The organism is Rhizobium sp. BK399 (genome assembly GCF_014194695.1).
Classification (GTDB): domain Bacteria; phylum Pseudomonadota; class Alphaproteobacteria; order Rhizobiales; family Rhizobiaceae; genus Rhizobium.
The window spans coordinates 84,827-180,549 of the sequence record NZ_JACIAH010000010.1; the positions used below are offsets into that span (position 1 = coordinate 84,827).

Here is a 95,723-nt window from a genome sequence, read left to right on the forward strand (position 1 = left end):
GGCACTGCGCTTGCCGGCACCTATGGCAGCCTGCTGCTCGATGCGACGGGCGCCTACAGCTACACGATCAACGAGACCAACACTGCGGTGCAGGCGCTGCGGCAGTCGACCAACACGCTGAGTGACGTCTTCAGCTACACCATGCGTGACACGGCCGGTGCGACGGCGACGGCCTCGCTGACGATCACCATCCACGGCGCCGACGACGCGCCGGTTCTGGCCGCCCAGACCGCCACCCAAAACGCGACGGCGGGGACCGCCTTCTCGTTCGCGCTGCCGGCCGGCACCTTCACCGATGTCGACAGCGGCGACACGCTTACCTACACGGCAACATCTGACAACGGCTCGGCGCTTCCGACCTGGCTGAGTTTCAATGCCTCGACGCAGACCTTCAGCGGTACGCCGACGACTGCAGGTACGTCAGGCATCAAGGTGACGGCAACCGACCTTGCCGGCCTTGCCACCAGCGAGACCTTCAATATCACCACGACAGTGCCGTCGACCTACAGCCTGTTCAGCGCTACCAGCACGCCGGCCCAGGTAAATCTCAACGATGGCCAGCAACTCGAGCTTGGTGTCAAATTCCAGTCGAACGTTGCTGGTGATATTACCGGTATCAAGTTCTACCGTAGCGCGAACGACAATGGCCAGAACGTCGTCGACCTGTGGACGACTGGAGGCGTCAACCTCGGCACTGCCACATATGCCGGCACCACGGGGAGTGGTTGGCAGACGGTGAACTTTGCGACCCCTGTCAACATTACCGCCAACACCACCTACATCGCGTCGTACCACACGACTGGTGCCTATGTGGCGACCGATGGCTTCTTTGCGAACGGCGTCACCAACGGCCCGCTGTCGGCGCTGTCGAACGCGGCCGCCGGCGGCAACGGCGTGTATTCCTATGGCGGCTCTGCCACCTCGGGTCTCTTCCCGACGAGCACTTTTGATTCAGCGAACTACTATGCCGATGTGGTCTTCCGACCGCAGCTCGCTGCGTAAGAGCATGCCATTGATGCCGCGAACATTGAGCGTGGTCCTGTGGCGGCAATCCTCGGGAGTGTCGAAAATCTCCGCCGCCATTGGAATGAATTCGATACCCTCGCTCTTCTAGGCAGTCTGGACAGACTTCTCTCGGCCGACAACAGAGATCGCTCGAATGAGATACGCCTAGGCCGTTCTTGGGTAATGCCACTCAGGGCTTGCAGCACGGAGAGCCTGTACCGTCGGCTGGCCCCACGGGCGCGCAGATCTTCCAGCCACTAGACATCTTCGCCGCTTACGCAACCGTCTGGCTCATCATGAGTTGATCCCTAACCGCAATGCCGAGGCAGCTTATGCCTCAATCCTGCGCCTAATAGGGTACATCTACCCAACCGCCGCTGAATGGATTGTTGATCAGAACCAGGTGCCAGCCGCTTTACCTGCAAGACCGTAAGGTTTGACTATGCACTCGGAGGCGGCAGGCGCAGATACAGCGCGGGAAAGGGGATGCGCGAAGCCTTCACGGTTTCGCTTGTCATCAATGACGCAGTTGACGGATTGATGACCTGGCCCATGCAAATGCAATGTCACACATGCTCCCAGCAATGATGTTGATGTGTGACGCATCTCATGCTAATAAGTGACCGAACGGTCGGTGAATGGAGCGCGATCGCGTCGGGAGGATTAGAGAATGTCCGAAACGTTCACGCACGATGCCATGCGCACGCCGAGGGTATGCGACGGCAGCGCAGTAGAGCGATTGTGCCCATGCGGCCTTTTCTTGCCACAGAGACGATACGTTCCACAGGTCACGGCATCGTGACTTTCGATAACTGAAGCAAAAGCCAATCTGCAAAGCCACGGGAGGGACGATGCAGTCACTTGTCACGCCAATCCATATGCCAGTGCCAGTGGAAATTTTGCAGGCTGAGATCCGAAAGGTCTGCGGTGTTTTCGATCTTGAACCGATGCGAGGGACCGGCGTGGTTGCCGGCGACGTTGCGACCCGGCGGATCGGTCTGTTCGATACCGCCATTGTCGGGCTCGATGCCAGCAGTCATGTGGAGCGCGGCGCCAAAGCGATCCGGCAGGATCCCGGTGAGCATTTCTTTCTTCTGATCCAGGACAGCGGCCAATGCCGCGTCGAGCAGAACGGTCGCGCGGCCGAGCTCGCTGCCGGTGACATGTTTCTGGTGGATTCCGTCAAGCCGTCGCGATTTCTGTATGGCGGCGCCCGTTCCAGCCAGGTCTCTATCCATTTGCCGCGCGACGAAATGGTGCATCGTTTCGGCGATACCTGCACAGGCGGCGTGTCGATCAGCCGCTCCGATCCGCTGTGGCTTGCCATCCGCGCCGTGGTGACCAAGATGCTCGACGCCTCGGGCGCCCAGCAGCAGCTTGGCGAGGCCTTCCTTTGCCTGATGGGTGCTTATCTGCAATCGAACCGGGGCATGATGCCCAATCGCGCGCCCGAGACATTGCTGTCGCGCGCATTGGCACTGATTGACCGCTACGGTCTCGAACCGGCCTTCGGCCCGCGCGAACTGGCGAGCCGCCTGAACGTCTCCGAGCGCATGCTGCAGCGCCACTTCCGGCCGCTCGGGGAAACGCCCGGGCAGCGCCTTCTCAAGCGTCGCCTCGAGGTGGCTCATGCCCGGCTGGCAGAACGTGCTGCCGACCAGGCGAGCGACGGCATCGCCGCCATCGCCTACGGTTCCGGCTTCAACGATCTCTCCTATTTCTACCGGGAGTTCCGCAAGAAGTACTGCACGACTCCCGGCGCCGTGGTGCGCTGTCATTGACGCTTTTGTCCAACAGACGGGACGCTCTCGTCCAAGTCTGGTGCACGGTTCTGGCCTAGGCTTCTTCCAAATCCGGGATGGACCGGATCTCAGCGAGGAGGCTGATCATGACGTTCTATTCTGCAATCATCGACGGGGCGTCGGTGACTGGCGAGGCAGGTTTCGCAGTTCTCAATCCGGCAACGGGCGAGGTGGCTGGACGCGCACCGAACATGGGTGGCGCAGAACTCGACCAGGCCGTCGAGGCTGCGCGCGCTGCGTTTCTTGCATGGTCGGCGAGAAGTGACGAGGACCTGCAGCGCATGTGCGCGGCCGTCACCTCCCGTATCGAGGAACATGCCGGTGAACTGGCCGACATTATCACGCGCGAGCAGGGCAAGCCCTTGAACGGCCTCGGATCGCGATGGGAAATGGGGGGCGCTGTCGCCTGGGCGGGATATACGACCGCATTGTCGGTTTCAGTTAAGGTCCTACAGGACAACAGCGAGGGTCGCGTCGAATTGCATCGCAAGCCGATCGGCGTCGTCGGTTCCATCACGCCATGGAATTTCCCGGTCATGATCGCGATCTGGCATATCATGCCGGCGCTCCGAACCGGCAATACCGTGGTCATCAAGCCATCGCCGCTGACGCCGCTGTCGACGCTGCGGCTGGTGGAAATCATCAATGAGGTTCTCCCACCTGGTGTCCTCAACGTCGTGACAAGCGACGACAAGGGCTTCAATCTCGGCGCGGCGATGGCGGCCCATCCAGGGATCAACAAGATCGTCTTTACCGGCTCCAGCGCGACCGGACAGAAGGTCATGCAGTCGGCCGCCGGCAACATGAAGCGCCTGACCCTCGAACTCGGCGGCAATGATGCCGGCATCGTACTGCCCGACGCCGATCCCAAGGCGATCGTCGAGGGCCTGTTCTGGGGTGCCTTCATCAACAACGGCCAGACCTGCGCCGCCCTGAAGCGGCTCTATGTCCATGACAGCATCCATGACGCGGTGTGCGAAGCTCTGGTAGACTATGCCCGCGCCATTCCCGTCGGCAATGGGATGGAGGAGACGAGCGTGCTTGGCCCGGTGCAGAACAGCATGCAGTTCGACAAGGTGTCACGTCTCGTCGCGGACGCCACGACGCGTGGCAAGGTCCTGCTTGGCGGTGCGCCGGGCGAGGGCCTGTTCTATCCGCCAACCATCATATCCGGCCTTAAGAACGGCGATCCGCTTGTCGACGAGGAGCAGTTCGGTCCGGCCCTGCCGGTCATCCGCTACCACGACGTCGAAGAAGCGATCGCACTCGCAAATGACAGCCCGAACGGTCTTGGTGGTTCCGTCTGGTCATCTGATATCGCGGCTGCAAAGGCCGTGGCGAGCCGCATGGCCTGCGGTTCCGTCTGGATCAACAAGCACGGCGCCATCCAGCCCAATGTCCCGTTCGGTGGCGTCAAGTCGTCCGGGCTCGGCGTCGAGTTCGCCGAGGAAGGCCTGCTGGAATACACGGACATCCAGGTGGTCTTCAGCTGAGGCCCAGCGCGCCGTCCGAACGGCGACGACCGTTGCAGTACGAGCAGGAACAATGAGGGCGGGCAGGTTGCCGCCCAACCAACAGATCAAGAGGGAGAGAGAGAGATGAATCGCACGCCCTATATTGCCGCCGCCGGCCTGATGCTGGCCCTTTCAGCATCCGCTGGGATTGCCCATCCGCTGGATGGCTTGACGGCGGAAGAATACCAGAAGATCAACGGGATCCTGCGCGATGCGAAGGTGGTTGACGAGAATACGCTCTATCCGTTGATCGAACTCAAGGAACCGGCCAAGGCCGATGTGATCTCCTGGAAGGACGGCGACAAGCCGCTCGACCGTGAGGCGCGGGTGCATCTCACGAGCCCGGAGGGCTTCAAGGAAGCCGTCGTCAACATCACGACCGGCAGGGTCGAGAGTACGACGCCGGTCAAGGGCCAGCCGATGGTCCTGTTCACGGAGTTCATGGACGCGCTGCAGGGCGCGCTGAAGGACCCGGACATGGTCATGGGCCTGAAGAAGCGGGGCCTGACGCCTGAACAGGCTTTCTGCCTGCCGCTGACGGCGGGCAACTTCTTCACAGAGGACTACAAGAATTCCCGCCTGATGAAAGTGCCCTGCTACAAGGTTCCTGACGGATCAAACTACTACGCCAAGCCGATCGAGGGCCTGTTTGCCGTCTACGATATCGGCAAGAAGAAGGTGGAGAAGGTCATCGACATCGGTGTGATCGAAGGCCCGAAGGATAATTGGGGCTACACCGAGAAGGAAGTCGAAGCGCGTGAGCCGCTGCGGCCGAAGATGAACATGGCCAAGCTCTCCCAGCAGGGCGGCCCCAACTACAAGATATCGGGCAGTCATCTCGAATGGGACCTGTGGCGCTTCAACTTCCGAGTCGACAAGCGGCCGGGCCTGGTGCTCTCCAACCTCGACGTCAAGGACGGCGACAAGTGGCGCTCGGTCATCTATCAATCCCACCTGTCTGAAGTCTTCGTACCCTACATGGACCCGACCGAGGGCTGGTACTGGCGCACCTACATGGACAGCGGGGAATACGGGTTCGGCCTTTTCCTGAGCCCGTTGCGTGCCGGCGTTGACTGCCCCGACTATGCAACCTTCCTGCCGGCAACGATTGCCGATGACAAGGGCAATCCGCTGACCATTCCGAACGCAATCTGTGTCTTCGAGCGCTCGATCGGCGACCCGGCCTGGCGTCACTTCGAAGTCTTTGCCCAGACGCCCGAAAAACCGCTTCCGGCCGAAGGCCGTCCGGCCACCGAACTTGTGGTTCGCACGGCGTCCGAAGTCGGCAATTACGACTATCTGATGGACTACCGCCTGCAACAGGATGGCCAGATCCGCATCATGATCGGCGCAACCGGCCTCGACGCGGTCAAGGGGGTCGCATCGGCCTCGATGAACGATCCGACGGCTGCCGCCGATACTGCACACGGCACGCTGATTGCACCGAACCTGGTGGCAGCCAACCACGACCACTACTTCAACTTCCGCATCGATTTCGACGTCGACCAGCCGGAGAACCATTTCGGCACGATGGACATCGTTCCGTCGAAGGTTGACAAGACGAACCCGCGCCGGTCGATGTGGGAAGTGCAGCACACGATGCCGAAGACAGAGCTGGAAGCCCGCTACCAGCTGTCCGCCGCAAAACCGCGTTACTTCATGATCTCGGATCCGTCCCGTGAAGGTTACCTCGGCCAGGAACCGGGCTGGATGATCCACCATGGCGACGTGGCCTACGGTCCCTTCGACTTCGCCAAGGACCCGCCGATGAAGCGCAACGCCTATATAGAGTACTCGGTGTGGAACACGGTCTACAATGCGGACCAGCAATATGCGGGCGGAAAGTTCGCCATGCAGAGCGACGGCTCCGACACGTTGCCGGAATGGGTCAAGGCCAACAAGCCGCTGATGGGCAAGGACATCGTGACCTGGTTTACCGCCGGCTTCCATCACATCCCCCGCATGGAGGACTGGCCTGTGATGTCAACGGAGTGGAAGACCATCCACATCGAGCCGCATAACTTCTTCGCCCACAACCCGGCCCTGACGATCCGTAACGCCGAATGATGCGGCGAGAGGGCGCCCCATGGGCGCCCTTTTTTCTTGATGTCCGTTCTTCAGGACAGGGACCGGACGGGTTGCCGGGCTCTCCCTTTCGGCGCACGGGCTGTGAGGAAAGGGCAGGCTCAGCGTGAGACATGATCCAGCAGAACAAAGAGAAACAGGATGACGAGCCAGCCGATCGCGGCAAGCGCGTCAAGCGCGACAGACCGCGCTCCTTGTTCAGGTGCATGAAAAACCAGTAGATCAGCGCCGTCTTGGCGAATGCGATCGTCAGGCTGGTTGCAAGGCCGAAGGGGCCGGTCGGCACGAAACTCGCCAACAAGGGTTGCAGCAAGCGGAAGCATAAGTGCAAACCAGACAAACAAAAACGGACGGACAATCCATATTTCGTCATCTCGCGAGGTAAAATGCCGGATCGAGGAATACCCACACGACATCGACGAGATGCCCGTAGTGGTCGGGACGATGCTGCGCTCCGGCAATCTGATCCTGCCGCTCGCCATCCACCGGAACTACGGAGAAGAGTGCTGCGACCGTGCAATGCATCAAGTTTGCGAATGTTTCGCTCAAAACGCATCAATCATTTGATGAATGGCGTTTTCGCTACCTTGCAACTTGAGCCGCAAATCGAGCCCATAAAGGAACCGCGACACTTCGCTTGGATGGCTCGAGGAGCCTTCACCGCAGCCGCTGACATCGAGGCGCGGGACCTTTCTTGGGCCAAAACGCAGAACGAGCGGCGACGCCAGAGACTGGAAAAACAGAACGCGACATGAATTTTGAGGCGCCTTCGGGCGAATTTCGGTTCCTGCGATCACACCGCTTTCCTTTGAAACAATACGGTCCTGGCGAAGAGCGTTCATCGCAATTCCAGTTCCGCGCTCTACTTCTATCTTCAGAAGGAGAACGAGATTGGAAAACCTGAGAGAATTTGCCTCGAGCACGAATGGTGATCGCTGGTTTTTGGGCGTCGATAAGCTGACGGACACAGAGTTTGTTGTCCACCGTGGGAACCCGTCGTCCGGCGGTCACGAAACAACAACTCTGGTGAGTGAGTTTTTGCAAAAGCGCCCGTTTGGGCCGGAGCGCGATGCTCTAATTTTGATACTAGCGGATCGCCCTGGTGAAAGCGGCGAGATAGCCGCTGGCCCGGTTTAAAAGATTCGTCTGAGGCGAGATCGCGGGGGATCTTTTAGTCATCCCCTTCCGATGGAGTGTGAGCTTATCAGCCTCCCGGCGCCGGCCATCTCATTTCAGGCGGTTGGCCGCCTTGTCACATGCATCACGATCAGATCCGTGAGTTTTAATGATGCGAGTAGCATCGGACGTCGTAATCCCATGCTTTTTGGCAAACGTGGCGACGTGGTAGGGTTTGCGGTCCGAAAACCCGGGATCGGATTTGCCGCGTCGCGGCCTTATGTTTGACACAACGTTCTCCTGGTCGAGGCGCGTAGAAACTTAGCTGTTATTGGCCGCTGAATAGCAAGAGGAATCGGTCGGACCTTGCCAAGGCGCAAATATGAGGAGAAGCCGACGCGCCCCGAACTGTAGGGTGCGTGCCGCCTAGGCCCGTCGGGCGGTCGGGAGGGTAGGCCGGTATGATATCAGGAGGAGTGGCCGCTGACCCGACACTCCTCTTTTGCATTACGTAAGAGCCTTGATCAGGCATCACAAGCACCGGCGGGATCACGAGCTTGATAGTGAGGTCAGCGTCTCTGGCCGATCCTTGTATATTCTCCAGCATTCGGAGCCGGTCGTCCAGACAAGCGCCTCGAATAAATTCACCCTTTGGCAATTGGCAGCTAGTTCGCCTTCGAGATATCCGGAGGAGTCAAGGCGGAGCTAATCATCTGACCCAGTAGATTGTGCAGCATCTGCGCGGTCCCCAAGTCCATGCGAAGGCGAGAGGCGATGTCGACCACGCCCTGATTGTTCGCGTCCATGAAGCAGGAGCCGAATGAGAGGTAGACGGTCCCGTTGATTATGCGAGCTTCGGTTAGGTAGTCCGTGAACTTGATGGTTTCTCCATTGTCACGGATCTCCCACCATTGATCGCCCATAGCGATTTTGCGCCCGCTGCTGATTACGACTTCGTCCGGTGTAGTGGTTTCATCAGCCATTTGTGTGCCCTTTCGCTGGTAACAACCTTGGGTCAAATGAAGCTGGATTCAGGTGATTCAGTAAAGCGATAAACGTGGACTGGCCGCCTTTCACAGGGCCGAGGGGCTGATTTGCTCGTTGTTCGACTTCTCCACAGCTTGGGGCAGCAATGATCGAAAATATCCTGATGCGCTGGTGTTGCTGGCCGCTCACTTTCTGTGCGCCTACCAGCTTCAAGGGCCGCTTCCTGTCTAACGCGAAACAATCCGGCCCGATGCCGATTTATCACTTGATCGCTCATTCCGGCATACAAGGTGCCGGTGTGGCTGTGGTCACAGGTAATAGTTAGCGCGGGTTAGCAGAATGGCTGGCTCATCCGCCTATCGACGAGGCGAAGGCGCGCGGAAGAACGACTTCCGCCGTGGACCAAGCGCTGCACATCGCCTGCAAAGCCGTCTGGCTCGTCTACGTCATCTTGTCCGCAACGCTGCTGCATGGGCAATCTATCTCGCCCTGGCGGCGATGACATTCGGTTTGGCATCGTTGCACGGTTGGCCGAGCTGACCCGTCCCGCCGTCACCTAACGCCTCGCAGTCGGACCGGCCGACGCCATCATCGCCGCAGAGAGAACTTATCCCGAATGACGTCTGAACATGGCGGGCCTGAATTGCCGTCAATGCCTCCTCGGCAAGCACACGGCTTACTACGGCTCTCACCAATGGTTGTAGACCCACCACAAACAATACCCGGCAAGCACCAAAACAAAGATCGTATATACAAAACGTTTTGCCATCTCCGCTCCCTTTAGACGGGAACGTCGAAGCTATACTGCAACCAGGTCGAAGTGAATAGGCCTGCGGCTTGCGGCTTAGCTAGTCGCCGTCACGAACCCGTTGAATGTAGCGCTTTCGGTCCTCTTCCGTTGCGCTAATGGATAGATCCTGCCCCAGCTCAATACGCTGGGCTACAGGTTGCCAGGGCCTTCCCGGGTTTTCCTTTGTCCACAGCTGCTTCGCACGTCGTTCGATTTCAGCGTCTTCCAAGCTGGTCTCCTCCGTTTTCAACAAAGGTAGCATGGGTGGGCTTTAGGCACGAGCTGACCCTGATGGAGCCTCTAAGCTCCTACTTCGAGGGCGGAAAAATCAACATGAGATCCGTGTCCGGCGGCTTCCGGACCAATAAAGGAGAAGACGCACGAGCGCACCTACCGTAACAGCGCCGCAGCGGCACGAAAGGACATACCTGTTTCTTCCACACCGTTTATTCGCAAGAGATCCAGTCGGAAAACGGCAGGTTCCTTGATCTTGTCGGAAGCTTGCCATACCTCAAACAACCCATGGCGCCCAAGAAGAAATCGGCAGAGGCCCGTGTGGGTCAACCAAAGTCCCTTTTGAAGCAGCTCGCGGCTCAGCCAGACAAGCTCTTCGCCGGCAAGTTTCGTCAGCAGTACGCTGCCTTGTGCTTCCGCTATAAGAACGACGGGGCTTCGATAGAAATACTGGTTGTAACATCGCGCGATAGCGGCCGATGGATCATCCCGAAGGGATGGCCTATGGAAGGCAAGGCGCCCCATGCATCTGCTGCTATCGAAGCTTGGGAAGAGGCGGGAGTTCGAGGCAAGGTCGGGAAGAAGCCCGTCGGCAGATACACCTATCTGAAGCTTTTGAGCGATGGGGACGTCGTGCCCTGCATCGTTGATATATTCCAAATCGAAATCAAAACGGAGGCTGCAGACTTCAAGGAACGCGGACAGCGCGCCTTGGCTTGGGTCAGCCCGAACGAGGCCGCACGTCGCGTGCGAGAGGTCGAGCTAAAATCCATATTGATCGATTTCAGGCCCAACGGTAGAGGGAAGGGAAAATAACTGCTGAGATGTCCGCGGGCAGCCCACGAAAAAGAGCCCCGCTGGATGGCGGGGCGTGGAGGTAAGCAGAAGATCGCGCCCAGGTCGGGGACGCAAACGGAGATTAATCAACCCATTTCTTCCGTTCAAGTAACTCATAAGGTTGCCTTATATTCGACGGTGACGCCCGCCCCGTAAGTTAGCGCTAGTTGAGCGGTCAGCCTCGACAAGCACGAGGCTCAAGGCGTCGGGCTGCACCAAGGGCGAGCGGTGCAAGGGGAAAGGTCGCAGTGGCTACCAGCTAGCAGCCAGCTCCCAAGGCGGCAGTTTGCAATGAATCGTAGAAGACCAAGTAGCCGATGTCTTCTTCCAGTGCCTTGCAGGTCTCATCGTATTCGGCGAACCGGCCAGCCTCGTCTTATCGCGAAAGGTACGGCCTCGCTGTACACTTCACACAGGTCTTGAACCCAGTGTTGTTTTCCTTCGAACGCTCGAAGCCGAGGACATTTCATTTTTAGGGAGGCCCAGCCATGCGTAAAGGTGGCTGAACTTGCGAGCTGCATCGTCGGACTGTTCAATCTTTTATGATCATCACAATGGATCTGTAGCACGCGATGTTGCTGCAAGGAAGGTCTCAGGGCGTTGGCTGTCAGGCTGCCTTCCATATCCTTTCGAATGGACGGAAGCAGGTTTTAGAACCACCAATCGGCTGCCAGGAAGAAGCTGGATAACCTTGTTGTGCGCCAGCTTGATCAACCCGCCCATGATTTCAGCTTCGGAAAAGCCAAGACCTTTCATTCGGTCTCCTATCCTATAAAGAGGAACGGTTTGATGCCATTTTGGTAGTAGGGACAGGAGCGCCAACTGGATATCAGAGCTTCTACTCAAAGAATGCTGCCTCCATATCAAAATGATCCCGCCGTGTAACGATTGGAACGTTTCTTTGTTCCTGGCTTCCTTTGATATGCCGGGGCGTGACAATGGCTCGTGTGTGGTGCGCTCGGACAGAAGCGGCCGGTTCACTAGCAACGACGGCTGATTGCGAACCGGCCCGACGCTGGCGTCTGGAGGGCAGGGCCAGCGCTCGACAAATATTAGCACGGAACTCCGCGATATCCGATTCAACAATGGCGGATGTAAAGTCGTGGTTCTGGAAGAGGCTGGCCCACTGAAGCGCCGAGCTCAGCAGCCGCCTCAACGCGTCAATCCCTTGCGGCTTGTGATGTATTGGCGTTGAGAAGGTCAACCATATCGTCGGCCTCCTCCAGACGGCAATGCGTGAGCGTCTCCCGGTTCACCTCTTCGTGTGGGTGCAGCCGACGCTGATTGCCGATCGAATACCGCGCATTGACGCACGATGGAAAACAGCGCCATGCCTCTTACAAGGACCTGCGGGAGGTGCAGCACAACGCTGCAGTCTGTGAAATCTCATGATCGCGGAAGACGGTGCGCGGCGACAATCACGTTGAGATTCGTATTGCCTCATTTGTGAATGTTCCTGATCTACTGGATCATTGCCTCACAAGATTGCTCCTTTCCGCTGCGAGCCTTCAAGACGCGGAGAGTTGAGTTGTTTCGGAATTCGCACCGAAGATCATGGCATGGGCTTTATTTCGACGCCACTCCTTCACGCGTCGTTGCACTGTTCGCAGGAGCCCGTCGGGGTACTCATTCGGATAACGCTCTTGAAGCTGCTCGAGCAACTCGCGGCCTGTCCGCCACGGCTCCTCCTCAAACCAGGAGCGGAGATCGTCGGTCACGCGGATGAGCGGGTCTGGTCTGCGTCGCTCTAGGCGCAGTTTTGGTTTCGCTTTAGCCGTCGGACGGACTTCGCCTTCGGTCCAGGCATGGCGCAGGTTCTGCAAGAACGTTTCGATATCCGGCGTGACTGTTGACAGCGAGGCATTGTTGGCAACGTCGACAAGACGCTGCTGCGCTGTTCGAATATCGCGCAACAGTTTCACAGGATCCAACTGGTCGCAGATGTGTGATAGCCGATTTCGGACTTCGGTCGGCGTTCTCGGATCTGCCAAGAGCCTCTGGTAGGGTGTCGCCGGAGGATGATAGATCTTTTTGACCAATGCGCCGTCACGACGCTTCTCCCGCAGCTTAAAGGACGGCTGGAAGAAGTTTGTGAACAAGCGCACCGATCGGTATAGATCGGCTAGGGTCGCAGCGGCCTCGACCCCCTCATAGCGATGATAACCAACAATGCGGCGAACGATCGACCCATTCTTCTGCTCGACGAAAGCCTGATCGTTCTTGCGGTAGGGACGGCAACGCGTGAACTCGATATTGGAATCAAGGCAGTAATCCCTGATCGTTTCGTTGATGAAGACGCTATCGTTGTCGGTATCGAAGCCGAGCAGCGGAAAGGGCATCAAACGTCGCAACTCACTCAACACTTCCGTCAAAAGTTTCTGTTCACGCACAAGCAGAGGCGCACATTCAGTCCAGCCGCTGGCAATGTCGGTGAGGACTAGCGTTTGGACGAAGCTGCCGCGCGCGACGGGGCCGGAGTGCGAGACAAGATCTGCTTCGACAAAACCAGGCGCGGGATCACCCCAGTCAGAGAATTTCCGGATGGGGACGCTACGCCTTAAAGCAGACGAAGCAACCGAATGCCGGCGACGCCGGCCACCCGCTGTCTCGCGAATATCTTTCAGAGCCCGATCAATCGTAGCGGCGCTCATCTGCAACAACACAGCCCGGATCCTATCATCCAGGTTGAGGTGTCCGTGCCGTTCCATGGAGATGACCAGCGTTGGGAGCAGTGCCTTCAACCGCTTTCCACAAACACGGTCGGACGACTCCCACAACACGACAAGCGCCTGGCGGGCGGCTTCGTCATAGATCCGAGGCCGTGGTCGAGAAGAGACTTGATTATGGGCGCCGCGAAGCAACCGCATCGCATGTTTCCGATGCATGCCGCTGATCGCAACGAACTGATCGAGAATGCGCGACTTTTCCTCTCGGCTGCCTTGGAGGTAACGCTTTGCTAAAGCTGCAATCAATTCTTTCTTGGTCGTCACGCTGATGTGCCTCATCTGATTTGCTCCGCACCCACAAATGCCGGGAGCAAATCAGATGAGGCAACAGCCAATAATCAAGGAGCATTTTTAGCGAGGCAATGCGCCGTCTCATCCTGATCGCCGCGCTATAAGACGGTGTTTGCTACGAGAAGAAGCCCAGACACTGGTTTCTGCAGATGCAGCCGTTTGAGGGAGCGTGTCCGACGCTTCTTCTCTATCCGTCTAACTTCAGCGTGGTCCGAATGTTCCAGCGTGATTGAAGGTTGGGCTCATGCGGCTCACGATAATTCGGGCGAAGGAACGCAACCCTTGGCCAAGGATCTCTCGACCCTGCGTCGCGGTTAACAAAACCCGTTCTCGACGCCCAGCCACGATGACGTCTGCGGGTCAGAAATGATATCCGTAAAATGTCGCATTTTTCGCGGCAATGAAGCCTTATCCTCCGAACATCCAAGGCGAGGCCAACCAAAAACCTCTCCCAACGAAAGCTATCGCGGTGAGGACAAGGAGCAGGGCCAAGATGATGCCCGGAATGTCGAAGCAGTTCATTCGTGTTCCTCGCTGGTGCGCGCTCATTCTCTCAAGGGCCGACAACGAGCAGGTCCCGGGGCTGAGAGGGGTCCATCCGCGGTATCCGGCATTCACTATGTCCTCGGTTACGAGGACGTTTGGAAGGCTACACCTTGGATGGTCCGTCGCCGCCTTTCGAAAGTCGAACGATTTAACGGACTTAGGTCCAAGCGGAAGGTGTCTGTCATCGGACAAGGCGAACGCAGCGAGGAGCCGGTGTTGCCAGCTCGACCCGCCACGCGCACCACCGTCGCCGAGAAGAGGTGCGGCGCCAGGTGATGGCGATTTATTGGCTGAGCGGCCGGCTCGCCTCGCGCGACAGGATCGCTCTAGAGAGCCGACCTGCGTCGGTCGTCGGGAACGGCTCCGGCGCTGAACGTCATGTAGCGACCAAAGCCTCTGGTTTCACGCGGCATTTCGACCGGTCCTAATAGTACTTTCCACCAAACAAGTGCTGGTTTTCCTCATTTGGATAGGCTGGAGGCCGGCTCGAGGATCGAGCTAAGCCGGACCTGGGAAACGCCGCGCATTCGCAATGCGCTAAGGCCCTGGAAGTGTCTCTCGCTCGCAATCGCCGATTGTGAAAATGCTCCGCGTCTACTTGTTCTTAAGTAGCCAAACCTTCCCGGCCATCGTAATGCCGTAGACGTCTTTCGACCTGTCATCGTCGAGATGCCGCCGCTCCAGAAAGCCAAGTCCATTTAGCTCATCCAAAGCTTTGGCTGTCACGGACTTCACTTTCTGGGGCCGTTCCTTCCAGCGGTCGGACTTCGCGTAGGTCACCGTTGCGTTCTGGTGCGTCCATTTATTCGACGGCTGCGGATATAGATCTCCGTCTTTGGCCAGTTTCAATGCTGCAATTAGCGATGGGGAAAGCTCAATCATGTTTAGGACGCCTGTATCGTTGAAGACGCGTTCCTAACACAATCCACAGACTTTGCACGTTCAGCTTTCCTGACGAGTAATCAGGTGTGGCACAGGATGATCAGGTGGAAGGAAGGCTCGGGGGGGCAAGGGGTCGAGCCTTCCTCCTCATGCCGTGCGCTTGTGTGCAAGCGTTGCGGAGCTTACCCCCGGACGGAGCCTGGTTAGATAGACGAAATGCGTAGGGTATTATTTCAGCACAACGCCCCTACTTGCACTGTGCACAATCCCCCTGTAGCAATCTGCCCAAAGCAACTCGGGAGATGGCATGCTGAGACCTCGTCTGCTTCTTCTGATGTGCGGTGTAATCTATCTGTTCACGCTAGTCTCTTCCGGTTTCTTTTCATGACAAGACTTGCGGCTCTAAGGGGCGCTATTTCAGCTAGGCTGACCGCCTTTTGCATTTTTCTTTGCCTCTTCCCGCTAATCGCTATGCTGCTCACTTGTCTTGTTCTGATAGCTGGCTTCGAGCTTAGACGGCGGATCATTTCTTCGGCGTCTCCAGCCCCCGACGATCCGGAGCTCTTCCCCCCACTCCCAAACCGATCGTCTGATACAGCGTGGAAATCCTAAAGACGACGCGGCTGCGTCAACTTGTGTCGGTGGAACAAGTCTTCAGCATGAATCAAATCCGCCATCTCAAGTGCGTCGTCCAGCGTCATGCCTTCGAGCGGGTGAGCTTCATCTTTCGCGGGCCACCCGGAGAAGACGTCACAATCAACCACAAGCCTTCGAACGTGAGGCTCGACCGCAGGAGGCAGCGTCTATGGCCACATCCTTCTTATTTCCCAAGTGTAGGCTAAAGGGCGGGAACTGGAACCGTGGTACCCGTTCAGGGAATGGGGCAGGTCCTGAAGCCTAGTGACGTGCGAACCAGGTGGATCAATACCTGCCCCTGAGGCTCTGTGAACAGGGCCCAGTCACCATTGGAGTTTGGTGACGCAAGGATAATAGGCCGTCGATGCGACGGGAAGGTAGTGGTTGTTTATGCCATGCCGGCATCTGTCTGCTACCGTACGCAAAGGCTAATAATATACAAGGCATTTACCTTTCGCTTCCATTTTGCTCCTCATGGACGGCAGAAGAGATCATCGAAAACGGACGTTTATTGGCGCCAAGATCCTGCTTAATGGCGGCGCCTGCGTGCTGGATTGCGTTGTCAAGGATTTATCTGAGGGTGGGGCACGCGTGAGCGTTAATGGAGCATTTGCTGTGCCTGCGCAGTTCGATTTGAAGTTATCAGATAGCCGATCTTTTCACTGCCGTTCGAAATGGCGTCGGTTGGAGTCCCTCGGGGTGAGTTTTCAAGTCCTATGATTGAAGGTAGCGCCAAAGCAAGGGTTTCCATCGATCTCTATCGGCACGGATGGACATCACTCAAACTTCGGTGCCCAAGCCTTCGCGTCTGGGAGGGCCAACAAGGTCAGGTTCGAGAATTGTGCGAAATCTACAGTGAAGTAACCATGCTGCACGACCTGACGTCCAAGGCCGGAGATGAAGAGGCGGTGACCAAGTACGAGGAGCTCCGTCTTGCACTGGAAGATGATGTCCATCATTACCTGGCCTTCTACAACGATATGGAAGGTGATCTTCCCCTAGCTACCATTCGGGCTTGGGTCTCTATCCATGAATGACAGTGCCTCATCGTATGGCCAAGGACTGATTTAACGCAGCCCTTGGCCAAGGATCTCTCAACCCTACAGCCCTACAGCAGCGAAAGGGCAATCCGCGATTTCAGCGGATCGGTCAATAAGCCTCGATGACTGACGGTGAAAAGCGCTTGCCATCCGGTCGCATGTTGTTTCGAGCCGCAAGGCCAGCCTCTAGACATGCCGCAATAAAGAGTTCCTTGCAGACCGCGGGTGGCGTCTGGTGGTTCAGGGCCTTTCGACAGCTAATGACAGCTGCATCGTGATAGGCTCCGCGTGGGGAGGGCCATTCATTCTCGAGGAAGTCCAAGGTGTCGTGGACACTCTGAAAAGACACCTCGGTGCCATTCTGTAGTCGAACGTTAACAGGGACATTCCAGAGGACATCTGACGTCGTCATTTTTTCCTCCTTTTCTCTCAACGACAACGTAACGAGAATCTAATATTAGGTGCCCTGCAGCTCAAGAGGCGGCACGCGAAAAGTTAACGGTCGCCACCGGCGACAACCGCGACAAAGACCCCACCATTAGACAAAACGTGCCCCGCCTGGGGAGACCCAAGCGGGGCTGTCGTACAGGAAAGCGGAGAAGGTCGTTCATTTCCTTCTCTGCCGCTCAAACACAAAGATTTCGATTTTGTTCCGAGGGCGTCGATAACTGGTCTCGAAATGAGCAAGACATAGGAAAGCAATGATCAGTGAGCGGCGGCATGCGCATCGAGCGCGTCGATGACCGATTCCCACAGGGCGCCAATCTCGGCTGTCGCATCAAGTGGCGCAACACCGCCGCGAGGCGCCTTCGACACCGCCTCTGCCATCGTGCCCACGCCTGCATCCGTTGCCACCAGCCGCACCGCTCCGCGCTCAATCAGCTTGCGAAAGAGACTGTGGTGAGCAAGCGCATTGCGTTGTCGCGGCGCATTGACGACGATCGGCTTTCCCGCGAAGCTTGCGGCCAGCACGCTTGCCCGGCGAGCCGTCAACCCTTCCGAGAACAGGTAGCAAAACACGTCAACATGGTTGAGGATCCCGTAAATATCTTCGGTATCCGCAACATAGCCTGTTACCGTCACACGGTCGGCAATGCCTAGCCTGTCGGCAAGAGCATAGAAATCGCGCTCCACATTGTCGAGGCCGCGGATGAATGAGCCAACGAAGACGACGCCGACGTCATGGCCATGCGCCAAAAGGTGCGCGGCAACCTCAAGGACTGCGGTCGACTGTTTCCTCGGGTAGATTGAACCGAATTGTCCGAGGATAAGGCGACCGGCTTTGCGCTGTTCCTTGAGGGCCTGGGCAACCGAACCTGATCTGAGCGAAAACGGCAGGGCGAGGTTCGGCGGAATGGGGACGACATCTCGCTTGCGGGTTGCAAGGGCCGACAGGGGACTTATCGAAAATTCATCGGCCACTTCGGGCGCCGAAAACAGGATATGGGTTGCAAGGAGCACGACAGGGACAAGGACAAGCCTGCGCTTCCAGTCCAGCGCATCCCACTCGTGCAGCACGACGACGAGATCCTTCCGCCGAAGGCGGGTTGTCAACGCGACGGAAACAGGTTCCGCAAGTTTCCGTTTCCAGGCCACCACAGGGAAATTGAGGATCGCCGCATCGGCGTCGTCAAGGGCTGAGACGAGCGTGCGGATCTTGCCGTCGAGAAGGTGCGTACGGCCCCTAATTCCCAGTCTTGACGCTGTCTGGCGGGCAAACTCCTCGACGCCGCACGTCTGAACAGCGTCAGAGACAAGTGCAAGATAGCGACGCTTGGACATTTCGGACTTTCTGCGCGGTGGTCGACGGGGAAACACGTTGATACCGCTTTTTCGTAAAGGCCAACTTACGATTTTGGCTTCGAAAACATGAGTGTGTACGCCAGTCCCGTCACCAGTAACGGCGGTTAACTATAGCGCGAGGTTTTGCTGCGGTTGCTCGGTAAAAGCGCTAATTGAGAGGCTTGTTCTTGACCGTTGCCGGTTTTCGAAGGTGCTTGAATGGCTAGGCATGGCGGTGCGTCGGCGCCTCTCAGTTACTCGATGGTGGATTGGCCGACAAATCGGCTCGGAGCCCTTCCGATCGTGCGGGCAGGGATGGACGACTCCGCGGACGCGTTCATCAGGCTGGCTCTGGAACGGCGAGGTATTGGCGGGCGTCCTTTTTATTCGACATCCGCCAATGGTCAGGTGATCGCCCTTTGCGAGCAGGATGCCGATTTTCGCTCGTTGACCCGCCAGGCCGACCAGATCCACGCCGACGGGATGTCGGTTGTGCTGTTTTCAAAGCTGTCCTCGACTGAGCCGCTGCCGGAGCGCGTCGCGACCACCGATCTCATCCATGCGGTAGCGGCACGCGCCGCCAAGACGGATGTCAGTTTCTATTTTCTGGGCGCCACCGAAGAGGTGAATGCGCGGGCGGTCGAAAATCTGACGAGGGCCTATCCGGGACTTCGGTTTGCCGGACGGCGCAATGGCTACTTTGATCGCGCCGAGGAAGACGCCGTCATCGAAGCGATCAACGCGGCCGCGCCCGACATTCTTTGGATAGGCTTTGGCGTTCCACTTGAGCAGCAGTTCGTCGTCCGCAACATCGAGCGGCTGCACAATGTCGGACTGATCAAGACGGCAGGCGGTCTCTTCGACTTTCTGGCCGGGAGCAAGAGCCGTGCGCCGCATTGGATGCAGGCGCTCGGCCTCGAATGGCTCTATCGCATGATCCTTGAACCCCGGCGCCTCGCGGTGCGCTACCTCACCAGCAATCCGGTTGCCATCTATGCCATGCTGCGAGCCGTTGCCAGGCGCAGCCATTGACGGAAGATCCGATCATGAAACCCTCGATATCGCTCATCACGCCGAGCCATCGTGGCGATCGCGACAGATGCCGGCTGCTGTGTGACTCGATCGACCGCTATGTCACCGGTTACGACACCCACTACATCGTAGTGGGGGACGAGGATGCCGACGCGTTCGCCGGGTTCGAAGGCGAAAAGCGCCACGTTGTTGTTTCGTCCAGCCTGTTGCCGCCTCTGTGGTCCCTTCCGAAATGGCGTGGCCGGCACTACTGGTGGGCCCCATACATGCGCCTTCCGGTTTATGGCTGGCATTTGCAACAGTTGCGCAAGATCGCCATGACCCTCGCGCAGCGGAGCGATCGGGTCATGTGCATCGATTCCGACAACTGTTTCTGCAAACCCTTCGACGTTGGGGCCTTGGCGCAGCAGCCGAAAGTCGCTCATTTCGTGGCGTCCGGTGACGTCAATTCATCACGACCAAGGCATGTCCGCTGGTGGCACAATGCCCATCGGCTGCTCGGCCTGACGCCACCCGCCCTGCCAGGCGACGATTTCATCAGCCAGATGGTGCTCTGGGAGCGGCGAACCGTCGATATCATGACGAAACGCGTCGAAGCGGCGAGCGGCCTTCCCTGGTGGCAGGCGCTCGCTCGCGTCAGGCATTTTTCGGAGTACCTGCTCTATGGTGTTGCCGTCGCAAACGACGAAGAGCTGGCCAACCGGCACATGCGTGTTTCGCAGAGCCCGTGTCTGACCTACTGGGAAGGACCGGCGCTCGACCAGGCGGGCCTCTCCGCGCTCATCCGGCAAATGACGCCCGAACAGACGACGATTGCCGTCCAATCGCATACGCGAACACCGATCGACGTGATCCGCCAAATTGCGCTTGGCACGGCGGCCTAATTGCTGGCGCGATAGGGCGTCGGAAGGACGCCGAGAGTGGCGAGGGTTCGACCGATCGACACCAAAAGCGGATGGCTTGCCGGTAGCAGCCGTCGGGTCCTGACGAGCAGCGCCAGCGAGCGCATCGCACCTGCTCCGAGACTGAGCGCATTCTTTGCGATCACTCTTCCGGCTGATCCGCTATGCATCCGATCGATGACGTAGTTGATGCTACCCGTTCGCAAGGATCGGGTCATCAGGAAGCGGGCCGAAACCCGTTCCTCGGGAACGAATTCCCGGATCACCGCCTCCGCGCACCACCAGCTCTTGTAGCCTGCCCGTCGGCACCTCGTGAAAAACTCCATGTCTCCGCCGCCGAGAAAGTTGAAGCGCACGTCAAACAGCGGCGAGGGGAGACCTTCGAATACATGCCGGCGGATGAGGCAGTTTCCGGAGCCGTGGATCTGGTCAATCTGGCGCGTCGTGCCCTCGATCGAACCGAAAAGAAGATGCCGTTTGACGGCGTCGGTCACGGGCACCTCGAACTGCCGCACCACCGGTCCGCCAACGATATCGGCCTTCTCGCGCCTTGCCGTGCCGACGATCGCCGCAAGCCAGCCTTCGAGGGCGATCTCGTCGTCGTCGATCATCAGCAGGAACTCGGCGCCGGGAAATGCGTCCATGGCTTCGCCGAACGCGCGGTTGATGGCATGACAGTTGCCTTGCCGCTCCTCCGTCAGCACCAGGGATGGTTGGCACTGGCTGGCGAGGAATTCGCGTGCGTAGCGGGCACCCACCGGGTTCGCCGCGTCATTGTCAACGACCACGACGGCAAATGGAAAATCGGTTTCCTGGGCACAGACAGATTGCAGCGTCCGAGCGAGCCAGGCGGGTCGTCGAAATGTTGGGATGCAGACCACGGCCTCTACGGACATCTTGCTTTCCTGCATGTTCCAAATCCCCGTCGTATTAAGGACCGTCCAGTCGGCCAGTTCGGGGGAGGTTTCACCTCGCGACGGCGAAGCTTTAGCCGGCTGCGGGATAATCTACAATCAGGGCCTGATCATGAGGTTAACAGGCTCTGTCGAAGCCGCTCTGCCGTCGGCGCCGCGGGAATTGCCGGCAGCGTCGGTATGGGCGCCGCCGTGCTCACGAGACCGGCATTTGCCTGCAGGCGCAGCCCGAAGACGGCAACAAGCATCGTAAACCAGATCGGTCCGCTATTGCCGAAGAACGGGCTTTCGAGGCAGGCGAGAAACAGGGAAAACAACCAGATCCGCAGGAAAAGCCGGGTCAATGCCCGGTCGTTTCTTCCCTTCAAGGCGCGTGTGGCGTATCCGATCGGCAGGATGACAAGCCAGACAAACACCATCGCCAGTGCCGGTATTCCGCCATTGATCAGCTGTTCGACATAGCCGTTATGAGAATTGGCCGCGGTCACGGCCCATGTCGTCATCGCCTGGCCGCTGTTGAACAAGGCTTCGGTCTGCCAGAACGACTGGAAACCATAGCCGATGATGGGCCGCGCGGCGATTGCCGACAACGCCAGGCGCCAGATCGAACCACGATCCGTAAACGTCGGATCGATCCCGGCAGAGGCGAGCAAAGTGCTGAACGACGTCGATACGGCTGCCGTCAACAGCATGAGGTTCAGGCCAATGAGGCCAGCAAGCAGCATGGCGGCGCCGGCCTTCGGCCAACGTTCGAATGTCCAGGCAAGAACAAGGATTGCCGGCAGCATTGCTGCAGAGGTCTTTCCGCCGGCGTGGAGCACGAAGAACGCCGCCGAAAGGGTCATCAGCAGACCAAGCCTGATGTGCCCGGCCTTTCTCGCATAGAGACCGAAGAAAACGGCATAGACCATGGCGGCAGCAGCAACGTTCTTGTGGCCGAAGTGACCGCGCCAGTCGCCCGCAAGCGATTGCTCGAGGGCGTCGGTGGCCTGGTGGATCGCAAGGTGCGGCAGGGCGATGACGCCGAGATAGGAAAGAGCGATCGCGAAACCCATGCCGATCGACATCAGTCCTGCGAACTGCTGGCCATCGCGCGGAATGAGAAGCATGGCATTGGCGCACAGGCAGACCAGTATCGCAAAGATAATGCGGCGGTAGGCTGCGGCCGGATCACCGGCAAACAGGCCCGTAAACAGCATCCAGACAAGCAGACAGGCCAGCAGGCCATGTGGGCGCAACAACAGTTGGCGGGCCGGGTTTCGCAGGACCGTAACCAGTACCACACCCGACATGGCGACGACGATCAACTGGTTGAAGACGTTCGAACTCGCGCCATAGGGCGTGGAGAGGCTGGTGGCATTCGGGTCGGGAAAGGGGTTCAGGCCGATCCAGAAGTAGCCGAGGATCAGGAGAAACAGGAAGGCGGCGAAGCCGCGGCCGTCTCGGCTCGACACGGCCCCGACGACCTTAGTCATGGGTCTTGGCCTCGCTGTCAATCAGCCGTCGATAGTCGCGCCAAAAACCGGAGAGAAGGGCTGCGAAAATCCCAAGTCCGAGGCCGAGGATGCCGCCCGCACCTGACAGCACGTAGCCACGCGGCGGAAAGCTTCGCGCTGACGGCACAACGGCGGGGGAGACGATCCGGACGTTGGTCGTGTCGATCTGCTGGCGCTCGGCGGCTTCGCCGGCCCTTGCCATGAAAGCCTCGTAGACCGTTGCCTTGGCGCGTGCCTCGCGTTCGAGTTCGCGCAGATGAATTTGCGCTGCCGTATCCTGGAAGACGGATGTCTTCATCTGGTTGGCTTCCGAATTGAGTGCGTCAAGGGCCGACTTCGCCTGATCAAGCTCTGCCTTCGCCGATTGCACGATCCGTGCGGTCTCCGCATCGATCTGGCCCTCCAGCGCGCGAAGCTGCGGCTGAAGCGTGACGATCATCGGATGCTTTGGTCCAAGGATCGCCGATTGCGACGTCGCCCGTTGGCGCAACGTCGAATATTGGGTTCGCAGCATCGTCATCGTTTCCGATTGCAGGGCAGATGCGTTCAGGCGGTTCTTCGGATTGGTCGATACGAGCTCGTTGTAGCGTGATTGCGCCTGGATGAGACGCGCCTTGGCATCGATGAGCTGGGTGTTCGTCTGGTTCGACATGAGGGTGCTGACCAGTTCGCCGGAGCTCGACTGCAAGCCCTGTTCCCGCTTGAACACCTCGACGGCAGCCTCTGCCTTGGCAACCTCCGCCTTCAGGTCGCCGAGGCGCGCAAACAGCGAACTGGCTGCCCGTCCAGCGCCTTCCGACTCCGCCCTGGCAAGTTCTTCCTGGAACGCCGACGCGATCGCGTTGGTGATTGTGACCGACTTGGCAGCATCCTGCGTCCACACGGCGACGTTAACGATGAAGGATCGTTCGTCGCGGCGGGCCGTGACGCGCTTGGCGAGCGTGCGAAGCGCGTCGGAGCCCGGATCCTTCGATGTCTGAGACGCGAATTCCGGATCCGAGGTGAGCTTCAGGTCACCAACCACGCGGTTCAACACGTTGCCTGAGGTCAGGACGCGCAATTTGCTCTCGACATCCAGGAGCTGGGTGTCCCTCTGGATGCTCTCGGAAAAGATGTCGTCGGCAACGACGCGAAGGTTCGACGGGTCGACCAGGAGGTCGATGCCGGCGGTATAGCGCGGCTTGACGACGAAGACGACGGCATACCCTGCAACCGCCCCGAGGAGCGCACAAGAGATGATGAGAATGACGCCTTTCCTGAGCCAGGTTAGGATACGCGTCAGATCGAACTGAAGGAGTTCCTGGACCACGGCCAGACGGCCCTGCAGCGGCGCCGGTTCGACCAGGGTCAGGCCTGGCCGGGCTTGTCCGACACGCCCCTCCTGGCGTGTCGTCCAGCCGCGCGTGCTGATGACCGGAGTCTGATGTCTGGTAGCGGCTTCGTACATGGCGGCGAGATCTGAGTGACACGGCGCGAAATAACGCGAAATATACGGTCAAAAGACCTGATTTTCCTTAACTATCCATTAATGGCGATTTCATTTGTTGCGTGCGCGCGACACAGGCGTTCGATAAAAGCCGGACTCTCAAGGCTTGGCTGGCGCGCCCGGCCGAACCCTGTCTCATTTGAAGACAAATCGAAGGATGTTGATCAATGCGCAGGCGGGATTTCGTTCTCGGTGCCCTGGGTGCCGGCCTGGCGTCAACGGGCGCCTTCGATAGCCTCGTTCGAAACGACATCACCGCGCAGGCGGCATTCGCAAGAGGCGGCATTCCCTACGGCGCGGCGGTGCGCACGGACCTTCTCGACACGGAGTTCGACTACAAGGAAGCCATTATCGATCACTGTCAGATCGTGGTCGGTGAAGGCGGCCTCAAATGGATCGATCTGCGTCCGAGCCAGGAGCAGTTCGTTTTCGAGCAGCCCGATCGCCTGATCGACTTCGCCAACCGCAACGGGATGCAGATGCGGGGGCATACGCTTGCTTGGTATGGCGCCATGCCGGACTGGACGAAAACCATTGCCAGTGCGGCAGAAGCCGAACGCGAGCTCGTCCATCACATCACGACCGTCGTCGGACGCTATCGGGGACGGATCCCCAGCTGGGACGTCGTAAACGAGGCGATTGCCGAAACGCCGATGCGCGGCTCTGTCATACGCAATTCAATCTGGCAGGAACGTCTTGGCCCACGCTATATCGAGATTGCCCTTCGGACCGCGGCCGCGGTCGACCCCTCGGCGCAGCTCGTCATCAACGACTACAACGTCGAAAACCCGACATCCCAGTGCCGCGACCGGCGCAAGGCCTTGCTCGATCTCCTGCGCAGCCTGAAGGATCGTGATGTTCCGTTCCATGCTGTCGGAATACAGGGGCACCTGCCCGGAGACCTGGAGATCGACAGGGAAGGACTGTCGAGGTTCGTGGAAGACGTGAAGGGAATGCAGCTCGATGTTCTCGTCACCGAGCTCGACGTCATCGACGACAAGCTGCCCCCCAACGAGTACGACCGCGACCGGATCGTGGCCAGGCGTGCGGGTGATTTCCTCGCTGCAATCGGCGAGGCCGCGCGTCCGAGCGCCGTCCTCACCTGGGGGATTACGGATCGCTATACCTGGGTGCCGATGTGGTTCAAGCGATCGGACGGCAAGCCGAACCGGCCGCTGCCGCTTGATGCCTCGTGCCGACCGAAGGCGTTGATGAAAGTGATCGACGAGTTCACGCGCGCGGCTGAATGATGTTTCGCCAGATTTCGACCTATATGATCGCGAATGCCGTATCCGCAGCCTTCGGCTTCGTTTCGGTGGTGCTGTTCACGCGTATGCTCAGCCCGCATGAATATGGGATCTATGTCGTCGGAACGGGCGTCGCCGGTGTAATCTCGACGCTGCTCTTCGGCTGGATAAAATTCTCGGTACTGCGTTTCGAATCCGAAGGCGGAAGGAAGGATGTCCGCACAACCGCGCTCTATGCCTATGGCGGGCTCATGCTGGTCAGCCCGCTGGTCGTTGCCGTGACGTGGCTGATCGCCGAGAATTCATCGCCCTATGTCGTGCCCGCCGTGTTCGTCGCGTTCATGGTGGGGCTTTTCGAATTCGTCCAGGAGATCTTCAGATCACGCCAGCAGACGGGAGCCTACATGTGGTCCGTCATTCTGCGCGCGGTGCTGACCGTCATATTCTCGGCTGGTCTTGTGATGCTGTTTGGCATGGGAGGGCAGGGCCTGCTCGTCAGCGTCGCCTGCTCCTACCTCGTAACACTCCTCGTCTACGCGCCGGGCGTCTGGCGTCGGCCTCGCCATCCCTTCGATGTCGATCTGCTGAAGGATATGCTGCGCTTCGGGATTCCGATGACGGCGTCGTCCTTCGTCTTCGTCCTCCACACCGTCCTCGACCGCATGATCATCGTGACCTACATGGGCGAGACGGCCGCCGGTGTCTATGGCGCTGCTGCCGATCTGGTGCGTCAGATCATCCTGTTTCCAGGCGTCGCGATCGGATCTGCCACGATCCCTGTGGCGATCCGGCTGTTGACGCAGGACGGCCGCGAGGCCACCAACCGGCATCTGACGGAAACAGCCGAGATGCTTCTGGCCGTGCTGATGCCGATGGTCGTCGGGCTGGCGCTGGTGGCGCCAGGGTTCGCCTCCTTGATCCTTGGGCCAGAGTTTCGGGACGCTGCTGCGATGCTGATGCCAATCCTGGTCTTTGCCTGGCTGTTCCGATCGATCTCCTATCAGTTCGTTCACGTCAGTTTCCAGCTGGCAAAGAAGCCGGGGCTGATGGGTGTCCAGGGCTTGATCATCCTGGCGATCAACGTTGCCGCCATGTTTGTCCTTGTCCCGCGGTTCCAATTGGTCGGGGCGGCTTACGCGCTGTTGATTGCCGAGATAGGCGGCGCGATCGCGGGCTATTTCCTGTCCTATCGGGCTCACCGCTTGCCATTCGAGCTCAGACCGATCCTCAAGGTCAGCCTCGCGACCGCAACGATGGCCGTGCCGACCGTCATCGTCGGGCGGCACCCGACCGGTAATGTGGTGCTTGACCTCGCAGCGCCAATCATCACCGGCGTCGTCGTCTATACGCTTGCCGGCATTGCACTCAATCTCGCCGGCGTCCGCGTCGCATTGACGAAGCGGCTGCGACTTGCCTGAGGACGAACACGTTTGCGTGATTGGCGGCAATGCAAGGGAAGAGGCGCACTCCGTACAGATTCCGCTAATCCTTACCACCTAAGGAAGAAGCCAGGGAAGGACGCACGGCGGGGGCCGGGTTGGGGCATGGGATGACAACAACGATAGAGAATGGCGCGAATTCGGTCACAGGCGCGTGCTGCGCCTCGCGGCCGGTGGCTTTCGGATCAAGCACGGGCCTGTATGCCGAAGCGGATCAGGGCACGCGGCCAAGCGGCGTGGCCGTGCTTTTTCTCAATCCCTGGGGGATGGAGGAGATGTGCACGCGCAGGTTCTACCGGATTCTGGCCGAGCGCCTCTCGGGCATCGGCATGGCCAGCCTTCGGTTCGATTTTTCGGGCACGGTTAATTCGCTCGACGAAACCGCCGGCGAACGCGGTCTCTCGGTCTGGCAGCAGCAGGTTGCAACGGCCGCGGAAACCCTCCGGGAGCTTTCTGGAGCGCGCAGTCTCGTTTTCCTCGGACAGGGGATCGGTGCGAGCCTCGCCCTTCTATCTGCCGATAAGCGGCCGTCGCCGGACGCCCTTGCCCTCCTGGCGCCTGTGCTGAAGGGGCGGGCCTATCTCCGCGAGCTGTCGCTGTATTCCAGGCTCATCGACGACGGGCTCGGTATCAAGCCCGAGTTGCGGGACAACGCGGCCGGATCGATTGCCGGGATACGCATGCCGCGGGCCGTTGCTGATGACCTCCGGCGCCTGGACCTCACGAAGGTGGAGATCGATGCCCCCCCTGATCTGTTCCTTGCCGTTCGCCCCGGTCTCGAAAGTGACGTCACCCTCTGTCATCAGCTGGAAGCGGCTGGATGCCGGCTGCGTGCGACTGATTTTGCCGGTTATGATGCGTTTGTGTCCAATCCCCTCAATCAGGAAATTCCTGACGCCGTGGCCCGGGATCTGATCGATTGGGTCCAGTCTCTTCCCGGCTACCAAAGCGGGCGCCTTTCGGCGAGGACAATGCCGATGCCCGTCGCATCGGTTCGATCAAGGTGCATTCGCGAAACCGCGGTTCGGTTCGGTCCGGACGAGCGGCTCCATGGCATCCTGTGCGAGCCGACAGATTCGTTCGCCGGTGTAACGGCTGTCATTCTGACGACGGCTTATGATCATGCGGCGGGCTGGGGACGGTTCTCGGTCGAGCTTGCGCGCGCGCTCGCAACCGCCGGGGTGGCATCGTTCAGATTTGACAGCGCCGGCGTCGGGGATAGTCCGCCGGTGCCGGGTCGGCGCAGGCAGGTTCTCTATGACGAGGCGCAGGTGGACGATGTCATAATCGCGCGAGACTTTCTCGAGCAGCATGGCCCAGGTGGCAGCACGATCCTGATCGGGCGATGCAGTGGTGCCTACGTCGCGTTTCGTAGCGTCCTTGCCGATCCTCGCTGGGACGCCTGCATCCTCGTCAACCCGGTTGCGTTCCGGTGGCGGTTCAGAGGGCTTCCAAAGACCCTGAAGTCTTACCTCAAGAATGCGCTCGATCGGGAAAGCCTGCTTCGTCTGTGGGCGGGCGATCTCGACCTTCGCGCGGTGACCAGGAACATTTCCGTGCGTCTTGTTGACCGAATGGCGAGCCGGCTGTCGTCGGTTTTTGCGCCCGCCAAGCCACTGACGCAACTGACCCGGCAGGTGCACCGTGATTTCCAGGTTCTTGCCGATCGCAGCATGCCGCTCGCAATCGTCTACACCGAAGGGGACGAGGGCCAGGATATGTTCAGGGTCAATTTTGGCGATGCGGGCGAAAGATTGTCGGCCTATCCCAACGTGGCACTGCACCTCTTTCCCGATGCCGACCATAATCTGACACCGATGCCAGCCCGCGAAAGACTGATCGAGCTGGCCAAGGTTGAGGCGCTCGCGATTAGTGCCGCTTCCCTGAAAAAAAGTATGGCACGAGGCTGAAGGCCTTGGGTATCGATTGATGAGCCGCGCAAGACATCCTGTCCGCGGGAAGCGTTACCTCAGGTTTCAAATATCAGCAGGAAATAGGCCACGAAAAGGACAAGGTGCACGGCCCCCTGCATCAGATGCGTGCGCCCGCTTGCGAAGGTGATGATGCTGAGTGCGAGCGTCAGGATGAGCATGACGGAATCCGTACGGTCCAGACCAAGCACGACAGGGTGCCCGGTGACGTGGCTGATCACCAGCATTGCCGGGACGGTCAATCCTATCGTCGAGAGCACGGACCCCAGGAAAATGTTGACGGATCGCTGCAGGTGATTGGCGACCGATGCCCTGACCGCGCTGATTGCCTCGGGTGTAGCGACGAGGATTGCCATGATCACCCCGCCCAATGCTGCGGGGGCATGCAGCGTCTCGATGAAGTAATCGATCGGCGCGGCAAGTTCCTCGACTAGGAAGACGACGAGTGCCATGTAGGCCACCAGCAGGATGACGGGAAGAAGCAGGCCTCGTTCTTCCGTTTCGACGCGCTCGGGGCGGGCTTCGCCGGTATCGTCGACAAAGAATTCTCTATGGCGTCCGGTCTGCAAGCTCAAAAACACGCTGTAGAGACCGACCGAAATAAAGGCGAGGACTGTCTGCTGGACGAAGGAGTAGGGCGGTCCGCTCGCCGAATGGGTGAAATTCGGCATGATCATGCTGAGCGTGGCCAGTGGCACGATGACACCGAGATAGGCATTGGCGCCCTGGAGGTTGTGATGCTGGTCATGGCGCCGCCAGCCGCCAACCAGCAGTGACAGTCCGACCATGCCGTTGAGGATGATCATCACGACGGCAAAAAGCGTGTCGCGCACCAGGGTCGGGTTGTTTTCGCCATGTTGCATCACCGCCGTGATCGCCATGACTTCGATGGATGTGATCGCAAGCGTCAGGATGAGCGTCCCGTAGGGCTCACCCAGGCGTTCTGCGAGATCGTCGGCATGGCGAACGACCGACAATGCGCAGCCGAGGACGACTGAAAACAGCCATGCAAAAATGATGAACAGCCAGACGGGATTGGAAAGCAGAGCGAAGATCGATTGACCTGAAATCAGGAACACGACGCTCGTCAGAAGACCGAACGCAAGGAGCCGTTCACGGCGTATCGACGCCAGCCCTCTGCGTTGCTGCATGGCTGCTTCCCGATTCATCCTTCCGCCCTCGTTATGCCGGCAAGTATACGCCACAAGCCGACGGCTCCGTCCACTCCCATCGTTAGTGGAAATGGCGTAGCCGTGACCTTAAAGCCATGCGATCTCTCGACCGTCATCGTGGCTCGCGAGCGATTTTGCCAACGGGGAGGCTCAGTCGCTATCCCGTCTGGACAAATTTTTGCACTGCACTATGATCCGCGGACCAGCTGCAAACGCTTCGAGGTCCGGAATGGATGCCGCCAATGCGCTTGATGCCAGGACACCCGATATTTCCGACGACCATTTACAGACGCTCTTCGCGGCGATGGAACGCGACGGTTTTTGCTGCATTCCAGATTTCGTGGACGCAGCAAGCCTCTCGACCATGCAGGCTTTTGTGGCTTCGTCGGTAACCGGGTCAAAGCACGAATATGTCGCATTTCAAGGAAGCGAAGCAGTCAGGGGATCGGGACTGGATGAACTGGCACAGTCAGGCCGGTTTCAGTCGATCTTCAGGCGTCTTTACGAGGCGAGCCGAAGAAGGCCGGCCCCTCCGGTCGAATTCCATCAGGTGTTGCGGTGCCTCACGGGAAAAGGCATGACCGAGCACTCCCTCAATTTCCACTATGATTCCTATCTGATAACGGCGTTGATCCCGATCGTAATACCGACGGCAGGCAGGCCCGGCGATCTTTACATGGTCCCGAACAGGCGGCCCGTTCGCGCCAGCTATGTCGGCAACCTCCTCGACAAGATCCTGGTGGACAAGGTCCGCCAGAAGTCCCTGAGAGACCGTGCCGAGAAGGATCCGACGTCCTTCACGCGGATAAAGATGGTCCCCGGATCCCTTTATTTCTTCTGGGGCTATCGCAGCATCCATGCGAACGAGCCTTGCGATCCCGGAACAGTCAGGGCAACCGCGCTCTACCATTATTTCGATCCACATGCCGAAAGCGCGTTGAAGGCACGGCTCAGACATTGACCGCAATGATCAGCGCGTGGCGACCGCCGACAGTGACAGCGCTGTCACCGTACCCCGAGAGCTTGCGAGCCACGCCCCACGACGGTTCGACCAACACCGGCGGTGACCGGCGAGCGTTGTTTTTCGCTTCCGCCAGGGGCCGCATTGTGACGTCAAAATCGCTTGCCGGCGATCTTATGAGCTTGTTGCGCTCGGCTGGCCTCCTATGTGCTTGATGAGAAGAGACATGTAGAGGTCACCGGGTTGCGCGGGCGGCCCTGGCCGAAACGGGAGGAACCATGCAGGAGCAGACAGTCGTTCACCGTGAGGCCCACATCCCGGCGCCGCCATCTGCCGTTTTTGCCTTGCTGACCGATCCTGAAAAGATCCTGCGATGGATGGGAACTGAGGCCGAGGTCGAACCACAACCGGGCGGGCTTTACCTCGTCAACGTCACCGGCTCTCGTTTCGCCAGGGGATCGTTTCGGGAGGTGATACCTGTACACCGGCTTGCCTACAGTTTCGGCTGGGATGGAAGCGAGATCGTGCCACCCGGCTCAAGTCTGGTGGAGATCGATCTGATCGAAAAGCCGGACGGGACGCTATTGAAGTTGACCCATTCAGGGCTGCCCAACGCAGAGCAATGCGCCGGCCATTCGGAAGGCTGGGAGCACTATCTGGGACGGCTTGCAGAATGTGCAGCTGGGCGCACACTGGGTCCGGATCCCTGGAGAGGCCGGGTTTGATGGCTGCAAACAGGAGGGCCGTCTACGCTAAATGTGGACCTTACCTCGGAGCGAACGATGGTCTCGCCATGACGGCATGAAGATATGGAGCTTTCACCCTCCCTCACATGGCTTCTCGATGAGGCTGGCTCTGCGCCAAGTCCCGAGTGGTTCCTCGCGGAACTGGGTCGCAGGCTTCTTCTCGATGGCATGCCGATTGCGGGTGGCGCACTGACCCTTGCCGCGCCACACCCGATCATCACGCGTCGCACCTGGCTCTGGCGTGCCGAAACGGGAGAGGTCATCGAGGCTCTCAGCTTTTCCAACACCTTGTTGAGGGAGGCCGACGGTCAGTGGCTTTTGGGACTGGGACCAGTTGAGGAAAGCATTGTCGGCAAACCTCCAGGCAACGCTACCCTTGGATGGGCGGGAGCCCGGCCGTTTGCCGACAGCGAGGGCCTCTGCCTGAAGGACGTGGCCCGGTTCGCCGCACCGTCCGTCGCTGCGTTGTCAGCGAGGGCAGGGCTGACGGCCCTTCTCGAAGCTTATCTTGGCCGCAGAAGTGCCGCGCGCGTACAGGCCGGAGCGATGACCCGTGGCGTCGGCGAAACGATACAGGCTGCCTTGCTGTGTGCGGATCTGCGCGACTTCACCGCTCTTTCCGAGGCAACAGAGCCTGCCGTGATGATCGCGATGCTCGACGCCTGGTTCGACCGGATTGCCGGTGCGGTGCATGCGTTTGGCGGCGAGGTGCTGAAATTCATGGGCGATGGTGTGCTCGCAATCTTTCCCGTTACCAGCACGCCGCGATCCGCGTGCGAAGCGGCACTGCGCGCTGTCTCCTCGGCCCGCGCCGGCATGGCTCACCTCGATTCCTTGCGTCAGGATAAGGGGGCACCAGCGCTTCCATTCGGAATTGCCGTGCATTTCGGGGAGATCCTTTGGGGCAACGTCGGCGCTGCGGATAGGCTCGATTTTACGGCGATCGGGCCAGCAGTGAACCTTGTCAGTCGACTTGAAGGACTATGCAAACCCTTGGGACACAGTGTCCTGGTTTCAGGAGCTGTGGCCGCCGAGGTGGTGATGCCCCTCGTCGCTGCCGGAGAGCACCAGCTACGGGGGATAGCCAAGCCCTGTGCGGTCTTCACGCTGGTCTAGGAATGAAGGGTCGGTGCGGGGCAAGGCACGACCGCGCCACGGGCTCAAGCGCAGAGCGGCCTTGGTCCTTCGCACGACCGGAAATCAGAACCAGACGTCGGCGACGGTACGGGCGTCCGGTGGGAGATCCTCGAAGCTGTGGAGCCCGTCGAACCTTTGCAGCCGGATTCCGGCAACATCATCGGGCTCGGCCAGGCGAAGGTTGACAGCGATCCTGGTGCGTCCATCGCCACCAGGCTGCAGCGCGCGCCAGCTCACGAGATTTCCGCAGCGACTGCAGAAGTTGAATGAGAGCGAGCGTGAACCGCAGGTATAGGCCGTCAGCGCTCCGGAAGTGTCTGCGACTGTAATTCCCTCACCGTCATAGTCGTATGCCCAAAGCACGCCATAGCGACGGCAGAGCGTGCAGTTGCAAATCGTGGCGTCAGGAATTGCACCACGGAATTCCCAGTGGACCGCTCCGCAGTGACACGACCCGCGGATAGTCGGGCCCGATGCGATGTTATCGGTGGGCGTTGCCATAGACGTTCTCCCGAGGGCTTGCCTCGAGATCTAACGCAGGTCGTTCAAAAAAATAGGGGCGCAAGCCTCGCTTGCACGTCGTCGGCTGCCTGTCGCTACGGCATCAACGCCTTCACTTGACGGCAGCGTCACCAGTTCCCCGGCCGAGAAGCGTGCCGACAACAAGAACGATGTCCTGCCAGAACCCGGCCTTCCTGATATAGCGGGCGTCGGCCTGCGCGAGTGCCTCTGGCGTCGACATGTCTATCCCTTGGAGCTGGGCGAGGCCGGTTATGCCGGGGCGCACGGAAAAGACGCGGTATTTGCGGCGCGCAGCAATGACCTCACCTTGGGTCGGCAGGCAAGGCCTCGGACCGACGAGGCTCATTTCGCCCTTGAGCACATTGATGAGCTGCGGCAATTCGTCAAGCTTGTAGGCCCTCAACCTTCTGCCGAGCGGCGTGATCCACGAAACCGGCGCGTCGTGGGAGCCGACATTAGGCGTCCCCGCCGCCATGGTCCGGAACTTGATGCATATAAATGGCATCTCATAGCGCCCCACGCGCTCCTGGCGAAAAAGCGCCCCGCCCGGAGATGATCGGCGCACAAGGATTACAAGAACCAGGAAGACCGGTGACAGGAGGATCAGTCCGAACGATGCCGCGCAAATATCGAACAGCCGCTTCAAGAGTCGATTAAAGCCGTGGAGCATGAAAAATTGCATTCCCGTCAAAGTTGCTGACCCGAAACGCTTAGAAACAGCGCTTCAGCGCTTGCCCCATATCAAAAGGGGGCGTCCAATCCAAGAGCGTGCGCGTCGGCGTAATGTCAACTTCCAGCCAGTCGGTCAGGCGCGACAAGAGTTCCGTCTTGCCGGCAATCGCTGCCAGGCTCCGCAAGGCGAGCGTAGGACAAGGCAGCAGGCGTGCCGGGCATCCCGTTGCGGCAGCAAGGCGCCTGACAAGTTCCGGCGTCGAGACTGCCTCGTCGTCACCAGCCAGCAGGGTCTGGCCTGCGGCGGCCGGATGCAGCGCCGCCGTCAGGATGAGGTCGGACAGGTTTTCCACATAGACCATCGATCGGCGATTGCGGATCGACCCAAGGGGCAGGGGTATCCCGCTTTTGACGAGCTTGGTCAGGGCGCGAAAACTGCCACCAACGTCGCGGCCATAGACCAAAGGCGCACGGATGATGACGATCTCCATGCCCGAGGAACCGGACAGCTCGATCAGGCTTCTTTCGGCCTCGAGCTTGGAGACCGCGTAGCCGCTCACCGGGTTCGGTACGTCATCCTGCCTGAAGGGATGGCCTTCAGCGGTTCGTTCGCCGTGGACCTTGATCGTGCTCAGAAAGACGAAGCGCCTGACGCCGGACGCGGCAGCCTGTCGGGCAAAATTGACGGTTCCCTCGACATTGACGGTCCGAAGGAGCGCGCGATCCTCCCCGGATCCGGCCACGACATTCTGGTTGGTGGAGGCAAGATGAATGACGATCTCGATGCCTGAGAGCGCTGCGCTCCAGTCGGTGGCGCCGTTGATATCGCCGACGGGGCTGTACCCATGCCGATTGGAACGGCTTGCCGCCCTGAAGGCAGTGCCGCGCGTGCACAATTCCTGTTGCAGATCCTGACCGACGAAACCGGTCGCACCGGTGACGAGCAGCATCGTCAGCTCCTGGCCGGGGGTCGGGTGGCGCCGAGATCGGCGCAGGATAGCGTCATGATGCCAATCCCTGGCGGAGCGACACCAGGTCGACGACGACATCGAACGGACGGTAGTCCTGGACGAGTTCGCTCAAGACCCGCCGCAAGCCGTCGGCATCTCCCTCCTCGGCGACCGAGCTCAATTGCTCCAGCTTCGGTGTCAGCGTCTTCCATGCGATGAAGCGCTCCCGCGCCCGCATGATCTTGGCGTGTGCCGTCGGCTGGGGATCGTCACCGATCAGCAGTTCCTCGTAGAGCTTTTCGCCCGGGCGCAGGCCGGTCGTCACAATGCTGATGTCGCCTGACGGATTCCGCTCATCCTGGAGGGTCAGGCCTGACAGTTCGACCATGCGCCTTGCGAGATCGATGATTTTGACCGGCTCGCCCATGTCGAGGACGAAGACATCGCCTCCCTTGGCCATGGTACCGGCCTGGATCACGAGTTCGGTCGCTTCCGGAATAGTCATGAAGAAGCGCGTGATCTCGGGATGCGTCAGGGTAATCGGCCCGCCTTGCCTGATCTGCTGGCGAAACAGCGGAACGACCGAACCGGATGATCCGAGCACATTGCCAAAGCGGACCATCGTCAGGATGGTCGACGCGCCCTCGGCTGCCAGTCCTTGGAGAGCCATTTCCGCAAGCCGTTTGGTAGCGCCCATGATGTTTGTCGGCCTGACAGCCTTGTCCGTGCTGATCAGGATAAATCGTTCGACACCTGCGTCGATCGCTGCCCTGGCAACCGTGACCGTGCCGAACACATTCGTCTTCACGCCCTCGACCGGGTTCTTCTCGACCAGCGGCACATGCTTGTAGGCTGCGGCGTGATAGACGATATCGGGCTTCCAGGTCGCCATGATCCTGCGAATGCGCTGTTCATCGGACACGCTGGCAAGAAGAGGCACGATCTGGACAGCGCCATCCGGATTCTCGTCCAGCAACTCGTTTTCGAGGGCGTAGAGACCATATTCGTTCTGGTCGAGAACGAGGAGCGTGGCTGGCTTCAGCCTAGCGAGACCCCGGCACAGCTCGCTGCCGATCGAACCTGCCGCACCCGTCACCAGAACCACCCGGCCGCGAATGTTTCGCTCCAGGAGAGCCGCATCCGGCTTGACCGGTGTTCGGCCGAGCAGATCCTCGATATCCAGTTCCTGCAGGTCGGTGAATTCCGCTTGGCCGCCCGCAAGCGCGTTCAGATCCGGAACTGTGCGCACGGCAACGCGGGCTCCGCGAAGTTTCTCGAGAATTTCATTGCGGCGTGAGCGATCGATCTTCGGAAGAGCAAGCAGGATCGTGCGGACGTTCAGCCGCGAGCTGAGCTCCACGATCTTCTCGGGATCATAGACCATCGCACCGCCGATCAGGCTGCCGTGCAGGCTCCTGTCGTCGTCGAGATAGCCGACGACCTTGAAATCGGCGCTGCCGCTGAGCGCGCCGGCAACTTGCCTGCCGCCGGATCCGGCACCATAGATCAGCATGTTCGTCTGCTTGTTCTGCCGCAGGATCCGCTTGTAGGCCTCGCTGAAGAAATAGCGTGCCATGAACCGGGTCAGGCCAATAGCCAGCAACAGCAGCAGTGGCTGCATGATCCCGATCGTGCGCGGTATCCCGGGAAAGCTGATGGCCGTGAACACGGCCATGAAGGCCAGGCCATAAATCGTGATCGCCTTGATGACAGTAATAAAGGCCGACCAGCCGAGAAAACGGAAGATCGCCCGGTAGAGACCCATTGTAATGAAGATCGGCAGGGCGATCACAAGCGATACGGGGATCGTCAGCAGTTGCAGGCCAGTAAGGGTCACCCAGTCGTTGAGACGAAAGCAGAAGGCAAGCCAGATCGTCAGGATGCACAGGCAGCAATCGACCAACACCGCCAATGCGCGCTTTGTTGGCCTGGGTAAGTCGAGAATGCTCTGGACGTATTTGTCGGAAACCGCCCGCATCCGATCTAGCCCCCGACCGGCTGCGGCATCGACGAGCCGCCAGAAAGCGAGGCCCCGTTACGTCGATCGGCAATGGAGGCCGAACGAAGCTTCATCGAGCAGGCAAAACATATGGCCCCGAAAAGCAGCGCGTAGGATTCTCCGATCGCAAGTCGGTTGTTGGAATTGCTGAGAATCGTGGTGGCAAAGTAGATCGCGAACGTCAGATGGCAGGCAAACGCGCTCCTGCTGACGATGCCGGCCGCGCAAGCCCGATAGACACGGTAAAGGCCTGAAAGGACGATCACCGCCAGAATGGCAAGACCAACGAAACCATAGCGGATGAGGATCTCGAGATATCCATTGTGCATTAGCGTGTAGGTGACACCGCGGTACGGCGTGGTCTGCCAGATCGCCAGCCAACCATTGCCGCTGCCGAAGACCGGTGCGACAGATATGACGTCGATCGCGTTGGCCCAGAGCTGCAGTCGCTCATCCAGGGATGGCGGCGTATCCGGGGAAGCGATCGCGTCCTGCATGACGTGTTCGACGGAAACGCCGCTTTCTACCCGACTGGCGATACCCATGACGGACTCGAACGTGGCGGCTCCGAAATGCGCGACATTGCCACGAACCTCATAGGCGCCCCATGATAATACCAGGAGCCCGGCGATCGCGGCCAGCAAGACGGTCTTGCGCCTGAGGTAGAACAATGTTGTACCAAGCATAAGCCCAAGGGCTGGAAGCAGGGCAACCCATACTCCCTTGGACTTGGCACCATAGACGTTGAGGATCGCAAGTCCGATCACGGCCACGGCAATCGCCAAGACGATCGACTTGGTCCGCGCCGAGCTTCCGATTTCCCATTGGTGCAGGGCCCAGTAGAAGGCTCCGATGAAGAGAAAGCCACATCCGACCGCGCCGTGGATCGAATTATGGTGGAAGGCGGGTGAGATCCGCTCTCCGGAAAGCAGCATGGAGAAGGGTGTCGATATGATCAGCACGACCAGTACGGTGCAGAAGAATGCTAGGAGGATCGGCCTGACCAAGTGCCAGCTTGCATTGAGCGCCATGCCCATCGCGGGAAAGAAGATCGCGAAGGCGTAGAGCCACTCGGACGCGCCCTTTTCATGGTCAACGATCAATCCGAAGAGAAACCTTACCAACGCGAAAGCGCCCCAGGCGACGCAGAGGATCGCCAGCCAGTCGCCTGAATTGGCGCGGATGGGCGCCCTGCGATAGGCGAGGGTCAAGCCCAGGAGGAGAAGGGCAGCGTAGCGATAGAAATCACTTTCTATCACGGTCACCGACATCATTCCGAGCCAGAGAATGGCGAGAACGACGTCAAGGCCTGTCGACTTCACCTGGGTGACGGATATGGGCATTGTCATGATAGTGCATACCGTATTCGGCGCGCATACTCGAGCATACGAAGCAAATGCGTTCCGATCTTGCGGACGCCTCGCAACTTGACGGCACGGTATTCAGCCCTGTTGGCGATCTGGCTCACGGTGGAGCGCTCGGAGAGTTCAACGATATTGCGCCGGACGGTGTAGATGCTGACGCCTGTCTTCCATCCGCGCTCGAGGGTCATGTCGTAGGGAAATTCGATGTCGTTGGCGCTTCGAAGCAGCTTTCGGGCGCCTTCGCGCGTAACAAGATAGCAGGCGGCGGAGCCCTGCGGGCCGTGCAGGCAACGCCCGATTTCGTCTCCGTACTCGGAGACAGCGACGGTGCGGCACCATTTTGACCTGTGATTGAGCAACTTGACCACCTCGGCGGACGGAACAGCCTGCAGGATCGCCGCCGCCCTCTGTGTGAAATCCTGCCGCAGTTCCACGTCATCTTCCATGATGATGGCGTTTTCGTAGTCACTCGAAAGAAAAGCCTGCAGTGCCCTCATGTGGGCACGATAACAGCCATATTCGCCGGGAAGCATCTGCCGCCCGTTCCGGCGCAGGAACTTCTTCTCGTTGAAGCCGGATCTCTCCACGACAGGAATGGAGCGTCCATCGACGCCGGGGACGCGATCGATCTGAATGCCGGCCAAGGTTGCCTGCGACGACACTTCCGCCCACCGATCGGAGGAGCCGTCCATGTTGATCACGTACGCACCGATCGACCGTTGCAAACGCCTCTGTCCTGTTGCCGTAGTCAGTTCCAGCATCTATTCCGCGTCTTTTTTGGCATGATGCACGATTGACGTATTCCGCGTTTCCGGGAAACCGAGACTCATCATCGTGTCGTCTGCCGTTGATGGCGCCGATCCATAGTATTTCCGACCATTCTTATCTACAACACCTTCTGCGTGTGTGTCCACAATTGTGACGGATCGTGCTCTGGCCGGCGTGGCAGGGATCGAGGAAACGTCGGCACCCGCGGCTGCAAGGCGCGCCGCAGTCTCTATCCTCGGATTGGCATGCCATTGCAAGCCCCGATACCATCGCCCTGTAAAGTTTTAGGGCCGCGCGATTAAACTGGCTTTTGTCCACATTGTCGGACCAGACATTTGCTGCTGTCTGTTTATCATCATCTGTCTTGCGCGCGTCTTCGCCTCTGCTAAGCATTCCATGTGAACCGAAAACGGAAACGAAAGAGACCGCACGCATGTTCCTGAGCGATCGACAAACGGAAATAGTCGGGATGGCAAGGTCGGATGGACGCGTGTTCGTGGAGGAGCTCGCGGCACATTTCTCGGTAACCCCGCAAACGATTCGAAAGGATCTCAACGATCTCTGTGACGCACAGATCCTAACCCGTGTCCACGGCGGCGCGACGTTTCCGAGTGGCACCGAGAACGTGAAGTACGAAGCGAGGCGCCAGATTGCAGCGTCGGAAAAACAAGCCATCGGTATTGCCGCGGCCGGGCTCATTCCCAACAACGCCTCGCTTTTCATCAACATCGGGACGACAACAGAGGCGGTTGGCGAAGCGCTGACCAACCACCAGGAACTGATGGTGATCACCAACAACATCAATGTTGCCAATCGGCTGCGACTGTTTCCGACCATCGAGGTCGTGATCGCTGGCGGTGTGGTGCGAGGGTCGGATGGCGGTATCGTTGGAGAGGCGGCGGTCGATTTCATTCGGCAATTCAAGGTTGACTATGCAGTCATCGGGACCTCGGCGATCGATGAGGACGGTGCCCTGCTTGACTACGACTTTCGCGAAGTGAAGGTCGCGCAGGCAATCATCGCCAATGCCCGCCACGTCATTCTTGTGGCTGATTCGACGAAATTCGAGCGCACGGCGCCGGTTCGAATCGCTCAGCTACCGCAGGTGCATACCTTCATCACCGATCGTTGCGTCACCCCCTCTATTCGGCGTCTCTGTCAGGAAAATAGCGTGAAATTGATCGAGACATCGGCAGCTGGTGCATAGAGACTGTCAAATCGGGGTTCATTTGCCGCAGATCCTGGGCTAGCCTCCCGTCATGAGTCTAGAAACCGTCCGCGCGTTTTTCAGCGCCCACGCTCCCGATATAGAAATCATCGAAACGGCCGAGAGTTCATCAACCGTGGCGCTGGCGGCCGAGGCGCATGGGGTCGATCCGGCGCAGATTGCCAAGACGATCTGCCTGCGGGTGGGTGAAGAGACGATGCTCGTTGTGGCCGGCGGCCTGTCGAGGCTTGACAACAGAAAGGTCAAGGACCGGTTCGGCGCCAAGGGCCGGATGCTCGGCCCGGATGAAGTCATGGATGTGACGAGCCATCCGGTCGGTGGGGTCTGCCCGTTCGGGCTCCCGACAAGATTGCCGGTCTACTGCGACATTTCACTCAGGCGATTTGACGTGGTCGTGCCGGCTGCAGGCTCAACCAATTCGGCCGTTCGAATTTCCACCGAACGCCTGGCAGACCTCACCGGCGCGACATGGGTGGATGTCTGCCAATAGACATTGAACCGGCCAAAAGCTTCAAACCGGCCGAGCAATCCCTATATATCCCCCTGACATCAGTTGGTCGTCACGACAGGAGAAGATTTGATGCCCGGTGCCGTTTCGCGTTTTGCCAAGTTCGCGGCGATTGCCGTCCTGACAGGCACTACCGTTTTTGCCTCAATCGGGGATGCTGACGCGCGTCGCGCCGGCGGCTCTGGCTTTGGCAGCCGTGGCACCAGGACGTTCCAGGCGCCGCCGGTGACGAGGACTGCGCCGGCCCCGGCTGCTCCGATCGAGCGGTCGATGACGCCGCGCCCCCAGAACACTGCTCCCTATGCAGGCCAATCGCCCGTCAATACGCAGCGCCCTGGCCTGTTTAACGGCTTCGGCCGGTCGATGATCGGTGGCCTTGTCGCCGGCGGCCTTCTCGGCATGCTGCTCGGCCATGGCTTTGGCGGCGGCTTCGGCTTCCTCGGCATGTTGCTGCAGATCGTGCTGATCGGGATCGCGATTTCCTTTGCCATGCGCTTCTTTGCCAACCGGCGCCAGCCTGCCTATGGCCCGGCCGCGGGTCCGGCCCCTCATAGCCCCATCGCGGCTGGTGGCAACACCTCTTCGTTCCGCATTCCTTCGATCGGCACAGGCGCGGGCGACGGTGGCGGACAGACGAATTCGAAGCCTGGCGACGAGGTCGGTCTTGGGCAGGGCGACCTTGATCGCTTCGAACAATTGCTGACGGAAATTCAGACGGCCTATGGGGCTGAAGACTATGCCACGTTGCGTCGACTGACGACGCCCGAGGCGATGTCCTACCTTGCCGAGGAGCTTGGCGAGAACGCCACGAATGGCGTGCGCAACAAGGTCTCGAGTGTCAAGCTGCTGCAGGGTGATGTCGCCGAAGCCTGGCGCGAGGATGGCGCCGATTACGCAACGCTTGCGATGCGCTACTCCTCGATTGATTCGCTCGTCGAGCGGGGCAGCGGCAAGCTCGTCAGCGGCGATGACAGCCGCCCGACGGAGACGACCGAAATCTGGACATTCCTTCGCAAGGGCGCGGGAGAGTGGAAGCTCGCCGCGATCCAGGGCACGGAGCAGCGTGCCGCCTGAGGGACGAAGCCTCCCTGATCTTGTCTTGTTGGCCAGGGCGGCCCGCCCTGGTCTGGCCCTCAACCCTCCTGGGCTGCGGAGGGTACGACCCAGAGCGGCCGGTCCTCACGTTTGCGAATGGCTGGCGGTGACTGGTCCTCGACGGCAAGGCCATCCTCGAGCTCCTGGACGTCCACTTCGTAGCTGTAGTCGTAGATCATTTCGCAGGCGCGTTCGTTGGCCTTGATCTTGGCGTCCGTTTCGCTGATCGCGATCGCTATGGTTTTGATGCGGGCCCGGAGCATCGAGCCCAAAATGTCCGTTGACGGCCGCTTTTCCAACCGCTCAAGATGATGCTCGATGCGTTGGGAGTGACGTTCGAGTTCGCGCTTGCTGAAGCGCGCCTTGCGCATTTCCTCGGAAAGATCCGTGCGCATGCGTGTGAGCGGATCGAATGTCCCCGGCTCGCGCTCGTCGAGGGTCAGCTGGTTGACGAGTTTCTCGATGACCATCAGGGCCTGGAGGTCTACCGGGTCCGCAAGTTCCACGTCATAGCCGGTGTCGTCGAAGACCTTCCTGCGCACCGGGTCCTGCAGAAGCTCGTAGGCCTTCCGTACGCGGCTGAAAGCATCCGGGTCGCCGCCCGAGTCCGGATGGGTCGCTTTGGCGCGCCGGCGGTACGCAGCCTTCACCTGGTCGTCGGTCGCGTCGCGCCGTACACCAAGAATCTCATAAGGATTGGTCACTATCCCTCCGTTGTTGCTCGGACATTGCCGTGACATCCATGAAGGGCATTCATCCCTTGAGGCCTTCTTCTATCATCAGTGGGGCGGAGTTTGGACAAAAAGAATAAACAAAATCGCTTATCCCGATAAAGCAGGCCCGACCGACGCGCATCTGGTGAATAGCCCCCAGGCCGATGGCCGCCTCGCGAAAACATAGGCAGCGGGACCATTTGCGGTCGGACGGCGAATTAAAGCATGCTCGAGCCCGATGTTAATCGTTATAATGGCGCGGTCCGCGTTGACGCTGTCTGTCAAATCGAGTTTTATCCGCCACCATTTGCCGGACCGCTCTCGCGACAGGCAAATCTGGAGGAGGTTACATGCGCACTATCCGCACGATCGCAGAGCTGCGGCAATTCCTGCACGGGCATCGACGTGAGGGGCGTTCGATCGGTCTTGTTCCCACGATGGGCTACCTGCATGTCGGGCACATGGAACTGGTCGCGCGTGCGCGCGGTGACAATGCGGTGAGCGTCGTTTCGATATTCGTGAACCCCTTGCAGTTTGGCGCGAACGAGGACCTTGCCAAGTATCCCCGCGATCTGGCGCGTGATTCCAACATGCTCGAAAAAGCCGGTGTCGACGTCCTTTTCGCCCCGGAGGTCAGCGACATGTATCCGCGGGAGATGCTTGCCGTCGTCGATGTTCCGCGGCTTGGAAGCGTGTTGGAGGGAGAGGTCAGGCCGGGACACTTTGCCGGTGTGGCGACTGTCGTGACCAAGCTTCTCAACATCGTACAGCCCGATCGAGCCTATTTCGGGGAGAAGGATTACCAGCAGGTGGCGCTGATCAGGCGCATGGTCGAGGATCTTGCCCAGCCGGTTGAGGTCGTTGCCGTTCCGACCGTGCGGGAAGCCGATGGTCTCGCCTGCTCGTCGCGCAATGTCTATCTCGACGAGAAGCAACGGGCCGCGGCCGTGATCGTGCCGAGGGCGCTTCAGGAAGCCGAAAGGCTTTACGCGGGCGGCTGTGACAGTGCCGACGAGATGGAGAGGCTTTTGAAAGCATTCATCGCTGCCGAACCGCTTGCTACGCCGGAGGTGGTCGCCGTTCGCCACCCCGAGACGCTCGAACCATTGCCGTCTTTGCAGTCTGCGCCTGCGCTCGTCGCACTCTTCGTGCGCGTTGGAACGACGCGTCTGCTTGATAACCGCGTCATCGGGGTTAGCCCGACCCAGCATTCGAGGGCAGCATAGTGAGCGCTCACGGCAAAGAGAAGCGCCAGACAACGGCATCCATCCGAGCAATGAAGGGCAAGGACCGCGTCGTCTGCCTGACGGCATACACGACACCGATTGCACGGCTGCTTGATCCCCATTGCGACCTTCTGCTGGTCGGGGATTCCCTCGGCATGGTCCTTTATGGCATGGAGACGACCGTTGGCGTGACCCTCGACATGATGGCCGCGCATGGCCGCGCGGTCATGCGTGGCGTCTCGCATGCCTGCGTCATTGTCGACCTGCCGTTCGGCAGCTACCAGGAATCGAAGGAGCAGGCCTTTCGCAGCGCCGTCAGGCTGATGCAGGAGACCGGCTGCGATGGCGTCAAGCTCGAGGGCGGCGAGGAGATGGCCGAAACGGTCGCCTTCCTCACGGCGAGGGGCGTGCCGGTCTTCGGTCATGTCGGGCTCATGCCGCAACTGGTCAATACAGCCGGCGGATTCCGCTCGCTCGGTCATTCGGACGAAGAGGCTGCAAAGATCCACCGCGATGCCGAGGCGGTCGCGAAGGCCGGCGCCTTCGCTGTTGTCGTGGAGGGCACCGTCGAGCCCGTTGCCCGGCAGATTACCGCCAGCCTGATGGTACCGACCATCGGTATTGGTGCGTCGCCAGCCTGCGACGGCCAGGTTCTGGTGTCGGATGACATGCTGGGGCTGTTCAATGATTTCAAGCCACGGTTCGTCAAGCGCTTCGCCGATCTGAGCCCGCTTGTCTCACAGGCCGTCCGGGATTATGCCGAGGAGGTCCGTAACGGGCAGTTCCCCGCCAAGGAACATACATTCCAGCCCAGGCAGCGCTAGCATCGGCGCTCTCCGGTTGCGGTTGACAGGCCGCAGTTGAGGGCGCTTTGGACCGTCCGAGTGCCCGAGGGCAAAGCCGGCCGTCCCATGCGTTACGGTGCGTCCGGACGCTGTGATCGGGCGAGCCAGTCGGTGATGCCGCGCGCTGCGGCGCGGCCGGTGGCAAAACAGGCTGTCAGCAGGTAACCACCTGTCGGCGCCTCCCAGTCGATCATTTCTCCTGCCACAAAGAGCCCGGGCATGGCCCGCAGCATGTAGTTCGGGTCGATGCCGGCCCAGTCGATGCCACCTGCCGATGAGATCGCCTCGGCTATGGGACGCGGCCTCAAAACGGGAATGGGCAAGGCCTTGATCAGTCTTGCCAGTCGATCCGGATCGTTGAGTTCTCCGCTGAGGGCAAGCTCACGAACCAGGGCGGCCTTCACTCCGTCGATACCCGCGCCTTTGCGCAGGCGATTGGAAAGGCTCGCCTTGGCATCCTGCTTGCTGAGGTCCCGTGCAATCCGGTCGCCGGAACGGCCCGGCACCAGATCGATGACGAGCGAAGCCGGTTCGCCGCGTGACAACCTGTCCCGCAATGCTGCTGCATGGGCGTAAACGAGGCTCCCCTCGATGCCACGCTGGCTGATGACGAATTCGCCGGGTAGGGTGCCTGCCTGCGAGGTTGCCGTGACGGATTTGACGGGCGCGCCGGAAAAGCGTTGGCGCAAGATGTCGCTCCAGTCGACGTCGAAGCCGCAGTTGGCAGGACGGAAGCCATTGACGGTGATGCCTTGCTCGCGCAGCCACGGAGCCCATGTTCCGTCCGACCCGAGACGCGGCCAGCTCATGCCGCCGAGTGCGAGCAGCGCGGCATCGGGACGAACGACCCTGGTGTCGTCAGGCGATGCGATCAGATAGCCACCGTCGGAAAAACCCATCCAGCGATGCCGCGTCCGGATACGAACGCCTGCTGCCTCAAGCTGCCGCAGCCAGGCCCGCAGGAGCGGTGAGGCCTTCATGACGACAGGGAAGACACGTCCGGAGGATCCGATAAAGGTTTCGGTCCCAAGCGCCGCCGCCCAGGCCCTCACGTCGGATGGCATGAAGGCGTCAAGCGCGTCCCGCAACCGGAAATTCGACGGGCCGAAGCGCCGGGTAAAATCAGTATAGTCTTCGGAATGCGTGATGTTTAGCCCGGATTTCCCGGCGAGCAGGAATTTCCTCGCTACCGTCGGCATGGCTTCATAAACCGTAACGGCGTGACCGTTTGCCGCCAGGCTTTCCGCGGCCATCAGTCCTGCCGGGCCGCCGCCAAGTATTGCAATGTCCTTTTTGACCATGAAACGGTGCTTAGGCTTTCGAGCGAAAGTCCTCAATACCGGGCTGAATGGAAACTGCAAGGTTTCCTGTGTTGGGCAGGGGGGAAGCGGTCGGGGTCATGCGCAATAGCGTGCCGATCGCCCGTGTGCGACAGCCGACGGGCGATTGGCCGTCGTCTCTAGTATCAGTCCACGATGCGCGGTTTGAATTTCGGTGGGCATGGCTTTTCAGCTTCCTTCATTGCCTCGTCGTGGTACCAGCAGCTGTCATAGACGGAAGGCTCTATCTGGCTCTCAAGATCAATAGACTTGCGCGGCTCCGCCGTGAAACGCTTTCCCGGGAAAGCGTAGATCGTCGCTGTCTCGTGATGCACACCAATGGCCATTTCCTGCCTCCTTGCTCATCCACTTCCGTCGTCTCAAGATCGATATAGCATAGATGCACAGGAAATGCGCGATATGATTGAAAATAAGGCAATATTTGTTGGAATAATGTGCATTGAGATCTGCTGGTCTTTGTATCAGTTTTTCGTCGAGTAAATTAAATGGGCAATTGCCTAATTGTTGTGCGGTGCCGGTGTGTTGCCAAATATCCGCCCTGACGAAGGATTTTCCAACGACGCCACCGATCGACAGGGGTAGGGATGTCTTTCTCCCACTAACTGATTGAGTCCGCTATCAGTTCCGTGGGGATCTACCGCCAAGACGAAAAATTGGGCGCCGATCCCCGCGGGACGAACTCAAACTGGCACGCTACGTGCATGATAGGTGGCATCCCTTCGCGGGCGGCCTTTCTGCGGCCGTTTGCTTGAGGATTTGCTCACGGTTCATGTTTGAGAGACTCGCAAATGACAAAGTATAAGCTCGAGTACATCTGGCTCGATGGGTACACCCCGGTACCAAACCTGCGCGGCAAGACGCAGATCAAGGAATTCGACGCTTTCCCGACGCTCGAGCAGCTTCCGCTCTGGGGCTTTGACGGTTCCTCCACGATGCAGGCCGAAGGCCGCAGCTCTGACTGCGTGTTGAAGCCTGTCGCGCTGTATCCGGATCCGGCCCGTGCGAACGGTGTGCTCGTCATGTGCGAAGTCATGATGCCCGATGGCCTTACGCCACATCCGTCCAACAGCCGCGCAACCATTCTTGACGACGAAGACGCCTGGTTCGGCTTCGAGCAGGAATACTTCTTCTACGAGAATGGCCGTCCGCTCGGCTTCCCGGAAACCGGATATCCGGCTCCGCAGGGTCCGTACTACACGGGTGTTGGCTACAAAAACGTCGGCTCGATCGCCCGCGAAATCGTTGAAGAACATCTCGACCTCTGCCTCGCCGCAGGCATCAACCACGAAGGCATCAACGCCGAGGTGGCAAAGGGCCAGTGGGAGTTCCAGATTTTTGGCAAGGGTTCTAAGAAAGCCGCCGACCAGATCTGGATGGCGCGCTATCTGCTTCTGCGCCTCTGCGAAAAGTATGGCATCGACATCGAGTTCCATTGCAAGCCGCTCGGCGATACCGACTGGAACGGCTCGGGCATGCACTGCAACTTCTCGACCAAGTTCATGCGCGAAGTTGGCGGCAAGGCCTATTTCGAAGCACTCATGGCTCAGTTCGATAAGAACCTCCAGGATCACATTGATGTCTACGGTCCGGACAACCACCTGCGCCTGACCGGCAAGCACGAGACTGCCCCGTGGAACAAGTTCTCCTACGGCGTTGCTGATCGTGGCGCGTCAATCCGTGTTCCGCACTCCTTTGTCAAGAACGACTACCGCGGTTACCTCGAAGATCGTCGCCCCAACTCCCAGGGCTGCCCTTACCAGATCGCCTCGCAGGTTCTGAAGACGATCTCGGAAGTTCCGACCACCGGTTACGCGGCCGCGGCTGCCTGATCGGGCCGTCATTATTCGATATCAGTGGCGCCGATCTCGACTGGCGCCACGTTCTTCTGGAGCGTACGTTCGACAACGGATTCGTTCTCTGGAAGGCGGCTTTTTGACGTGGTCGCTTGCTTGCATCATCCACCGGTTGAAATATTCAACCTGACACGCATAATCCTTTGCGTTGGCAGTGATTACCCTTATAGTTGAGGTAGATCCCCCAATCGCGAGTTGCCCGTGACAGGCAAAAAGAGCCGATTTCTCCGTCTACTTGGTACGCCCGCGTTATTCGCAGATGGCAATGAGATCGTCTTGCCTGAAAAGGCCTATGCGCTTCTCGTCTTTCTCGTGACTGCTCCCCAGTTTGCGATGGATCGTGAGGTTCTGCGCTCCATTCTCTGGCAGTCGGACCAGTCGAAGCAGCGCGCCGGCAGCTTGCGCCAGCTTCTTGCCCGCATTGATCGCGGGGTTCCTGAGGAAGTGCCGCGGCTTTTGAAGGCGACCAACACCCATGTGTTCTTCAATCACGAGGATTGGGCAGCCGACGTCCTGATGCTCAGCAACATGGCCGCGCCCTTGCCTCGGTCTGCGTGGGACCTGTTTCGCGGTGACTTGCTCGAAGGATTCAAGGCGCCGACGATGGAGGCCGAAGAGAGGGTTGTCGTCGAGCGACAACGCGTGGAGCAGCGCCGTGAAGCCCATATCGTCGCCCTTCTCGACGCGCCGGAAAAACTGACGTCCGACGATATCCTTCTGCTCGCCGGTCTGCTCATCGATGCTGATCCCGCAAACGAGATCGCTTGCCGGGCGTTGATGCAAATGCATTCGCAGGCCGGAGACGTGGCCGCCGCGCGCCAGGCTTACTCGCGTTGCCGCAGTGAACTCAAAAGCGAATACGGTGCTGAGCCGGATGCCGCGACCCAGGTCCTGGCTCATGAACTCGGGATCATCGTTCCGGCCGGGCTTGCCGGGCAGGCCGCCCCGACTGCGGCAAGTATCACTTTGGATCCCCTTGGTCAGCCGCGAGTCCTGATATTGCCGCCGGATACGATCCTGTCAGATCCGGTGCTGCAGCGTGTCGGTCGCGCGCTTCTTGAAGAGGTGACGATCGGATTGAGCCAGCAGCGTGGCTTCAAGGTGATCGCTGCCCATACCAGTCTCGAAATCGTCAACCGCAGCGTGACCGGAGCGCTGTCAGCTCCGACGCCACCCGAACTCAGGTTCGACTACACGGTCTACGTCACCATTCATGGCCGCGAGGACGACATCTATGCAACCTGCCGGCTGACGAAAACCTCGACCGCCGAGGTGCTGTGGGCGATCGACCTGCCGCTTGCCATCCAGAAGGTCAACCAATCGTTCGGCCAGCTCGCCCGGCGTATCGTGATGACGCTGGCCGATACGATCGAGCGGCGCGAGCTGCTGGACATGACCCATGACGTCAATCCGTCGGCCTATCGCCTTTATCTCGAAGGAAAGCGGCTGGTCTCGAAGACCGACCTGCAGCATCTGCGCCAGGCGAGAAAATGGTTCAAGTCGGCGCTTGCGCGTCACGACAGGTTCTCCTCTGCAAATGCCGGCATGGCGCGCGTGCTGGGAATGGAGTGGCTCGTCCGGGGAATGAAGGACACGCAGTTGCTGGAGGAGGCGGATCGTTTTGCGTGGCTTGCCCGTGACAACGATCCGAACAGCGGGCGGGCGATGCGTGAGCTCGGCTTTGTCGCCCTCTATCGCCGGCGCTTCGGCGACAGCCTGGATTTCTTTGCCGAAGCACAGATGCTCAACCCCAACGATGCCGATATCCTGGCTGACCACGCGGACGCGCTCTTGCATGACGGGCAGAGCGACCGGGCGCTCGAACTCAGCCTGGCAGCGCTCAAGCTCAATCCTCTGCCGCCCGATTACTACTACTGGAACCTCGGCGGGATCCATTTCGTGCAGGAAAACTACGCCAAGGCCATCGAGGTTCTGGATCGCGTCAAGGATCGTCCGGCAACGTCTCGCCTCCTTGCCGCGGCCCATGCAAAGAACGGTGACCGCAGGGCTGCGTCGCGATACGCCTCGATCGTGCTCGAGAATTTTCCCGATTTCCGCACCGACGACGTGTGGCAATTCGTGCCTGACCGCAATCCTGACGACACGCGCCAGCTGATTGACGGCCTGCGCATGGCCGGATTGTCCTGAAGCGTTACACGTTCCGCCTTTTGGGCTGGTTTCTTGTGCTGAGTGCGGTCACGCCGAAATAACGCCTGTCGAGGCATGTTCTCTCCTGTCTGCAGCACCCAGCTGCCCAACCAGGAGAAACCCGATGACGACGACCCAGATCAAGCCCGTTGCAGTCCGCCTGTCCGCAGCCGCCCAGGCCGTTCTCAAGCAGGAATGCGTCCAGCTCGACACGAACGCCACGGCGAACATCGTTCACGCCCTGAAGTTTCGTTGAGGAACATGCGAATGTCTGTTCAGACGGAACTGGAGCGTTTGGCTCGCGATCTCAGCCTGTCGTCGACCGGCATCAACAGCTATCACGACCGCTTAATGACGCCTGGACAGACATTCGCGGCGATCAAGCCGTATTTCAAGGAGCTCGGCATCACACGCGTCGGGCTGCTGACGGCTCTCGATCTGCTCGAAATTCCCGTGGCTTTCGCCACGCGGCCGAACAGCTACACGCTTTCTGTTTTTCAGGGCAAGGGGATCGATGAAGAGGCTGCCATGACTTCCGCCGCTATGGAGGCAGTCGAGACCCGCGTTGCGGAAATTCCGCCAGGCGCGCCTGTCATCGCGACGCTCGAGGGCATGAAGGCCGAACGCGCGCCGATGATCGATCTCGATTCTGTTGCCCGGTGTGTGCCTTCCGAAATCGGTGACCAGCCGCTCGCATGGAGTGAGGGTCTCGACATCATGTCCGATCGCCCGGTCTTCGTTCCCTGGCCCCTGGTCGGCCTCGACCACAGGGGAGCGAGGCCCTCTGGCTTTGAACAGTCGAGCGATGGTCTTGCCTCCGGCAACCGGCCCGCCGAAGCCGTCCTGCACGGCCTTTGTGAACTGGTCGAACGCGACGCGTGGGCGCTGACGCAGCTGCGGCCCTACGATCAGCTGCGCGGTGCCCGGATCGATCCTGCCGCCTTCGGCGACACCGTTTTGAATATCATCGTCGACCGCATCGAGCGCGCTGGCATGCGCCTGCTGCTGCTGAACATGACGACCGATATCGGGGTTCCAAGCTTTCTTGCGGTGATCATCCCGGGAAATCTCGGGGAACGGGTTGACGCCCGCTGGACCCATGTATGTGGGGGATGTGGATGTCACCCCGATCCCATACGGGCAGCGTTGCGTGCCATCACCGAAGCCGCGCAAAGCCGCTTGACGGCGATTGCGGGAAGCCGAGACGACTTTTCTCCGCGCATCTACCAAAGAATGGAGGATGGCGGCCCGATGCAGGATCTGGTCAATCTCTGCAATGAAAAGCCGGTCGCCGCCACATTCGGATCGGAGCAGCGGACAATCCAGGAAAACATCAGTCACATTCTCGACCGACTGAAGGCAAGGGGCATCCAGCAGGTGGTGGCTGTCCCACTCGAGCATCGGCATTTGCCGGTCTCGGTCGTACGAGTCATCGTCCCGGGGCTAGAGGTCGATGTCAGCGGAGAGTATATCCAGCTGGGGCTTCGCGCCGTCAGCGCCATGCAGGGAACTTTGCAATGAGAATCATTTTCGCGGGGCCCAGTTTCGGCGCTGACATCGACAGGCTGCGTGCGGAGAATCCCTCAGTGGTTTTCCGTGGACCGGCAGCGCGCGGCGACATCCTGCAAGCCGTCCAGGACGGCGCAAAAGCAATCGGGATTGTTGATGGCTTCTTCGGCGAGGTGCCGTCCGTATGGCACAAGGAAATCCTCTATGCCCTGCAGCACAATGTGATCGTGGTTGGCGGCGCCAGCATGGGCGCGCTTCGCGCGGCCGAATGTGCCGACTTCGGGATGGTCGGCATCGGGTCGATCTACGACGATTATGAAAGCGGCACCTTGGTTGATGATGAGGCCGTCGCCCTCGTGCATGCACCCGCCGAGCTCGGCTGGCTGCCCCTTTCCATTCCCTGGGTGGACTTCGAACCGACGATCACCCGGCTCTACCGGAATGGCGCGCTATCGCTTGCGGAGCAGAAGATGCTGTTTCTGGCCGGTCGCTCGCTGCATTTTTCCGAGCGAACCTATCCGAAGGCCGTCGAGGGTTGCAATTTTTCGACCGAGGGCCGGGCTAAGGAAATCCTGCGGGCGATTCGCGCAGGCAAGGTCGAGCGCAAGCGAAAGGATGCCGATCTCGTGCTGCAATATCTGCAGGACGTGGAATTTGTTGCGCAGAACCGTGACTGGGGCTTTGCTGCCACCTCTCACTGGGAGCATTTGCGTGCCGAAGTCACGGGTGCTGTCACGCCTGTAACGCCCGAGTAACGCCGCCTGTAAATGATGGGTCGTGTTGAAGCCCCGGAGGGCTCATCTATGGAGAAGGCGGTGGCAATGAACATTCTGACAAGGGACGAAGGAACGGGGAAGGAGTACGCCAGAATTTTCCGGTTGCTGTCGGCCGCAAAAGATGAGGCCCATAAGCTCAAGCTGCAAAATTTGATGCACTTGACGAACATGGCTCTTCTTCAGGTTGTCATTGACTGGGACGGGATTGATCCGGAGCGGGAGCTCGACGTCAATCTTGAGAAGCTGATCGGCACAAAAACGCAGGTCGCGATGAAAGACGCAGCCGAAAACCTGGTGCTTCTCGACTGCCACTGACGTTCAGGACCGGGAGGACGTTGACGTTTATTCGTCGTCCGTGTGATCCATGCCGGCAATTGCCTGCACAAGCTTTACGATCTTCTTGCGAACCGATTCGCTTTTGATCGACAGGAAGGCGGCATTGAGGAGGACGCCGTCGCGCGAAACGACAAATTCCTCGCTTGGCGACGGGTTGTCATTCGCCATGTTGGCGTTGACTTCCTCGAAAAAGGACCGGACATCGACGTCGAGGGCGCCGGCGATTTCGACAAGCATGCTTGCCGAAACACGATTCGAGCCCTTTTCGTATTTTTGGATTTGCTGAAACGTGACGCCGACCCTGTCACCGAGCTCTGTCTGCGATACTTTCCTCATCAATCGCTTGATGCGGATCGTCTTCCCGACGTGAACATCGACTGCGTGCGGTCCATCTTTCATCGGTGTCTCCTTCGAACGCCGGTTGCTGCGCGACTATAATGCCAGTTATCAACCTAACGGAGATAATTGAACGGATCAATTGTGTTGATACGTTTTTTATCCCGCATAGAGCGGTGAATCCGAACATGGTGAAAACGTCGGCCGGCCCGAAATTCTGACACTACGCGAGCCCCGGTGGCGTTCAGAACCCCTCAAGATCCCCACTACGCGATGCTCCATTGTAATCCGCTTTGAGGCTTTCTCAATGTCGGTTTATTTTCCGGCAAAACAGGCCACTCGGCGGCTCGCACCATGCCCGACCGAGCCACGGACGCGACGCGTCGTGGTGTTTGCGGGGACCTCGACAATTCTCTTCGCGATCGTGAACGCGGCAAAGATAGTCCCTTATTGGCAACTGAGACAGTTTGCCCAGTTCGACGTCAACTTGGCAAGTTGGATCGTTCCGGCCGCGATCATTGGAAGCTTCGTTGGACGCAAGTTGACGAAAGTGATTCCCGACAAGCTCTTTTTCCGCCTGGTCGAGATTGCCTTGCTCGGATTGTCGATAAAGCTCATTTTGGACTATGTGTCCGCTGCCGGCTGAGCACCGGGGGGTTGGCGCCCGGACCGGGGCTGACCGAACGATTACTCATCCCATGGAATGCGTTCGTGGCCCAAGCAGATTTCATTATTAATGTCGGCCTGGTCGGTCGAGAGAGGGCGACGGATCTTTTATCGCGTCGAGAGGTCCTTCGAGTGCCGTGCGTGGAGGCACGAGTTGCGGCTCAATCATGATGATCTGCGGCTCCGCATCGTCGTCCTCGAGCAAGTCAAACCCCCGATCGAGCATCTCGGAAACGTTTGGCTTGATCATGTAGACGGGGAAGGGAAGGAACGATCCAAAAGGATCGTAATCGAAGCAGCCGACGACGATGTCTCCGAAGGCTTCGCCGTCGTGACGTCCCATGAATCGCAACAGGCCCTCGAAGTTGATTGAGGAATTCACAAAGAAGCAGCGCGGCAGTCGGCCATGTTTTTCGTAAAAGCGCTCGAAAGCGAGGGCGGTCATTCCCGGAGAATATCCGGTTGTCTCTATGTCGTCCTTCGGGACGTCACCGCCGAAAATGGAGTGCTTTACCGCATGGAAGCCGATCACGCGGTCACGGCTTGCGTGGTCGTCGCGCCCGCCGAACAGGAACACGTCCTCGGGCGCGAGCGGCCCCATTCCCTCCGCGTGTCGAATGATAGCTGTCGTCAGGGCCTCCGCGCCCTGCCGGTTGTCCGAAATAATCGATGGTGCGTACTTGCCGGGCAGGTCGATGTTTACGTGCGGCACGCCCGCCCGCAAACAGGCCTGATGAACGCCGTCGGGATCGGTCGCGCCGGCAACGAAGAGAGAATCGATGGAGTATGCGATCAGCGACTCGACGGTGCGTCGTTCCTCCTCAGGATCCCGTCGTCCTGAAACAACCATGGGGACCAGCCCCCGCTGACGCGCCTTCGCTTCGAAGGTCTGAGCCATTGAGGAGAAGAACCGGGTATCATAGACGGGCAGGAGCAGTCCGGTAAGGCCGGATCGCGAGCTTCTCAGCGCACGGGCCTGGAGATTTGCCGTGTAGCGGTGTGCTTTAGCGAGCGTCATGATCTTGTCCGCTGTTTCCTCCGAGATCCGCCGCTTGCGCCAGGTGCCGTTCAGAACCGCGCTGACGGTCGAAGGCGACGCGCCGGATACGACTGACAGATCGTAAATCGTTGCTTTCTTTTGCTCTTTTTCCGACATCCGCGAATCTCCTCGCCTCTCGTCACTATTTAGAACAATCGCACCTCTTGACGAAAGGCTTTTTGATGTTATGGTTATTGCACCATCGATTGTGCAAGAAAGCAATAACGATTGTGCAAAACGATGGGCGCTTTGAGGAAGGCGACGAGGGAGGAGGTTCTGTCATGGAGCCGATAACGCTTGGCACACCAGCATGGGGCTCGTGTGGGCGCATCTCCTTTGCCCGCTGTTTGGAGGAGAGAAACCCATGAAGAGAATGCTCGCAATCACGCTCGGCCTCTCGCTGACGCTTCTTGCATCGACTGCATTTGCCGGGCCAAAGATTGGTGTGGTCGTTAAGATTGGCGGCATCCCGTGGTTCAATGCCATGGAGGCCGGCATCAAGGAGCAGAGCGCCAAGCTCGGCGTCGAGGGCTTCATGGTCGGCCCGACCAGCGCCGATCCGGCTCTCCAGGTTCGCGCTATCGAAGACCTGATTGCGCAAAAGGTCGATTACATTGGTGTCGTTCCCAACGACGCCAAGGTCCTTGAGCCGGTGCTGAAGAAGGCCCAGGATGCTGGCATTAAGGTCATTACGCATGAATCACCCAAGCAGGTCGGTGCGAACTGGGACTTCGAACTGGCTTCCGCCAAGGGCTTCGGTGAGGCGCATGGCAAGCTCCTCGCCGAGAAGATGGGTGGCAAGGGCTCGTACGCGGTCTTCGTTGGGTCGTTGACCGTTCCTCTGCACAACGCCTGGGCCGATGCTGCGATTGCTTATATCAAGGCCAACTATCCCGACATGAAGCTGGTAGGCGACCGCTACGGTGTAGCTGAAGATGTCGACAAGAGCCGTTCGACCGCTCTCGACCTGATGGCAGCGAACGCCGATCTCAAGGGCTTCCTCGCATTCGGCTCGCAAGGTCCGATTGGTGCGGGCCGCGCTGTTGAAGAGCGCCGCAAGGACGGAAAGGTCTTTGTGATCGGGCCGTTCTCGCCAGGACAGGGTGCGAAGCTCATCAAGTCGGGTGCTCTGACCGGCGGGTTCATGTGGAATCCCAAGCAGGCCGGTGAGGTCTTCGTGACGCTCGCTGATCGCATTTCCAAGGGGCAGGAGCCGAAAGCCGGCGATGACATAGAGGGTCTCGGCAAGATCACTCCAGAAGGAAATACAATCATCGTTGATCAGCTCTTGGCCATCAACAAGGAAAGCATCGACAAGTTGGTTGGCATGGGCCTCTAACCTCCCGAGGCCTCAGCCTGGGGTCGCGAGGAGCTCGCTCCACGCGACCCACTCCTTAAGATTTACTGGTACCTGCGGACCCCGCCGAGCGGGCGGCTGATCAGGGAGATATGCCATGAGCGCTATACCGCTCCTTTCACTCAAGAATATCAAAGTCACGTTTGGCGGTGTGCGGGCTCTGAAAGGGGTCTCGTTCGAGGTCAATCCCGGCGAGGTCCACTGCCTTGCAGGAGAAAACGGGTGCGGCAAGAGCACGCTGATCAAGGTCATAACCGGCGTCTATAAACCGCAGGATGGTGCGGAGTTCTTCTTCGACGGCCAGCCGGTCACAGCGATGACACCGACGCTGGCGCAGTCACTTGGCATTCAGGTCATCTGGCAGGACCTGGCGCTCTTCCCGGAGATGACGGTCGCCGAAAACATCGGGTTTCAGTACGCGGTCAATGGCAAATACGGCCTCGTCGACAAGCGGAAGATTGAAGACGCGGCCGAAAGGGCGCTTGCCCGGCTCGGCGTTACGATCGACCCCGACCTGCCACTCAAGGAGCTGCCAATTGCGCAACGCCAGATCGTCGCCATTGCGCGAGCACTTGTCGGCGAAGCTCGCCTTGTGTTTATGGATGAGCCGACTGCGTCGCTGACGCAATCCGAAACCGACTATCTGATCGACATCGTTCGCAACCTGTCGGCATCCGGCGTCGCGGTCGTGTTCGTCTCGCATCGCCTCGCCGAAGTCCTGGAGATTTCCGATCGGATGACGGTGCTCCGCGATGGTGCGCTGGTTGGCGTTTACCCCGTCGAAGGCATGACCCAGTCGCGCGTGACGGAACTCATGACGGGTCGCAACTTCGACAACATCGTCATCGCCAACGATCACGATGAAGATCCAGTCGTGCTCTCCGTGCGTGGACTTACACGAGCGAAAGAGTTCGAGAACATCTCATTTGACCTGCGGCGCGGTGAAACGCTCGGAATTACAGGCCTCCTTGGGGCGGGTCGCACAGAGCTGGCGCTTACGATCTTCGGAATGCATCGGCCGCAAGCCGGTGAGATCAGCATCGAGGGCGAGCGCGTCAGTTTCGGGTCTAATCGGGACGCCATTCGTGCTGGTGTTGCTTACCTGTCCGAAGACCGGCTGTCACTCGGCCTAAACCAGCCGCAATCGATTGCCGACAACCTTGTCATGGCATCCCTCGACAAGCTTATGTCGGGCGGGATGATCTCTCCGACGAAGAAGGCAAGCGTCGTCGACCATTGGATCAAGGCGCTCGGCGTCAAGATCGGTACGCCTGATGATCCCATACGGACGCTTTCAGGTGGCAACCAGCAGCGCGTTGCGATTGCCAAGTGGCTGGCCATCGATCCCAAAATCCTGATCCTCGACGCCCCGACGGTGGGCGTCGACGTCGGGGCCAGGGCAGGCATCTTCGAGATCGTACACAAGCTGGCGGCCCAGGGTCTAGCCATCATCCTGATCTCCGACGAACCACCGGAGGTCTATTTCAACGCCGACCGCATCATTCACATGGTGGAAGGCAAGATTCACGCGACCTACGACCCGCGAAGCGTATCGCTCGCCGAACTGGAGGCTTCCGTCTATGCGTAGGCTGATCCTTGGACACACAACCGAGTTGACGCTTCTTGCGGTCATGATCGTGCTTTGCTTCGGTCTGTCCTTTGCGACGGACCGGTTTCTGACGATCTCCAACGCGTTTGATGTGCTGAACGTTTCGGCCGTCAACATTATCTTCGCCGTCGGACTTCTCGTCGTCCTGATCTCAGGCGGGATCGACATTTCTTTCGCCGTCGCTGCATCCGTCGTGCAGTATGTCACCGCTCTCGCGCTCGGCGCGTTGGGCGGCGGCAACTGGGCCGAAGGGTTCATCATCGCCGGAGCGATCGGTATCGGCCTCGGCCTGATCAACGCGGCACTCGTCTACCGCCTCCATATCATCTCGATTGTTGCGACAATCTCGACCTTCAACATCTTCTTCGGTCTCCTGATGTTCTTCACCAAGGGCGTCTCGATCTACGACCTGCCCGAATGGCTGACGACGCGCGTGGTGTTTTTCGAACGCGAGATGGCCGACGGGTCTTGGGTGGAGCTTACCCTGCCTGTCGTCGTCATGGTCCTCTGCTGTGTAGCGACCTGGTTTATGATTTCGCGCACCACCGTTGGGCGGCAGCTCTACGCATTTGGCGACAATCCGGAGGGAGCGCGCCGCTTCGGCATTAATATCGGAACCATGCATTACATTTCGTTCGGCTGGCTCGGTCTGATGGCCGGTATCGGTGGATTGATGCAGGCCCACTACGCCGAGGAGGTCGTTCCGAACGCGCTTTACGGTCGTGAACTCGACGTCCTTGCCGCAACGGTTCTCGGCGGCGCGCGGCTCGGGGGCGGCAAGGGGTCGGTCATCGGATGCGTTCTCGGGGTGCTGATGGTGTCCGTTACCCAGAACGGGTTGAACCTGATGGGCGTCTCGCCATTCGCATTCAAGATGATCGTCGGCGCGATCATTCTTGCCGCCATAACGCTTTCTTCCGCACGGATCGACAAGCTTCTGCCATTCCTTGCCAAGGGCGGCACCAGAAGGGGGAGCACCCACTCATGAAAGCCATAGCTCAAAGGTTCAATGCCACCTTCGGCGCGGATATGACAGGTCCGGCCATCGCCTTCCTGGCGGTGATGGTCATCTTCGGTCTTGCAGCAAACAATTTTATCTCCGCTGCAACGTTTGGCTCGGTTGCTTTCCAGTTACCGGAACTCGGCCTGCTGACGCTTGCGATGCTGCTGCCGCTTTTGACCGGCGGCATCAATCTGTCCGTGACATTCACCGCCAATCTGTCGGGTCTTGCCGCAGCGTGGGTGATGCAAACGTACGGTGGTGTCGATGCGTCGCCGTCTGCCTTTCTTCTTGGCGTCATCGCGGCTCTTGTCACTGGCGCTGCAGCGGGTCTGATGACGGGTGCTGCTATTGCCTACACACGTGCGCATCCAATCCTCGTGACGCTGTCGATGATGATCTTCCTGCGCGGCCTGGGCGAATTCCTCACGCGTGGCGGCGACGTGTCCGGCTTTCCGACCTTCATTGCTCCGATCGGGCACGGACAGATATTCGGGTTCCCGATTCCCCTCCTGATCTTCATCGTGTGCGTCGGTCTGTGGCAGCTCCTGCTCACACGTTTCAAGCTCGGTTTTGGCCTCCTGATGATCGGTTCGAACATCGACGCGGCGCGCTACTCCGGTCTCAATACCCGTCGCATTCTGGTGCTGGTTTATACCTTGTCCGGAGTGATGTGTGCTGTCGCCGGCGTAATCATGCTTGCCCGGTTCAATTCGGTTCGCGTCGGTCACGGTGAATCCTACCTGCTGATTACCGTTCTTGCGGCGTTCCTGGGTGGGATCAACCCCTTTGGTGGGTTCGGGCGGGTCTTGCCGGTCTTCGTCGCACTCATCGTGCTCCAGCTTCTGTCCTCGGGTCTCAATTTGATGGGGGCCAACCAACATCTCGCAACGGCTTTATGGGGCGTTTTGATGATCGTCGTCATGGCTGCGCGAACCATAGCTTCGGCCTACATGGCCGCACGTAGAAGGAAGGGTTGAACGGTGCAGGGTTTTGGAATTCACGCAAGCATGTGGACAATGAATTGGGACCGCGCAGGTGCGGAGCGGGCCATTGCCGGGGCGAAGAAGTACCAGCTCGGATTTATCGAAATCCCGCTGGTTGATGCATCCTCGGTAGACGCCGCGCACACTCGTGCGCTCCTCGAGACAAACAGGATCAAAGCCGCATGCTCACTCGTGCTGCCCGAGGCGGCGTGGGCATCACGACAACCCGATGCGGCGATCCGCCACTTGGAAACAGCAATCGACAAGACCGCCGAAATGGGCGCCGAGGCGCTCACCGGCGTAACCTTTGGCGGCACCAATGAACGAACGGGCTCGCTGCCAACCCAGGCCGAATACGACAACCTTACCCGTGCCCTCGAGGCGGCTGCGAGACGGGCCAGGTCCAAGGGTATTGAGCTCGGCGTCGAGGCCGTAAATCGATACGAAAACCATCTCGTCAATACCGCCGAGCAAGCCGTAGCGCTGGTCGAGCGGATCGGCATGGACAACGTCTTCGTCCACCTGGACACGTTCCACATGAATATCGAGGAGAAGGGGGCCGCCAACGGCATTCTCGCAGCTCGTGATCACCTCAAGTACATGCACATGTCGGAGAGCGATCGTGGAACGCCGGGCGCAGGCAACGTCCCCTGGGATTCGATCTTCGTCGCCCTTTCGGCAATCGGCTTCAAAGGGGCACTGGTGCTGGAGAGCTTTGTCAGCATGCCGACGGAGATGGCCGGCGACATATCGACATGGCGTCCGGTGGCCCGCGACGTGGAGGAAGTCATGGGGAGCGGTCTCTCGTTCCTGCGTGGCAAGGCCGCTCAATACGGGTGGCGGGATTTCGGGGCCTAGGCCGTGGTCTGTCTGGCGGATGGCAAAGGAGGAACTCCTTGAGCAAGATTGATGCAAACGCGCGTGAGATCGCGAAAGTCGCCGTTCAGCGCCTATCTGAAAATGGTGGCAGAAGAGTCCTGATTGCCATTGCAGGTGCACCCGGGTCGGGAAAATCCACTCTCGCGGAAAAGGTCGTTCACGATCTCAAGACCGAGTACGCTGTCAGGCCCGCTTTGTTTCCGATGGATGGCTATCACTATGATGACGCCGTGCTGGAGCAGATGGGCCGGCGGCCCTACAAGGGAGCCATCGACACATTCGACACGCATGGGTTCCGTCGGATGCTCGAGCGGATCAAGGCAAACGAAGATGACGTCATTGCCGTCCCGGTTTTCGATCGCATGATCGAAATCGCCCGTGCTGGGGGAAGCCTGATCCCGCAATCGGTGGACATCATCGTCTGCGAAGGGAACTACCTCCTCTCCCGCCAGGCCCCCTGGGACAGGTTGAAACCGATTTTCGACTTCACTGTCTTTGTGGACGTCAGCGAGGACAATCTGCGAAAAAGGCTCCAGGATCGCTGGCTTTCCTTCGGGCTCGATCCAAGGGAAATCGATCGCAAGGTCGAAGAGAACGATTTGCCGAATGGCCTTGCCATCATCTCGGGAAGCGCTGAGCCCGACCGACGCATCGACAACAATTAATTCTCCAAGTCGGAACGAAGCCTTTCGCTTCGCCGCCTTTCGCCACCGGGTCGCTTTACCGTCTTCGTCGGTTCCGTCGCCCTGTCAGGCACCATCGTTCGTATCTGTCCGACAAAGCGTCGGCAGGAAATGCAAGTTGAAACCTCAAGGAGGCTCCTATGAAACATGGCATCTACTACTCTTACTGGGAACATGAGTGGAGCGCAAAGTTTGGCCCGTACATTGAAAAGGTCGCGAAACTTGGTTTCGACGTTATCGAAGTCGCGGCGCATCATATCAATGAATACAGTGATGCTGACCTCGCGATCATCAGGCAGAGCGCGATAGATAACAACATCATCCTGACTGCAGGTATTGGTCCTTCCAAGAGCAAAAACCTGTCGTCGTCCGACAGTGCAGTCAGGGAAGCCGGCAAGGCATTTTTCAAGCGGACGCTCGCCAATGTGGCCAAGCTTGATATCAAGACGATCGGCGGCGCACTGCATTCGTACTGGCCGGTCGATTATACGCAACCGGTCGACAAGGTCGGCGATCGGGCCCGCGGTGTCGAAGGCATACACAGCATTGCAGACTTTGCGAACGACCTCGGCATAAACCTTTGCATCGAGGTGTTGAACCGGTTCGAGAACCACGTTCTGAACACCGCCACTGAAGGCGTTGCCTTCGTGAAGGACGTCGGCAAGTCGAACGTCAAGGTGATGCTTGACACCTTCCACATGAACATCGAGGAAGACAGTTTCGGCGACGCCATCCGCACCGCCGGTCCGCTGCTAGGTCATTTCCACACTGGGGAAAGTAATCGCCGTGTACCTGGGAAGGGCAGAATACCCTGGCACGAGATCGGCCTCGCGCTCCGTGAGATCAACTACACCGGTGCGGTCGTGATGGAACCGTTCGTCAAGACCGGCGGCACGATTGGCTCTGACATTCGTGTTTGGCGTGATCTGACAGATGGCGCAGGCGAAGCCAGGATGGATGACGATGCGCGTAATTCTCTGGCATTTTCCCGGTTTGTGCTCGGGGGGTGATCCAGGGCCACTTCGGCCAGTGTTCATTGCCCCAGTTGCATGAAGAACATTGGTCGCGGTCGACACATGGCACGAAATGCGCTGATACCGCCGCGACCGTAAACGGGTCGATGCAGTGATCAAGAGCGTTGCTCGAAGTGCTCTGGTGCGGTTCTGAGGTATGCCGCCCGTGCGCGTCCCTGATAGGCTTTGAAAGCAGGAGATCGCCAGTTGGAGCGCACGGTCAATTGCGTGCTCCCCTTTGCGCGGACCGGGGAAAACGGTGTTGACCCGTCTTCTGTCATGTTACGGTATCTGGGATCCTCGCCGCTCCCGCGACTGCGTGCCGCTGTGTGCTAAGCAAGCCTTCTGACCAAACCGCAAGTATGGCGGCGATAGCCATTAGCCGAGCTGGTTCACCGGACGCAAAACATGTCGTCGCGATCCCGCCGGTCCCGACGGAAAACGACCCAAACGGTATCGATCCAACCGCTGTTTCCAGTGTGCTTCTGAACGGTCGACGTGCCGCACATGCCAGCCGAAAGTCCGATCGCAATCCAAATAACGGAGGCGTAATTCAAGTTTTCATCCTGCCGTATATCCGGGATGGTGCTACGAGCGGAGATGGAACCCAGTTCAAAAATCGCCGGCAGTCGAGTGCTTTTTTTAATTGGCGTGGAGGCGTAAAGAAGATCCCTTTCCCCGAATACCTGGTCGTCGTTTCAGCATGTCATCGGTTTACGGTTTCGACTGCGGGGCGTGACCGAAATCGCGAGCGAACGGGCGCAGGAAAATGAAAGCAAGCAGGTGAGGAATGCTCTAAGTTCGGACCTTGCGACGTTAAAAGGAATGCTCGTTCGCCTGGGCCCAACAATCCGATTTGCAAAGGGTCATCCATCGATCCGCAGCGTGATCCAGGAACCTATGCCTGCGGACGCAGCTGACAGCACTGTGCCCCACATCACGTCTACAATTGTCAACGTCGTCGACCAGTTCTTCAGCGTGGACTGATTGGTCAAGTCGTAGGTTGCATAGGCGGTGAAACCGACAATGGCGCCGTAGAGTGCGGCCGTAGCCGGAGAACCGGACATCAAGCCTGTCCTGACGGCAAGAATTGTAAGTCCGGCCGCATAGATCAGATAGAATGCGACAGCCGGAACGAGCCGGAAGTCCGGCGTCAGCGTGTCACCCAAGGTCGGCCGATACAGTCGATTGGCCATGCTGCTCAGCCAGAGAAAGTCGATCGCGACAAAGACGATCAAAGTGGCGAGATAGGCAACGAAGTACATCTTCACTTTGCTCTCCTTTGTCCGCGCGCACTCGAAGCATGTTCGATCGTGTAAAGCCCGACATCGATGCACTCCTCCTCGAAACCCGCCTCGCAGTAGCAGAGATAATAGTTCCAAAGGCGTCGGAACCGCTCGTCGAAGCCTTGCTTCGCAATGGCTGGCCAATGCGCTTGAAAGCGCGACCGCCATTCCGACAGTGTCCGAGCATAGGATTTCCCGAAATGCTCAATCTCCGTGAGTTTTAGTCCCGCGGAGGACACCGCTGCTTCGAGCGCCTTGTCCGAAGGCAGGAATCCGCCCGGGAAGATATATTTCTGGATGAAGTCGATGCCGCGGCGATAGGCCTCGAACCGGCCTTCCTCGATGGAGATGATTTGCAGCACTGCACGACCGTCATTTTTCATGCAGCGTTTCAAGGCTTCGAAGTAGCTTGCCCAATAGGCTTCGCCGACAGCTTCGAACATCTCGATTGACACAATGCGATCGAACTGGCCCTCTACATCGCGGTAGTCCTTCAACTGCAGATCGATCTGGCGAGCCTTGTTGCCTTTATTCACCGCGTCTTTCGCCCAAACCAGTTGCGACGGTGAAAGGGTCACGCCGACGACCTCGGCATTCGATCTGGTTGCAAGTTCAAGGGCAAGCGCGCCCCAGCCGCATCCCAGTTCGAGCACGCTTTCGCCGCCCTTGAGCGCAAGCTTCTCTTGAATCCGGTCGAGGTGTTTCTGCTGGGCGGCTTCGAGGCTTAGCGTCGCATTGTCAAAGATCGCGGAGGAATACAGCATCGTCTCATCAAGCCATTCCCTGTAGAAATCGTTGCCGAGATCGTAATGGGCCTTGATGTTGCGTCGACTTCCATTTTTCGTATTGGCATTCAGGAGATGGCGGGTTCTGTTGATAAGCCGCATTAAGACGTTGCCGTCGATCGCCCTCGCTAGGGCATCCCTGTTGCGTGATGCGAGCCGAATGACCGCCGTCAGGTCAGGCGTCGTCCAGTCTTCCTCAATAAACCCTTCGGCAAAGCCGATACTGCCAGCCGTGACGAGGCGGCGAAGCATTCGCCAGTTCCGCATGACGATTGTTGCATCGGGACCGGGTCTGGTACCGGACTTTTCGACAACGATACCGGACGGTAGCATGATCCTCAGGCGCCCAGAATGAAGATTCCCGATCAGACGTCCCAAAAGCCGGCCTCCGAAGCCTAGTTCGTCGCAATGAGCCGGCAGCGGACGTGGCAAATGAGAGAAATCGTCAAACTGACTCATGAAACTCGATCTTTCGATGCTGTGCGCTTTCCTCGATGCGGTCGTTGCGGACCAAGGAAACGGAATGTTTCGGCGGCTTCGGACGCACACGCAGGCGAACACCCTTCAGCCAGATTTTTATCGCTTCCCAATGGATGCCGCCGATAACCCGAAGCGTCAGTAAGGGAGTGGCGAAGAATGTCTTCAGCAGGGCGGCGTCTGTCAGTTCGGTCCGCTGTGCCAGATGTCGAGCCGTCAGCAGCAGCCCTTCCTCGTCCAATGCACCGATACTGATTAAAATCTTGTCCGAAGGAGGCAGAACACGGAATTCGTAACGAAGGTTCATATCCATGAACGGCGAGACGTAGAATGCCTTGTCACAATGCTGGACGATCTCCGCCCCGTCGGGTGTTTCCACAGGGATCATATAGCCGTGGCGCTCCCCGAACGTATTGTCCACCTCCCAGAGGATCGCCCTCAGCGCCCCATCCTTGCCGTAGCAGAAGAACGCGCTCAACGGATTGAAGGCCCAACCCAAAAGCCGCGGCATGGTCAGCAGGCGAATGGAACCGCCATCCGGCTCGACGCCTGCCGCCAACATACTGCGCTCCACCTGCTTCTTGAGGTCGGAACCGGAGCGATCGCCGCGATCCTTGCGGTAAAACGAAAAGACGTTGAAGCGATCGACGGAAAATAGCCTCAGCCCCCGGTCGAGGGCCTCAAGTTCGTCGAGATCGATGAGAAGTGAATAGATGTGATAGGTCAGCCGGTGCTGTTTTGGCTTTAGCCGCTTATGCGTCACCTTCCCGGGAAAAAGTGCCGACTGGAGCTTGGCCGTCATGCCGGCACCTCCAGACTTGAGGAAAGTTCCACCGGCCTTGCCAACGGCCTGCGAACGATGCGGCCGCTTTCCTGCGGGACCGTCCAAGGGCGTCGCACGCCACCAAGATCCTCGGCAACGGCAAGCCCGGCTTGAATACCATCCTCATGGAAGCCGGAGCCGAAATGCGCGCCGCAGAACCACGTATTGCGTTGGCCCTGTAGCGACCAGATCTCATGCTGCGCCCGGTCGGTATCAAGGTCGAATACCGGATGGTCGTAGGTCTCGCGGCGAATGACGGTCCCATCGCACGGCTCGCGGCGTGGGTTGAGCGTCACAAAAGTCGGCGGTGCTGCTCCCAAAGGCTGCAGCCTGTTCATCCAATAGGTGATCGACGGTCGCGTAGGGCCCTCTCGTGTCTCGGAGACATAGTTCCAACTGGACCAGGCAGCGCGCCGCTTCGGCATCAGGCTGGCATCCCCGTGTAGCACCGCCTCGTTCTGCGAATAACGAAAGACACCAAGAATTCGTCGCTCGTCACAAGTCGCATCGGCCAGCATGCGAAGCGCCTGATCCGCATGCGTTGCGATCACGACATGATCGAAGACGTGCATCTCGCCACGGGCGTCCCGGATCTCGACAGATCCGGGCAGACGACGTATTGCGCCCACCGCTGTTGAACGCAGGATGCGATCGGCGAACGGGCGGGTCAGCCTGGTCACGTATTCCCGACTGCCGCCTTTCACAGTGCGCCAGGCAGGACGATCGTGCAGGTCGAGGAGCCCGTGATTGTGGCAAAACTTCACGAAGCCGGCGGCTGGATACGCACCAACCTGCATGGCGGGGGTCGACCAGATCGCCGCTGCCATCGGATAAAGGTGATCATCGCGGAATGCTCGACCATAGCCGTTGTGGGTGAGGTAATCGTCGAGAGAAATGCCTCCCATCATTGCTAGATCACGCGGCGCACAACGATAGAACCGCAAGAGATCCCGTATCATCGACCAGAAACGCGGTCTGACGAAATTGGATTTCTGGGCAAAAAGACCGAGGCCTTTGCCACCGGAATATTCGAAGGTGCCGTCGTTTAGCGAGACAGCGAATGACATATTGGAGGCCGCGGTTGGCACGTCGAGCGCACGGAAGAGTGCGGTCAGATTGGGATATGTAACCTCGTTATAGACGATGAAGCCGGTATCGACTGTAGTCGCAATACCGCGACGTTCGAATTCGACGGTATTGCAATGACCGCCGATGCGATCGGCAGCTTCAAACACCGTTATGTCGTGGCGTTGCGACAGGAGCCAAGCCGCCGACAGACCAGAAATACCACTGCCGATTACGGCGATATTCAGACGTTTTTCGCCCGTACTCCGATGGTGAAACGACATGTGCAGTCCTCTTGGTTCGGCCCGTCTCCGGCCCTTGGCCAGCCTTTTCCTCAACCGCATGTACGAGAGCAACTTCCGCTTAGTTTGGTTGGGAGAGAAAATTTTTCAGTCAGGTTTTTTGTCAACGCGAGCTTGAATCGTGCCTCGCCGTGGCGCATTTCCACGGAACAAGTCACAAGGCGCGGTGAACGGTTCGCCTCTTGGCGGCCGGATGTCGCTGGGCACGGGTACTCCCGCAAGTCGTCAATCTGAGATCCAGCCGGACGGCCTGTGGCGTGGAGGGCATTAGGGAATGGAGCAATGCGTGCTAGCGACATACCGATCTGTCGAACGGAAAAGTAAAGAAGCCGCTTGAGCGGGATGATCAAAATTAATAGCACAACGTGCGCAACATGCCTTCGTAGTTCGGCTTTTTGCTACAGTCTTGCGCCGATGCTGTGATGGCGCCACGCCTCGGAACCGTGGTTGCCCCGCCTTTTGCTTCAATTGAGCTGCATCCAACCGCGATCAGGGCTGTGGCCTCGATCAGCGCTCCGACAAGGAGAAGCCGCGCAAGCGTTTGAGATCCCTTGCAATCACGTTGATCTACGACAACGTGGCACCTCAAGCTGCAGGAATGTTCTATCATGACGCGCCTCGGATCTTGGAACGTATATTGTTTCGTAAGAGCGGCTCTATCGCACCCTTTGATGTTTCTTGAAGCGTTGTGGCGGTGGAAGGGACGTATGAGTTTCACCTCAACTTTCACCCGAACCGAATTGGCTAGTTCCGTAACTTCGCGGCAGTTCACATCATCTCACGCACTCATGGTCGGGCATGGTCGGGACATCTCTCGTCCATGTTTACGCATGGAGAGCGATTTAGATCAGTCCAAAGCACTTGCTCCCCGGGATAGAAGTCTTGTCACGGTCAGCAGCCTGATGGCTGCCTGAAATGTCGCCCAGATCAAATTTCATCTCGGCAAGGCGATGGACAGCGGATTGACGGCGGCAGAGACTGGCGAAATTGTGGCCCATGTTGCCTTTATGCGGGTTGGCCCGCCGCGTTTTCAGCCGCTCCGGTGGTTGGCGAAGTATTGAAGGGCCAAGGCCGGTAAACCGACGCATCTTGTTGCGCGGACGCAAAAGGCGGAAAGGGAGTGCCATGCCGCATATCGTTGTAGAGATGATCAAGGGCCGGACAGAGGGCCAAAAGAAGTAACTGGCGGCACAGCTCAGCAAAGCCGTGATGTCGGTCTTGGGAAACGATGAAGGATCGGTGTCGGTGGCGATCGAACACGTTGCTCCAGCTCGCTGGGACCAGGACGGTTTCATCCCTGAAATCAAGGGTAGGAAGCACACGCTGTATCAGACGCCGGGCTACGCATCGGTCAATTGAGGCTCCGTCTTACCCGTCCATCCAATTGCGCGGGGCCGCATCCCTCGGGCCAGAACAACGCAGGTCGGCGTTTGGACAGATTTTTCTGCGGGCAGGCGCCCGGCTCGTTCACGCGCTGCTTTACGAGCCGACCTGCGCTGGTCGGCGGGGTGGAGTGGCCGGGCACTCAAAGTAACCTGGGCGTTCAGCCAAATCTGTCGAGAGCCGCTAACACTAAAGAGGCGGGGCATTCTGCTCCAAATAGAATTATGATGGTAGATAATGCTTTGCGGCGGCTGATTGGTGACGGCCAGCAAAAAAAGAACCCCGCGTTGCTTGCGGGGTTTGGAGATGAACATCGAAATGCGCCCAAAAGCCAGAGCGCAGTCGAACTGTATCCAACGGTTTGCAAGCCTTCAAGCCTTTGTTCAACTCGTTCTGATGTCGTGCGTAATGTCGTCTCCAGCGAATCCGTCTCCGTCGCATTCAACGGTCGATCCGATCCGGACGTCCCGCTAGGCCGTGCCAGGTTTATGATCTCCTGCATTTTGACCGCCCTAGCAGCATGGAACCTATCTACGCCGCCAACTCGTTCAGACGAACGCAGGGAGCTGGCGGCCGTTCCGAGGATCGAGGGTGACGAACGTCAACTGGGAACAAGGATGCATAAAAGCATAAGCCGCGGTCTGCTATCGGGCATTCCCGAAAGTCCCTTAATACAGTGGACGCAGGTCGCACTGCGGAAAAGAAACCCCGCAGTCTCGGGTGCGGGGTCGGAATTGTGCTTCCAGGGGTTTCAATTCTGAAGCGTGCGGGAAACGGTCGATATCGGGCCTTTGTTCCTGCGCATGCGCAAAAAGTTTCCACCTGAAGGAACGGTGGACGATCATCGGACTGGAGGTAGGTTTGAGAGTGGTTGACCCAGTGGGCCTTCCACGCCGGTGCGACTGTATGGAAGACAAGCGTCTCTGGAAACGCAAAGGCCCCGCCGGAGAACAAGCGGGGCCATGCTGAAAGGGAAACAACGGTGACGTGCAAACCCTCCCTTTCGACGGTTCCAACAACGGTCGTTGGCTATTGCTCAGAGCATTGCCGGGCCTCCTTCGGCTTCACAATGCACCACAGCCCCGACGGCTGAACCCTCCCGTCACCGCCGTTTGCCCAGCAGGGGAAGTGAAATGCATCGAGCGCTCAATGGAAAAATGCCCCGCCTGAAACAAAAAAGCGGGCAGTTCAAGCGGCAGTTTCTGGAATGACGGGGAAGTGCGACCCCGTTCTTCCTGCGGCCGAACAATACACGTGCCCTTTTGTTCCAGGGATCCATGGCGCTCGGAGTTGCGTAGTCAAATGGCGGCGGACAAGCTCAGTATGACGCCGGTCGCCGTATTGAGCAGCACGAAGTGGTTATCGACCCTGACCCACTCTTGTCCGATGCCCGGTTCGTGCAAACCAAAACGGTGATAGTCCTTCACGCTGCTGTACCAGCGCCAATTTTGCATTGGGCGGCCTTTGTCCAGCCGGTACCCCCATTCGTCTGGCTCACGCCGTTGTTCTGCTTGTGAGTGGGAGACTGCCAGCATCATGCCGGCAATTGCGAAAGCGACAGGCTTCATCAGATATCCTCGTTCATTGGACGAGGGCAGCTAAGAGGCCATGCGGTTAACAGAGGCTTAATTTCGGGATGATGGTTTACAGTCACAGCACCTTCATCCCGGTTGTCTCCGAGTCGCCGGATCATGTCGGACTGATTTGCTGCAAAGGCGCATTGACGACCTCAACAAACTGACCGCGTTCCAGCCTCATCTCTTGCAAATGACAGAGAGCCTCATGAGCGCGGAGCGGACCGCGGACATCAAAACGCGGCTGTGTTCGAGCGTTGACTTTGATTCACGTGTGTGTTCAATGGTTTGGCGGGAGAGGATCAATTTTTGGCCATTGCGACAGACGTCATTTCGCAACTCGTTCGCGCCGCGAACGAGGTCGATAAGATTCAGCCTGACGAGTTCAGTGGGCTGATCTATCGGTCGATTGTTGTTATCCGGGACCTCCGCGAATCTGTCGGCATCCCAGGAAGCGGCACGCGGAGCGACGCCATTGTCTTGCTTTGGGCGCTTGCAAGGTCGGCACCCAGTCGAAGCAGGAGTGAACTTGGCGAGGCACTCCTCCAAGCCGCCGACATGATCCGCACGCTGCACATTGTCGCCGACAGCGGCGTCGCGATAGATCTAAAGGTCATGGAACACGTGGACTGAACAGTCCTTACATCAACAACTGGGTATAGGAATGTGAGCGCCCTTGGTATTGTCGACGAGGAAATGTATCTGCGGGCATCCGTCTCGTCCATTCTTTCGAAGGCAACGTCCCGTGCTCGTCTCGGGCCGCTGACTGGCAAATTTGTGGTTTGTCGATCTGCCCGGTGCTTTCCGACAGAATCTGGTTATGTCAGAAATTGCAGCAGCTGAAGAGATGGATTCGTAAGCCAGTGACGATCGGGTTTGCCCACGCCGAATTGATCGCCGTCCTTGTTGCCGTTACAGGCAACGAGCCACGTGTCATGACCATTCGCGCCGGCGAGGCATTGCCATCGGGGCCCTTCGAGATGGGTCATAGAACCTTGCAAAGCGGGTTGCGTGAATGGGTTCAGGACCAGACCGGTCATCCGGTCGGCTATCTGGAGCAGCTCTACACCTTCGCTGACCGCGACAGGAACAATGAGATCCTTGGCGGCAGGACGATTTCGATAAGCTACCTGGGCCTTGTGCATGAAGAGGCCGCTCGGGGTGGTGGTCGGCCTGGCTGGCAGGGCTGGTACAGCTATTTTCCCTGGGAGGACCGGCGGTCAGGGCGACCAGCCGACACGGATCGTATCGAAGCTCGTCTGACGGCATGGGCCGAGCGGGATCCGCACCGGCAACAGGACCGAATGCGTCGAGCACGTTTTGCCTTCGGGTTCGGCGGCGCGCGGTGGAATGAGGATCTTGTCTTGCAGCGGTACGAGCTCCTCTATGAAGCGGGTCTGGTCGCGGAGTCGGGTAGGGAGATGGATGCCAACGCCGGTCGGACAATGTTTGCCGATCATCGGCGTATCCTCGCAACGGCGATTGCGAGGTTGCGGGCAAAGATCAAGTATCGCCCCGTCGTCTTTGAGCTCATGCCCGAGAGCTTCACTTTGCTGCAATTGCAACGCAGCGTCGAGGCTCTCGCCGGGCTGACGCTCCATAAGCAGAACTTCCGGCGATTGATCGAACAGCAGGACCTTGTCGAGGAAACTGGCGAGAGGATGAGCGAAACGGGCGGCCGGCCCGCGAAACTTTTCCGTTATCGCCATGCTGTGCGTGAAGAGCGCGAGCTGTCCGGATCCAGGCTTCCCATTTCACGCGGTTGACATATGCTCAAAAGGAGAATATCTATTGCGTCCACGATATACTCATAGAGAGTATAAATTGGAGCATGCCATGAATCGCAACGTTTCCGCGTCCTCCCTTTATGAGCGCGTCCAGCGTGTTATTCCGAAAGCAGAGTGGATGTCGTTCGAAGACGACGTCGAGGCGATCCTCGATCTCAAGCGAAAACGCAACGCGGTCATCCTTGCTCACAACTATCAGACACCCGAGATTTTCCATGGTGTAGCCGACATCGTTGGCGATAGTCTCGCTCTTGCGCGCAAGGCCATCGACGTCGAGGCCGACGTGATCGTGCTGGCCGGCGTGCATTTCATGGCCGAGACAGCCAAGCTCCTCAACCCGGGCAAGACCGTCCTCATTCCGGATATGGGAGCTGGCTGTTCGCTTGCTGACTCGATCACGCCCGAGGACGTGGCGCTTTTGCGCAAGGCACATCCAGGCGTGCCTATCATTACCTACGTAAACACCTCGGCGGCCGTGAAGGCCGCGTCCGACATTTGTTGCACGTCGGGTAATGCGAAGCAGGTGGTTGAATCGCTCGGCGTACCGCGCGTGCTGATGATCCCAGATGAATATCTCGCTCGCAACGTCGCGCGTGAAACGGATGTCGAGGTGCTCGCCTGGCACGGTCACTGTGAGGTCCACGAGCTGTTTACGGCAGACGATGTCAGGCAACTTCGTGAAAACCACCCGGGCGTGACGGTTTTGGCACATCCGGAATGTCCGCCCGATGTCGTCGCGGCCGCCGATTTTGCGGGGTCAACTGCGGTCATGTCGGACTTCGTCGGACAGCGGCGCCCGGCTCGCGTTGTGCTGCTGACGGAATGCTCCATGAGCGACAATGTTTCCGTCCATCATCCTGATGTCGAATTCATTCGCCCTTGCAATCTTTGCCCGCACATGAAGCGGATCACCTTGGCGAACATCCGCACAGCCCTCGAGCAGAATCGCCACGAGGTCACTGTCGACCCGGAAGTAGCCGTCGCTGCAAGGCGGGCCGTTGAGCGGATGCTCGCCATATGATCGGGCGGTTCGACGATTTGAACGGCAAGGTCGTCGTCGTCGGAAGCGGCCTTGCCGGCCTCATGACAACCCTTACGCTTTCGCCGCAACCGGTCGTGCTCGTCACCCGTGGGGCAATCGGAGAACACACATCAAGCGCCTGGGCGCAGGGCGGGATCGCTGCAAGTCTAGGTAGGGATGACGGGGCCGATCTGCATCTCGTTGATACGCTCGCGGCCGGTGACGGCCTCTGCAATCCCTTAGTTGCCGCTGATATTGTCGCCGAGGGTCCGGCGGTCATTGCTAGTCTGGAGCGGGCAGGTGTCACGTTCGACCGGGACAGCTTAGGGCACCTGGTGCTGGGGCTCGAAGCAGCTCACTCCCGTCGCCGCATCGTGCATGCTTCCGGAGACGGATCAGGTGCGGCCGTCGTCGCCGCACTTCTTGAGGCCGTTGCGGCAACGCCCTCGATCACCGTTCTTGATGGGACCGAGCTGCGCTCCCTTCTGACATGTGATGGGACCGTCAGCGGCGTGGTCGTGTCCAGGGCTTCGCAGCTCACGGCCATCGCGACCAACCGGGTGGTGTTGGCGACCGGCGGGATTGGCGGCCTTTACGACTCCACGACCAATCCGGTCAGCAACTTCGGTCAGGGCATTGCATTGGCTGCGAGGGCCGGCGCAGTGCTTGCCGATATGGAATTCGTACAGTTTCATCCGACAGGACTCGATTCGGCGCGGCGTCCGCTTGCCCTTGTGAGTGAGGCGGTTCGGGGCGAGGGAGCAATCCTCCTCAACGACCGGGGAGAGCGCTTCATGTGGGGTATTGCTGGGGCGGAACTTGCGCCACGCGACGTCGTCGCGCGTGCCATCAGTGCCGAGCTGTCAAAGGGGCGACGCGTCTTCCTCGATGCTCGTGGGGCACTTGGCAATCGGTTCGCCACCCGCTTCCCGACCATCGATGCGCTATGCCGCGAGGCAGGCATAAACCCGGGCTCTGACATTATCCCCGTTCGCCCGGCCGTTCACTACCACATGGGCGGAATTGCAACCGATGCGAGGGGCCGGAGCTCGGTTTCGGGACTTTGGGTTGTCGGGGAGGCCGCGTCAACGGGTCTCCACGGAGCCAACCGTCTGGCAAGCAATTCCTTGCTCGAAGCCGCCGTCCTCGGCGTACGGGCCGCGCAAGATCTCAGCGGCACCGTCGAAGGGGCCATTCGACGGGTTCGATCGATGCCTCCTTCGCAGGCGCCGGACGCGTCTGCTGTAAGGGGTACCGTTTCGGCTAACCTCGGCGTCCTGCGCAACGCGGCCTCCCTTCGGACGGCGATTTCCACGCTGTTGCCGATCGCCGAAGGCACAACTTTAACAGCCGATCCGGCTATTGTCGCCCTGGCGATCGCCGTCTTCGCGATGCTTCGCGAGGAAAGCCGTGGCGCGCATGCTCGAACAGACTTTCCATCAAAGCTGCCGGCTGCAACCCGCCGGTTCATGACGCTCGCGGACATTCTTGATGCCGCGCATGCCAATATCCAGTCTTTTGCCAGGAGTGCCTGACATGTCCCTTGCTCCCTTGCCTCGTATTGTCATCGAACCGATGGTGCGCGCCGCGCTTATTGAAGATCTTGGGCTTGCCGGCGACGTTACGTCGGCTGCGGTCATCCCTGCGGACCACCAGTCGTCGTTCCTCATGGTCGCGCGGCAGCCCGGGACAATAGCTGGTCTTGATGCTGCGGAACTCGCGCTCCAGCTCGTCGATCCGACGATTGCAGTGACGCGGGAGGTGGAGGACGGTCGTCGGGTAAGTCCCGGTGATACGATCGCGACGATCAGCGGGCCGTCGCGCGGCATCCTGACCGGCGAGCGCACGGCGCTCAATTTTCTGGGGCATCTGTCAGGCATCGCGACGGTGACGGCGAACCTCGTTGACGCCGTTGCCGGGACAAAGGCGTCGATAGCATGCACCCGCAAGACGACGCCGGGGTTGCGCGCGCTGGAGAAGTACGCAGTTCGTGCCGGCGGCGGAATGAGCCACCGTTTCGCCCTCCATGATGCCGTCCTCATCAAGGACAATCACGTTGCGATCGCAGGAGGTGTCGTCAACGCAATTCGACGCGCCCGCGCCGGCGTCGGTCACATGGTCAAGATCGAGGTCGAAGTTGATACGCTGGATCAGCTGCGCGAGGCCATGGAGGAGGGTGTCGATGCTGTCCTGCTCGACAACATGACGCCGTCACAACTCCGCGAAGCCGTTTCGATCATCGATGGGCGTGCCATTGCGGAAGCATCGGGGAGGGTTACGCCCGAAACCGTAGCGATGATCGCATCCTCGGGAATCGATCTTGTATCGGTCGGTTGGTGTACCCATAGCGCGCCGACGCTTGATATCGGACTGGATGCTCCACCCCAACAACTGAGCGGGCGACTGTCAAACGGGACGTCGGCGAGGGGATTCGCAGCCCTGTCCCTTACCTGTCGTCGGTAGGCAAGTTGACTGCAGGCCCATCCGCGAAGGGCCGCGACACTGACGACGCTGCCGCCGCTTCTGGGAAAGGCACGATCTGGCGGCGAGGACCGTGCGGTGGCGTTCGGAGATCCCGACTGTCAGCCGTGCTAGGATGAGGGCATGACCGTTGACGAAGACAAGATCGATGATGCTGTCCTGGCGCTCATGTGGCTCACCCTTCATGATGAACGGCGCGCGTGGAAGAGCTTCGACTGGGCGGTGACCGATCGCCTCTACAGCAAAGGACTGATCCACGATCCCGTAAACAAGTCGAAATCGGTATTCCTGACAGAGGAAGGGCTGGAGCGCTCGAGAGAATTGTTTCGGTTAATGTTCATGCGGAATCCGGAATAGCATCGGAGCCATTTCCTCAACGGCCCTTGCACGAGATATGTGGGCAGCTTCATCGGATGCTTGGAATACCTCCGGTCCTCGTCTATATTTCGAACAAAGATCTATAAGTATCTGAAAAGTTTTCGATAATGTGACTTGTTTGAAAGTCAGTGCGCGCCGCGATATCTCCGAGGGGCTTGATGCACTGATTGCACGATGACTTATTTGTCGGACGGGCAAAACTGCCTATTGCGAAACCGTGGGGTGTCACCGCATCTCTAGCGTAGACAGCGAAGAGAGGTCCTTCATTGCAGCTAAATCTGGTTGCCTCCCTACCCATGTATGACTGGCCCGAGGTCCGGGAAGAGACCAATGCACAATGGGAGCGACTTCGCGAGTCTCTTCGCTCGCGCGGCGTGACGGCGCCTGACCATCTTGCCCGAACCAACGGCGACCTTCCTCCGGTGCCGGGAGGCATCCTGGATGAGGCCGGCAAGGTCATCGCTTCCGATCCGGCAAATCTTCCCGCGGACGATCTCGATTTGAAAGGGCTCTGGTTACATCCCGGGCTTTTCCTCGCACAGGCATGCTGGGGACCGCTGGAGCGCGGTGTTGCGGATCATGTTCAGATCGTTGGTCAGCCGAGCTACGAAGGTATCGAGGGAGGTTGCGGTCCGTTCTACTCAAGCGCAATCATCATGCGTCGGGATGGACAAGACATATTGGTGTCGCCGGATGGTATCGCCCAAATTCCGATGAGTAAGCTGCGCGGACGCAGGCTTGCATTTAACGATCTCAGCTCCATGTCAGGCCTCCAAGCCCTGCTGTCTGACCTCGAGGCGATGGGAGAAACCATCGAGATCTTCTCTCAGCGCGTCCAGACAGGCAGTCACCGCCAGTCGATCGTAGCTATCGCCGAGGGGGGCGCAGATGTCGCTGCTATTGACTGCAAGACGCTTCTTCTGGCGAAGCGGTTTGAACCAGCGGCACGGGACGTCCAGGTCGTGGGATGGACGAAACCGCGTAAGGGACTGCCGTTCATTACCTCCCGGCACACTTCGGCGGAGGTTGTTGCATTGATGAGGGCGGTACTTGCACAGCTCGGATTGTGTGTCGACCCTGAGAGGAACCTCCCGTTTTAATCCGGCTAGACCAGAATTGGCCCGTGCAGCCCGATTTTCAACAGAACGTTTGAAAAGCCGGCGCGTTGATCGACCCCTCCGAGGTCGCGGACGCGATCTTCTTTATGCTCGCCAGGCCCCGTAACGTCACAATCCGTGACGTCGTGGTCCTGCCGAGCGCATTCGATATTTGAGGATGGATACCGGGGGACTGATGTATCATTCGTTTGGCTGCGATCAGTTACGCGACTGACAGCAGCCTCCGGTTCAAAGCAAGCCAAGTTGCACCACGCTCCGAGGAAAGAACGAAAAAAGGGCCGACGGAAAAACCGCCACCCATAATCTGTGAAGGTCAAAAACCTCCAGAGGTGAACAGCTGCTGCGGCGGAACTGGGAGGAAAGCCGCCATGTGCATCAGCCCTGATCGTTATGCCGCTTTTTTTGACCATTTGGAAAAAAAGTTTTGTGCAGAGCGGCTATGCAGTGGCCGCGGTGCTCGCCCAGGCAATAATCATTGCTGCCTTTGCGGGCCGCCCCGGCTGTTGCCGCCACAGTGTCCCGTCAACGCAGAGATCTAAGGCGCGGTAGCCAGCGACGATCCCGATCACCGCGAGCCCCGGTCAGTTTCGGAAACCCGAGTTTGCTCCAATGGATGTGGTTCGATTGCTTCGGGCGGGGTGTCGAGCGTCTGCGGGCGGCACGAAAAGACCGTCTTCCATATACAACTACGGCTGTTCTTCGAAGGTTTTACCTGTTCGTGCCTCCAGTCGATACCGGTTGCCGGGGTAGATAAGGCGAGCAGTGGAGACAACCTGTCGCCCGGACCATGTGCGGCGGCGAATTGCCAGGCACGGTTCGTTCTTAAGGATTGTCAACAGTTTGCATTCCCAGGATTGCGGCATTGCCGCCTCGACAATGTGTTCGGATCCGCTGAGTGGTGCAGCTGTGGTCAGATAGGCGTTGGGCGTCAGTGACTTGAAGTCCTGAGCCAGGTAGTCGGGCGCTGCTGCCGGGTTTACGAAGCGGTCCTCGATCTGGACTGGGACGCCGTTTTCGCTGTGCACGATCAGGGAGTGGAACACGGGTGCCCCGATATCGAGCTCGAGAGCGTCGGCTGTCTCCGGAGAGGCGGTTTCCCGCGCCAAAATTACCACGGATGCCTCGTGGGTATGGCCTCGCTCGGTGATTTCCTCGGCGATGTTACGAACTTCGAAGAGGGCGGAATAACCCTTGCGCTCAGCGACGAATGAGCCAACGCCCTGGATGCGGACAAGCTCGCCTTCACTAGCAAGCTCGCGCAGGGCGCGGTTGGCTGTCATCTTGCTTACGCCGAGTTCCGTCACGAGCTCGTTTTCGGAAGGGACGCGGTGCTTTGGGGGCCATTCGCCGCTATGGATGCGGTCGAGGATCATCTGCTTGACGCCGGCGTAGAGCGGTGCGGTATCGTTGTCCCGCTTCATCTCGCTTTGACGCTTCATTGGCTATTCCTTTCGCAGCGGCGGAATCCGCTCAGGCCGTCGACTTTCCACTTGCATAACACAAAATATCACATATGGTACCATATACAACCTCTCGAAAGATCGACCAGATCAAAGTCGACATCGGGCAAGCCGGCGAAGAACGGTATCGGACCGCAAGGTCAACAGTCACTTCAGAGGAGAATCAACCAATGACATTCCGCACGCTTCTTCTTTCTGGCGCTGTCGCGCTTTCTGCTTTTGCTGGTCCGGTCGCCGCCAAGGACTGGAAGGCTGCAACGATCACGTTGGAGGGTGCCTATGCGCCCTGGAACATGACCAATGCCGATGGCACGCTCGGCGGTTTCGAGCCTGAGCTTGCAAAGATCCTGTGCGAGCGCGCCAAGATCGAATGCACGCTCGTCGCCTCCGATTGGGACGGCATGATCCCGGCACTCAATGCCGGCAAGTTCGACGTCATCATGGATGCACTGTCGATTACCGATGACCGCAAGAAGGTCATTGGCTTCACGATCCCCTATGCTGCGACGCCCGCGGCCTTCGCAACCGCCAAGGATAGCCCGCTCGCCAAAGCAGCCGGAACCGGCGCGACGATCAAGATGGCGCCCGGCCAGACCGGCGTTAAGGAGGTCGATGCGCTGAAGGAAGCCTTCAAGGGCAAAACGATCGGCATTCAGGCGGCGACGGTCTATGCGAAGTTCGTCTACGACAATTTCGGCGACATCGCAGAAATCCGCGAATACAAGACCGGCGCAGACCGGGATCTCGACCTTCAGAACGGACGCATTGATCTCGGTTTCGACGATGCCGTCTATTTCGCCAATGCCTTCCAGTCCGCAAACGACAGCCTGACCTTCACCGGCCCTGAAATCGTCGGCCCGATCTGGGGCGAGGGCGAAGGCCTCGGCGTACGTCAGGCCGACACGGATCTCCGCGACAAGTTCAACGAAGCGATCAAGTCGGCGCTTGCCGACGGGACTGTGAAGCAGCTGTCGATGAAGTGGTTTAAGGTCGACGTCAGCCCGCAGAACTGATTTCCGGCAAGGCCGGACATCACGGTCTCCGGCCATGATGCCGGAGACCGCATGCTATTCTGACACCGCCGGGTCTGCGGCGGGCGCGGGGAACATGACATGGCAACACTGGAACTGATTGGATTCGGCTCGACCGGATGGGGTGCGCTTCTCCTGCTTGCAGCACTCATGACGTTGTGCGTGACTGCAAGCGCGCTGGCGATCGGAGCTGTGCTGGGGGCGATCATCGCTGCCGCAAAACTCTCTGGAAAAGCGGCTCTCGTTACCCTCGGCAACGTCTATACGACCGTTTTTCGCGGCGTGCCCGAACTCTTGATCATCTATCTGATCTACTTCGGGGGCTCGTCCGCCGTCACCTCGATCGGCAAGGCCATGGGCTATGAGGGCTTCCTGGGCATGCCTTCGTTTCTCGCCGGTGCGCTCGCGGTCGGCATCATATCGGGCGCCTACCAGGCAGAGGTGTTTCGCGGGGCATACCTTGCCATTTCCAAAGGTGAACTGGAAGCGGCCAACGCCATCGGCATGAACAGCAGCCTTCGGTTTCGCCGGGTCATCATCCCGCAAGTGCTGCGTTTTGCCGTCCCAGGCCTTGGAAACGTGTGGCAGCTCAGCCTCAAGGATTCGGCACTGATATCGGTGACGGGTCTCGCCGAACTGATGCGCACCAGTCAGGTCGCGGCTGGTTCGACGCGGCAGTATTTCCTGTTTTTCATTGTCGGCGGCATCCTCTATCTCGTCCTGACGAGCCTCTCCGACCGCATCTTCAATGGCGCCGAGCGGCGCGCCAATCGCAGCATGCCGACAGCGGCCATGGGAAAGGCGTGAGGTGACATCATGGACTTTGCTTTTCTCCTCCAGACAATGACAACCCTGCTCAAGGCCGTTCCGATGACCTTGGCGCTGTTTTCTCTGTCTGTCTTTGTCGGTGGTCTTCTTGCGCTGCTGATCGTGTGGATGCGTGTCGGCGGCAACCCGGTACTCTCCGCATTTGCAAAGGGCTACATCTTCGTCTTCCGCGGCTCGCCGCTGTTGATCCAGATGTTTCTCGTCTTCTACGGCCTTGGCCAGTTCGGGTTCATCCGCTACTCCTTCCTGTGGCCGTTCCTGCGAGAGCCGTTTGTCTGCGCCGTACTGTCTCTTGCGCTTTGCACCGCGGGCTACTCGGCCGAGATTTTCCGCGGAGGAATTCGCGCCGTCTCGCCACGCGAGATCGAGGCCGCCCGCTCGATCGGAATGTCCGGCGCTCTGCTCGTTCGCCGCATCCTGGCGCCAATTGCATTCCGGCACGCGCTCCCGGCCTATTCCACCGAGATCGTCCTGATGATGAAGTCGACAGCGCTTGCAAGCCTTGTGACGGTCTGGGAGGTGACAGGCGTAGCACAGCGTCTGATCTCGCAAACCTATCGCACGATGGAGGTGTTCCTCTGTGCGGCCATCATCTACCTCGTTCTCAACTTCATCATCCTGCAGGCAATGTCCCTGCTCGAATATTCGCTCTCGCGTCATCGTCGTGCGGTTCCGCCGGCGCTGAAGGCCTGAGAGACTGAACGGACACGATTGGAGCTTCCATGCCAGGCGTTACCCGACTTTCCGTCCGCAACATCCGCAAGAGCTTCGGTACGCACGAGGTCCTGAAGGGCATCTCGCTCGATGCTCAGGATGGCGACGTCATCTCCTTGCTCGGGGCCTCGGGCTCCGGCAAATCCACCTTCCTACGTTGCATCAACCTCCTGGAGACGGCAACCGATGGCGAGATCTGGGTCGACGGTGAACAGATCCGGATGATCCACAAGGGCGGCACGAGCCGTCCTGCCAGCCAGAAACAGGTCGATCATATTCGATCGGAACTCGGAATGGTGTTCCAGTCCTTCAATCTGTGGTCACACATGACGATCCTGCAGAACGTCATCGAGGGGCCGGTGCATGTGCTCAAACGCCCTCGGTCGGAGTGCATTGCCGAGGCGGAGGTCCTGTTGAAGAAGGTCGGAATAGCCGACAAGCGGCACGCCTATCCTGCGCATCTGTCCGGCGGCCAGCAGCAGCGTGCCGCCATTGCCCGTGCGCTTGCGATGAAGCCGAAGGTCATGCTGTTTGACGAGCCGACCTCGGCTCTCGACCCAGAGCTTGTTGGCGAGGTGCTGCGGGTCATGCGCTCTCTGGCGGAGGAGGGCATGACCATGCTTGTCGTCACGCACGAAATGAGCTTCGCCCGCAACGTCTCCAATCGCGTCGTCTTCATGAAGGAAGGGCTGGTCGAAAGCAGCGGTACGCCCGACGAGATGTTCGGTGGGAGCGCAACGCCGGCTTTTCGCCAGTTCATCGGTCATTTCGGGACAGGGCAATGACTGTTGTCGTCGAGACCTGCATCGGCTGGCGTGACGTTGCGCGCGTCGCGAACGGGGAGGCGCTTGCATTGTCTCCTTCCGCCTTGGCACGTGTGGAGAGTGCCAGCCGGATCGTCGAGCGGATCGTCGAGACCGGCGTGCGTGCCTACGGCATCAATACCGGCGTCGGTGCCCTGTCGGATACAGTTGTCGACCGCAGCTCGCAGAGCCGCCTGTCGCGCAACATCGTCCTCAGTCACGCCTGTGGTGTCGGCGAGCTCCTGGCGCCACGGGAGGTTCGAGCGATCCTGGCGGCTCAAATTGCAAACTTCGCTCACGGCCATTCGGGCGTCAGGACTGACATCCTCCGGTATCTGACTGCCTTCCTGGATCATGATCTCATTCCGGACGTGCCCTCGAAAGGCTCGGCCGGATACCTGACGCACAATGCCCACACCGCACTCGTTCTGATTGGCGAGGGAAGCGCAAAGGTGAGGGGCAAGACCCTGAAGGGTGGCGAGGCGCTTAGCGCCATTGGCCTTGCACCGCTCGTGCTTCGCGCCAAGGAGGGGCTCAGCCTCGTCAACGGCACGGCTTGCGCGACCGGCCTGGCAAGCGTTGCCCTCTCACGGGTCCTCCACCTGCTTGACTGGGCAGATGCGGTTGCCGCGCTGACCCTCGAGGCCGCCGGATGCCAGATGGCTGCCTTCGACGAAACCGTGCTGGCCCTGCGTCCGTCGCGCGGCATCGCCGAGGTTGGTGCATCGTTGCGCCGTCGGCTGGCTGGCAGCGGCCTGGTAACGGCTGCCCTTGGCAAGCGAACCCAGGATGCCCTCAGCCTGCGCTCGGTCCCACACGCGCATGGCGCCGCCCGCGACGTCTTTGCCAATGCGTCAGATGTCGTCGATCGCGAACTTGCCTCGGTGACCGATAATCCGGCTATCTCGGGCACGCCTGACGACCCGGTGGTTTCGTCCGAGGCGCACGCCGTCGCGCCCGCTCTTGCGCAGGCATGTGATAGCCTTGCGATTGCCATCGCCCAGATATCGGCAATGAGCGAGCGCCGTATGGACCGGCTCGTCAATCCGCTTGTCAGCGGTCTGCCGCCGTTCCTGGCAAGGGACGCCGGCAGCAATTCGGGTTTCATGATCGCGCAATATACGGCCGCCGCACTCAGCAACGAGAACCGCAGGCTGGCGGCACCCGCTTCCACCGACGGCGGCCTGACGTCAGGTCTGCAGGAAGATTTCCTTGCTCATCCCACTGCAGCGGCAAACAAGCTTCTGCAGGTCATCGACAACGCCGAGTATGTCGTCGCAATCGAACTGATGGCGGCTGCCCAGGCACACGATTTTCTTGAGCCGACCGCAAACCGGGCCAAGGGGACCGAGGCAATCCATCGCACAGCGCGCAAGGTCGTTTCGAACTATGGTGACGATCGTCCCCTGGCCGGTGACATGGAAGCCCTTCGAATGCTGATCCGCACCGAAGCGCCTCCGGACATGATTTAGGAAACGGATATGACAGCTCTATTCGATGTAGCCGTGATCGGCCTTGGTGCCATGGGATCTGCCACGCTCTCCTTTCTCGCCGAGCGGGGCGCCAAAACGATCGGCATCGATGCCTTTTATCCGGCTCATGCGCTGAGCTCGTCCCACGGAGACAGCCGCCTCATCCGGCTTGGCTATTTCGAGGATCCGTCCTACGTTCCGTTGCTGCGGCGCGCCTATCGAAACTGGAACGTGCTTGAAGCACGGCTTCGGGCGGAAATCCTGACAATCACCGGCGTCCTCCAGATTGGCGCAAGGGAAAGCAAGATCGTGTCAGGAACCCGTGCGTCCTGCCAGATGCACGGCCTGGCGCACCAGATCCTCGACAAGGAGGAAATGAACAGACGATTTCCCGCCTTCCAGCTCGATGACGAGGAGATCGCGGTCCTCGATCCGCAAGGCGGCTATCTCCGGCCGGAACTGGCGGTCATGGGCTACCTCAAGCTTGCGGCACAGGATGGTGCTGTCCTTCATTTCGGGGAACGTGTGATTGCAATCGAACCTGACGATGTGGGCGTGACGATCCGCTCCGCAGATGGTCAGTATCGCGCCAGGAAGGTCGTGGTTGCCACCGGGTCGTGGATCGCCGAGCTTGTTCCGGAGTTGCGAACACTGGCGACCCCGATCCGCCAAGTGGTCGCATGGTATCAGCCGAAGGATGGCTTCCTGACCCAGCCGCAGCGCATGCCGTGTTTCCTGCGAGACGAAGGGGCGGAGGGCTCCTTCTTCGGATTTCCCGCAATCGGGGTGGACGGGGTGAAGATCGGCCGGCACGCCCATTTCCGTGAGCCGATCGATCCCAACCAGCAAAATCCGCCGGTGAACGACAGAGATACGGCGCTCCTTGACGGCTTCGTCGGCAAGCGCGTGCCCGGAGCGGCCGGTCAGCGCGTGAACACGGTGACCTGCCGTTACACCATGCTTCCCAGCGAGGATTTCCTGCTAGATCTTGCTCCGGGCAATCCGAATGTGGTGGTCGCCTCGCCCTGCTCGGGACACGGTTTCAAGTTCACGAGTGTGGTCGGCGAAATTCTTGCCGACCTGGCGCTTCAGGGGGAAACCGGTCTTCCCGTTTCTGCCTTTTCCTTCAAGGCCCTTAACCGCTTCGTGGCTACCGGCAAAGCCGGGTCTGGGGCAGCGTCAGTTTAGGCGCAGTCCGCTCTCGGCGTCAAAGAGGTGGATTGCCTCTGCGGCGAAGGATAGCGTCAGCCGCTGGCCGTTTTCCAACAGGGTGCGCGGCGGCAGGCAGGCCATGATCCGCTGCGTTCCAGCAAGGGCGGTCACCACAAGTTCCGGGCCGGTCAGCTCGGCGACCTCGCATGTCGCCTCGATCGTATGCTCGCACGAGCCGGGTCCAAATGCTTCCGGACGAATCCCCGCAATCAGCTTCATGCCGTCGCCTGGCTTCGTTTCAAGTCCGCGCGGAATGGGCAGCACCATGTCGCTGCCGTCGACCTGAAGCTCGCTGCGGCGTGCGGTAACACGCAAAAGGTTCATCGGTGGTGCGCCGACGAAGGTGGCGACATAGAGGGTTGCCGGTCGGTCGTAGATTTCGGATGGCGACCCGAGCTGCTCGATCCGCCCGTCACGCATCACTGCGATGCGGCTGGCAAGCGTCATCGCCTCGATCTGGTCATGCGTTACGTAGACGACCGTTGTCTTAAGCATCTGATGCAGGCGCTTGAGTTCGGTTCGCATCTCCATGCGCAGCTTCGCATCAAGATTGGACAGTGGTTCGTCAAAGAGGAAGACCTCCGGTTTGCGCACCAGCGCCCGGCCGATTGCCACGCGTTGGCGCTGGCCCCCCGACAGCTGGCTTGGCTTTCGCTCGAGCAGGCTTTCGATCTGCAGCAACTTCGCGGCATCGCGTACCGCACGGTCGCGCTCCTCTCCCGGAACTTTGCGCATTTCCAGACCGAAACCGATATTGCGGTGCACGGTCAGGTTGGGATAGAGGGCATAGGACTGGAAGACCATGGCGATGTCGCGGTCCTTCGGATGCACTCCAAGGACGGAGCGGCCGCCGATGCGAACGTCGCCGCTCGTTGCCTCAGCCAATCCGGCAAGGATGTTGAGCAGGGTGGACTTTCCACAGCCTGACGAGCCGAGCAATACCAGAAATTCACCGCTTTCGAGCGCAATGTCGATGCCCTTTAGCGTTTCGACATCGCCGTATGTTTTGCGGATGTTTTTGATTTCGAGCGCACTCATTGAGCCATGTCCTTGGATGCGGGTTCGCTGCCGTAGCTGCGTGGAAGGGTGGAAATGGCCCGAGAGGCAACCTGTGTCCCCATGTCTAGGCAGGCGGCAAGCGGCATCCCTCTCGTCAATGCCGCAAGAAAGCCGGCATTGAAGACATCACCGGCACCAATCGTATCGACGACCGTGACGATCGGGGCGACCACCGAGATGCATTGTCCGTCGGATCCGATGGCAAGGGCGCCATCCGCGCCGCGCTTGACGACGACGATCGCACCATCTGGCATATGGGATCGGAGTTCGGCGGCTGCCTGCGCGGGATTGTCGAGGCCGGAAAGCGTGGTCGACTCCACCTCGTTGAGAAGCGCGATCGCACAGCGCGATAGCCAGCGTCGCGTGGCATCGCAGTTTTCGCTGGTCCAACCGTCGAGCGGCCAGCCTGTGTCGAGGGCAACGTCGATCCGATGCGCGTCCGCCCAATCGAAGAAGGCCTCGTAGTCCCGTGTCAGGTCCTCCGTCAGGAACGATCCGCAAAGCAGCAGGCAGCCTCCGGCGAGCCGCGTGCCATCGAGAACTGAAAGGACATCGGACAGGCTGAGGCGTGGGAGGTGACCGCGGGTCGTGAAGAAGGTGCGCTCGCCGTCGGGATGGGTGATGCCGACCGAAAGCGTCGTCTGCTCCGGGCGAACCGGCCAGTTAAGGGCGCGCTTCCCGAAAGTCTCGCTGAGCCATTTGCCGAACTGGTCATTGCCGACATTTGCGGCAATTTCGAAGGGAATGCCGAGCCCGTCCCAGGCAAGGGCGCTGTTGCCGGCTGCACCGCCGACACGCAATTCGTCATGGTCGACGATGATTTCGGTACCCGCCTTCGGCCAGGGTGCGGCTGGGCCAAGGATGAGGTCGACATTGACATTTCCGACGACGGCAAGAGGGCGCATCATTCGCTCCGGGTGATCTTGGTCGAGCGCACCGGCGTGCCGGCGTTGTCAACACGGGCGTCGGCGAAGGCAATCATCAGACGCTGGGCAGTAGGCAGCATCGCAAAGATTGCGGCAAGACCGGATGCAGGTTTGAAGCCGATGGTGACCGCACCCGGAACAGGGTCGTCTCCAGAAGCGTCGAAGATGACAACGGGTGCACCGGTCTCGACGACTGATACGGCCATGGCTGTCACCAGAGCGGCCGTGCTGTCCTGTCCCCTGAAGAGAACGACGCCGATCGCCGGGTCGAGCATCTCCATCGGTCCGTGCCGCAACTGCCCGCCCTCCAGTGAAAAGCAGGGTCGACGGGAGAGTTCGGTCAGGCCGAGCGCCAGCGCCTCTGCGAGGCCCTGCAGCCGCCGGCCCGAGGTAACGACCGTAGCCACCCGGCTCAAGGCGGTAAGGGCAGGATCTATGCTTGGCGCTTCCGGTGCGGTAAGTGCAGCGAGCGCTGCGGCGGGATCCTCGCCAAGGGCAGCCAGCACCGCAAGATGAAGGGCAAACGAGACCGTCAGGCTGCGCGTTGCAGCAAAGGCGAGTTCCGTTCCACCGGCGCCGACAAGGCACGTTGCGGTGCGGGCCAGGAAGGATCCGTCCTCGAGCGTCAGCCCGAACGTGTCCGGGCTGCCCCCGGTTTCCGAGAACCAGCGCACGACCTCGGCGCTCTCGCCCGATTGAGAGGTGATGATGACGGTTCTGCCGTCAAGCGTCAGCGGCTGCCCGAGCTGCTCAGACAAAGGCAGGGCGATCGCATCGATGCCGATCACCCGGTAGAGCGGCTCGACAGCGCGCCCAACCGCATGTGATCCGCCCATGCCGAGGAGGAGGAGCCTTCCGGTTTTCTTCAACGATGCGGCGATGGCCTCTGCGGCCTCCCTGGCGCCATGAAAGGAGGCGAGGGCGTCGGAATGCTGGCGTTCCATCTCGCGATTGATCGCAATCAGGCCGATGGGTCGTGTCGTTTCCATGGTGTTTGTCATCCCTTGACGCCGCCGCTTGTCAGCCCGGAAATCAGGGCGCGTTGCATGATGAGACCGACGAAAACTGGTGGCAGGGCGGCGAGCACACCGGCAGTTGCGATCAGGCCGTAATCCGAGACACGACCACCTGCCAGATCGGCGATGGCGACCGTGAGTGTCTTGGCGCGCTGGTCGGACGTGAAGAGAAGCGCGTAGAAGAATTCATCCCAGCCGAGCAGGAAGGCAAAGAGTGCGGAGGTTGCGACCACCGGCATGGCAAGCGGCAGCGTGATGATCTTCCAGGTCTGGAGCAGGCCTGCACCGTCGATCATCGCCGCGGCTTCGATCTCCTTGGGAATGGAATCGAACCCGGATTTCATGAGCCACGTTGTGAACGGCGCAAGGATCGTGAGATAGACGAGTGCAAGGCCAAAAACGTTGTTCAGCATGCCGAGATGGGCAAGACCCATGTAGAGCGGTACGGCAAGCGCAACGGGTGGCAGCATGTAGGTGGCGATCACCATTGAAAGCGACCATCCGACGGAGGGCGTGCGCGATACCGCCCAGCCCGCCGGAATGGCAAGTGCAATCGCCGCGATCGTTGCTATGCCAGCAACCTCGATGCTGTTCCTCAGCGACGCGGTGAACGCCGCGCCGGCGCTGTTTTCGAGAGTCGACAAAAGCACGCCGTACCGCGAGAAATCAGCTGACTGCGGCCACCAGCGTAGCGGCTTGGCGGAAAGATCGGCAGCCGGCGAAATGCTCATGACAAAGAGCCACAGGACAGGCGCCAGGATGACAGCGGCAAGCAGCAAGGCACAGGCATGGATGAAGATTGAGAAACATAGGCTCTTGCGTTCCATCAGGCAGCACTCCCGGCAGTCTTGCGCACCAGCGCCGCATAGGCGAGGGCAAGCAGCGTCACCAGCAGTGTGACGATCAGTGCGAGTGAAGCACCAGAACCGGCCCGCTGGAACGAGAAGGCTTCCTGGTAGACCAAGATCGAGAGCGTTCTCGTGCTGTTGGCGGGGCCGCCGCGTGTCATCACCCAGATGATGTCGAACACCTTAAACGCCTCGATCGTCCGCAGAACCAGGGCGACCATCAGCGGGCCGGCGAGATAGGGCAGGATCACGAAGCGAAAACGCGCAAAAGCGCCGGCACCATCGACGAGCGAGGCAGCCGTGATATCGCGGGGTACAGCCTGCAGGGCGGCAAGCGCGATCAGGGCCACCAGGGGGAAATTCTTCCAGCAGTCAGCGACAATCAGTGCGGCAAGCGCCGTTCCCGGTTCTCCGAGCCACGAGCGATAGGTATCGATGAGGCCGATCTGCGTCAGCGCCGCGTTGAGGGCGCCATATTCCGGATTATAGATCAGTCGCCAGAGTGTTGCGTTCACGACTGTCGGCAGTGCCCAGGGCAGGATCATCAACGCGCGCAACACGGCCCGTCCCTGGAAATCCTGGTTCAGTAGGAGTGCCGCAAGAACGCCGATCACCATCTCGGCGGCAACGGAGATGACCGCAAACCAGGTGGTCGTTATCAGTGTCCGCTGGAAATTCGAGCCGGACATCATCTTCACATAATTTTCGATGCCGACGAAATTGCCGGCCGTGCCGACAAGCTTGGCGTCTGTAAAGGAGAGACCGACGGTGTCGACCAAGGGCCATCCGATGACGGCGATCATCACGACAAGAAGCGGCAACATCAAAAGCCACGCGCGGGTCGTCATCCAGGTGCCGGACATCGGGCGTCTCTCAATTCATCGGATTGGCAAGGTGAAGCCAGGCGGCATGTGCCGCCTGGGTGTCGCTATCGGTCAGAGACCACTGTTTTCGGCAGCCGATTTCAGGGCATCTTCCGGCGAGGACTGGCCGAGAAGAGACTCCTGGATCGCCTGCTGGAGTGCCGTAGATAGCTCCTGGTATTTCGGCGTGGTCGGGCGCGGATACATGGCGGCGAGACCGATCTTGGCCGCAGAGATCAGTTCCTCCTGACCTTTCGTGACAGCTGGGTCATCATAGGAGGATGCCCAGATCGGCAGGCTGAGCTTTGCGAACTGGTTCTGCGTTGCCTGGGAAGTCATGAAGGCCACGTACTTCCAGGCCTCATCGGGATGCTTACTTGCTGTGGTTACGCCGAGGCCCATCGAGCCGTTGACTGCCGATGCTTCGCTCTTGCCGGCCACGCCCGGAGCTGGGACGACGCCGACCTTGCCTGCGACCTTGCTGTCCTTCGGGTCATTCGCCATGTTGTACATGTAGGTCCAGTTGAGCGCGAAGGCGGCATCGCCGTTCTGGAAGACCTTGCGGACGTCTTCTTCGAGAAATTCCTTGGAATTCGGATTTGTCAGCCCGGACTTGTAGCTGGCGACCATGTAGTTCAGCGCATCTAGACCGCCGCCATTCTGGAAGGCCGGCTTGCCGTCCTTCAGGAAATCACCCTTGTAGGCGCTGACGAGCGTAGTATAGTCGCAGATCGCGGCTTCCGCCTGCGACCAGCTCCAGGCGATTGGCGTTGCAAGAAGGCCCTTGTCCTTGATGGTCTTTGCCTGCTCGGTCAGTTCGTCCCAGGTCTTGGGCGGCGCCTTGATGCCGGCTTTCTCAAGAATTTCCTTGTTATAGAAGAGGTACTTCGTGTCTAGGATCCACGGCATGCCGTAGTATTTTCCGTCATACTGGACCGTTGTCCATGCGCCGGGGAGGACACCTTTCTTCATGTCGTCGGTTATGCGCGACGTGACGTCGACGAGGACCTTGTTGGTTGCATATTCAGCTGGCCAGATCACGTCGAAGAGGACGACATCATAGCCACCGCCGGACCCTTGGGCGAGCACGGTCTTGTCATGCAGGCCTTCATAGGGGACGAATTCGAGATTGACCTTGACGTCCGGGTTTGCCTTGGAAAAGGCATCGGTCATGGAGCGAACATCGGCTTCGCTATAGGCCGCCTGCGCCATGAAGAGCGCGTTGATCGTGGTTTCGGCAAAGGCATGCGGCGCGAAGGACGCGCCGATCAGTGCAGCGCCAAGCATCGTCTTATGTAGTGACTTCAACATTCCAGCCTCCAGTTTTTGACATTCACCGTTTTCCAAGGGCGGCCGTCGCCGCCATCAGCATTCGAACAGGCGCCGGCGAAGCGGCTGCCAGGTGCGGAGCGTCGTCAGAGCATGTCGCTCTCTGCGTTCCCCGGAACTCTGTGGTTCCTTATTAAGTCAATTCTCTTGACTTATTTGTTCTTCAATATTCTACTGCTGTCAAGAGGAAATCAGGATGAACGATGCGCGGCCCATAAGGGCAAAGAGTGGGACAAATCATGAAGGCACCAGCGCCCATAACAGACGAGTGCTGATGGATGCGCTGCGGATGAACGGGGCCCTGTCGCGGGCCGACCTTTCTCGCGCGACGAAGCTCACGAAACAGACCATCTCCAATATCATCGACGAACTCGAGGAGGAGGGACTGGTAAGCGCGCTGGATGCGGTTCGCAAAGGCAGGGGACAGCCATCGACACCCTATACACTGGTCCCGGAAGGTGCGTTTGCGATCGGACTGCAGATCGATCGGCACGTGACGCGGGCCGTCGCCGTCGATCTCGTCGGCAGCGTGCTCGCCCGAGCCGAAGCAAACTTGCCACCCATTGGTCCCTCCGGCGGTGTCGCGGTCATCTTGAAGCTTATCGAGAGAGTTCGCCTCGATCTTGCTGATATATTTGAACAATCAGAACGTCGTCTGGTTGGCCTCGGAGCCGCCATGCCCGGGCCGTTCGGCATCGATGCCGCCGTCGACGATCCGTGGATGATGGCGGCATGGCAGGCATTCCCGCTGATCGAGACGCTTTCCACAGGCACTGGCCTAAGTGTTCGCCTGCAAAACGATGCGGCCGCATGTGCAACTGCGGAGCGCATGGTCGGTGCTGCGAACGGGCTTGATCATGCCGTTTGCCTCTACCTGGGCTACGGCATCGGAGCCGGGCTCATTCTGGGGGGGGAGCTTTATAGCGGCGCCAACGGAAATGCCGGCGAGATCGGCATGGCCCTGCTTTCGGCGAGCGGCAGCCCGACTCCGCTCGAGCATCGCGCTTCGCTCGCGTCGCTCTACCAGCATCTGGGGATCGACCCGGCGGACACAGGCGTTTACGCGACGATTAACGCGCTGGCGCAAACGGACGACGCGAGAATTGAGAGCTGGATCGAAGAAGCCGTGATGGATCTGCGCTGGAGCATCCATCTGATCGAAACCATCTTCGACCCGCAGACCGTCATACTTTGCGGAGGGGCACCGGAAGCCCTCGCGCAGCGCCTGGTCGCGGCTGTGCATCCACTTACGCCGTCCCTCGCAGACCGGCGGGACCGGACCATTCCGCGGTTTCAACTCGGAATGACGGATTCATGGGCCGTCGCACGCGGTGCGGCCGCCGATCCCATCAGTCGCGCGTTCGATCCGAGCTTTGCGGCCATCCTGAAGGAATCGCTTTAGGATCAAGCCTCGCCAGGGGTACAACAGCCGGGCACCTCCGCCATTCACCAAATTCGGGGTCTTTTTTGCCTCATCGTTGCTGGGCCGGAGACTTGGCGATAACACAAAAAAGAAACCCGGTGCCATAGGCATCGGGTTTCCTTCGACTGCAGTTGAGGGGGGCGCAGTCAAATGCAACGGGCGTTGCGCCAAAAGAACTCGCGTCCTCCGCATTGGTTCCAAAATAAAAACGATCTCTTGCAACAACAGCATCCTGGGTGCCCGTCGGGCGAGGGCGGAACGGGAGACCGGTCTTGCTCTCCCCTCTGCCGAAGTCGGATAGCACAGATGCAGGTTGATCGCCTTTGGGGCCTTGCCGCTGCGATCCGGCTCGGTCGTAGGAAACCTGTTGCCCGTACCGTAATTCATAAAGGCCTGCGGCCGGAAGGCGGTTACGTGCACAAAGACATCTCTATCGCCGCCAATCTGGCTTGATGGAACCGAAGCCCTTGGCGGAATTGAAAAACTTCGCAGTGCCCTTGGCCATAGATCCTCCCATAGTTGAGCGAATGCTCGGTTTACGGTTGCGCAAGCGAAATCGCAGGGTCTGGAAGTGCCGGAGCCTCACGACATTGGAACGACGAGGAACGGATGACAACAAGAGTTTCCACGAATGTTCGCAGTTCAATCGTCCAACGCAGCAGTTCGTTCGAATGCCTTTGCCGACATTGCGTCCATCGTCGCGACGACCATTGCCTGCTAGCCGGAGATGGACGGCGCCTCTATCAAGGTCACTGAGGATGGCGGAGTTCTCATGCTCGAGGGGGAAGGCGCTATCGGCCCTGCCCTAGCCAGCGATATCGCAATGAGAAATATCGGCACGCGGTTCTTCAACCTTATCAGTCCATTATAGGCGTTTGTTTCGACTTTACTAGCGCGCTGTCTGACGCGTCTTTGGCGCGGGGCTGTGGGTCTGGCTCACCGTGGACGAGGGACGCTCAACAAGGTTTGAGACCGTCACCCTCCGGACCACGTGAAAGGATGATCGAGGTGTCCTGCCAGATGCGAAATCCACCGAAAAACGCGAGACGGTTGTCGCCTCTGATGCAGCCGCTGGGGAGTTCGTCAAGCTCATCGATCTGGCCTCCGCCGATCACAATGTAGTCGGGCAGCAAAGCGGCCTGAAGCCGTGCGACAACATCGAAAACGGACTCCTTCCACTTCTTGTGGCCGCGTCGAACGAGACCTCGCTTCCCAACATAATCCTCGAATGTTAGCTGCTTTCTGTAGGGCAAGTGTGCGAGCTCCAGCGGTTGAGCCACGCTTTCCATCACCATGGCCGATCCCAGGCCTGTTCCGAGGCCGAGAAACAACAGCCGCCCGCCCTTGTAGCTTCCTATTGCCTGCATAAGGGCGTCGTTGACGAGCTTGACTGGCTTTCCGAAAGCCTGGGAGAAATCAAAACCTTTCCACCCTGGCCCGAGGTTCGCGGGTTCCAGCGACGGACGGTTGTTGCGAACGGGACCCGGGTAACCGATCGATAGCACGTCATAGTCGATATCTTTCGCCATCAGCTTGATGGCATCGACCGCCTGCCGGGCTGAGAGTGCCGGTCCAGACCTGGTTTTTCGCTCTTCCACACCATGGGCAAGAATCTTCATGTTGTTGCCGCCGATATCAACGGCAAGAATCCGACGGTCAATGGTTTCGATGTGGCTCGTCATGCTCGCCCTTTTTACTTACCCGGCTTACTTAGATAACGCTCATCGGCGTTTGATAAAGGGGCCGTCATCCCCAAAAAAAACGACATGCAAAAGTCAAAGTGCGGTGGCCCGGAACGGGCGTCGGCGCTATGCGGATGAGAGCGAAGACACGGCAAGGCATGGCACTCGCCTGAGCCACTCTCACACTCTGGATATGGAAAAATCGTTGACAGCACCGCGCTTGGCCGAAACATTGGCTCGGGCAACCGCTGGCGCGGGTTGCTGAAACAGCACTTTCCGAGGAGTAAACTACACTCCGCCATTCGATCTCAGCCAAAATTGAAGCCTTTAGCCGGTCTGGTGAACCATCTTAGACACCAGGACGCTTGCAAGCATTACCCAAGGGGATGGAAATGACAGCAGATGAACGCATGATGTCACAGATGACCAGCAAGAAGGGCTTCATCGCCGCCCTTGATCAGAGCGGTGGGTCCACGCCGGCTGCGTTACGACTCTATGGCATCGCTGACTCCAACTACAGCGGCGAGGAGGAAATGTTTCGACTCATGCATGCGATGCGTGTGCGCATCATGACAGCGCCCGCCTTCACCGGTGACAAGATCATCGGGGCCATCCTGTTTGAAAGGACGATGGATGGAGATGCCGGTGGAAGGTCCGTCCCGTCGTTCCTGTGGGAGGATCGCGGCGTCGTCCCATTTCTGAAGGTCGACAAGGGACTGTCTGCCGAGGAGAACGGCGTTCAAGTCATGAAGCCGATGCCCGATCTCGACGCGCTCCTGGCCCGTGCCGTGAAGAAGGGAATTTTCGGAACGAAGATGAGGTCCGTGATTGCTCACGCTGACCGGGCGGGGATCGCTGCCGTAGTGAAGCAGCAATTTGATGTAGCTCGGCAGATCATCGGTCACGGACTTGTTCCGATCATAGAGCCGGAAGTGTCGATCAAAAGCCCCACCAAGGGGGAAGCGGAGGAGATCCTGCGCGAAGAGCTCGCCCGGGGACTCGACGCGCTTCCAGTGGGCGAGCGGGTGATGATCAAGCTCACCATTCCGACCGTTTCCGATTTCTACAAACCGCTTATCGACCACAGGTCGGTTGTTCGGGTGGTGGCCCTTTCTGGTGGCTACAGTCGCGCAGATGCATGCGAGAAGCTCACCCACAACCACGGCATGATTGCGAGCTTCTCACGAGCTCTGACAGAAGATCTTCGAGACTCGATGAGCGACAAGGAGTTCGACGCGAGCCTCGCAAGGACGGTCGACGAAATTTACAGCGCGAGTGCGTCCACAATCTGAATTGCCAATGTCACAAGCTTGAGCCACGAAAAAGGGGCAGCGGGAGATGTGCCGTCGCCTGTCGGCCTCCGTTCAATATCGGTCACCGGTCCGAGGCAGGTGCACGATCAGAACTGGCGGTCGCTGGGGGCAGGGCGATTGTCTCGCCTTGATGTTTTGAATCTTCGCCAAACGCCGCTTCGCCAATAGAGCCGCCACGTCAGACCACTCCTGACGCACGAGATTTCTACGTCCGGAAAAAAGGCCGGCACCTCCCTCGGCACCGACCTCTTCGATCTGTCTCAATGGCAACTTCCAGTACATCCGTGGTCAATTGTTTGCCGCGTCTCGAAACGTTACGTTGTTCAGTCCGAAGGCACGTTAAAGTTGACCTACCAAAAATGTCGGGCAGGACTTTTACATTGAATAGGACCACTGGCCCGGCGAAGATTTCTTCAAGCTTGCCCCGGCGCTGCGATCTCTGGACTGTTCGTTAGGAGACGAACAACTTCCGCGGACAGCTCGGCTACGTCATAAACTATAGCTGCTCCGTGGGCGCTAGTTGCCGTTGTGACGATCTGTGTTCGATGAGGTAGCGCAACCAATGACACCACCTGGTCGGGGTTTATGAAGACAGGCATCGATGCTTGCCCATTCAATGTCAATCGCACAAGCTTCATTGACGCTCTCCGTTCAAGAGTGATCTCGCGCAATAAACGCAACACTTCAATTTGAGTTCACCCCAAGCCCGGCGCAGGTTTATAACCTTTTCGGCGCCTTTCGGTACGTCAGCGCACACAGGGGGATGGTGCCCCGATGGGGCGGAAACAATCTTGAAATGGTGGAGAGGCCCGTCTTTCGCGGTGGCAACGACTTCTCATCCGGCCACTGGACAGGCCAAGGATTGCCGACGGCCGATGCTGAGGATCCCTTGAAACTTTTCCTGGAAGTCCAGTGGCAGAACATCGCGCATCGTAATCGCAGCGGCGCGGGAGTGCCAGGCTAAGCAGCTGCTGATGACAATTCCAGGCATTGGCGCCGTCACGGCCGTCTCCTAGGCCGTCGACTCATAAACTCTGACACCAGATCCTTGCCGCGACGAGTTTGACCGCTGCGAGATAGTTTTCCGGGCGCTTGTCGTAGCGAGTAG

The 95,723-nt window shown here is 59.3% G+C and carries 89 protein-coding genes and 5 pseudogenes; 53 read left to right on the forward strand and 41 right to left on the reverse strand.

Going from position 1 to position 95,723, the window contains the following annotated elements:
* From FHT97_RS20380 to FHT97_RS20395, 4 genes are all read left to right on the forward strand, one after another.
* On the forward strand, positions 1-1,002 hold a 1,002-nt coding region (locus FHT97_RS20380; RefSeq protein ID WP_183864060.1), incomplete at its 5' end, for a DUF4082 domain-containing protein.
* 854 nt (positions 1,003-1,856) lie between these two features.
* A complete protein-coding gene (locus FHT97_RS20385; protein WP_183864061.1) occupies positions 1,857-2,786 on the forward strand; it encodes a helix-turn-helix domain-containing protein in 930 nt (309 codons plus the stop codon).
* Positions 2,787-2,893: 107 nt separating this feature from the next.
* The gene (locus FHT97_RS20390) at positions 2,894-4,300 is read left to right on the forward strand and encodes an aldehyde dehydrogenase family protein (protein WP_183864062.1); all 1,407 of its coding nucleotides are present in this window, start codon (positions 2,894-2,896) and stop codon (positions 4,298-4,300) included.
* A 105-nt stretch (positions 4,301-4,405) separates the two neighbouring features.
* Entirely contained in the window at positions 4,406-6,388 is a 1,983-nt protein-coding gene (locus FHT97_RS20395) for a tyramine oxidase (protein ID WP_183864063.1), read from the forward strand.
* Between the two features lie 387 nt (positions 6,389-6,775).
* On the opposite strand, the gene FHT97_RS20400 is transcribed toward FHT97_RS20395, so the two are convergent.
* A complete protein-coding gene (locus FHT97_RS20400; RefSeq protein WP_183757914.1) occupies positions 6,776-6,931 on the reverse strand; it encodes a hypothetical protein in 156 nt (51 codons plus the stop codon).
* Between the two features lie 20 nt (positions 6,932-6,951).
* Entirely contained in the window at positions 6,952-7,248 is a 297-nt protein-coding gene (locus FHT97_RS20405; protein ID WP_183864065.1) for a hypothetical protein, read from the reverse strand.
* A gap of 49 nt (positions 7,249-7,297) precedes the next feature.
* Here FHT97_RS20405 and FHT97_RS20410 point away from each other — a divergent pair, with 49 nt between their 5' ends.
* Positions 7,298-7,543 carry a hypothetical protein gene (locus tag FHT97_RS20410; protein WP_183864066.1) on the forward strand — a complete coding sequence of 82 codons (246 nt, stop codon included), beginning with the start codon at positions 7,298-7,300 and terminating at the stop codon, positions 7,541-7,543.
* A 90-nt stretch (positions 7,544-7,633) separates the two neighbouring features.
* Here the strand turns inward: FHT97_RS20410 and FHT97_RS31605 are convergent, their stop codons facing one another.
* From FHT97_RS31605 to FHT97_RS20420, 3 genes are all read right to left on the reverse strand, one after another.
* Positions 7,634-7,813, reverse strand: a complete 180-nt coding sequence (locus FHT97_RS31605; protein WP_259186283.1) for a DUF3606 domain-containing protein — start codon at positions 7,811-7,813, stop codon at positions 7,634-7,636.
* 374 nt (positions 7,814-8,187) lie between these two features.
* On the reverse strand, positions 8,188-8,505 hold the full coding sequence (locus FHT97_RS20415) for a hypothetical protein (protein ID WP_183757920.1): 318 nt from the start codon (positions 8,503-8,505) through the stop codon (positions 8,188-8,190).
* 852 nt (positions 8,506-9,357) lie between these two features.
* Positions 9,358-9,528 carry a hypothetical protein gene (locus FHT97_RS20420; RefSeq protein ID WP_183757922.1) on the reverse strand — a complete coding sequence of 57 codons (171 nt, stop codon included), beginning with the start codon at positions 9,526-9,528 and terminating at the stop codon, positions 9,358-9,360.
* A gap of 293 nt (positions 9,529-9,821) precedes the next feature.
* Here FHT97_RS20420 and FHT97_RS20425 point away from each other — a divergent pair, with 293 nt between their 5' ends.
* On the forward strand, positions 9,822-10,349 hold the full coding sequence (locus FHT97_RS20425) for an NUDIX hydrolase (RefSeq protein ID WP_183864067.1): 528 nt from the start codon (positions 9,822-9,824) through the stop codon (positions 10,347-10,349).
* A gap of 570 nt (positions 10,350-10,919) precedes the next feature.
* On the opposite strand, the gene FHT97_RS20430 is transcribed toward FHT97_RS20425, so the two are convergent.
* Positions 10,920-11,126, reverse strand: coding sequence for a hypothetical protein (locus tag FHT97_RS20430; protein ID WP_183864068.1), 207 nt, complete (start codon positions 11,124-11,126; stop codon positions 10,920-10,922).
* 506 nt (positions 11,127-11,632) lie between these two features.
* Between FHT97_RS20430 and FHT97_RS30950 the strand changes: the two are divergent.
* A pseudogene (locus FHT97_RS30950) lies at positions 11,633-11,762 on the forward strand (ATP-dependent DNA ligase); the annotation flags it as partial.
* A 116-nt stretch (positions 11,763-11,878) separates the two neighbouring features.
* On the opposite strand, the gene FHT97_RS20435 reads toward FHT97_RS30950, so the two are convergent.
* Positions 11,879-13,375, reverse strand: a complete 1,497-nt coding sequence (locus FHT97_RS20435; RefSeq protein ID WP_183864069.1) for a DDE-type integrase/transposase/recombinase — start codon at positions 13,373-13,375, stop codon at positions 11,879-11,881.
* A gap of 1,152 nt (positions 13,376-14,527) precedes the next feature.
* Complete coding sequence (locus FHT97_RS20440) at positions 14,528-14,815, reverse strand: hypothetical protein (RefSeq protein WP_183759048.1); 288 nt, start codon at positions 14,813-14,815, stop codon at positions 14,528-14,530.
* A 1,110-nt stretch (positions 14,816-15,925) separates the two neighbouring features.
* Here FHT97_RS20440 and FHT97_RS20445 point away from each other — a divergent pair.
* On the forward strand, positions 15,926-16,171 hold the full coding sequence (locus tag FHT97_RS20445) for a PilZ domain-containing protein (RefSeq protein WP_183864070.1): 246 nt from the start codon (positions 15,926-15,928) through the stop codon (positions 16,169-16,171).
* A 56-nt stretch (positions 16,172-16,227) separates the two neighbouring features.
* Here the strand turns inward: FHT97_RS20445 and FHT97_RS20450 are convergent, their stop codons facing one another.
* The 3 genes from FHT97_RS20450 to FHT97_RS20460 form a co-directional block, all read right to left on the reverse strand.
* Positions 16,228-16,410 (reverse strand): hypothetical protein, encoded by a 183-nt coding sequence (locus FHT97_RS20450; RefSeq protein WP_183759050.1) that lies wholly within the window; start codon positions 16,408-16,410, stop codon positions 16,228-16,230.
* A gap of 190 nt (positions 16,411-16,600) precedes the next feature.
* A complete protein-coding gene (locus FHT97_RS20455) occupies positions 16,601-16,903 on the reverse strand; it encodes a DUF982 domain-containing protein (protein WP_183864071.1) in 303 nt (100 codons plus the stop codon).
* Positions 16,904-17,196: 293 nt separating this feature from the next.
* On the reverse strand, positions 17,197-18,273 hold the full coding sequence (locus FHT97_RS20460; RefSeq protein WP_183864072.1) for a glycosyltransferase: 1,077 nt from the start codon (positions 18,271-18,273) through the stop codon (positions 17,197-17,199).
* Positions 18,274-18,534: 261 nt separating this feature from the next.
* On the opposite strand from FHT97_RS20460, the gene FHT97_RS20465 reads away from it, so the two are divergent.
* Complete coding sequence (locus FHT97_RS20465; RefSeq protein ID WP_183759095.1) at positions 18,535-19,305, forward strand: WecB/TagA/CpsF family glycosyltransferase; 771 nt, start codon at positions 18,535-18,537, stop codon at positions 19,303-19,305.
* Positions 19,306-19,319: 14 nt separating this feature from the next.
* Positions 19,320-20,189, forward strand: coding sequence for a DUF6492 family protein (locus FHT97_RS20470; RefSeq protein WP_183759057.1), 870 nt, complete (start codon positions 19,320-19,322; stop codon positions 20,187-20,189).
* On the opposite strand, the gene FHT97_RS20475 is transcribed toward FHT97_RS20470, so the two are convergent.
* The 3 genes from FHT97_RS20475 to FHT97_RS20485 form a co-directional block, all read right to left on the reverse strand.
* The gene (locus FHT97_RS20475; protein WP_183864073.1) at positions 20,186-21,118 is read right to left on the reverse strand and encodes a glycosyltransferase family 2 protein; all 933 of its coding nucleotides are present in this window, start codon (positions 21,116-21,118) and stop codon (positions 20,186-20,188) included. The genes FHT97_RS20470 and FHT97_RS20475 overlap by 4 nt on opposite strands.
* Positions 21,119-21,231: 113 nt before the next feature.
* Positions 21,232-22,596: an O-antigen ligase gene (locus FHT97_RS20480; RefSeq protein WP_183864074.1), complete on the reverse strand. Its 1,365-nt coding sequence runs from the start codon at positions 22,594-22,596 to the stop codon at positions 21,232-21,234.
* Positions 22,589-24,064, reverse strand: coding sequence for a GumC family protein (locus FHT97_RS20485; protein WP_183864075.1), 1,476 nt, complete (start codon positions 24,062-24,064; stop codon positions 22,589-22,591). The genes FHT97_RS20480 and FHT97_RS20485 overlap by 8 nt, the downstream gene beginning before the upstream one ends.
* A gap of 206 nt (positions 24,065-24,270) precedes the next feature.
* Between FHT97_RS20485 and FHT97_RS20490 the strand changes: the two genes are divergently transcribed.
* The 3 genes from FHT97_RS20490 to FHT97_RS20500 all read left to right on the forward strand — a co-directional run bounded on the left by FHT97_RS20490 (position 24,271) and on the right by FHT97_RS20500 (position 28,699).
* Complete coding sequence (locus tag FHT97_RS20490) at positions 24,271-25,353, forward strand: endo-1,4-beta-xylanase (protein ID WP_183864076.1); 1,083 nt, start codon at positions 24,271-24,273, stop codon at positions 25,351-25,353.
* Positions 25,350-26,768, forward strand: a complete 1,419-nt coding sequence (locus FHT97_RS20495; protein ID WP_183864077.1) for an oligosaccharide flippase family protein — start codon at positions 25,350-25,352, stop codon at positions 26,766-26,768. The genes FHT97_RS20490 and FHT97_RS20495 overlap by 4 nt, the downstream gene beginning before the upstream one ends.
* 131 nt (positions 26,769-26,899) lie before the next feature.
* The gene (locus FHT97_RS20500; protein WP_183864078.1) at positions 26,900-28,699 is read left to right on the forward strand and encodes an alpha/beta hydrolase; all 1,800 of its coding nucleotides are present in this window, start codon (positions 26,900-26,902) and stop codon (positions 28,697-28,699) included.
* 59 nt (positions 28,700-28,758) lie between these two features.
* Here the strand turns inward: FHT97_RS20500 and FHT97_RS20505 are convergent, their stop codons facing one another.
* Positions 28,759-29,871, reverse strand: a complete 1,113-nt coding sequence (locus tag FHT97_RS20505; protein ID WP_246712702.1) for a calcium:proton antiporter — start codon at positions 29,869-29,871, stop codon at positions 28,759-28,761.
* Between the two features lie 250 nt (positions 29,872-30,121).
* Here FHT97_RS20505 and FHT97_RS20510 point away from each other — a divergent pair, with 250 nt between their 5' ends.
* The 3 genes from FHT97_RS20510 to FHT97_RS20520 all read left to right on the forward strand — a co-directional run bounded on the left by FHT97_RS20510 (position 30,122) and on the right by FHT97_RS20520 (position 32,715).
* Positions 30,122-30,853, forward strand: a complete 732-nt coding sequence (locus FHT97_RS20510; RefSeq protein WP_183864080.1) for a hypothetical protein — start codon at positions 30,122-30,124, stop codon at positions 30,851-30,853.
* A 278-nt stretch (positions 30,854-31,131) separates the two neighbouring features.
* The gene (locus FHT97_RS20515) at positions 31,132-31,578 is read left to right on the forward strand and encodes an SRPBCC family protein (protein ID WP_183864081.1); all 447 of its coding nucleotides are present in this window, start codon (positions 31,132-31,134) and stop codon (positions 31,576-31,578) included.
* Positions 31,579-31,662: 84 nt separating this feature from the next.
* Complete coding sequence (locus FHT97_RS20520; protein ID WP_183864082.1) at positions 31,663-32,715, forward strand: adenylate/guanylate cyclase domain-containing protein; 1,053 nt, start codon at positions 31,663-31,665, stop codon at positions 32,713-32,715.
* Between the two features lie 84 nt (positions 32,716-32,799).
* Here the strand turns inward: FHT97_RS20520 and FHT97_RS20525 are convergent, their stop codons facing one another.
* The 6 genes from FHT97_RS20525 to FHT97_RS20550 form a co-directional block, all read right to left on the reverse strand.
* Entirely contained in the window at positions 32,800-33,237 is a 438-nt protein-coding gene (locus FHT97_RS20525; RefSeq protein WP_183864083.1) for a GFA family protein, read from the reverse strand.
* Positions 33,238-33,349: 112 nt separating this feature from the next.
* A complete protein-coding gene (locus FHT97_RS20530; protein ID WP_183759069.1) occupies positions 33,350-33,928 on the reverse strand; it encodes a sugar transferase in 579 nt (192 codons plus the stop codon).
* A gap of 40 nt (positions 33,929-33,968) precedes the next feature.
* Positions 33,969-34,880: an NAD-dependent epimerase/dehydratase family protein gene (locus FHT97_RS20535; protein WP_183759070.1), complete on the reverse strand. Its 912-nt coding sequence runs from the start codon at positions 34,878-34,880 to the stop codon at positions 33,969-33,971.
* A 52-nt stretch (positions 34,881-34,932) separates the two neighbouring features.
* Positions 34,933-36,858, reverse strand: coding sequence for a nucleoside-diphosphate sugar epimerase/dehydratase (locus FHT97_RS20540; protein ID WP_183759071.1), 1,926 nt, complete (start codon positions 36,856-36,858; stop codon positions 34,933-34,935).
* Between the two features lie 5 nt (positions 36,859-36,863).
* Positions 36,864-38,228 carry an O-antigen ligase family protein gene (locus FHT97_RS20545; protein WP_183759072.1) on the reverse strand — a complete coding sequence of 455 codons (1,365 nt, stop codon included), beginning with the start codon at positions 38,226-38,228 and terminating at the stop codon, positions 36,864-36,866.
* A complete protein-coding gene (locus FHT97_RS20550; protein WP_183759073.1) occupies positions 38,225-39,004 on the reverse strand; it encodes a glycosyltransferase family 25 protein in 780 nt (259 codons plus the stop codon). Before FHT97_RS20550 ends, FHT97_RS20545 begins: the two co-directional genes overlap by 4 nt.
* Before the next feature lie 440 nt (positions 39,005-39,444).
* Here FHT97_RS20550 and FHT97_RS20555 point away from each other — a divergent pair, with 440 nt between their 5' ends.
* The 3 genes from FHT97_RS20555 (at position 39,445) to FHT97_RS20565 (ending at position 41,821) form a co-directional block, all read left to right on the forward strand.
* The gene (locus FHT97_RS20555) at positions 39,445-40,218 is read left to right on the forward strand and encodes a DeoR/GlpR family DNA-binding transcription regulator (protein WP_183759074.1); all 774 of its coding nucleotides are present in this window, start codon (positions 39,445-39,447) and stop codon (positions 40,216-40,218) included.
* A 52-nt stretch (positions 40,219-40,270) separates the two neighbouring features.
* Positions 40,271-40,729 carry a YbaK/EbsC family protein gene (locus FHT97_RS20560; protein ID WP_183759075.1) on the forward strand — a complete coding sequence of 153 codons (459 nt, stop codon included), beginning with the start codon at positions 40,271-40,273 and terminating at the stop codon, positions 40,727-40,729.
* A gap of 90 nt (positions 40,730-40,819) precedes the next feature.
* A complete protein-coding gene (locus FHT97_RS20565) occupies positions 40,820-41,821 on the forward strand; it encodes a Tim44 domain-containing protein (RefSeq protein WP_183864084.1) in 1,002 nt (333 codons plus the stop codon).
* Between the two features lie 59 nt (positions 41,822-41,880).
* Here the strand turns inward: FHT97_RS20565 and FHT97_RS20570 are convergent, their stop codons facing one another.
* Entirely contained in the window at positions 41,881-42,546 is a 666-nt protein-coding gene (locus FHT97_RS20570; protein WP_183759077.1) for a J domain-containing protein, read from the reverse strand.
* A 359-nt stretch (positions 42,547-42,905) separates the two neighbouring features.
* On the opposite strand from FHT97_RS20570, the gene panC reads away from it, so the two are divergent.
* Both panC and panB read left to right on the forward strand, forming a co-directional pair.
* Positions 42,906-43,781 carry a pantoate--beta-alanine ligase gene (panC, locus tag FHT97_RS20575; protein WP_183759078.1) on the forward strand — a complete coding sequence of 292 codons (876 nt, stop codon included), beginning with the start codon at positions 42,906-42,908 and terminating at the stop codon, positions 43,779-43,781.
* Positions 43,781-44,605, forward strand: coding sequence for a 3-methyl-2-oxobutanoate hydroxymethyltransferase (gene panB / locus FHT97_RS20580; protein ID WP_183759079.1), 825 nt, complete (start codon positions 43,781-43,783; stop codon positions 44,603-44,605). Before panC ends, panB begins: the two co-directional genes overlap by 1 nt.
* Before the next feature lie 92 nt (positions 44,606-44,697).
* Here the strand turns inward: panB and FHT97_RS20585 are convergent, their stop codons facing one another.
* The gene (locus FHT97_RS20585) at positions 44,698-45,927 is read right to left on the reverse strand and encodes a TIGR03862 family flavoprotein (protein WP_183864085.1); all 1,230 of its coding nucleotides are present in this window, start codon (positions 45,925-45,927) and stop codon (positions 44,698-44,700) included.
* A gap of 164 nt (positions 45,928-46,091) precedes the next feature.
* On the reverse strand, positions 46,092-46,292 hold the full coding sequence (locus tag FHT97_RS20590; protein WP_183864086.1) for a DUF2735 domain-containing protein: 201 nt from the start codon (positions 46,290-46,292) through the stop codon (positions 46,092-46,094).
* 462 nt (positions 46,293-46,754) lie between these two features.
* Here FHT97_RS20590 and FHT97_RS20595 point away from each other — a divergent pair, with 462 nt between their 5' ends.
* From FHT97_RS20595 to FHT97_RS20615, 6 genes are all read left to right on the forward strand, one after another.
* The gene (locus FHT97_RS20595) at positions 46,755-47,795 is read left to right on the forward strand and encodes a glutamine synthetase beta-grasp domain-containing protein (RefSeq protein ID WP_183759082.1); all 1,041 of its coding nucleotides are present in this window, start codon (positions 46,755-46,757) and stop codon (positions 47,793-47,795) included.
* 225 nt (positions 47,796-48,020) lie between these two features.
* Entirely contained in the window at positions 48,021-49,967 is a 1,947-nt protein-coding gene (locus tag FHT97_RS20600) for a BTAD domain-containing putative transcriptional regulator (protein ID WP_183864087.1), read from the forward strand.
* A gap of 124 nt (positions 49,968-50,091) precedes the next feature.
* Complete coding sequence (locus tag FHT97_RS31450) at positions 50,092-50,223, forward strand: hypothetical protein (protein WP_259130587.1); 132 nt, start codon at positions 50,092-50,094, stop codon at positions 50,221-50,223.
* A gap of 11 nt (positions 50,224-50,234) precedes the next feature.
* On the forward strand, positions 50,235-51,488 hold the full coding sequence (locus FHT97_RS20605; protein WP_183759084.1) for a YcaO-like family protein: 1,254 nt from the start codon (positions 50,235-50,237) through the stop codon (positions 51,486-51,488).
* On the forward strand, positions 51,485-52,231 hold the full coding sequence (locus FHT97_RS20610; protein WP_183759085.1) for a TfuA-like protein: 747 nt from the start codon (positions 51,485-51,487) through the stop codon (positions 52,229-52,231). The genes FHT97_RS20605 and FHT97_RS20610 overlap by 4 nt, the downstream gene beginning before the upstream one ends.
* 66 nt (positions 52,232-52,297) lie before the next feature.
* Positions 52,298-52,567 (forward strand): hypothetical protein, encoded by a 270-nt coding sequence (locus FHT97_RS20615; RefSeq protein WP_183759096.1) that lies wholly within the window; start codon positions 52,298-52,300, stop codon positions 52,565-52,567.
* A gap of 27 nt (positions 52,568-52,594) precedes the next feature.
* Here FHT97_RS20615 and FHT97_RS20620 read toward each other — a convergent pair whose 3' ends face one another.
* Entirely contained in the window at positions 52,595-52,987 is a 393-nt protein-coding gene (locus tag FHT97_RS20620; RefSeq protein WP_183759086.1) for a helix-turn-helix transcriptional regulator, read from the reverse strand.
* A gap of 244 nt (positions 52,988-53,231) precedes the next feature.
* Between FHT97_RS20620 and FHT97_RS20625 the strand changes: the two genes are divergently transcribed.
* Positions 53,232-53,570, forward strand: a complete 339-nt coding sequence (locus tag FHT97_RS20625) for a sulfite exporter TauE/SafE family protein (RefSeq protein ID WP_183864088.1) — start codon at positions 53,232-53,234, stop codon at positions 53,568-53,570.
* 87 nt (positions 53,571-53,657) lie between these two features.
* On the opposite strand, the gene FHT97_RS20630 is transcribed toward FHT97_RS20625, so the two are convergent.
* Positions 53,658-54,746, reverse strand: a complete 1,089-nt coding sequence (locus tag FHT97_RS20630; RefSeq protein WP_183759088.1) for a LacI family DNA-binding transcriptional regulator — start codon at positions 54,744-54,746, stop codon at positions 53,658-53,660.
* A 247-nt stretch (positions 54,747-54,993) separates the two neighbouring features.
* Between FHT97_RS20630 and FHT97_RS20635 the strand changes: the two genes are divergently transcribed.
* The 7 genes from FHT97_RS20635 to FHT97_RS20665 all read left to right on the forward strand — a co-directional run bounded on the left by FHT97_RS20635 (position 54,994) and on the right by FHT97_RS20665 (position 62,153).
* On the forward strand, positions 54,994-55,968 hold the full coding sequence (locus FHT97_RS20635) for a substrate-binding domain-containing protein (protein WP_028827899.1): 975 nt from the start codon (positions 54,994-54,996) through the stop codon (positions 55,966-55,968).
* Positions 55,969-56,083: 115 nt separating this feature from the next.
* The gene (locus FHT97_RS20640; RefSeq protein WP_183864089.1) at positions 56,084-57,574 is read left to right on the forward strand and encodes a sugar ABC transporter ATP-binding protein; all 1,491 of its coding nucleotides are present in this window, start codon (positions 56,084-56,086) and stop codon (positions 57,572-57,574) included.
* On the forward strand, positions 57,567-58,583 hold the full coding sequence (locus FHT97_RS20645) for an ABC transporter permease (RefSeq protein ID WP_183864090.1): 1,017 nt from the start codon (positions 57,567-57,569) through the stop codon (positions 58,581-58,583). Before FHT97_RS20640 ends, FHT97_RS20645 begins: the two co-directional genes overlap by 8 nt.
* Entirely contained in the window at positions 58,580-59,575 is a 996-nt protein-coding gene (locus FHT97_RS20650) for an ABC transporter permease (protein ID WP_183759091.1), read from the forward strand. Before FHT97_RS20645 ends, FHT97_RS20650 begins: the two co-directional genes overlap by 4 nt.
* 3 nt (positions 59,576-59,578) lie before the next feature.
* Positions 59,579-60,439: a sugar phosphate isomerase/epimerase gene (locus tag FHT97_RS20655; RefSeq protein WP_183864091.1), complete on the forward strand. Its 861-nt coding sequence runs from the start codon at positions 59,579-59,581 to the stop codon at positions 60,437-60,439.
* Between the two features lie 38 nt (positions 60,440-60,477).
* Positions 60,478-61,125: a nucleoside/nucleotide kinase family protein gene (locus tag FHT97_RS20660; protein ID WP_183864092.1), complete on the forward strand. Its 648-nt coding sequence runs from the start codon at positions 60,478-60,480 to the stop codon at positions 61,123-61,125.
* 158 nt (positions 61,126-61,283) lie between these two features.
* Complete coding sequence (locus FHT97_RS20665; RefSeq protein ID WP_183864093.1) at positions 61,284-62,153, forward strand: sugar phosphate isomerase/epimerase family protein; 870 nt, start codon at positions 61,284-61,286, stop codon at positions 62,151-62,153.
* An 869-nt stretch (positions 62,154-63,022) separates the two neighbouring features.
* Here FHT97_RS20665 and FHT97_RS20670 read toward each other — a convergent pair.
* Genes FHT97_RS20670 through FHT97_RS20685 form a run of 4 tightly spaced genes read right to left on the reverse strand, consistent with a single transcriptional unit; the run spans position 63,023 to position 66,876 of the window.
* On the reverse strand, positions 63,023-63,427 hold the full coding sequence (locus FHT97_RS20670; protein ID WP_183759192.1) for a DUF2177 family protein: 405 nt from the start codon (positions 63,425-63,427) through the stop codon (positions 63,023-63,025).
* Positions 63,424-64,686: a cyclopropane-fatty-acyl-phospholipid synthase family protein gene (locus FHT97_RS20675; protein ID WP_183759191.1), complete on the reverse strand. Its 1,263-nt coding sequence runs from the start codon at positions 64,684-64,686 to the stop codon at positions 63,424-63,426. Before FHT97_RS20675 ends, FHT97_RS20670 begins: the two co-directional genes overlap by 4 nt.
* Positions 64,673-65,506, reverse strand: a complete 834-nt coding sequence (locus FHT97_RS20680; protein ID WP_183864094.1) for a DUF1365 domain-containing protein — start codon at positions 65,504-65,506, stop codon at positions 64,673-64,675. Before FHT97_RS20680 ends, FHT97_RS20675 begins: the two co-directional genes overlap by 14 nt.
* The gene (locus tag FHT97_RS20685) at positions 65,503-66,876 is read right to left on the reverse strand and encodes an NAD(P)/FAD-dependent oxidoreductase (RefSeq protein WP_183864095.1); all 1,374 of its coding nucleotides are present in this window, start codon (positions 66,874-66,876) and stop codon (positions 65,503-65,505) included. Before FHT97_RS20685 ends, FHT97_RS20680 begins: the two co-directional genes overlap by 4 nt.
* Before the next feature lie 878 nt (positions 66,877-67,754).
* Between FHT97_RS20685 and FHT97_RS30955 the strand changes: the two are divergent.
* Positions 67,755-67,972, forward strand: a pseudogene (locus FHT97_RS30955) (carboxymuconolactone decarboxylase family protein); the annotation flags it as partial.
* A gap of 131 nt (positions 67,973-68,103) precedes the next feature.
* Positions 68,104-68,253, forward strand: coding sequence for a hypothetical protein (locus FHT97_RS20695; protein ID WP_183864097.1), 150 nt, complete (start codon positions 68,104-68,106; stop codon positions 68,251-68,253).
* 1,322 nt (positions 68,254-69,575) lie between these two features.
* On the opposite strand, the gene FHT97_RS20700 is transcribed toward FHT97_RS20695, so the two are convergent.
* A complete protein-coding gene (locus FHT97_RS20700; protein WP_183759187.1) occupies positions 69,576-69,845 on the reverse strand; it encodes an RcnB family protein in 270 nt (89 codons plus the stop codon).
* A gap of 315 nt (positions 69,846-70,160) precedes the next feature.
* Here FHT97_RS20700 and FHT97_RS20705 point away from each other — a divergent pair, with 315 nt between their 5' ends.
* From FHT97_RS20705 to FHT97_RS30960, 8 genes and pseudogenes are all read left to right on the forward strand, one after another.
* Complete coding sequence (locus FHT97_RS20705; RefSeq protein ID WP_183759186.1) at positions 70,161-70,484, forward strand: hypothetical protein; 324 nt, start codon at positions 70,161-70,163, stop codon at positions 70,482-70,484.
* 230 nt (positions 70,485-70,714) lie between these two features.
* Complete coding sequence (locus tag FHT97_RS20710; RefSeq protein ID WP_183759185.1) at positions 70,715-71,617, forward strand: hypothetical protein; 903 nt, start codon at positions 70,715-70,717, stop codon at positions 71,615-71,617.
* A gap of 70 nt (positions 71,618-71,687) precedes the next feature.
* Positions 71,688-72,659, forward strand: coding sequence for a quinolinate synthase NadA (gene nadA / locus FHT97_RS20715; RefSeq protein ID WP_183759184.1), 972 nt, complete (start codon positions 71,688-71,690; stop codon positions 72,657-72,659).
* Positions 72,656-74,194 carry an L-aspartate oxidase gene (locus tag FHT97_RS20720; RefSeq protein ID WP_183864098.1) on the forward strand — a complete coding sequence of 513 codons (1,539 nt, stop codon included), beginning with the start codon at positions 72,656-72,658 and terminating at the stop codon, positions 74,192-74,194. Before nadA ends, FHT97_RS20720 begins: the two co-directional genes overlap by 4 nt.
* Positions 74,160-75,122 (forward strand): carboxylating nicotinate-nucleotide diphosphorylase, encoded by a 963-nt coding sequence (gene nadC / locus FHT97_RS20725; RefSeq protein WP_246712709.1) that lies wholly within the window; start codon positions 74,160-74,162, stop codon positions 75,120-75,122. Before FHT97_RS20720 ends, nadC begins: the two co-directional genes overlap by 35 nt.
* A gap of 141 nt (positions 75,123-75,263) precedes the next feature.
* Positions 75,264-75,497 carry a DUF6429 family protein gene (locus tag FHT97_RS20730; protein ID WP_183864099.1) on the forward strand — a complete coding sequence of 78 codons (234 nt, stop codon included), beginning with the start codon at positions 75,264-75,266 and terminating at the stop codon, positions 75,495-75,497.
* A gap of 287 nt (positions 75,498-75,784) precedes the next feature.
* Positions 75,785-76,618, forward strand: coding sequence for a PhnD/SsuA/transferrin family substrate-binding protein (locus FHT97_RS20735; RefSeq protein WP_310503142.1), 834 nt, complete (start codon positions 75,785-75,787; stop codon positions 76,616-76,618).
* Between the two features lie 38 nt (positions 76,619-76,656).
* Positions 76,657-76,791: pseudogene (locus tag FHT97_RS30960) on the forward strand (glucose dehydrogenase); the annotation flags it as partial.
* Positions 76,792-77,322: 531 nt separating this feature from the next.
* On the opposite strand, the gene hutC reads toward FHT97_RS30960, so the two are convergent.
* Positions 77,323-78,075 (reverse strand): histidine utilization repressor, encoded by a 753-nt coding sequence (gene hutC, locus FHT97_RS20745; protein ID WP_183759181.1) that lies wholly within the window; start codon positions 78,073-78,075, stop codon positions 77,323-77,325.
* 191 nt (positions 78,076-78,266) lie between these two features.
* On the opposite strand from hutC, the gene FHT97_RS20750 reads away from it, so the two are divergent.
* From FHT97_RS20750 to solA, 6 genes are all read left to right on the forward strand, one after another.
* Positions 78,267-79,109: a transporter substrate-binding domain-containing protein gene (locus FHT97_RS20750; protein WP_183759180.1), complete on the forward strand. Its 843-nt coding sequence runs from the start codon at positions 78,267-78,269 to the stop codon at positions 79,107-79,109.
* Positions 79,110-79,208: 99 nt separating this feature from the next.
* Positions 79,209-79,934 carry an ABC transporter permease subunit gene (locus tag FHT97_RS20755; protein ID WP_183759179.1) on the forward strand — a complete coding sequence of 242 codons (726 nt, stop codon included), beginning with the start codon at positions 79,209-79,211 and terminating at the stop codon, positions 79,932-79,934.
* Positions 79,935-79,943: 9 nt separating this feature from the next.
* A complete protein-coding gene (locus tag FHT97_RS20760) occupies positions 79,944-80,648 on the forward strand; it encodes an ABC transporter permease subunit (RefSeq protein WP_183759178.1) in 705 nt (234 codons plus the stop codon).
* 29 nt (positions 80,649-80,677) lie between these two features.
* Positions 80,678-81,454 carry an ATP-binding cassette domain-containing protein gene (locus FHT97_RS20765; RefSeq protein WP_183759177.1) on the forward strand — a complete coding sequence of 259 codons (777 nt, stop codon included), beginning with the start codon at positions 80,678-80,680 and terminating at the stop codon, positions 81,452-81,454.
* A complete protein-coding gene (gene hutH, locus FHT97_RS20770) occupies positions 81,451-82,944 on the forward strand; it encodes a histidine ammonia-lyase (protein WP_183759176.1) in 1,494 nt (497 codons plus the stop codon). Before FHT97_RS20765 ends, hutH begins: the two co-directional genes overlap by 4 nt.
* A 9-nt stretch (positions 82,945-82,953) precedes the next feature.
* On the forward strand, positions 82,954-84,132 hold the full coding sequence (gene solA / locus FHT97_RS20775; RefSeq protein WP_183864100.1) for an N-methyl-L-tryptophan oxidase: 1,179 nt from the start codon (positions 82,954-82,956) through the stop codon (positions 84,130-84,132).
* Here solA and FHT97_RS20780 read toward each other — a convergent pair.
* The 6 genes from FHT97_RS20780 to FHT97_RS20805 form a co-directional block, all read right to left on the reverse strand.
* Positions 84,124-85,194, reverse strand: a complete 1,071-nt coding sequence (locus FHT97_RS20780) for an ABC transporter ATP-binding protein (protein WP_183759174.1) — start codon at positions 85,192-85,194, stop codon at positions 84,124-84,126. The two genes, solA and FHT97_RS20780, sit on opposite strands and share 9 nt — an antisense overlap.
* Positions 85,191-86,120, reverse strand: coding sequence for a PfkB family carbohydrate kinase (locus FHT97_RS20785; protein WP_183864109.1), 930 nt, complete (start codon positions 86,118-86,120; stop codon positions 85,191-85,193). The genes FHT97_RS20780 and FHT97_RS20785 overlap by 4 nt, the downstream gene beginning before the upstream one ends.
* Positions 86,120-87,142, reverse strand: coding sequence for an SIS domain-containing protein (locus FHT97_RS20790; RefSeq protein ID WP_183864101.1), 1,023 nt, complete (start codon positions 87,140-87,142; stop codon positions 86,120-86,122). Before FHT97_RS20790 ends, FHT97_RS20785 begins: the two co-directional genes overlap by 1 nt.
* A complete protein-coding gene (locus tag FHT97_RS20795; protein WP_183759171.1) occupies positions 87,139-87,984 on the reverse strand; it encodes a carbohydrate ABC transporter permease in 846 nt (281 codons plus the stop codon). The genes FHT97_RS20790 and FHT97_RS20795 overlap by 4 nt, the downstream gene beginning before the upstream one ends.
* On the reverse strand, positions 87,984-88,868 hold the full coding sequence (locus tag FHT97_RS20800; protein ID WP_183759170.1) for a sugar ABC transporter permease: 885 nt from the start codon (positions 88,866-88,868) through the stop codon (positions 87,984-87,986). The genes FHT97_RS20795 and FHT97_RS20800 overlap by 1 nt, the downstream gene beginning before the upstream one ends.
* 72 nt (positions 88,869-88,940) lie before the next feature.
* A complete protein-coding gene (locus tag FHT97_RS20805) occupies positions 88,941-90,179 on the reverse strand; it encodes an extracellular solute-binding protein (protein ID WP_183864102.1) in 1,239 nt (412 codons plus the stop codon).
* Positions 90,180-90,393: 214 nt separating this feature from the next.
* On the opposite strand from FHT97_RS20805, the gene FHT97_RS20810 reads away from it, so the two are divergent.
* Positions 90,394-91,599 (forward strand): ROK family transcriptional regulator, encoded by a 1,206-nt coding sequence (locus tag FHT97_RS20810; RefSeq protein ID WP_183759168.1) that lies wholly within the window; start codon positions 90,394-90,396, stop codon positions 91,597-91,599.
* Positions 91,600-91,929: 330 nt separating this feature from the next.
* On the opposite strand, the pseudogene FHT97_RS30965 reads toward FHT97_RS20810, so the two are convergent.
* Together FHT97_RS30965 and FHT97_RS20815 are read right to left on the reverse strand one after the other, a co-directional pair.
* Positions 91,930-92,125: pseudogene (locus FHT97_RS30965) on the reverse strand (cold shock domain-containing protein); the annotation flags it as partial.
* A 451-nt stretch (positions 92,126-92,576) separates the two neighbouring features.
* Positions 92,577-93,302, reverse strand: coding sequence for an ROK family protein (locus tag FHT97_RS20815; protein ID WP_183864103.1), 726 nt, complete (start codon positions 93,300-93,302; stop codon positions 92,577-92,579).
* Between the two features lie 392 nt (positions 93,303-93,694).
* Here FHT97_RS20815 and FHT97_RS20820 point away from each other — a divergent pair, with 392 nt between their 5' ends.
* A complete protein-coding gene (locus tag FHT97_RS20820) occupies positions 93,695-94,594 on the forward strand; it encodes a fructose bisphosphate aldolase (RefSeq protein ID WP_183759166.1) in 900 nt (299 codons plus the stop codon).
* 1,046 nt (positions 94,595-95,640) lie between these two features.
* Here the strand turns inward: FHT97_RS20820 and FHT97_RS20825 are convergent.
* Positions 95,641-95,723, reverse strand: a pseudogene (locus FHT97_RS20825) (IS5/IS1182 family transposase); the annotation flags it as partial.

Excerpts from the sequence above, each read along its gene's own strand:
- FHT97_RS20385 (WP_183864061.1), top strand. The coding sequence starts at position 1,857 with ATGCAGTCACTTGTCACGCCAATCCATATGCCAGTGCCAGTGGAAATT.
- FHT97_RS20390 (WP_183864062.1), top strand. The coding sequence starts at position 2,894 with ATGACGTTCTATTCTGCAATCATCGACGGGGCGTCGGTGACTGGCGAG.
- FHT97_RS20395 (WP_183864063.1), top strand. The coding sequence starts at position 4,406 with ATGAATCGCACGCCCTATATTGCCGCCGCCGGCCTGATGCTGGCCCTT.
- FHT97_RS20400 (WP_183757914.1), bottom strand. The coding sequence starts at position 6,931 with ATGCATTGCACGGTCGCAGCACTCTTCTCCGTAGTTCCGGTGGATGGC.
- FHT97_RS20405 (WP_183864065.1), bottom strand. The coding sequence starts at position 7,248 with ATGAACGCTCTTCGCCAGGACCGTATTGTTTCAAAGGAAAGCGGTGTG.
- FHT97_RS20415 (WP_183757920.1), bottom strand. The coding sequence starts at position 8,505 with ATGGCTGATGAAACCACTACACCGGACGAAGTCGTAATCAGCAGCGGG.
- FHT97_RS20425 (WP_183864067.1), top strand. The coding sequence starts at position 9,822 with ATGGCGCCCAAGAAGAAATCGGCAGAGGCCCGTGTGGGTCAACCAAAG.
- FHT97_RS20430 (WP_183864068.1), bottom strand. The coding sequence starts at position 11,126 with ATGAAAGGTCTTGGCTTTTCCGAAGCTGAAATCATGGGCGGGTTGATC.
- FHT97_RS20435 (WP_183864069.1), bottom strand. The coding sequence starts at position 13,375 with ATGAGGCACATCAGCGTGACGACCAAGAAAGAATTGATTGCAGCTTTA.
- FHT97_RS20440 (WP_183759048.1), bottom strand. The coding sequence starts at position 14,815 with ATGATTGAGCTTTCCCCATCGCTAATTGCAGCATTGAAACTGGCCAAA.
- FHT97_RS20445 (WP_183864070.1), top strand. The coding sequence starts at position 15,926 with ATGGACGGCAGAAGAGATCATCGAAAACGGACGTTTATTGGCGCCAAG.
- FHT97_RS20450 (WP_183759050.1), bottom strand. The coding sequence starts at position 16,410 with ATGATGGACATCATCTTCCAGTGCAAGACGGAGCTCCTCGTACTTGGT.
- FHT97_RS20455 (WP_183864071.1), bottom strand. The coding sequence starts at position 16,903 with ATGACGACGTCAGATGTCCTCTGGAATGTCCCTGTTAACGTTCGACTA.
- FHT97_RS20460 (WP_183864072.1), bottom strand. The coding sequence starts at position 18,273 with ATGTCCAAGCGTCGCTATCTTGCACTTGTCTCTGACGCTGTTCAGACG.
- FHT97_RS20465 (WP_183759095.1), top strand. The coding sequence starts at position 18,535 with ATGGTGGATTGGCCGACAAATCGGCTCGGAGCCCTTCCGATCGTGCGG.
- FHT97_RS20470 (WP_183759057.1), top strand. The coding sequence starts at position 19,320 with ATGAAACCCTCGATATCGCTCATCACGCCGAGCCATCGTGGCGATCGC.
- FHT97_RS20475 (WP_183864073.1), bottom strand. The coding sequence starts at position 21,118 with ATGCAGGAAAGCAAGATGTCCGTAGAGGCCGTGGTCTGCATCCCAACA.
- FHT97_RS20480 (WP_183864074.1), bottom strand. The coding sequence starts at position 22,596 with ATGACTAAGGTCGTCGGGGCCGTGTCGAGCCGAGACGGCCGCGGCTTC.
- FHT97_RS20485 (WP_183864075.1), bottom strand. The coding sequence starts at position 24,064 with ATGTACGAAGCCGCTACCAGACATCAGACTCCGGTCATCAGCACGCGC.
- FHT97_RS20490 (WP_183864076.1), top strand. The coding sequence starts at position 24,271 with ATGCGCAGGCGGGATTTCGTTCTCGGTGCCCTGGGTGCCGGCCTGGCG.
- FHT97_RS20495 (WP_183864077.1), top strand. The coding sequence starts at position 25,350 with ATGATGTTTCGCCAGATTTCGACCTATATGATCGCGAATGCCGTATCC.
- FHT97_RS20500 (WP_183864078.1), top strand. The coding sequence starts at position 26,900 with ATGACAACAACGATAGAGAATGGCGCGAATTCGGTCACAGGCGCGTGC.
- FHT97_RS20505 (WP_246712702.1), bottom strand. The coding sequence starts at position 29,871 with ATGCAGCAACGCAGAGGGCTGGCGTCGATACGCCGTGAACGGCTCCTT.
- FHT97_RS20510 (WP_183864080.1), top strand. The coding sequence starts at position 30,122 with ATGGATGCCGCCAATGCGCTTGATGCCAGGACACCCGATATTTCCGAC.
- FHT97_RS20515 (WP_183864081.1), top strand. The coding sequence starts at position 31,132 with ATGCAGGAGCAGACAGTCGTTCACCGTGAGGCCCACATCCCGGCGCCG.
- FHT97_RS20520 (WP_183864082.1), top strand. The coding sequence starts at position 31,663 with ATGGAGCTTTCACCCTCCCTCACATGGCTTCTCGATGAGGCTGGCTCT.
- FHT97_RS20525 (WP_183864083.1), bottom strand. The coding sequence starts at position 33,237 with ATGGCAACGCCCACCGATAACATCGCATCGGGCCCGACTATCCGCGGG.
- FHT97_RS20530 (WP_183759069.1), bottom strand. The coding sequence starts at position 33,928 with ATGCTCCACGGCTTTAATCGACTCTTGAAGCGGCTGTTCGATATTTGC.
- FHT97_RS20535 (WP_183759070.1), bottom strand. The coding sequence starts at position 34,880 with ATGCTGCTCGTCACCGGTGCGACCGGTTTCGTCGGTCAGGATCTGCAA.
- FHT97_RS20540 (WP_183759071.1), bottom strand. The coding sequence starts at position 36,858 with ATGCGGGCGGTTTCCGACAAATACGTCCAGAGCATTCTCGACTTACCC.
- FHT97_RS20545 (WP_183759072.1), bottom strand. The coding sequence starts at position 38,228 with ATGACAATGCCCATATCCGTCACCCAGGTGAAGTCGACAGGCCTTGAC.
- FHT97_RS20550 (WP_183759073.1), bottom strand. The coding sequence starts at position 39,004 with ATGCTGGAACTGACTACGGCAACAGGACAGAGGCGTTTGCAACGGTCG.
- FHT97_RS20555 (WP_183759074.1), top strand. The coding sequence starts at position 39,445 with ATGTTCCTGAGCGATCGACAAACGGAAATAGTCGGGATGGCAAGGTCG.
- FHT97_RS20560 (WP_183759075.1), top strand. The coding sequence starts at position 40,271 with ATGAGTCTAGAAACCGTCCGCGCGTTTTTCAGCGCCCACGCTCCCGAT.
- FHT97_RS20565 (WP_183864084.1), top strand. The coding sequence starts at position 40,820 with ATGCCCGGTGCCGTTTCGCGTTTTGCCAAGTTCGCGGCGATTGCCGTC.
- panC (WP_183759078.1), top strand. The coding sequence starts at position 42,906 with ATGCGCACTATCCGCACGATCGCAGAGCTGCGGCAATTCCTGCACGGG.
- FHT97_RS20585 (WP_183864085.1), bottom strand. The coding sequence starts at position 45,927 with ATGGTCAAAAAGGACATTGCAATACTTGGCGGCGGCCCGGCAGGACTG.
- FHT97_RS20590 (WP_183864086.1), bottom strand. The coding sequence starts at position 46,292 with ATGGCCATTGGTGTGCATCACGAGACAGCGACGATCTACGCTTTCCCG.
- FHT97_RS20595 (WP_183759082.1), top strand. The coding sequence starts at position 46,755 with ATGACAAAGTATAAGCTCGAGTACATCTGGCTCGATGGGTACACCCCG.
- FHT97_RS31450 (WP_259130587.1), top strand. The coding sequence starts at position 50,092 with ATGACGACGACCCAGATCAAGCCCGTTGCAGTCCGCCTGTCCGCAGCC.
- FHT97_RS20605 (WP_183759084.1), top strand. The coding sequence starts at position 50,235 with ATGTCTGTTCAGACGGAACTGGAGCGTTTGGCTCGCGATCTCAGCCTG.
- FHT97_RS20610 (WP_183759085.1), top strand. The coding sequence starts at position 51,485 with ATGAGAATCATTTTCGCGGGGCCCAGTTTCGGCGCTGACATCGACAGG.
- FHT97_RS20615 (WP_183759096.1), top strand. The coding sequence starts at position 52,298 with ATGAACATTCTGACAAGGGACGAAGGAACGGGGAAGGAGTACGCCAGA.
- FHT97_RS20620 (WP_183759086.1), bottom strand. The coding sequence starts at position 52,987 with ATGAAAGATGGACCGCACGCAGTCGATGTTCACGTCGGGAAGACGATC.
- FHT97_RS20625 (WP_183864088.1), top strand. The coding sequence starts at position 53,232 with ATGTCGGTTTATTTTCCGGCAAAACAGGCCACTCGGCGGCTCGCACCA.
- FHT97_RS20630 (WP_183759088.1), bottom strand. The coding sequence starts at position 54,746 with ATGTCGGAAAAAGAGCAAAAGAAAGCAACGATTTACGATCTGTCAGTC.
- FHT97_RS20635 (WP_028827899.1), top strand. The coding sequence starts at position 54,994 with ATGAAGAGAATGCTCGCAATCACGCTCGGCCTCTCGCTGACGCTTCTT.
- FHT97_RS20640 (WP_183864089.1), top strand. The coding sequence starts at position 56,084 with ATGAGCGCTATACCGCTCCTTTCACTCAAGAATATCAAAGTCACGTTT.
- FHT97_RS20645 (WP_183864090.1), top strand. The coding sequence starts at position 57,567 with ATGCGTAGGCTGATCCTTGGACACACAACCGAGTTGACGCTTCTTGCG.
- FHT97_RS20650 (WP_183759091.1), top strand. The coding sequence starts at position 58,580 with ATGAAAGCCATAGCTCAAAGGTTCAATGCCACCTTCGGCGCGGATATG.
- FHT97_RS20665 (WP_183864093.1), top strand. The coding sequence starts at position 61,284 with ATGAAACATGGCATCTACTACTCTTACTGGGAACATGAGTGGAGCGCA.
- FHT97_RS20675 (WP_183759191.1), bottom strand. The coding sequence starts at position 64,686 with ATGAGTCAGTTTGACGATTTCTCTCATTTGCCACGTCCGCTGCCGGCT.
- FHT97_RS20680 (WP_183864094.1), bottom strand. The coding sequence starts at position 65,506 with ATGACGGCCAAGCTCCAGTCGGCACTTTTTCCCGGGAAGGTGACGCAT.
- FHT97_RS20685 (WP_183864095.1), bottom strand. The coding sequence starts at position 66,876 with ATGTCGTTTCACCATCGGAGTACGGGCGAAAAACGTCTGAATATCGCC.
- FHT97_RS20695 (WP_183864097.1), top strand. The coding sequence starts at position 68,104 with ATGTCGGTCTTGGGAAACGATGAAGGATCGGTGTCGGTGGCGATCGAA.
- FHT97_RS20700 (WP_183759187.1), bottom strand. The coding sequence starts at position 69,845 with ATGAAGCCTGTCGCTTTCGCAATTGCCGGCATGATGCTGGCAGTCTCC.
- nadA (WP_183759184.1), top strand. The coding sequence starts at position 71,688 with ATGAATCGCAACGTTTCCGCGTCCTCCCTTTATGAGCGCGTCCAGCGT.
- FHT97_RS20720 (WP_183864098.1), top strand. The coding sequence starts at position 72,656 with ATGATCGGGCGGTTCGACGATTTGAACGGCAAGGTCGTCGTCGTCGGA.
- nadC (WP_246712709.1), top strand. The coding sequence starts at position 74,160 with ATGCCAATATCCAGTCTTTTGCCAGGAGTGCCTGACATGTCCCTTGCT.
- FHT97_RS20730 (WP_183864099.1), top strand. The coding sequence starts at position 75,264 with ATGACCGTTGACGAAGACAAGATCGATGATGCTGTCCTGGCGCTCATG.
- hutC (WP_183759181.1), bottom strand. The coding sequence starts at position 78,075 with ATGAAGCGTCAAAGCGAGATGAAGCGGGACAACGATACCGCACCGCTC.
- FHT97_RS20750 (WP_183759180.1), top strand. The coding sequence starts at position 78,267 with ATGACATTCCGCACGCTTCTTCTTTCTGGCGCTGTCGCGCTTTCTGCT.
- FHT97_RS20755 (WP_183759179.1), top strand. The coding sequence starts at position 79,209 with ATGGCAACACTGGAACTGATTGGATTCGGCTCGACCGGATGGGGTGCG.
- FHT97_RS20760 (WP_183759178.1), top strand. The coding sequence starts at position 79,944 with ATGGACTTTGCTTTTCTCCTCCAGACAATGACAACCCTGCTCAAGGCC.
- FHT97_RS20765 (WP_183759177.1), top strand. The coding sequence starts at position 80,678 with ATGCCAGGCGTTACCCGACTTTCCGTCCGCAACATCCGCAAGAGCTTC.
- hutH (WP_183759176.1), top strand. The coding sequence starts at position 81,451 with ATGACTGTTGTCGTCGAGACCTGCATCGGCTGGCGTGACGTTGCGCGC.
- solA (WP_183864100.1), top strand. The coding sequence starts at position 82,954 with ATGACAGCTCTATTCGATGTAGCCGTGATCGGCCTTGGTGCCATGGGA.
- FHT97_RS20780 (WP_183759174.1), bottom strand. The coding sequence starts at position 85,194 with ATGAGTGCGCTCGAAATCAAAAACATCCGCAAAACATACGGCGATGTC.
- FHT97_RS20785 (WP_183864109.1), bottom strand. The coding sequence starts at position 86,120 with ATGCGCCCTCTTGCCGTCGTCGGAAATGTCAATGTCGACCTCATCCTT.
- FHT97_RS20790 (WP_183864101.1), bottom strand. The coding sequence starts at position 87,142 with ATGACAAACACCATGGAAACGACACGACCCATCGGCCTGATTGCGATC.
- FHT97_RS20795 (WP_183759171.1), bottom strand. The coding sequence starts at position 87,984 with ATGGAACGCAAGAGCCTATGTTTCTCAATCTTCATCCATGCCTGTGCC.
- FHT97_RS20800 (WP_183759170.1), bottom strand. The coding sequence starts at position 88,868 with ATGTCCGGCACCTGGATGACGACCCGCGCGTGGCTTTTGATGTTGCCG.
- FHT97_RS20805 (WP_183864102.1), bottom strand. The coding sequence starts at position 90,179 with ATGTTGAAGTCACTACATAAGACGATGCTTGGCGCTGCACTGATCGGC.
- FHT97_RS20810 (WP_183759168.1), top strand. The coding sequence starts at position 90,394 with ATGAACGATGCGCGGCCCATAAGGGCAAAGAGTGGGACAAATCATGAA.
- FHT97_RS20815 (WP_183864103.1), bottom strand. The coding sequence starts at position 93,302 with ATGACGAGCCACATCGAAACCATTGACCGTCGGATTCTTGCCGTTGAT.
- FHT97_RS20820 (WP_183759166.1), top strand. The coding sequence starts at position 93,695 with ATGACAGCAGATGAACGCATGATGTCACAGATGACCAGCAAGAAGGGC.